This is a genomic window from Vulcanisaeta sp., from assembly GCF_049966235.1.
Taxonomy (GTDB): Archaea; Thermoproteota; Thermoprotei; order Thermoproteales; family Thermocladiaceae; genus Vulcanisaeta; species Vulcanisaeta moutnovskia.
In genome coordinates this window covers 38,484-153,577 of record NZ_JBMFVA010000002.1, presented here as the reverse complement: position 1 = coordinate 153,577, position 115,094 = coordinate 38,484, and the positions used below count along the sequence as shown (strand labels likewise).

Annotated in this window: 123 protein-coding genes, 2 tRNA genes and 3 pseudogenes (1 of these 128 only partly in view); 62 read left to right on the top strand and 66 right to left on the bottom strand. The window is 41.4% G+C overall.

All coding sequences use genetic code 11. The features are described 5' to 3' along the window. From ACP5L5_RS02535 to ACP5L5_RS02520, 4 genes are all read left to right on the top strand, one after another. Window positions 1–608: the 3' portion of a DUF72 domain-containing protein gene (locus ACP5L5_RS02535; RefSeq protein WP_428761386.1), read on the top strand. The gene continues 127 nt to the left of window position 1, outside the view; only the last 608 of its 735 coding nucleotides appear in the window; its start codon lies off the left edge, out of view; its stop codon occupies window positions 606–608. A gap of 5 nt (window positions 609–613) precedes the next feature. After that, complete coding sequence (locus ACP5L5_RS02530; protein ID WP_428761384.1) at window positions 614–1,399, top strand: Rossmann-like domain-containing protein; 786 nt, start codon at window positions 614–616, stop codon at window positions 1,397–1,399. After that, entirely contained in the window at window positions 1,374–1,958 is a 585-nt protein-coding gene (locus ACP5L5_RS02525; protein WP_428761382.1) for a DUF6884 domain-containing protein, read from the top strand. The genes ACP5L5_RS02530 and ACP5L5_RS02525 overlap by 26 nt, the downstream gene beginning before the upstream one ends. Window positions 1,959–2,122: 164 nt before the next feature. Further along, entirely contained in the window at window positions 2,123–3,529 is a 1,407-nt protein-coding gene (locus ACP5L5_RS02520) for an APC family permease (RefSeq protein WP_428761380.1), read from the top strand. A 1-nt stretch (window position 3,530) separates the two neighbouring features. Here ACP5L5_RS02520 and ACP5L5_RS02515 read toward each other — a convergent pair whose 3' ends face one another. Then, complete coding sequence (locus ACP5L5_RS02515) at window positions 3,531–4,616, bottom strand: MFS transporter (RefSeq protein WP_428761378.1); 1,086 nt, start codon at window positions 4,614–4,616, stop codon at window positions 3,531–3,533. Between the two features lie 167 nt (window positions 4,617–4,783). Between ACP5L5_RS02515 and ACP5L5_RS02510 the strand changes: the two genes are divergently transcribed. After that, window positions 4,784–5,314, top strand: coding sequence for a hypothetical protein (locus ACP5L5_RS02510; RefSeq protein ID WP_428761376.1), 531 nt, complete (start codon window positions 4,784–4,786; stop codon window positions 5,312–5,314). A 29-nt stretch (window positions 5,315–5,343) separates the two neighbouring features. On the opposite strand, the gene ACP5L5_RS02505 is transcribed toward ACP5L5_RS02510, so the two are convergent. Together ACP5L5_RS02505 and ACP5L5_RS02500 are read right to left on the bottom strand one after the other, a co-directional pair. Then, window positions 5,344–6,264: an amidohydrolase family protein gene (locus tag ACP5L5_RS02505; RefSeq protein WP_428761374.1), complete on the bottom strand. Its 921-nt coding sequence runs from the start codon at window positions 6,262–6,264 to the stop codon at window positions 5,344–5,346. A 59-nt stretch (window positions 6,265–6,323) separates the two neighbouring features. Continuing rightward, window positions 6,324–8,012: a long-chain fatty acid--CoA ligase gene (locus tag ACP5L5_RS02500; protein ID WP_048057162.1), complete on the bottom strand. Its 1,689-nt coding sequence runs from the start codon at window positions 8,010–8,012 to the stop codon at window positions 6,324–6,326. A gap of 279 nt (window positions 8,013–8,291) precedes the next feature. Between ACP5L5_RS02500 and ACP5L5_RS02495 the strand changes: the two genes are divergently transcribed. Further along, complete coding sequence (locus ACP5L5_RS02495; protein WP_013604054.1) at window positions 8,292–9,500, top strand: acyl-CoA dehydrogenase family protein; 1,209 nt, start codon at window positions 8,292–8,294, stop codon at window positions 9,498–9,500. A gap of 94 nt (window positions 9,501–9,594) precedes the next feature. Continuing rightward, window positions 9,595–11,004: a 4-hydroxyphenylacetate 3-hydroxylase N-terminal domain-containing protein gene (locus ACP5L5_RS02490; RefSeq protein ID WP_428761372.1), complete on the top strand. Its 1,410-nt coding sequence runs from the start codon at window positions 9,595–9,597 to the stop codon at window positions 11,002–11,004. Window positions 11,005–11,610: 606 nt separating this feature from the next. Here ACP5L5_RS02490 and ACP5L5_RS02485 read toward each other — a convergent pair. The 5 genes from ACP5L5_RS02485 to ACP5L5_RS02465 form a co-directional block, all read right to left on the bottom strand. After that, entirely contained in the window at window positions 11,611–12,906 is a 1,296-nt protein-coding gene (locus tag ACP5L5_RS02485; RefSeq protein WP_428761370.1) for a TrpB-like pyridoxal phosphate-dependent enzyme, read from the bottom strand. Window positions 12,907–13,056: 150 nt separating this feature from the next. Continuing rightward, complete coding sequence (gene infB, locus ACP5L5_RS02480) at window positions 13,057–14,853, bottom strand: translation initiation factor IF-2 (RefSeq protein WP_428761368.1); 1,797 nt, start codon at window positions 14,851–14,853, stop codon at window positions 13,057–13,059. Window positions 14,854–14,890: 37 nt separating this feature from the next. Then, a complete protein-coding gene (locus ACP5L5_RS02475; protein WP_428761367.1) occupies window positions 14,891–15,418 on the bottom strand; it encodes a hypothetical protein in 528 nt (175 codons plus the stop codon). 3 nt (window positions 15,419–15,421) lie between these two features. Continuing rightward, the gene (locus ACP5L5_RS02470) at window positions 15,422–16,573 is read right to left on the bottom strand and encodes a DUF58 domain-containing protein (RefSeq protein WP_428761365.1); all 1,152 of its coding nucleotides are present in this window, start codon (window positions 16,571–16,573) and stop codon (window positions 15,422–15,424) included. 84 nt (window positions 16,574–16,657) lie between these two features. Beyond that, complete coding sequence (locus tag ACP5L5_RS02465) at window positions 16,658–17,974, bottom strand: transglutaminase-like domain-containing protein (RefSeq protein ID WP_428761363.1); 1,317 nt, start codon at window positions 17,972–17,974, stop codon at window positions 16,658–16,660. Between the two features lie 15 nt (window positions 17,975–17,989). On the opposite strand from ACP5L5_RS02465, the gene ACP5L5_RS02460 reads away from it, so the two are divergent. The 4 genes from ACP5L5_RS02460 to ACP5L5_RS02445 are packed head-to-tail and all read left to right on the top strand — an operon-like array spanning window position 17,990 to window position 20,305. Next, entirely contained in the window at window positions 17,990–18,814 is an 825-nt protein-coding gene (locus tag ACP5L5_RS02460; RefSeq protein WP_428761361.1) for a hypothetical protein, read from the top strand. Window positions 18,815–18,856: 42 nt separating this feature from the next. Then, a complete protein-coding gene (locus ACP5L5_RS02455) occupies window positions 18,857–19,051 on the top strand; it encodes a 50S ribosomal protein L24e (protein ID WP_013604061.1) in 195 nt (64 codons plus the stop codon). 36 nt (window positions 19,052–19,087) lie between these two features. Next, window positions 19,088–19,603: an NUDIX hydrolase gene (locus ACP5L5_RS02450; protein ID WP_428761359.1), complete on the top strand. Its 516-nt coding sequence runs from the start codon at window positions 19,088–19,090 to the stop codon at window positions 19,601–19,603. A gap of 6 nt (window positions 19,604–19,609) precedes the next feature. Then, the gene (locus ACP5L5_RS02445; protein WP_013604063.1) at window positions 19,610–20,305 is read left to right on the top strand and encodes an endonuclease III domain-containing protein; all 696 of its coding nucleotides are present in this window, start codon (window positions 19,610–19,612) and stop codon (window positions 20,303–20,305) included. A gap of 5 nt (window positions 20,306–20,310) precedes the next feature. On the opposite strand, the gene ACP5L5_RS02440 is transcribed toward ACP5L5_RS02445, so the two are convergent. Together ACP5L5_RS02440 and ACP5L5_RS02435 are read right to left on the bottom strand one after the other, a co-directional pair. Further along, entirely contained in the window at window positions 20,311–20,961 is a 651-nt protein-coding gene (locus tag ACP5L5_RS02440; protein ID WP_083805464.1) for a proteasome subunit beta, read from the bottom strand. Between the two features lie 50 nt (window positions 20,962–21,011). Beyond that, window positions 21,012–21,785 carry a peptidylprolyl isomerase gene (locus ACP5L5_RS02435; protein ID WP_013604065.1) on the bottom strand — a complete coding sequence of 258 codons (774 nt, stop codon included), beginning with the start codon at window positions 21,783–21,785 and terminating at the stop codon, window positions 21,012–21,014. Window positions 21,786–21,871: 86 nt separating this feature from the next. Between ACP5L5_RS02435 and ACP5L5_RS02430 the strand changes: the two genes are divergently transcribed. From ACP5L5_RS02430 to ACP5L5_RS02420, 3 genes are read left to right on the top strand one after another with little or no spacing between them, the layout of a single operon-like run. Continuing rightward, on the top strand, window positions 21,872–22,153 hold the full coding sequence (locus ACP5L5_RS02430; RefSeq protein ID WP_428761357.1) for a TIGR00304 family membrane protein: 282 nt from the start codon (window positions 21,872–21,874) through the stop codon (window positions 22,151–22,153). A gap of 10 nt (window positions 22,154–22,163) precedes the next feature. Beyond that, a complete protein-coding gene (locus ACP5L5_RS02425) occupies window positions 22,164–22,481 on the top strand; it encodes a hypothetical protein (RefSeq protein WP_428761356.1) in 318 nt (105 codons plus the stop codon). Between the two features lie 23 nt (window positions 22,482–22,504). Next, entirely contained in the window at window positions 22,505–23,629 is a 1,125-nt protein-coding gene (locus ACP5L5_RS02420) for a PLP-dependent aminotransferase family protein (protein ID WP_428761354.1), read from the top strand. Here the strand turns inward: ACP5L5_RS02420 and ACP5L5_RS02415 are convergent. From ACP5L5_RS02415 to ACP5L5_RS02360, 12 genes are all read right to left on the bottom strand, one after another. Next, entirely contained in the window at window positions 23,626–25,497 is a 1,872-nt protein-coding gene (locus ACP5L5_RS02415; RefSeq protein WP_428761352.1) for a hypothetical protein, read from the bottom strand. The two genes, ACP5L5_RS02420 and ACP5L5_RS02415, sit on opposite strands and share 4 nt — an antisense overlap. A gap of 129 nt (window positions 25,498–25,626) precedes the next feature. Continuing rightward, window positions 25,627–27,273 (bottom strand): CTP synthase, encoded by a 1,647-nt coding sequence (locus ACP5L5_RS02410; RefSeq protein ID WP_428761350.1) that lies wholly within the window; start codon window positions 27,271–27,273, stop codon window positions 25,627–25,629. Between the two features lie 54 nt (window positions 27,274–27,327). Then, a complete protein-coding gene (locus tag ACP5L5_RS02405; RefSeq protein ID WP_048056847.1) occupies window positions 27,328–27,615 on the bottom strand; it encodes a hypothetical protein in 288 nt (95 codons plus the stop codon). Then, the gene (locus tag ACP5L5_RS02400; protein WP_048056848.1) at window positions 27,593–27,820 is read right to left on the bottom strand and encodes a hypothetical protein; all 228 of its coding nucleotides are present in this window, start codon (window positions 27,818–27,820) and stop codon (window positions 27,593–27,595) included. The genes ACP5L5_RS02405 and ACP5L5_RS02400 overlap by 23 nt, the downstream gene beginning before the upstream one ends. Before the next feature lie 39 nt (window positions 27,821–27,859). Continuing rightward, window positions 27,860–28,852 carry a deoxyhypusine synthase gene (locus ACP5L5_RS02395; protein WP_013604073.1) on the bottom strand — a complete coding sequence of 331 codons (993 nt, stop codon included), beginning with the start codon at window positions 28,850–28,852 and terminating at the stop codon, window positions 27,860–27,862. Between the two features lie 42 nt (window positions 28,853–28,894). After that, window positions 28,895–29,653, bottom strand: a complete 759-nt coding sequence (locus tag ACP5L5_RS02390; RefSeq protein WP_013604074.1) for a class I SAM-dependent methyltransferase — start codon at window positions 29,651–29,653, stop codon at window positions 28,895–28,897. After that, complete coding sequence (locus tag ACP5L5_RS02385) at window positions 29,650–30,072, bottom strand: hypothetical protein (RefSeq protein ID WP_048056849.1); 423 nt, start codon at window positions 30,070–30,072, stop codon at window positions 29,650–29,652. The genes ACP5L5_RS02390 and ACP5L5_RS02385 overlap by 4 nt, the downstream gene beginning before the upstream one ends. Before the next feature lie 62 nt (window positions 30,073–30,134). Continuing rightward, window positions 30,135–31,379: a M48 family metalloprotease gene (locus ACP5L5_RS02380; protein ID WP_428761347.1), complete on the bottom strand. Its 1,245-nt coding sequence runs from the start codon at window positions 31,377–31,379 to the stop codon at window positions 30,135–30,137. Then, window positions 31,345–31,803 carry a hypothetical protein gene (locus ACP5L5_RS02375; RefSeq protein WP_273302475.1) on the bottom strand — a complete coding sequence of 153 codons (459 nt, stop codon included), beginning with the start codon at window positions 31,801–31,803 and terminating at the stop codon, window positions 31,345–31,347. Before ACP5L5_RS02375 ends, ACP5L5_RS02380 begins: the two co-directional genes overlap by 35 nt. A 105-nt stretch (window positions 31,804–31,908) precedes the next feature. Further along, a complete protein-coding gene (locus tag ACP5L5_RS02370) occupies window positions 31,909–33,318 on the bottom strand; it encodes an ATP-binding protein (RefSeq protein WP_428761345.1) in 1,410 nt (469 codons plus the stop codon). A gap of 61 nt (window positions 33,319–33,379) precedes the next feature. Further along, entirely contained in the window at window positions 33,380–34,972 is a 1,593-nt protein-coding gene (locus tag ACP5L5_RS02365; RefSeq protein ID WP_428761343.1) for a helicase C-terminal domain-containing protein, read from the bottom strand. Window positions 34,973–35,023: 51 nt separating this feature from the next. Then, window positions 35,024–35,434, bottom strand: a complete 411-nt coding sequence (locus ACP5L5_RS02360) for a hypothetical protein (protein WP_013604080.1) — start codon at window positions 35,432–35,434, stop codon at window positions 35,024–35,026. Between the two features lie 110 nt (window positions 35,435–35,544). Between ACP5L5_RS02360 and ACP5L5_RS02355 the strand changes: the two genes are divergently transcribed. From ACP5L5_RS02355 to ACP5L5_RS02345, 3 genes are all read left to right on the top strand, one after another. Beyond that, complete coding sequence (locus tag ACP5L5_RS02355) at window positions 35,545–36,297, top strand: TatD family hydrolase (protein ID WP_048056851.1); 753 nt, start codon at window positions 35,545–35,547, stop codon at window positions 36,295–36,297. Between the two features lie 128 nt (window positions 36,298–36,425). Further along, a complete protein-coding gene (locus tag ACP5L5_RS02350) occupies window positions 36,426–36,968 on the top strand; it encodes a hypothetical protein (protein WP_428761342.1) in 543 nt (180 codons plus the stop codon). A 96-nt stretch (window positions 36,969–37,064) separates the two neighbouring features. Further along, entirely contained in the window at window positions 37,065–37,532 is a 468-nt protein-coding gene (locus ACP5L5_RS02345) for an AAA-associated domain-containing protein (protein ID WP_428761340.1), read from the top strand. A gap of 8 nt (window positions 37,533–37,540) precedes the next feature. Here the strand turns inward: ACP5L5_RS02345 and ACP5L5_RS02340 are convergent, their stop codons facing one another. Further along, the gene (locus ACP5L5_RS02340; protein WP_428761338.1) at window positions 37,541–37,987 is read right to left on the bottom strand and encodes a hypothetical protein; all 447 of its coding nucleotides are present in this window, start codon (window positions 37,985–37,987) and stop codon (window positions 37,541–37,543) included. A gap of 275 nt (window positions 37,988–38,262) precedes the next feature. On the opposite strand from ACP5L5_RS02340, the gene ACP5L5_RS02335 reads away from it, so the two are divergent. Both ACP5L5_RS02335 and ACP5L5_RS02330 read left to right on the top strand, forming a co-directional pair. Continuing rightward, the gene (locus tag ACP5L5_RS02335; protein ID WP_428761337.1) at window positions 38,263–38,988 is read left to right on the top strand and encodes a hypothetical protein; all 726 of its coding nucleotides are present in this window, start codon (window positions 38,263–38,265) and stop codon (window positions 38,986–38,988) included. 54 nt (window positions 38,989–39,042) lie between these two features. After that, window positions 39,043–39,969 carry a thiamine-phosphate synthase family protein gene (locus ACP5L5_RS02330; RefSeq protein WP_428761335.1) on the top strand — a complete coding sequence of 309 codons (927 nt, stop codon included), beginning with the start codon at window positions 39,043–39,045 and terminating at the stop codon, window positions 39,967–39,969. Here the strand turns inward: ACP5L5_RS02330 and ACP5L5_RS02325 are convergent. The 3 genes from ACP5L5_RS02325 to ACP5L5_RS02315 form a co-directional block, all read right to left on the bottom strand. Beyond that, a complete protein-coding gene (locus tag ACP5L5_RS02325; RefSeq protein ID WP_428761333.1) occupies window positions 39,966–40,868 on the bottom strand; it encodes an ATP-grasp domain-containing protein in 903 nt (300 codons plus the stop codon). The genes ACP5L5_RS02330 and ACP5L5_RS02325 overlap by 4 nt on opposite strands. 94 nt (window positions 40,869–40,962) lie before the next feature. Then, window positions 40,963–42,306 carry a UbiD family decarboxylase gene (locus ACP5L5_RS02320; RefSeq protein ID WP_428761331.1) on the bottom strand — a complete coding sequence of 448 codons (1,344 nt, stop codon included), beginning with the start codon at window positions 42,304–42,306 and terminating at the stop codon, window positions 40,963–40,965. 45 nt (window positions 42,307–42,351) lie between these two features. After that, the gene (locus ACP5L5_RS02315) at window positions 42,352–42,672 is read right to left on the bottom strand and encodes an enolase C-terminal domain-like protein (RefSeq protein ID WP_428761329.1); all 321 of its coding nucleotides are present in this window, start codon (window positions 42,670–42,672) and stop codon (window positions 42,352–42,354) included. Between ACP5L5_RS02315 and ACP5L5_RS02310 the strand changes: the two are divergent. Next, a pseudogene (locus ACP5L5_RS02310) lies at window positions 42,644–42,832 on the top strand (3-methyl-2-oxobutanoate hydroxymethyltransferase); the annotation flags it as partial. The gene ACP5L5_RS02315 and the pseudogene ACP5L5_RS02310 overlap by 29 nt on opposite strands. A gap of 90 nt (window positions 42,833–42,922) precedes the next feature. Here ACP5L5_RS02310 and ACP5L5_RS02305 read toward each other — a convergent pair. The 5 genes from ACP5L5_RS02305 to ACP5L5_RS02285 all read right to left on the bottom strand — a co-directional run bounded on the left by ACP5L5_RS02305 (window position 42,923) and on the right by ACP5L5_RS02285 (window position 46,029). Beyond that, on the bottom strand, window positions 42,923–44,398 hold the full coding sequence (locus tag ACP5L5_RS02305; RefSeq protein WP_428761327.1) for a hypothetical protein: 1,476 nt from the start codon (window positions 44,396–44,398) through the stop codon (window positions 42,923–42,925). A 358-nt stretch (window positions 44,399–44,756) separates the two neighbouring features. After that, window positions 44,757–45,131, bottom strand: coding sequence for a hypothetical protein (locus ACP5L5_RS02300; protein WP_428761325.1), 375 nt, complete (start codon window positions 45,129–45,131; stop codon window positions 44,757–44,759). Window positions 45,132–45,181: 50 nt separating this feature from the next. Next, window positions 45,182–45,367 carry a 30S ribosomal protein S27ae gene (locus ACP5L5_RS02295; RefSeq protein WP_428761324.1) on the bottom strand — a complete coding sequence of 62 codons (186 nt, stop codon included), beginning with the start codon at window positions 45,365–45,367 and terminating at the stop codon, window positions 45,182–45,184. A 72-nt stretch (window positions 45,368–45,439) separates the two neighbouring features. Beyond that, window positions 45,440–45,718, bottom strand: a complete 279-nt coding sequence (locus tag ACP5L5_RS02290; protein WP_428761323.1) for a hypothetical protein — start codon at window positions 45,716–45,718, stop codon at window positions 45,440–45,442. Then, window positions 45,718–46,029 (bottom strand): ArsR/SmtB family transcription factor, encoded by a 312-nt coding sequence (locus ACP5L5_RS02285; RefSeq protein WP_428761321.1) that lies wholly within the window; start codon window positions 46,027–46,029, stop codon window positions 45,718–45,720. Before ACP5L5_RS02285 ends, ACP5L5_RS02290 begins: the two co-directional genes overlap by 1 nt. Before the next feature lie 217 nt (window positions 46,030–46,246). Between ACP5L5_RS02285 and ACP5L5_RS02280 the strand changes: the two genes are divergently transcribed. The 4 genes from ACP5L5_RS02280 (at window position 46,247) to ACP5L5_RS02265 (ending at window position 50,091) form a co-directional block, all read left to right on the top strand. Further along, window positions 46,247–47,617, top strand: coding sequence for a hypothetical protein (locus ACP5L5_RS02280; RefSeq protein WP_428761320.1), 1,371 nt, complete (start codon window positions 46,247–46,249; stop codon window positions 47,615–47,617). Window positions 47,618–47,679: 62 nt separating this feature from the next. Continuing rightward, window positions 47,680–47,832, top strand: coding sequence for a hypothetical protein (locus tag ACP5L5_RS02275; protein WP_428761319.1), 153 nt, complete (start codon window positions 47,680–47,682; stop codon window positions 47,830–47,832). Between the two features lie 93 nt (window positions 47,833–47,925). Beyond that, window positions 47,926–49,395, top strand: coding sequence for a hypothetical protein (locus ACP5L5_RS02270; RefSeq protein WP_428761510.1), 1,470 nt, complete (start codon window positions 47,926–47,928; stop codon window positions 49,393–49,395). A 204-nt stretch (window positions 49,396–49,599) separates the two neighbouring features. Continuing rightward, entirely contained in the window at window positions 49,600–50,091 is a 492-nt protein-coding gene (locus tag ACP5L5_RS02265; protein WP_428761317.1) for a hypothetical protein, read from the top strand. 87 nt (window positions 50,092–50,178) lie between these two features. Here ACP5L5_RS02265 and ACP5L5_RS02260 read toward each other — a convergent pair whose 3' ends face one another. Continuing rightward, a complete protein-coding gene (locus tag ACP5L5_RS02260) occupies window positions 50,179–51,387 on the bottom strand; it encodes a glycosyltransferase family 4 protein (protein WP_428761315.1) in 1,209 nt (402 codons plus the stop codon). A 355-nt stretch (window positions 51,388–51,742) separates the two neighbouring features. Between ACP5L5_RS02260 and ACP5L5_RS02255 the strand changes: the two genes are divergently transcribed. The 3 genes from ACP5L5_RS02255 (at window position 51,743) to ACP5L5_RS02245 (ending at window position 54,086) form a co-directional block, all read left to right on the top strand. Then, window positions 51,743–52,342: an adenylate kinase gene (locus ACP5L5_RS02255; protein WP_428761313.1), complete on the top strand. Its 600-nt coding sequence runs from the start codon at window positions 51,743–51,745 to the stop codon at window positions 52,340–52,342. A 56-nt stretch (window positions 52,343–52,398) separates the two neighbouring features. Beyond that, entirely contained in the window at window positions 52,399–52,923 is a 525-nt protein-coding gene (locus ACP5L5_RS02250) for a DJ-1/PfpI family protein (RefSeq protein ID WP_428761311.1), read from the top strand. 92 nt (window positions 52,924–53,015) lie between these two features. After that, window positions 53,016–54,086, top strand: coding sequence for a sn-glycerol-1-phosphate dehydrogenase (locus tag ACP5L5_RS02245; protein WP_048056852.1), 1,071 nt, complete (start codon window positions 53,016–53,018; stop codon window positions 54,084–54,086). Here the strand turns inward: ACP5L5_RS02245 and ACP5L5_RS02240 are convergent. The 3 genes from ACP5L5_RS02240 to ACP5L5_RS02230 all read right to left on the bottom strand — a co-directional run bounded on the left by ACP5L5_RS02240 (window position 54,083) and on the right by ACP5L5_RS02230 (window position 56,268). Next, window positions 54,083–54,973 carry an inorganic phosphate transporter gene (locus tag ACP5L5_RS02240; RefSeq protein ID WP_428761310.1) on the bottom strand — a complete coding sequence of 297 codons (891 nt, stop codon included), beginning with the start codon at window positions 54,971–54,973 and terminating at the stop codon, window positions 54,083–54,085. The two genes, ACP5L5_RS02245 and ACP5L5_RS02240, sit on opposite strands and share 4 nt — an antisense overlap. Window positions 54,974–55,034: 61 nt before the next feature. Further along, window positions 55,035–55,817, bottom strand: coding sequence for a sulfide-dependent adenosine diphosphate thiazole synthase (locus ACP5L5_RS02235; protein WP_428761308.1), 783 nt, complete (start codon window positions 55,815–55,817; stop codon window positions 55,035–55,037). 373 nt (window positions 55,818–56,190) lie between these two features. Next, window positions 56,191–56,268 (bottom strand) — tRNA-Asp (locus ACP5L5_RS02230). 238 nt (window positions 56,269–56,506) lie between these two features. Between ACP5L5_RS02230 and trxA the strand changes: the two genes are divergently transcribed. Continuing rightward, window positions 56,507–56,929, top strand: a complete 423-nt coding sequence (gene trxA, locus ACP5L5_RS02225) for a thioredoxin (protein ID WP_428761306.1) — start codon at window positions 56,507–56,509, stop codon at window positions 56,927–56,929. A gap of 34 nt (window positions 56,930–56,963) precedes the next feature. Here trxA and ACP5L5_RS02220 read toward each other — a convergent pair whose 3' ends face one another. After that, window positions 56,964–58,283 carry an aspartate aminotransferase family protein gene (locus ACP5L5_RS02220; protein WP_428761304.1) on the bottom strand — a complete coding sequence of 440 codons (1,320 nt, stop codon included), beginning with the start codon at window positions 58,281–58,283 and terminating at the stop codon, window positions 56,964–56,966. Window positions 58,284–58,479: 196 nt separating this feature from the next. On the opposite strand from ACP5L5_RS02220, the gene ACP5L5_RS02215 reads away from it, so the two are divergent. The 3 genes from ACP5L5_RS02215 to htpX are packed head-to-tail and all read left to right on the top strand — an operon-like array spanning window position 58,480 to window position 61,656. Next, a complete protein-coding gene (locus ACP5L5_RS02215; protein ID WP_428761302.1) occupies window positions 58,480–59,934 on the top strand; it encodes an acetate--CoA ligase family protein in 1,455 nt (484 codons plus the stop codon). Beyond that, window positions 59,925–60,638, top strand: a complete 714-nt coding sequence (locus ACP5L5_RS02210) for an acetate--CoA ligase family protein (protein ID WP_013604101.1) — start codon at window positions 59,925–59,927, stop codon at window positions 60,636–60,638. The genes ACP5L5_RS02215 and ACP5L5_RS02210 overlap by 10 nt, the downstream gene beginning before the upstream one ends. A gap of 46 nt (window positions 60,639–60,684) precedes the next feature. Then, window positions 60,685–61,656, top strand: coding sequence for a zinc metalloprotease HtpX (htpX, locus tag ACP5L5_RS02205; RefSeq protein WP_428761300.1), 972 nt, complete (start codon window positions 60,685–60,687; stop codon window positions 61,654–61,656). Window positions 61,657–61,700: 44 nt separating this feature from the next. Here htpX and ACP5L5_RS02200 read toward each other — a convergent pair whose 3' ends face one another. Beyond that, on the bottom strand, window positions 61,701–61,979 hold the full coding sequence (locus ACP5L5_RS02200) for a hypothetical protein (RefSeq protein WP_428761298.1): 279 nt from the start codon (window positions 61,977–61,979) through the stop codon (window positions 61,701–61,703). A gap of 184 nt (window positions 61,980–62,163) precedes the next feature. Here ACP5L5_RS02200 and ACP5L5_RS02195 point away from each other — a divergent pair, with 184 nt between their 5' ends. Then, a complete protein-coding gene (locus ACP5L5_RS02195; RefSeq protein WP_428761296.1) occupies window positions 62,164–62,643 on the top strand; it encodes a hypothetical protein in 480 nt (159 codons plus the stop codon). Window positions 62,644–62,708: 65 nt separating this feature from the next. Here ACP5L5_RS02195 and ACP5L5_RS02190 read toward each other — a convergent pair whose 3' ends face one another. The 7 genes and pseudogenes from ACP5L5_RS02190 to ACP5L5_RS02160 form a co-directional block, all read right to left on the bottom strand. After that, complete coding sequence (locus ACP5L5_RS02190; RefSeq protein ID WP_428761295.1) at window positions 62,709–63,773, bottom strand: DUF1152 domain-containing protein; 1,065 nt, start codon at window positions 63,771–63,773, stop codon at window positions 62,709–62,711. Window positions 63,774–63,838: 65 nt separating this feature from the next. Then, complete coding sequence (locus ACP5L5_RS02185; protein WP_428761293.1) at window positions 63,839–64,639, bottom strand: hypothetical protein; 801 nt, start codon at window positions 64,637–64,639, stop codon at window positions 63,839–63,841. Window positions 64,640–64,644: 5 nt separating this feature from the next. Further along, window positions 64,645–64,953: a hypothetical protein gene (locus tag ACP5L5_RS02180; RefSeq protein WP_428761292.1), complete on the bottom strand. Its 309-nt coding sequence runs from the start codon at window positions 64,951–64,953 to the stop codon at window positions 64,645–64,647. A gap of 126 nt (window positions 64,954–65,079) precedes the next feature. Beyond that, a complete protein-coding gene (locus tag ACP5L5_RS02175) occupies window positions 65,080–65,265 on the bottom strand; it encodes a hypothetical protein (protein WP_048056853.1) in 186 nt (61 codons plus the stop codon). A gap of 34 nt (window positions 65,266–65,299) precedes the next feature. Continuing rightward, window positions 65,300–66,178: pseudogene (locus tag ACP5L5_RS02170) on the bottom strand (helicase-related protein); the annotation flags it as partial. Next, complete coding sequence (locus ACP5L5_RS02165) at window positions 66,163–66,975, bottom strand: C2H2-type zinc finger protein (protein ID WP_428761508.1); 813 nt, start codon at window positions 66,973–66,975, stop codon at window positions 66,163–66,165. The pseudogene ACP5L5_RS02170 and the gene ACP5L5_RS02165, both read right to left, overlap by 16 nt. 280 nt (window positions 66,976–67,255) lie before the next feature. Further along, window positions 67,256–67,651 (bottom strand): annotated as a pseudogene (locus ACP5L5_RS02160) (DEAD/DEAH box helicase family protein); the annotation flags it as partial. A 1,234-nt stretch (window positions 67,652–68,885) separates the two neighbouring features. Here ACP5L5_RS02160 and ACP5L5_RS02155 point away from each other — a divergent pair. Next, window positions 68,886–70,505, top strand: a complete 1,620-nt coding sequence (locus ACP5L5_RS02155) for a hypothetical protein (RefSeq protein ID WP_428761290.1) — start codon at window positions 68,886–68,888, stop codon at window positions 70,503–70,505. Between the two features lie 67 nt (window positions 70,506–70,572). Next, the gene (locus tag ACP5L5_RS02150; RefSeq protein WP_428761289.1) at window positions 70,573–71,589 is read left to right on the top strand and encodes an SIS domain-containing protein; all 1,017 of its coding nucleotides are present in this window, start codon (window positions 70,573–70,575) and stop codon (window positions 71,587–71,589) included. Here ACP5L5_RS02150 and ACP5L5_RS02145 read toward each other — a convergent pair. From ACP5L5_RS02145 to ACP5L5_RS02125, 5 genes are all read right to left on the bottom strand, one after another. Further along, window positions 71,561–72,751 carry an MFS transporter gene (locus ACP5L5_RS02145; protein WP_428761287.1) on the bottom strand — a complete coding sequence of 397 codons (1,191 nt, stop codon included), beginning with the start codon at window positions 72,749–72,751 and terminating at the stop codon, window positions 71,561–71,563. The genes ACP5L5_RS02150 and ACP5L5_RS02145 overlap by 29 nt on opposite strands. Window positions 72,752–72,809: 58 nt before the next feature. Further along, a complete protein-coding gene (locus tag ACP5L5_RS02140) occupies window positions 72,810–73,715 on the bottom strand; it encodes a branched-chain amino acid transaminase (protein WP_428761285.1) in 906 nt (301 codons plus the stop codon). Between the two features lie 60 nt (window positions 73,716–73,775). Next, on the bottom strand, window positions 73,776–74,132 hold the full coding sequence (locus ACP5L5_RS02135) for a metal-dependent transcriptional regulator (protein WP_048057167.1): 357 nt from the start codon (window positions 74,130–74,132) through the stop codon (window positions 73,776–73,778). Window positions 74,133–74,241: 109 nt separating this feature from the next. Next, complete coding sequence (locus ACP5L5_RS02130) at window positions 74,242–75,492, bottom strand: NRAMP family divalent metal transporter (RefSeq protein WP_428761283.1); 1,251 nt, start codon at window positions 75,490–75,492, stop codon at window positions 74,242–74,244. Window positions 75,493–75,560: 68 nt separating this feature from the next. After that, entirely contained in the window at window positions 75,561–76,760 is a 1,200-nt protein-coding gene (locus ACP5L5_RS02125; RefSeq protein ID WP_428761281.1) for an MFS transporter, read from the bottom strand. A 151-nt stretch (window positions 76,761–76,911) separates the two neighbouring features. Here ACP5L5_RS02125 and ACP5L5_RS02120 point away from each other — a divergent pair, with 151 nt between their 5' ends. Next, window positions 76,912–78,843 carry a S53 family peptidase gene (locus ACP5L5_RS02120; protein ID WP_428761279.1) on the top strand — a complete coding sequence of 644 codons (1,932 nt, stop codon included), beginning with the start codon at window positions 76,912–76,914 and terminating at the stop codon, window positions 78,841–78,843. A gap of 63 nt (window positions 78,844–78,906) precedes the next feature. Here ACP5L5_RS02120 and ACP5L5_RS02115 read toward each other — a convergent pair whose 3' ends face one another. Then, entirely contained in the window at window positions 78,907–79,497 is a 591-nt protein-coding gene (locus ACP5L5_RS02115) for a MarC family protein (protein WP_428761277.1), read from the bottom strand. 113 nt (window positions 79,498–79,610) lie between these two features. Between ACP5L5_RS02115 and ACP5L5_RS02110 the strand changes: the two genes are divergently transcribed. The 3 genes from ACP5L5_RS02110 to ACP5L5_RS02100 all read left to right on the top strand — a co-directional run bounded on the left by ACP5L5_RS02110 (window position 79,611) and on the right by ACP5L5_RS02100 (window position 80,573). After that, window positions 79,611–79,946 carry an AbrB/MazE/SpoVT family DNA-binding domain-containing protein gene (locus ACP5L5_RS02110; protein ID WP_428761275.1) on the top strand — a complete coding sequence of 112 codons (336 nt, stop codon included), beginning with the start codon at window positions 79,611–79,613 and terminating at the stop codon, window positions 79,944–79,946. Between the two features lie 49 nt (window positions 79,947–79,995). Further along, complete coding sequence (locus tag ACP5L5_RS02105; protein ID WP_013337492.1) at window positions 79,996–80,151, top strand: 50S ribosomal protein L40e; 156 nt, start codon at window positions 79,996–79,998, stop codon at window positions 80,149–80,151. A 110-nt stretch (window positions 80,152–80,261) separates the two neighbouring features. After that, the gene (locus ACP5L5_RS02100) at window positions 80,262–80,573 is read left to right on the top strand and encodes a hypothetical protein (protein WP_013604119.1); all 312 of its coding nucleotides are present in this window, start codon (window positions 80,262–80,264) and stop codon (window positions 80,571–80,573) included. A gap of 27 nt (window positions 80,574–80,600) precedes the next feature. Here ACP5L5_RS02100 and ACP5L5_RS02095 read toward each other — a convergent pair whose 3' ends face one another. Beyond that, window positions 80,601–81,983, bottom strand: coding sequence for a bifunctional hydroxymethylpyrimidine kinase/phosphomethylpyrimidine kinase (locus ACP5L5_RS02095; protein ID WP_428761273.1), 1,383 nt, complete (start codon window positions 81,981–81,983; stop codon window positions 80,601–80,603). Window positions 81,984–82,096: 113 nt separating this feature from the next. On the opposite strand from ACP5L5_RS02095, the gene ACP5L5_RS02090 reads away from it, so the two are divergent. Continuing rightward, window positions 82,097–82,465, top strand: coding sequence for a hypothetical protein (locus tag ACP5L5_RS02090; protein WP_013604121.1), 369 nt, complete (start codon window positions 82,097–82,099; stop codon window positions 82,463–82,465). A 43-nt stretch (window positions 82,466–82,508) separates the two neighbouring features. After that, window positions 82,509–82,805: a hypothetical protein gene (locus tag ACP5L5_RS02085; RefSeq protein ID WP_428761271.1), complete on the top strand. Its 297-nt coding sequence runs from the start codon at window positions 82,509–82,511 to the stop codon at window positions 82,803–82,805. Here ACP5L5_RS02085 and ACP5L5_RS02080 read toward each other — a convergent pair. After that, window positions 82,802–83,137, bottom strand: a complete 336-nt coding sequence (locus ACP5L5_RS02080; protein ID WP_428761270.1) for a signal recognition particle subunit SRP19/SEC65 family protein — start codon at window positions 83,135–83,137, stop codon at window positions 82,802–82,804. The genes ACP5L5_RS02085 and ACP5L5_RS02080 overlap by 4 nt on opposite strands. 41 nt (window positions 83,138–83,178) lie before the next feature. Next, the gene (locus tag ACP5L5_RS02075; protein WP_428761268.1) at window positions 83,179–83,580 is read right to left on the bottom strand and encodes a 30S ribosomal protein S8e; all 402 of its coding nucleotides are present in this window, start codon (window positions 83,578–83,580) and stop codon (window positions 83,179–83,181) included. 139 nt (window positions 83,581–83,719) lie between these two features. On the opposite strand from ACP5L5_RS02075, the gene ACP5L5_RS02070 reads away from it, so the two are divergent. From ACP5L5_RS02070 to ACP5L5_RS02060, 3 genes are all read left to right on the top strand, one after another. Continuing rightward, entirely contained in the window at window positions 83,720–85,081 is a 1,362-nt protein-coding gene (locus tag ACP5L5_RS02070; protein ID WP_428761266.1) for a 4Fe-4S dicluster domain-containing protein, read from the top strand. A 54-nt stretch (window positions 85,082–85,135) separates the two neighbouring features. After that, window positions 85,136–85,399: a hypothetical protein gene (locus tag ACP5L5_RS02065; protein ID WP_013604126.1), complete on the top strand. Its 264-nt coding sequence runs from the start codon at window positions 85,136–85,138 to the stop codon at window positions 85,397–85,399. A 99-nt stretch (window positions 85,400–85,498) separates the two neighbouring features. Beyond that, a tRNA-Pro gene (locus ACP5L5_RS02060) sits at window positions 85,499–85,634 on the top strand. A gap of 82 nt (window positions 85,635–85,716) precedes the next feature. Here the strand turns inward: ACP5L5_RS02060 and ACP5L5_RS02055 are convergent. Continuing rightward, the gene (locus ACP5L5_RS02055; RefSeq protein ID WP_428761264.1) at window positions 85,717–86,079 is read right to left on the bottom strand and encodes a TA0938 family protein; all 363 of its coding nucleotides are present in this window, start codon (window positions 86,077–86,079) and stop codon (window positions 85,717–85,719) included. Between the two features lie 262 nt (window positions 86,080–86,341). Between ACP5L5_RS02055 and ACP5L5_RS02050 the strand changes: the two genes are divergently transcribed. Continuing rightward, complete coding sequence (locus ACP5L5_RS02050; protein WP_013604128.1) at window positions 86,342–86,734, top strand: 30S ribosomal protein S8; 393 nt, start codon at window positions 86,342–86,344, stop codon at window positions 86,732–86,734. 40 nt (window positions 86,735–86,774) lie between these two features. Next, the gene (locus tag ACP5L5_RS02045; RefSeq protein ID WP_428761262.1) at window positions 86,775–87,410 is read left to right on the top strand and encodes a 50S ribosomal protein L32e; all 636 of its coding nucleotides are present in this window, start codon (window positions 86,775–86,777) and stop codon (window positions 87,408–87,410) included. Here ACP5L5_RS02045 and ACP5L5_RS02040 read toward each other — a convergent pair whose 3' ends face one another. The 5 genes from ACP5L5_RS02040 to ACP5L5_RS02020 form a co-directional block, all read right to left on the bottom strand. After that, a complete protein-coding gene (locus ACP5L5_RS02040; protein ID WP_428761260.1) occupies window positions 87,411–89,330 on the bottom strand; it encodes a prolyl oligopeptidase family serine peptidase in 1,920 nt (639 codons plus the stop codon). It abuts the gene before it with no gap. A 50-nt stretch (window positions 89,331–89,380) separates the two neighbouring features. Further along, window positions 89,381–89,740, bottom strand: coding sequence for a hypothetical protein (locus ACP5L5_RS02035; protein WP_013604130.1), 360 nt, complete (start codon window positions 89,738–89,740; stop codon window positions 89,381–89,383). Window positions 89,741–89,889: 149 nt separating this feature from the next. Next, window positions 89,890–90,135, bottom strand: a complete 246-nt coding sequence (locus ACP5L5_RS02030; protein ID WP_428761258.1) for a 30S ribosomal protein S28e — start codon at window positions 90,133–90,135, stop codon at window positions 89,890–89,892. Next, on the bottom strand, window positions 90,132–90,653 hold the full coding sequence (gene rpl7ae, locus ACP5L5_RS02025) for a 50S ribosomal protein L7Ae (RefSeq protein ID WP_013604132.1): 522 nt from the start codon (window positions 90,651–90,653) through the stop codon (window positions 90,132–90,134). Before rpl7ae ends, ACP5L5_RS02030 begins: the two co-directional genes overlap by 4 nt. Window positions 90,654–90,714: 61 nt before the next feature. Beyond that, entirely contained in the window at window positions 90,715–91,314 is a 600-nt protein-coding gene (locus ACP5L5_RS02020; RefSeq protein WP_013604133.1) for a 30S ribosomal protein S19, read from the bottom strand. A 134-nt stretch (window positions 91,315–91,448) separates the two neighbouring features. On the opposite strand from ACP5L5_RS02020, the gene ACP5L5_RS02015 reads away from it, so the two are divergent. From ACP5L5_RS02015 to ACP5L5_RS01995, 5 genes are all read left to right on the top strand, one after another. Then, window positions 91,449–93,452 (top strand): acetoacetate--CoA ligase, encoded by a 2,004-nt coding sequence (locus tag ACP5L5_RS02015; RefSeq protein ID WP_428761256.1) that lies wholly within the window; start codon window positions 91,449–91,451, stop codon window positions 93,450–93,452. Between the two features lie 55 nt (window positions 93,453–93,507). Continuing rightward, window positions 93,508–94,005: a hypothetical protein gene (locus ACP5L5_RS02010; RefSeq protein ID WP_013604135.1), complete on the top strand. Its 498-nt coding sequence runs from the start codon at window positions 93,508–93,510 to the stop codon at window positions 94,003–94,005. A 275-nt stretch (window positions 94,006–94,280) separates the two neighbouring features. After that, on the top strand, window positions 94,281–94,409 hold the full coding sequence (locus ACP5L5_RS02005; protein WP_273302973.1) for a hypothetical protein: 129 nt from the start codon (window positions 94,281–94,283) through the stop codon (window positions 94,407–94,409). An 87-nt stretch (window positions 94,410–94,496) separates the two neighbouring features. Continuing rightward, window positions 94,497–94,979 carry a PaaI family thioesterase gene (locus tag ACP5L5_RS02000; RefSeq protein ID WP_428761253.1) on the top strand — a complete coding sequence of 161 codons (483 nt, stop codon included), beginning with the start codon at window positions 94,497–94,499 and terminating at the stop codon, window positions 94,977–94,979. Window positions 94,980–95,155: 176 nt separating this feature from the next. Then, window positions 95,156–98,077, top strand: coding sequence for an alpha-mannosidase (locus ACP5L5_RS01995; protein ID WP_428761251.1), 2,922 nt, complete (start codon window positions 95,156–95,158; stop codon window positions 98,075–98,077). On the opposite strand, the gene ACP5L5_RS01990 is transcribed toward ACP5L5_RS01995, so the two are convergent. After that, window positions 98,072–98,305 (bottom strand): LSm family protein, encoded by a 234-nt coding sequence (locus tag ACP5L5_RS01990; protein WP_428761250.1) that lies wholly within the window; start codon window positions 98,303–98,305, stop codon window positions 98,072–98,074. The genes ACP5L5_RS01995 and ACP5L5_RS01990 overlap by 6 nt on opposite strands. Window positions 98,306–98,576: 271 nt before the next feature. Between ACP5L5_RS01990 and ACP5L5_RS01985 the strand changes: the two genes are divergently transcribed. Next, on the top strand, window positions 98,577–98,765 hold the full coding sequence (locus ACP5L5_RS01985; protein WP_013604140.1) for a 50S ribosomal protein L37e: 189 nt from the start codon (window positions 98,577–98,579) through the stop codon (window positions 98,763–98,765). Here the strand turns inward: ACP5L5_RS01985 and ACP5L5_RS01980 are convergent. Beyond that, window positions 98,762–99,715, bottom strand: coding sequence for a hypothetical protein (locus ACP5L5_RS01980; RefSeq protein WP_428761248.1), 954 nt, complete (start codon window positions 99,713–99,715; stop codon window positions 98,762–98,764). The genes ACP5L5_RS01985 and ACP5L5_RS01980 overlap by 4 nt on opposite strands. A 53-nt stretch (window positions 99,716–99,768) precedes the next feature. Between ACP5L5_RS01980 and ACP5L5_RS01975 the strand changes: the two genes are divergently transcribed. From ACP5L5_RS01975 to ACP5L5_RS01955, 5 genes are all read left to right on the top strand, one after another. Further along, window positions 99,769–100,368: a hypothetical protein gene (locus ACP5L5_RS01975; RefSeq protein ID WP_013604142.1), complete on the top strand. Its 600-nt coding sequence runs from the start codon at window positions 99,769–99,771 to the stop codon at window positions 100,366–100,368. 131 nt (window positions 100,369–100,499) lie between these two features. After that, a complete protein-coding gene (locus ACP5L5_RS01970; protein WP_013604143.1) occupies window positions 100,500–100,658 on the top strand; it encodes a hypothetical protein in 159 nt (52 codons plus the stop codon). Window positions 100,659–100,715: 57 nt separating this feature from the next. Next, window positions 100,716–101,786: a DUF354 domain-containing protein gene (locus ACP5L5_RS01965; RefSeq protein WP_428761246.1), complete on the top strand. Its 1,071-nt coding sequence runs from the start codon at window positions 100,716–100,718 to the stop codon at window positions 101,784–101,786. Between the two features lie 60 nt (window positions 101,787–101,846). Next, on the top strand, window positions 101,847–102,728 hold the full coding sequence (locus tag ACP5L5_RS01960; RefSeq protein ID WP_428761244.1) for an NAD-dependent epimerase/dehydratase family protein: 882 nt from the start codon (window positions 101,847–101,849) through the stop codon (window positions 102,726–102,728). Then, window positions 102,725–103,684, top strand: a complete 960-nt coding sequence (locus tag ACP5L5_RS01955) for a glycosyl hydrolase family 4 (RefSeq protein WP_013604146.1) — start codon at window positions 102,725–102,727, stop codon at window positions 103,682–103,684. The genes ACP5L5_RS01960 and ACP5L5_RS01955 overlap by 4 nt, the downstream gene beginning before the upstream one ends. Before the next feature lie 9 nt (window positions 103,685–103,693). On the opposite strand, the gene ACP5L5_RS01950 is transcribed toward ACP5L5_RS01955, so the two are convergent. Continuing rightward, window positions 103,694–104,128 carry a hypothetical protein gene (locus ACP5L5_RS01950; protein WP_013604147.1) on the bottom strand — a complete coding sequence of 145 codons (435 nt, stop codon included), beginning with the start codon at window positions 104,126–104,128 and terminating at the stop codon, window positions 103,694–103,696. Between the two features lie 43 nt (window positions 104,129–104,171). Further along, window positions 104,172–105,422 (bottom strand): imidazolonepropionase, encoded by a 1,251-nt coding sequence (gene hutI, locus ACP5L5_RS01945; RefSeq protein ID WP_428761242.1) that lies wholly within the window; start codon window positions 105,420–105,422, stop codon window positions 104,172–104,174. Between the two features lie 51 nt (window positions 105,423–105,473). On the opposite strand from hutI, the gene ACP5L5_RS01940 reads away from it, so the two are divergent. From ACP5L5_RS01940 to ACP5L5_RS01925, 4 genes are all read left to right on the top strand, one after another. Beyond that, entirely contained in the window at window positions 105,474–107,240 is a 1,767-nt protein-coding gene (locus ACP5L5_RS01940) for a glutamate--tRNA ligase (RefSeq protein WP_428761240.1), read from the top strand. A 94-nt stretch (window positions 107,241–107,334) separates the two neighbouring features. Then, on the top strand, window positions 107,335–108,423 hold the full coding sequence (locus ACP5L5_RS01935) for a threonine synthase (protein ID WP_428761239.1): 1,089 nt from the start codon (window positions 107,335–107,337) through the stop codon (window positions 108,421–108,423). A gap of 55 nt (window positions 108,424–108,478) precedes the next feature. Beyond that, on the top strand, window positions 108,479–109,681 hold the full coding sequence (locus ACP5L5_RS01930; RefSeq protein WP_428761237.1) for a pyridoxal phosphate-dependent aminotransferase: 1,203 nt from the start codon (window positions 108,479–108,481) through the stop codon (window positions 109,679–109,681). A 49-nt stretch (window positions 109,682–109,730) separates the two neighbouring features. Then, window positions 109,731–111,224: an aromatic amino acid ammonia-lyase gene (locus ACP5L5_RS01925; RefSeq protein WP_428761236.1), complete on the top strand. Its 1,494-nt coding sequence runs from the start codon at window positions 109,731–109,733 to the stop codon at window positions 111,222–111,224. Here ACP5L5_RS01925 and rpiA read toward each other — a convergent pair. Further along, the gene (gene rpiA / locus ACP5L5_RS01920) at window positions 111,214–111,915 is read right to left on the bottom strand and encodes a ribose-5-phosphate isomerase RpiA (protein ID WP_428761234.1); all 702 of its coding nucleotides are present in this window, start codon (window positions 111,913–111,915) and stop codon (window positions 111,214–111,216) included. The genes ACP5L5_RS01925 and rpiA overlap by 11 nt on opposite strands. 32 nt (window positions 111,916–111,947) lie before the next feature. After that, a complete protein-coding gene (locus tag ACP5L5_RS01915; protein WP_428761232.1) occupies window positions 111,948–112,937 on the bottom strand; it encodes a dihydropteroate synthase in 990 nt (329 codons plus the stop codon). A 123-nt stretch (window positions 112,938–113,060) separates the two neighbouring features. Between ACP5L5_RS01915 and ACP5L5_RS01910 the strand changes: the two genes are divergently transcribed. After that, entirely contained in the window at window positions 113,061–113,249 is a 189-nt protein-coding gene (locus tag ACP5L5_RS01910) for a hypothetical protein (protein WP_428761230.1), read from the top strand. 137 nt (window positions 113,250–113,386) lie between these two features. Here ACP5L5_RS01910 and ACP5L5_RS01905 read toward each other — a convergent pair whose 3' ends face one another. Beyond that, window positions 113,387–114,364 (bottom strand): sodium:calcium antiporter, encoded by a 978-nt coding sequence (locus ACP5L5_RS01905; RefSeq protein WP_428761228.1) that lies wholly within the window; start codon window positions 114,362–114,364, stop codon window positions 113,387–113,389. Window positions 114,365–114,452: 88 nt separating this feature from the next. Here ACP5L5_RS01905 and ACP5L5_RS01900 point away from each other — a divergent pair, with 88 nt between their 5' ends. Beyond that, entirely contained in the window at window positions 114,453–115,082 is a 630-nt protein-coding gene (locus tag ACP5L5_RS01900) for a superoxide dismutase (RefSeq protein ID WP_428761227.1), read from the top strand. The last annotated feature ends 12 nt before the right edge of the window (window positions 115,083–115,094 follow it).

Here is a 115,094-nt window from a genome sequence, read left to right as displayed (position 1 = left end):
GAAGGGAAGCCCCTGCTGATTTTCGGTTTGCAGTGAAGGTATTTCAGGGGTTAACGCACACGAGTGATTCGCCCACATGGCGTAAGATAAAGAGAGCTAGGCTCATGGGTAACCTAAGTAATTACGGGTTATTGAGACCCACTAGGGAGAACCTGGAGCTTTGGGATGAGTTTCTAAATGTTGTGAAGGTTCTTAATCCGTCGTTTTACGTGTTCCAGACACCACCGTCAATGAGGATTGCTGAGGATAATGTAAGAGACGTTATTGAGTTCTTTAGATCAATAGGCAATAGTGACAAGGTTGGGTGGGAACCTAGAGGTTCTAGTTACGATAATCCTGGGCTATTAAGGAGGGTCTTTGAGGAAACGGGTATTGTACACGTGGTCGACCCATTCAAGAGGAGTGCATTGGTTACGCGGGATACGGCCTACCTCAGGTTGCATGGTATTGGTAAGGGTGAGGTTAATTACTCATACAAATATACAGACTCTGATCTTCAACAATTAAAGGATGTGGTAATGAACATTAATTCATCGGTTGTGTTTGTTATGTTTAATAATGTGCATATGCTTAACGATGCCCTTAGGTTTAAGGAGTTATTGAGGTAATGAGTATGTTCAGTAAGTTGGTCGCTGAAAAGGTCTTGGAAATTCTCGGTAACGACCCCATTAAGGTTCTTGACCAATGCAACTGCTTGAATTATACGTACGTGTTGATAAGGACGGGATTAGGCGAGTTCCTAGGGCTTGCATATACTCCTATTGAGGATCTCAGGGCTGGTGAAGTAGGTACTATCCCTAGGGTTGAGGAATTGCCTGATCTAGTCACAAACCTTGACTCACTGGTTAGAGCTATGGGCATAGCCCTACTTAATGCAGTATCTCATTACTTAGTAACCCGTAACAGACTAAGCCTATTACCCAGCGACCTAAAGAGTGAAATTACCAGGTTACTAAGGCCTAGATGCACTGCATGCTTCATTGGCAGCATAACACCTGTCGCAGAGAAGGCTAGTGAGGTATGCTCCGTGTATCAGCTGGAGAGAAGGAGTGATCTCAGGCATGGTAGTTATCCAGACATTGATACACCGTTGATAATACCGAACTGTGATTTATTGGTAATAACAGGCTCAGCCCTAATTAATAACACTATTGATTACATACTATCACTTAAAAAGAGTAACGCCACAGTAGTGTTAAGCGGGCCCTCCGCCGCGGCTTACCCACCTGTACTTCATGAGTTGGGTATTGATGTTATCGGTAGTTCTCTCGTTAAGGACCCCTACACAGCCATTGACTTACTAAAGCTTGGGGCTGGCTATAGGCTAATGGATAAAAGAGGATTGTTATTTAAGTACGTCTCTGTGAGGCACCATGGGGAAGGTACTCGTGGTAATTAACTGCGGTAAGACTAAGTCTGTTGATATGGATATTGTTAAGGCGAGACTTGGTAAGGTACCTGGTTTCGATCTTGAGAATGAGAATGAGTATAGACGGTTGCTTAGTGATTTTGTTAAGCCTGCTATCGATATGTATGACGGTCCGGAATTCAAGGCGCTAAGGCAGTTTAGGCGGTGTGTTAATGTTTTCATACTCTCCGCGAGGTATGGTTTAATACATGGTGATAGATCAATAATACCATATGATGCCTATCTCAGTAAGGCTCGGGTTGATGAGCTAATCTTAGATAGGTGGAGAAGTTATGGTAATTGGGATTTAGACAGACTTATGAGAGGTAATTGGGATGTTGCCATAATTAGGTTAAGTAAGGCATACCTTACTTACTTCGTGAAAGTAGTGGAAGACCCATGTAAATTAGGTCGTGAAGTTCATGTAATTGCTGGTAAGTATAACTCAATAAGGTGCAACAACGTAATTAATCATCATGTTAAAGGTATAGGGGATTCTCGGAGAGTATTAAAGGAATTATTGTCGGATGTCTGTGGTTCTTCGAGTTAATGTACCATAGAATATTTTTAAAAGTAATTAATTAAAATATCGTTTATTTATGGCATCTCAAACGAATATTTTAGTAAAAGACAGTTAGTTTTTTAAAGACTCCATTTCGTGTTACCATTAAAGTCATAAATATGAACAATAACACAAATAATGCACGTAATAGCATGAGCGAGGTAGGTTTACATAGGGTGCTTGGATTTTGGGACGTATTCTTTGCAAGCCTAGGTGGGCAATCCCCATTTCTCAGTGACTTAACATATGCCTCGGTAGCTTTAGCCATAGCTGGCTTGGCAGGGCCCGTGGCGATAATAATTGGTACGATTGTTGCCTTTATTAATGGCTTTGTAGTTGCACGATTAAGCAAGAGAATTACTGAAACTGGTGGCTATTATAGATATGCCACTAAATACCTTGGCGGTATCTCAGTAGGCTTCTTCATCGGCTGGAATTATCTATTCTATGCTATTCTTTATGGTGATGCTTATGTAATTGGTGCATCATATATTGCCCAATGGATCTTAGGCATTCCCTGGCAGGTAAGTCTCTCTATATCATTAATAATAATAACAATATTAGCCTATTTAGGTGTTAGGATCTCAGCAAGGTACGCAATCTTCGCTGGTTCATTAGAAATGATAGCGCTTATATTAATATCCGTAGTTCTATTATTAATTCCACACGGGATGTTCTTTAATCCATTTAGTTATGTATCTTCAGTATCATTGCCCACATTAATGGTTGCCGTAGTTTACGCAATAGCAATACCTACAGGGTATGGTACAATTGCACCACTGAGTGGTGAAGTTAAGAAGGCAAGAGAAACTATTAGTCGTGCTGTTGAGACAGTAATAATCACAGGAGGTGCCTTGGCCACATTAGCCATTTACTCAACGGCCGTCGCTGGGTTATCTTACATGAATATTCACGAGTTCATGAAATTCCTAAATGAAGCAGCAAGTAAGGGCTTATCACCTGTGGTGATAGTACTACATCACTTCCTAGGTATACTGTTAGACCCCATAATTATTTTCGTAATGATAAATGATGGTGTGCTTGGTGGTCTTGCATATGTATTAGCGGCATCAAGGACTCTTTACGCAATGGCTTATGACAAACAATTACCAATTGTATTATCACTTGTTAATAGTAAAGGCAATCCCACAATCTCCGTATTGATTAGTGCTTTATCGCTTGATAGTATTGCGTTAATAACAACTTACCTAATTGGTCCATTTAACGCATTTTTACTCCTTGGCTTCTTATCAATGCTTGCTAACCTAATAGTTCACCTATCATCTAATCTTGCCCTATTTAGGGCGGCGACTATGAAAATGAAGGCTGTACTGTATGGAGTTGATACCATGAGGGGATTAGATAAGGCCGTGTCCATTGCGGCAGTATTAATAACGATATTCACAGCAATAGAATCCACACTAGGCATAAACCCTGTTAAGTTGATGCCCTACTTCATTAGTCTAGCTATAATTATACTATACCTAGTGATAAAGGCATTAATAACACGAAGAGGATTTTTCAAAGCTGGAATCCATAACTATAGAATGATTAAATAAACTATTTCAATAATAGAAGTAATGGAAGGAGAACCAGGGATATAATTATCATTAATACCCATGGTAATAAGTACGAAATAACCATAACCTCAGTAAATAATATACTAAGCCACATACCTATAGCCATATTCAATGCATTCAAAGTGGCCAGTGATAATGCTGGATTCTCATGTTTAGCAACCAATACGTATGCTGCAGTCAATGTTAACTCATTAGTATAACCCATTAATCCACCAGCGATTATTATAGCCGCTATATTAAGCGTAGGTATAGAAATAAGGGGTATTGTACCCAACACCGTCAATGCAACTATCAGCAAAACCTTATTCCTAATGACATCGATTATTCGTCCTGAAAGCCCTCCAAATATGCTTGAAAATAGCATAATCGATGTCAACAATGAGGACAAGTAAAGAGGTAAACCCCTGGCAACTGCGTACGTTGGTAGTAAATTACCGGCTGCGTAATAAGCGCCCCAGAAGCCGCTGGTTGCTATACCAATTATTACTGCATTATAGCTGAACCTAATACGTAATCTACGCATGTAACCACCCTGAATGAAAAATATGGTAAATGCCAGTGGAATACCAATAATACTAAGCAATAGTATGGATGATTTCCATCCAAGGAAGGTGTACATAACGCCCCATGCTAATCCTATTCCTGAACCAAGACCAAAGGCGGCATTATAAATGCCAAGCAATGTACCTACTCTATCAGGATATGTTGTTGAGAGGATTGTAGCACCCGTTGAAAAGAAGAGGGCAGCACCAATTCCTGCAATTAATCTAAAGATCAGTATCTCATAGAAATTGCTACTGAATGGTATTAATGAACCTGTTATAGACATGATAAGTAAACCAAGACCTGCCGTCCTTGCATTGCCCATGTAGCTCGCGATAATACCCGCCGGTACTTGAAATGATGCAGCGCCAACAATGAACATTAGAGGAATTAAGCCAAGTAGCGCCTTACTTACCCTAAGCTCAATGCCAATTATCGGTAATGCCGGGGCCAGGTAAAACCAATAAACGCTATAGATTATTCTTGCTAATATTATGATTATGGCAATAGTACTTCTTCTCATTGGGATGAACTATGCAGTATCGCATTAATTTTTTATTATTTAAGAGCTATCCATGGTTTAATATATATTAATCTCTAGTTTATAGATAGTATAAATATAAGAAGTAAAACATATACTCTAATCTAAGTATTAACTATTCATTGTCTTGTATGAGTGCTATCTCTAGCATGGCTCTGGCGGCAACAGACCTTGTGTATATAGTTGGTGGTGCCATGTTAATAACAGTTGGCAGTGTTAATATGAATATTGGGAAGAAGAATGAACCTAGAGATCTCGGCATAGTTTTTATTAGTGGCGCCATTATGCTGTTAATAGGGACGCTATTTGATGTTCTTGCTGGCAGCGCATTGTCTGCTGCGGCCACGGCAGTTTTCGATGCGATCCTTTGGATGATTGGTATAGCAGCGACGGTGGGTAAAAGCAATTTATTTGCCATGAACCATGCATTACTTTATTCAGGGATATACTTTTTATTTGTTACAGTCTTGGCTGGATTAACGGGACAAGTACTATTAGCATTAGCGCTCCTTGTCTTAGCGTTCCAGGTATTGACAGCAGCAATAGCGGGTTATAGAGCAAGCGCTAGGCTGCATTGGACTTCAGGTCTCCTAGCAATTATTGATGGCGTATTATTCTTAATACTTGGTGCCATAGTATCACTAGGAATACCACCACCACTTGGTATAATACCGCCATGAGACTCAACGTCTTCTTAGGGTCAAAATTATCATATCTTATTCTCTACTTCCTCATCTTTAAGATTCACATCAATGTCCCTAAGCAGGTAAATAGCATTGTCAAATAATATTGACTCTAAATCATGTCTCGGTAATCCAGACGACTCTACACATCTTAGATTCATAATTACCTGCTTAAGCCTTAAATAAGGATAACCACCACCGTAAATGATCCTATCCGTACCCACTGATCTTACGAAATTCTTACCCATTAATGTATTAAATAATATGCATGAAATGCCAGTCGACTCTATGTAGACCCTATCATACCTCTTCATTAACTTAACTATTCTCTCAAGCCATGGATACGACATACCCTCAGATATGCCTAGGGCAGACAATACTAATTTGATGCTATATCTCTCGAGTAAATCATTGAGAATATCAGGCATAAGGCTTTCAAAGCATATATCCACGCTATATGGACATGGATCCAAATGCATTATGAGTAGTATATCATTTCTTTCGACATATTCAAGGATCGCCCTAAAGGCTTTCGTCTTTGTCGGGTCAAATAATTGAAGTGTCGGTGATACTACAATACCTTTAACATTCAATCCCTCTAATTCATTAAGTTTCTCATAAACGTACTTAGTACCTAGAGATGGATTAATGCTGGCTAATGGCACAAAGAAGTCATCGTAATTATTCATTGTCTCGTACCATAACTTTACATTGTCGTACATCCTCGATGACCACATACTTGTTAATTTAGTAATGAATTTACTCCAAAGCAATGCTGAGTATTGATCTTCTACCGATAATTTTCTGAGAAAATCATTAGGTAATATATGAAACAATGGCAAGGCATCTATTGGTTGTAAAACAGCCCTTGTAACTTTAATTGATGAAAGTCTATCCTTAACTAAGGATAAGTCTACAGACGGACATGCATGGAAATCAATTATCATATAGAATACATATAGTACCTGTGCTTTTAAATACTATGTTAATATATACCCTATATACTTCATGTCATAAGCACGTTCTTATAAAGCTCCCTAAGAACCTTCTTATCCGCCTTGGCAGTACTCGTCTTAGGCAATTCCTTCTCACTAATTATTACCTTATCTGGTACCCACCATTTTGGTATTTCGCCTTTTTCCACGAACTTCATTAGGTAGTTCTTGATATCGTCCTCCGTAACCCTCTGACCAGGTCTTGGAACCACGACCGCTATCGGCCTCTCACCCCACTTTGGATGAGGAATACCAATAACGGCAACTTCACCAACCGCTGGATGAGTACTGATTATGTCCTCCAGTTTCGTACTCACGATCCACTCACCACCACTCTTAATCACATCCTTAAGCCTATCCATAATCCATATATGGCCATCAGAATCCCAAACGGCCACATCGCCAGTATGTAGCCAACCACCGCGCCATAACTCCCTAGTCTTCTCAGGATCCTTGAAGTAGGCTGGCGTTAGCCAGGGTGATCTAACCACGATCTCACCAATGGTCTTACCATCCTTAGGCACATCCCTACCGTACTCATCGACAACTCTTATGAACGTTAATGGTATTTGCCTAAGTCCCTTCATTAGGTATGTTTCTTTCTTATCCTCAGGCCAGTTGAAGGATTGTGGCTTAAACAATGCCTGGGCAATCACTGGCGCCGTCTCCGATAAACCATAACCATTAATGACAATTATACCCCTAGACCTAGCCAACTTATAAAGACCCTCAGGCATTGCTGAACCTCCATTACCGTATTTAAGACCCCTCAGGTCGTACTTTGTTGAATCAGGATGCGTAAGGAGTAGATATAGTATTACGGGAACCCCATAAATATACGTAACCTTTTCCTCACTAAGCGTCTTCAGTATATAGCCCCAATCCATGCGCCCTGTAAAGACGTACTTTTGACCAGCAAGGAACATTGCATATGGACCTCCCCATGCATGCACATGATACATTGGTACAAGGGGCATTACAACATCTCTAATACTGAGTTCATAGGGTGGCGCAGCCGTTGAGATCGCGATGGCCGTTGCATGAAGCACTAATTGCCTATGAGTGAAGAATACGCCCTTCGGCGGTCCAGTAGTACCTGAGGTATAGAATAACGTGGCCACTGTTTTCTCATCAAGGTCCTTAAAGTCATAAGGACTTGAACTCTTTATTAAATCCTCATAATTATAGACTTCAATACCTGGAAGCTTTACCTGAGGAGGCACTGGCATATCAGTCATTAATACCACCTTCTTAACGGTCTTAAGCTTCGGCATTATTGCCTGTATTAACGGTATGAACTCATCCTTAACAAATAGTATTTCATCACCAGCATGATTAATCGTGTAGACCAAGTCCTCTGGTGAATATCTAATGTTTACCGTGTGTAATACTGCACCAAGACCTGGAACAGCGTAATAAAGCTCTAAATATCTATGTGAATTCCACTCTAATGCGCCAACCCTGGTACCCAGTTTCTTAGGATCACCTGGCTTAACACCAAGCTGCTCAAGCGCTGCGGCGAGTCTCCTAACCCTATCCCAAACCTGAGCAAATGTGAGCCTTAACTTAGGTGCGTCAGGTGGCGCATAAATAATTTCCTGCTCAGGGAATGTATCGGCACCCCATTTTATTAGGTTAGTAAGTGTTAATGGGTAGTCATAAAATTCAGTAGCTCTTTCTACCAGTTCTTCAAGAGACATCCTAATTAATGACATAGTATGGCCCTTAGGTTTAATCCTTATCATTAATATATAATTCTATATAGGATTTTAATAAAGGCAAAAGATAATAATGATAAATGACGATAATAATTTATAGTGAAAATCAAGATAAATATTATATAAAGTTAGAGCTAAGAGCAAGTACTATAGTTTTAGCGTTATTAGGTTATGTATAATTGATGTTGATTAATGGTGTTGATACATATATAGGATATTTATTAACTAGGTTTAAGTTGTCTAGGGTTTAGGTTGTCCTTAATGACTGATGTTTTGGATTTGTTTCCGCAGTATGCTGAGGAGTTGAAATTGTTAAGAAAAACTGCTAGGGAATATGCCCAGAGGAACTTCTCACCTGAACTTGCTAGGGAGTATGAGAAGAAGGAGGAGTTTCCATGGGATCTTTATAAGAAGGCTGGTGAACTCGGCTTACTGGCTCCATCAATACCCACTGATTATGGCGGTGGTGGTTTCACAACATACATAGCCGATATAGTCGTTACTGAGGAGTTAGTTAGGGCAGAACCAACACTAGGACTTGCAATAATGGCTGGTCCCTTCACATCTCACATGCTTTACTTCTTCGGCACCGAGGAGCAGAGGAAGAAGTACCTACCACCCGTTTATAGGGGTGAGAACACATTTTTTGGCGCATATACCGAGCCTGAGCATGGTACCGACATTACCCAGTTAAATACGGTTGCAGAGAAGAAAGGTGACAAGTACATAATTAGGGGTATGAAGACCTTCATAACAAACGCGCCAACAGCAAAGTACGGCCTACTCCTTGCACAGACAGAACCCGAGAAGAGACATAGGGGTCAGACACTATTCATAATACACACTGATTGGCCTGGTATTACCATTAGGAGATTAACGGGAAAGATGGGACAGAGGACAATCCCGGTTGGCGAGATCTACCTCGACAATGTTGAAGTACCTGCCGAAAACGTATTAGGTGGTGAGGAGAAGGGCTTGAACCAGGGATTCTACTGGACACTGGCGTACTTTAACGTATCGAGAATCGGCGTGGCAACCTTAGGCCTTGGCATTGCATTAGCTGCCTTTGATAAGGCCCTTGAGTATGCCCAAAAGAGAAATCAATTTGGTCAACCACTAATAAACTTTGAAATGATTCAGGAAAAGTTAGCCAGAATGGCTATGCTAATTGAGGCAGCTAGGTCATTAATATATAGAGCTGCGTATTATGTTGATGATTACTTAAAGTTTAAGATCGACCCAAGAGCCATGGGAGCAATCGCAGGCGCCGCTAAGGTTTATGGAACTGAGGTTGCTAATTACGTGGTTGACGAGGCCATACAAATACATGGTGGTTATGGATACTTTGAGGAATTCGATGTGGAGAGGTATTGGAGGGATCACAGGGTTACGAGAATTTATGAGGGAACTAACGAAATAAATCTACTAACAATAAGTGATGCCTTAAGAAGAGGCGTGTGGAAGCCATAGGTTTGGCTATTTAAAATAATTTTCTTATATGTTTAATATTCACTGATGCTATATATAAGTTATATTTAATTAATCTCCCTTGGGAACTTTACCTATGCCTAGATCACCAATTGAGTACATGGACTCTGTTAAAGACGGCAGGGTTGTTTACTACAGGGGTAAGAGAGTTGATGATATAACAACACACCCAGTGATTAGTATAGCGGTTAGGCATGCATCGGATTTGTTTAGCGTTAAGGAGAGATTGTATGAAGATCCTAATTACGGTCTCGTAAGTAAATACTTTAGGATACCCAGGAACACGAATGATTTACTTGATAGGTATAAGTTGATTTACGAAGATACGCTTAGATTCGATGGTTTATTTAACATAGTACAGGCCATTGGTAGTGACGCACTCTTCTCATTAATGATAATTGCCAAGAAAATTGATAGGAAGTACGGCACTAATTATTATGACAGAGTAATGAGGTATTACGAATATGCTGTTAAAAATGACCTCGCAATGGCTGTTGCACAGACTGATGTTAAGGGTAACAGGGCTAAGAGACCCCATGAACAGGAGGATAAGGACATGTACCTGAGGGTTATTGAGGTGCATGATGATGGCATAGTGGTTAATGGAGCCAAGATACACACAACACAGGGACCAGTAGCTAATGAGATAATTGTACTGCCATATAGAGCCCTCGTCGAGGAAGATAAGGACTATGCAGTTGCCTTTGCAATACCAGCGAATACCAAGGGTCTTAAATTTATCGTTAGACCCGTGCTTGAGTACGATGGTAACTCCAATGCCGTTAATGCAGCGAGTAGATTTGAAGTAGAGGCACTGATTGTTTTTGACCATGTGTTTGTACCGTGGGACAGAGTATTCCTATTCAGAGAGTGGGATCTGGCTGGGCAGTTGGCTTGGACTTTCGCGACATACCACAGGTTCACGGCAATATCCTACAGGGCAGCCACGGCTAATTTATACCTGGGTGCAGCACTTTATGCGGCTAGGGCTAATGGAATAGAGAATGCGCCGCATGTCAGGGATTGGCTAGTCCAAATGATTATGTATAAGGAGATACTGAGTATGGGTGCCATGGCTGCCGCCCTAGAACCCTGGATTGATGAGGGAATAGCCATACCAAACCCAGTTTACACGAACGTGAGTAAGCTATATGCCAATGCTCACTTCATAGATGTTGTTCATGGACTCATAGACATTGCAGGTGGTCTAATAGCCACAATGCCTTCACATGATGATTATGTAAACCTAGAGGAAAGGCAGTATATTTCGAAATACCTTAGGGGTGCTGTTGATGGCGATACAAGGTACAAAATAATGAGCCTAGTTAGGGAGTTAGGTGCAAGCCACTTAATGGGTTATTTATTGACGGCTATGATACATGCTGAGGGTTCTGAGGCAGCGAGTAAAATAGGCATGTTAAGAGAGTATAATTATAAGGAGGCTGAAGAATTAATAAATAAAATATTGAGTAAAATAAAAATTTAACCAAGAATTATTTCATAAAGATAAAAAATAAATACTTATTATTAAATTTCAGCGGAGACCGTGATAAATCTAAGGGTGGTTATAAAAGAAAATCAAAGAAAATAAAAGATAACTCTCAAATGAACGGTTAATACAGCGTCGCTAAAACTATTTTCCTCAAACTTTATTTATGGACCTGGGCAGACGACTTACTAAGTAGGATTCTTTTAATTACCATACTTAATCACGTTGATACTAATATGGAGAATAGGGAGGTTAAGGACTTAGGAAATTGATTAAAGTGCACCGGATAAGTCCCACCCATATAGAGATCTCATTCTGGTCGGCGTTAAGGCACTTGATGAACTAATAATGGTCAGGATGATGAGGACGCAACCTAACCAGGATTAACTAGGTAAACCGTACAACAGTCAATAGTAAGGCAAATTGATGTTCTTTTGCTTAGTAATTTCATGGGTTATGAAGTCAAGTATGGAAGGAGAAACGAGCGCATATGCACTAGGGTAGGTAGGATGAAGAGGGTACTAACGATACCAAGGAGAACGGAGTATATTGATGTAATACCTGCCCATATATTTTTATCAGTAACTCAACGTCTAAGGAATTTCATGCCTTCTCGAAGCCAAGCACATCTGCGTAATTGCTCAGATCAAGCAATCCATGCCCAGAGAAACTGATCAGAATAACCTTCCTCTCGCCAGTCCTCCTAGCCTCATCGGCTATCTCCTTAACAACAGGTAATACATGGGCTGTTTCCGGTGCAGGTACATAGCCCTCAACTTGGGCAAATATCTGGGCCATCTTAAAGACCGCCTCTTGGTCATAGTCACGACCCTCAACGTATCCCTTACTCATTAGGTAAGATAGTGTTGGTGCCACGGCGTGGTATCTTAAACCACCTGCGTAGATTGGTGGCGGTATGAAATCTGCACCAATGGTATACATCTTCAATTGAGGCAACACCCTACCTGTGTCAGGATCATCATACTTATAAACACCCTTAGTTACTTTAGGCACTTCCAATGCTCCAACCGCTATATATCTACGCCTAACCTTACCACTCCTCAACTCATCTCCAATGAACGGATAAAATGCACCACCCCAATTAGATCCACCACCAACTACGCCAATCATTACGTCGGGATCCTCACCAATCAATTCCATCTGCTTCTTGGCCTCAAGACCTGCAATAGTCTTAAACATTATATCGGCATTTATTACGCTACCAACCACGTACTTACCACCATTCTTCAACGCATATTCAGCAGACTCAGTTATTGCAATACCCAGGCTGCCTGGGTGATTCGGGTTTTCACGTAGTAATTTCCTACCGAACTCCGTTAAGTCACTTGGGCTTGGATTGACGTCGGCACCGTACATTTGCATTAAGTACCTCCTCAGTGGCTTGGCGTAGTAGCTGGCTCTAACCATGAATACGTAGGCCTTGACCTTAAATAACGCGGCTGCTAACGCCACCGCTGAACCCCACTGTCCAGCGCCTGTCTCCGTGGTCACGAACTTAGCACCATCCTTAAGCGCATAATATACCCAGGCAAGTGCCGAGTTTATCTTATGACTACCCGTGTACGTATAGCCCTCCATCTTTAGGTATATCTTAACTGGCGCATTTAGATACTCCTCAAATCTCTTCGCCCTAACCAATGGTGTTGGCCTACCCACTTGTAAGTAACGTTCTAGGACCTCCTCAGGTATTTTCACGAACCTCTCTGTGGAGAATTCAAGCCTTAGTGGCTCTGATGGTATTACTTGCTTCAGGAGCTCAAGCCTTTTGCCATTGTCTGGGTCGTATGGTGGTGATAGTGGTTCTGGTAGGTCTGCGAGTATGTTGTACCAGTGCGTGGGTATTTCATCTACGGGAAGGTCTATTCTATATTTTTCCATTCCCAGATAGTTACCACCGTGTCTTCCTGCCTATTTTTTCTTTATAAGCATTATCTGGCCATACATAAATTACTATTATTTAGAGTAATAATAAAGACAATATTTATGTCGTAAACAATTTAACCTCAATAGAATAATGAATTTATCTAATTACTTTGATGATCGCCTAATTTTCAGGATCTCTCTAAGTAATGATAATTCATCCTCAGATAGTTGATCCTTGAATTGTGTCATTAGGGTTATTACATGCTCCTCAGGCACATCCACGTATAACTCATCACCCTCCTTAATCTGCCTACCAACCATTAAATTACCCTCTATTGATATTGCCACTTCCATGCCCTTCTTAGCCTCTTGAATATTCTTACCCTTATCCTGTATTTGCATTATTGTGCCTATTCTCTTACCATCCCCCCTCATTAATGGATACCCAGGCTTTATCAATCCCTCAATTACTGCAACACCGACTATCACTGGATTACTTCTTCTGAATACATAGCCGGGAAGAATCCTTATTTTTCCAGGCCTTATATATCTATCAAGTTCCATCTCGATAAGCTTGGTTTTCTGCTCCTTATACCACTGGGTAAACTCCTCAACAAGCCTATAAAGTATTTCATTTCTAAATATCTTAACTCCATACTGCATGGCCTCGACCTCAATATCATGAGGAACCTTAACATTGAAAGCCAGGATAACTCCATATAACGGGTTCTTCTTCCTAACTATGGAAGCATCAACAACATCTCTCCTACTTACATTACCAACATCAGCCTTCCTAACAGGTATTCCCTGGCTTCTAAGGTAAATAACCATTGCCTCAAGAGTACCTAGAGTATCTGCCTTAGCAACAACACCTTCCTTATCAGTCTCTATCTTAACCTCCGAAACCTCCTCTCTAACCAACTTAACATACTCATCCAGCGAAGCTCCCTGAGGAACAACAAACACCGGTGCGCCTGGAACAACCTGCTCAAGACCATCAGCAATTATCTTAACACCAGCCGCAGCCCTAACCTCATCCATGAACATGTACCTATCCTCAGGATCCCTCATCTCATTAAGTGGCTTAGGCATCACAAGCATCTTGACCTTGGTACTCACATAACCCTCAAGGCCGGCCGTAACTATTAAATCACCCTTTCTAATAACTCCATCATATAGAACAACATCAGCCGTGACCCCCCAACCCTTTTCCTCCCTAATCTCCATAACGACCCCCCTACCAGGTCCATACGTTATCCTTAACTTATCCCTATTAAATCTCTGGCTTAACCCCGCCAGGACAACGAGCAAGTCGGCTAAGCCCTCTCCAGTGACTGCGCTTGTGGGTACAATAGGCACTTGGGCATCGAAATCCCTCACCCTATCGTACCTATCAGCATCCATCCCTAATTTATTGAATTCCTCTATTATCCTTGCAATGGCCTCCTCAACCCTACCCTGGACATCCTCCCTCTGCTTTTCGTATGAGTCAAGGAACGGTGCGTTTTCATGAGGTTCCCAACCGTATATTCTATCGAGCTTATTCGCCGCAACCACGAAGGGTATATTCCTTGATTTAATTAGGGTGAGGCTTTCGTAGGTCTGTTCCTCAAATCCCCTGGTAATGTCTATGACGAGAACAGCCAAGTCAGCCACAGAGCCACCTCTACGCCTTAAGTTGGAGAAGGCGGCATGACCTGGCGTATCAACCATTAGGAAACCCTTAATCCAAACCTTGCCCTTAAGCCTAAATTTAATGAGTAGTGGATCAGCTATTCTCTCTATGGCATTCCATGGTATGAAGGATAGACCAATGTGTTGTGTAATCATCCCGGGCTCTCTATAGGCCACAAACGTACCTCTTATTTTATCGAGTAATAATGTCTTACCAACATCAACATGACCAACTACTACGGTAATCGGTGGTCTATAATCCATTAATGAATTATCAACCTTACTCATAATTATCTAGAGTGATGGAGAGAGCTTGATTTAAAAATCATTTTTCTTCATAGCGTAGAAATGCAGGTATTACTCTCTTTAATAATAGGATTACTAGAAATAAAATGAAAATCGATAATGATGATGCAAGCATTAATGTGAAATAATTAGTGTTAATACCCAGTATTATCATGTACATTGTCATTACATGACCTAGCAATGAGTATATATAGTATGTGAGTACTACGGATAATGAGAGAACAATTAATGATATTAGAAAGATACGAATATCAATTAATTTACTTAAGGATAGAAATATTATGAGAGCTGATATCACTAATAAAGAAAGAAGCAATGCATCGCCCACAGCCCTAGGCACCAGGAATAATTCAATTACCGAGTATGCTTCAATAATAATGAATAAATGCCATGAGTAATGAGAATTTAAGGCAACGATTACATATGATAACAGGATTAGAACAACGCCAATTATGCTGAGAATCCTTAATCCTAATCCGTAAATTAGCAAATTAACTATTAGTAAGATCGTGATCCCCATCGCTATCGGTAATCTTAAGGACCTCATAATTCATTCACCGAGAACTATCACATTCACGTCACTTAGGTCAATGTTAGCCTTAATTAATTCATTAAATGAAGCCTTGGTTATTAATAATAAGGAATTCTTATTCAAGTATTTGCTGATAATGTTTACATCCTCCCTTGATAAGCCGTAATTAGTCTTTACCGGGTAAAGGAACAATGCTAATTCATCAGTACTTACTTCCTTAACGTACTTTCCAAGAATACTCGTGGCCCTATTAATTAATTCCTGGGTATTTTCCATGCCTATTACTATCTCCCTAAGCTTAAGCTCTAAATCAGCCAATGAAGTACTTGATGTTATAGTTAATAACCTTACTAAGCCATTACCGATTAATACGAGAATAAAATTCAAACCCTTTAGATAACTCAGGTATACTAATGCTTCATCGATTGGCCTATTATCATTCAAGGGTTTAAGCATTCTAGGTGTGTATTCCATGATTACTAACCTAGGTACATTACCTGCCTCAGATCTCGCCACGCTTATTAAGTCATTAACCCTAGCACTGGTTATCCAATGAATATTACTGGCAGGTTCCAGGAAATTATACCCCCTCAGATACATGAAATCGCCCAGTCTTGACTCCATTAATGTTATACTCCTCATGTAATCACCGGGCATTTTTTGACCACCCATTGCTAATAATACCCATTTACTAGGTTCTATTGGTATTGTACGTTCAATTTTAATAAAACGGGAATTCCCAATAATACCGAGGGGGTCGGAAATCCTGATAATAATACTCAAGATCTCAGCAATACCAAACCACCTAGCCCTTACGTTAAATTGCTCCTGAGGCCCATTTATTACTACGTAATAATCATCATTGCATAATAAGTGGGGAGAGCATATTAGGGATACGTGGGCAGGTATTTTTAAACGTAATGGAGATGCCGCAGTAATACTTAGTATGACACTTTGCCTGGCGAGAATTACCTCATAACTAATCTTAAGTGCCCTTAGGACTATACTGGTTATTAGATCCCACGTTAGGAAGTACGATGTGAACACTAGAAATAAACCAATACCAATTAGTAATGGTGCCTCATTTTTCGCGTAAATCCCCAGGTACATTAGTAATGCCAATACTACGTAGATAATTAAGACAGCATTATTCCTAATAATGGAGCCCATCCCTCAAGCCCCACACTAACCCTTAACATTACTTAATTACTTTTATTGGAATGCGCAAACCAATTAATGAAGGATAACACAATGCTAAGACCTCCTGCTTAAGTAGTAATAAATGTAGTACCCTATTATCCACGGAATCATTAACAAGAAGGAGACTAATGCCGTATATAGTACTATTGACAACAATTGTGAATAATCATGAAACTGCGAAGTACTTATTGGTTCAAAGGCCACCCAACCAAAGCTTGTAAATGCCTCAACCCAAATCACGGCATTACCATTTAAGTGATATACATAAGCGTCATTACCCAGGGACTCACCTGCAAAACCCAACGCTATCCTCGTTGGTATCCCCAATGACCTAAGTATAGCCATGGTTAACACTGCATAGTCCGTAAAGCTTCCCGTACCATTAACCAAGGTATAATCAATGGGGTATGTTGTATTGGATATCATGAAATGATCACCATTTAGGTAACTCAATAATTCCTTAATCGCCAATACCCCACTTGCATTAAATGATATTGGTATTAACCCCCACGATATGTTAATACCCAGTGGTTCCACATAATCCCTGGCATAAAGCGCCTCAATACCTGTATAATTAAGGCCCTGGGATACGTGGCATATCATTAACTTAAAAACCGCAGCATCAATAGGCTCCTTACTTGCTAATAAGTCACCAGGCTCAAGTACATTAACCTCGGTAAATGGCATAACGGATACTAGGGTTATGTTTGAGACTATGAGCGTTAATGACTTACCTACATTGATGATGAATGGCATGGGTATTACCTCAATTGGTTGTGAGAAGTTCTCGTAAATAATGAATGTATTACAGTCAGTACCAACGGCAAGGCTTATCGTTATTGGAGGATAATCCGTAATCACTGGAACGGAACTCTGCGTACTAATCAATTCATTACCTGTTGAGTTATAATTATCGAACGTGAAATACCTCAATAATACGGGTATTCCTGACTTAACGTATACCGTGAGGTTTACATTTACCAAGCTAGATAAGGCAGAGTATGACAAGGTGCTTGGCTTACCAACCTCAATTATCGGTGTAAAGGTACCTATGAACGATGTACTGTTTATTGAACCCTCGTAAAAACCAGCATAATCCGAATCATTGGCAAAATCAAGAATTCCAGGAAATATTCCCTGCCCCTCAATGGCATTAGAACCCATTAATTTAACAGATGCCCTTGGTATTACCATTACCGCATACTTAACATTGCTTTGTTGAGCTATTAATTCAATTATGAAGTCATTATTAGTGCTGGCCACTATGAAGTAGGGAGCACTTATTGATATTGAGTACGTCACTGATGAACCTGATGCTGCAGGCCTAATCGCAAGCATTATCCCCAGCAAAAGCATTATTAATGCGCTCATTAATTGTTTGATTTAATGGACCTTAAAAAATTTCTTTTGCACTCCCTAATTCTCATTGCACTAATCATTGAATTACTGGTATTAATAAATACACAAAGCATTGAAGCATCGACTCAGTTGAATTACCTGTACAGTGGTAATTATGAGCCTATAGCATGGCCCATACTCAATGTAACCCTTACAGTAAATAAGTCATTAACTAATGGTATAGTAATAATAGTATCTCCTAGTACAGAATCAATAAACAAAGCCTTCACAGGACTACTTATCTTACCTAACAATACCTCCTACGTAATTACGGGCTTTTTGGGAAGCTCATTAATCTACATAATTAGTATTGAGAGGATGCCCAATCAAAGCGTAATTAATAATCAATATAGTCAATACTATGAAACAAACGGAAGGGGTAATATTAAGAAGAACCTAGGAAATGCTGCGGATAATTTAACCACTAGCTCATCAATGGGTAACCTAACTAAGGCAGGAGGTAAGGGAGAAAGCAGGAAATATGGGGCGCCCTGGAACCTTAATTATCCATTAATAGTAATAATAGTAACAATTATCATGATTTCAGTCTCATTAGCAACCATGTACATGAGAAGGAGCATGAAATACCCTGATTGCCTTGAATACGGCATTATGAAGATCATGCAGAAGATGAGGATTAGGGAACCAGGGATAACGCATAGGGAATTAGGTAATTACATAATTGACCGAGTTAATGAAAGGCAAACGGTCGAGGAAATGGTGAGACTGTTTGAGGAGGGTATGTACGGCAATAGGGAAGTTAATTGTAAAAGGTTTATGACACTGGTTAGGAGAATCCTCAAGAGAGTTTAATTTGCATAAACTTTAAAAATCATTACTGAGAACGAACGCTGTATGAGAATTTACACATGCGCCTTCTGTGGAAGACCAATACCACCAGGCACCGGGATAATGTATGTCAGGGCTGATGGCACAGTACTTAGATTCTGCAGTAGGAAGTGCTTTGTAAGCGCCATCAAGTATAACCGCGACCCAAGGAAACTGGCTTGGGTAAGGAAGGAGACGAAGAGCGCCAAGGCCCAAAAATGAGAAGTTTTTAAGTGAATTCTTGCTTGCCTTAGGTTAATGGTCATAGTCTATAAGGGCAGGCGCGTTACGCTGGACGTATCTAAGGTCGTACTACCAAATGGTCGTGAGATGAACCTGGAGAAAATTGTCTTTCCTCATGCCGTAGCTGCACTACCGATTTATGAGGGTAATAAGGTCGTATTGCTACGTCAATTCAGACCCGTTGTTAATGACTACGTAATTGAAATACCAGCAGGCGTTATTGAGGAGGGTGAAAACCCTGAAGAGGCCTTAACCAGGGAACTTAGTGAGGAGATTGGCGCTGAAATCGATTACTTTGGGAAGCTATTCGAGGGCTTCACCACACCTGGCTACTCCACTGAATATATGGTAATTTATTACGTCAGTATTAGAAGACTTGGCGAACCGAGGCCTGAACCCCATGAGGTTATTGATAGGATTATTATTGATCTTAGAGATGCTGTAAACATGGTTATTAATGGCAGTATAAGGGATGCTAAGTCGGCGTTGGCTATAACGCTATACATGCTTAAGAAGGGTGCTAAGGCGTGATTTCATATGGTTTTGACTGAGGAGTTGGTACTTAGGGTTCTCGCTGATATTAAGATCGAGCCTAGGAAGTTCGCAGCCCTCTACGTATTTAGAAATAGCAATGATATCTTTAAGGCACTCGTTGTAACAATACTGACGCAAAACACGAATGATAAGAATGCGCTTAGGGCTTACGAAAACCTCGTTAGGATTATTGGCGATATAACACCTGAGAAATTGGTGAATATTGGCGAGGATGCCTTGGCTAATGCCATCAAACCCGCTGGTATGCATAGGATTAGAGCTAGGAAAATTATTGAGTTATCTAGGGTAATCCTTGAGAACTATAGAGGTGATTTAACGTGGATTAAGGACCTACCTCTCGATGAAGCTAGGAAGGCATTACTTGAACTTCCTGGTGTTGGTGAGAAGACTGCCGATGTAATACTCGTTAATTTAGGTAAGCTAGCATTCCCTGTTGATACTCACATAACTAGGATATCCATTAGGCTTGGCATTGCCAAATCGAGGAATTATCATGAGATACAGAGGGCTTGGATGAGAATATTAACGCCAGACCCAAGCAGGTACTTAGAGATCCATCTTAAGCTTATTCAGTTTGGTAGAGACATATGCATTGCTAGAAACCCGAGGTGTGATATGTGTGGATTTAGAGAGGTCTGTACTTATTATATTAGTAATGTCAGGGGGAAAGATAATTAATGGTTTTAATGAATTAATTCCTTAAGGTATGGTGTTGAGTCAACCTCCTTATAACCTTCCTTGGTTATTGTCACGACATCAATACCCTCACCACTTCCTGGATCATGATATATGGCTGACCTGACCGCTCTAACGGCTAATCTAACAGCTTCCTCAATGCTCATGTCTCTCTTATAACCATCCTCAAGAACGCCAAATGCCGTTGGTGAACCACTGCCCGTCGCCATGAACTCAGTCTCCTTGGTTAGAGTCCCGAAGAAGTCCAGCATGTATATCACGGGTCCTTCGTCAGGATCCCAACCACCAAGTATCATATGCACTAAGTAGACAAATGGCCTACTTGAGAATACCACGAGAGATGCATAATTGGCTAGAGCTCTTATTGATATGGGTTTCCCAGTATCCACTTTATACTGTATGGCTGTTGCTGTTAGAGAATCAAGAACCTTTTGCAAATCTGCAACACCACCACTCATCGTTGCTGCTATATGATTATCTATTTTCCAAATCTTAACGCCCTTCTTTCTATGGGCTATATAATAACCTGCCGTGACTCTTCTATCCGTGGCTAGCACAACACCGTCATTAATCACTATACCTACCGTGGTTGTTCCAGTCATTAATCTGGTAAGGTTTTCATTATTATTGCTAATCATCAACCTCACTAAGAATTACTTTATTAATAAATCTTAACCTAATACCCTATTTATTGAGACGATTGTTGAGACTCAGGTTTTGATTCCGCCTGCTTCTCCTCTGCCTTCATCTCAGCCTTAGCCTCCGCCTCCCTCTTAATCTCTATTTCATCAATGAAAACAACCTTATTTATATTCGTGAATTTATTACCTATATCATCCGCAATTCTAGCCTTTATCGTGCCTATATTTTCCATGAACAACGTCTCAATAGGTAACTTTATGGTTATTATAGAACCACCTTCACCAAGCTCGACATTTACCTTATCTATCTCAATCCTCGGTATATACTGCTTAACTATGTACTTTACCTTATCCTCAGTTGTTTCGAGCTTTTTAACCACCTTCGCCGTGATGATTAACGTCCTACCTGCCAATGGATGATTAAAGTCTAGGGTAACCCTACCACCCGTTATACTGACGACTCTACCCTGCTGATTATTAACCTCAACAATATCACCAACCTTAGGCAACTTACCATACCTATAAAACTCCCTAATAGATATTACCCTAACCTTACTTGGGTCTCTCTGGCCGAATGCCTTGTCTGGAGGAACCTCAACTGTTATTTCCTGCCCCTCACTTACATTTGTTATCGCTTGCTCCAAAGGCTCAAAGAGCTTTGTTTCACCTATTATTATTAATCGTGGTTCATAAATTTCATCAGGTCTATAAATACCCGCCTCCTTAGCCTTATCCTCTACCGTGGTTTCCACGACTTTATTATCATCCTTATCAATAACCGTATACTCAAGCAGTACATAGTCACCCTTCTGAAACGGCATCGACTATGAACCAAGCGATCACCCTTTTAAATTTTAAGCTGGAAGGGAATTAGGTTTTAATTCCCCTTAAAAAGTAATATAGAGTGATGAATATAACCTATATAATAGGCTTGGCAATTATGCTATCAATAATATTGGCACTATTGGGAATTGTGCTTATAGTAATTGATGTGATGAGAAGTCATAAGGAAGATGAGGATAAGGATTATGAGAAGAAGGGGAAGTCGAGTGTTGGTGGCGTCGTATTGATAGGGCCTATACCAATAGTGTTTGGTAATGATCCATCAATCATTAAATGGGCAATAGTGTTAACCATAATAGTTGTCATACTATTCATAGTACTCGCATTATTACCTGGAATCCTATGAGGTGATTAGGATGAGGCTTTATCAGCTTGGCATTCTATTGATAATCCTTGCCATACTCATACCAATTATAGCGGTTATAATAGCCATTACAATGGGGGTAACCAGTACGTATACAGTGCCCACCAGTGTTGGTGGTGCTATCATAATATTCCCAATAGTTCCAATACCAATACTCATAACCTTTGGTAAACCACAAATAACACAACCGTTAATTTGGTTTACTTACGTAATATTCATAGTATTTCTAGCCCTAATAATATTCTCAGTGATACAGTATTACAGAACACGGAGAGAACTCACAAGGCATTGGCAGGAAGAACATAAATAAGGCTTGAGGAATTAATTATTTCGATGAGATTATATTGGTCACCAGTTGAATTAGCCAGCAGGTTGGCTAGAAGAGGCGTTAGGTATAATTTCGCTAGTGGTGCACCAGATCCTGGTTTACTACCGATAAATGAGATAAGGAGATCCTTCGAAAGAATTTATGAGAAGTATGGAGCAGCAGTAATAGCTTATCCAGGTGCTGGTGGTTTGAGGGAACTAAGAATTGAATTATCCAGGTACATTAACAAAGCACTTAATATAAGGGTTGATTGGAGAAATATAATAATAACTGCAGGAGCTCAACATGCCATTAAAATACTATCACAATTATTAATGAGAAGGAGGACAATAGTGTATGTTGAAAATCCAACATTTGTTGAAACCATTGCACCAATGAAGTTTCAGGGAGCCCGATTAATAGGTATTCCAATGGATGATGAGGGCATGAATACGCATAAACTAGAGAACCTAGTTAGGAACTACGGACCTGGTATTGTCTATACAGTGCCTAATTGTCATAACCCAACTGGAGTTTCACTCAGTAGTGATAGAAAGAGGCACCTACTCGAGATTGCGGAGAAACATGGATTAAAGATTATTGAGGATGACCCCTATACATCACTATACCCCAATACTGGACAAACCCTTAAATCCATGAACAATGATGTCATTTATGTTGGAACTTTATCGAAGATTTTAGGCCCCGGTTTAAGGATTGGGTTTGTGATAACTAGCGGTAAATTGAGGAATGATCTAGAGAAGATTGAACAACATGACTTTGCCGCATCAACATTAACACAGTACTTAGTTTATGACTTGTTAAGAAGAGGTGTTGCCTATGATGTTATTCAGAAGGCTCATGAATTATATCCTAGAAAGCTTAGGGAACTTATTGAATCGTTGGATGAGTATTTACCGAGTGCGTTAATGTATAGACCATCCTGTGGGTTCTACGCCTTCATAAATACTAAGGTGAATGCTTGGAATCTCCTGAGAAGAGGTATTAAGCAAGGTATATTGTTTGTTCCAGGAAATAAATTCTTCATAAATGAGAATAGACCAAACACCGCTAGACTTAGTATTGGATCAATAGGTGTTAACTTGATAAGGGATGGAATAAAGGTATTAAGCGTTATCATGAACAATTAATTAATGACCACATAATCATTATTACCATCACCTGACCTACCACCTAATCCCTTAACTATTGATGATATGACTATGAGAAGTGTCAACAAACCTAGTATTATCAGTAATGATTTAATGCCCAATGCACCAAGTGTCCAAACCCTAACATAGATATTACTGTTAGTGATATTTACTACATAAACGTCATTTCCATAAATAACCATACCTACTGACGAGTTAATAGGTACACAATACCTACCAGGACCTATGTAATATAGATTACCAATATTTAGTACTGCAGTTGACAGTTCATTATTAAGAAGGTCCATGGGTATAAAATTTATTACACGAGGACTAAGTACTAAGCTCTCCGGATTGCTTTCATTTACTATTAATTCACGTTGATAAAGTACTGATCCATTACCCAGTAATGCCATTTGAATATGATCACCAATTACGACGTTTGGTATATCTATTTGCTGTTGGATATTGCTTAGTGGAAAGACATATTGATTATTGCCATACTTAATCAATAATTCAAGGTTTAGGTCAGGGCATTTCTGAGGAATCGCAATATTTAGAGTGTAGTTTGAAAAGATTGGGATTTTCAATGTGTTGCCCTGGATAATACTGCTTGTACCTAAATCCATTAACTCACCATTCACTAAGGCATATATATCATATGTACCTGGATATACACAAGTGCCGTTCATAAATGGTAATAAGGTACCATTAACATTTAAATAAATTAATGCATTTATGGGATTACCAAGTTCGTCTGTTACTGATAGGCTTGATCGCGAAATCAAGGGGATGTGCACCGTAACTGTTGATGTAGGTATTGAATTAAGGTAAATGCCTATAGTCCTTATGCCACTAATGGTAACGTATAATACTCTACTTAGCGTTGGGTTGATTGTTAAATTACCGGTTAAGCTCAATATCGAACCACTTTGTGTGGTAACGAAGACATTATTGCATTTTAATTCCTGTAGCGATTCACCAATGAAGTTAATCGTAATGGGATTAATGGAGGAGTTAATGATACAGTAAGGTGCGTATGATAGGTATGTGGTCCATGGAGTAATCCCTGGAATACCTGGATTAATTACCGTGCAGTTATCATAGGAGTATTTAACCCATGGCGCACCCGTTAGCATTACCATGGGCTTTGAAGAACCAGATAATACTAGATTCTCTATATTATTACCTATTGGTACGTAGTAATACGGCGTTATTATAATATACGTGGTTCCATTAGCCGTAATTTCAATATTACTTGAATACGTAATGTATGTCGTTATTTCAGCATACGTATTTAAGTAACCAATGTTAATGCTTGAGTATTCCGTACTTAATTCCGCTGTTAAATAATTACTAATACTGGCTTCGGCAGGTGATATTGATATTATCTTAACTATTGCGAATATGTAATTAAGACCTGGAATTAATGGTATTGATGCATTAATAGAACCTTGAGTTAATGTGTATGTAATGTTAGAACTAGGTATTACCAAGGCCTCAAGTGGGTATGGATCATATGAACCTATACTGAGGTAAACACCATATATTGGTAATGAACAGTTAACTTCCATGCTAATGTACTTAGGGCTATAGTCAATGACTGGAATACTTATGAAAGACCCATTATATAGTACTAAAGATACAGACACTATGCCTAAATTCGAAAGCGGATCTAGGTATGCATTAAATAGTACATTACTTTCCTGTGAACAATACTGATAGATCGGTATTACTAATTGGTCACTTGTTATGTTAATTACATTGGTAATTGATTGATTACCGTAATAAATACTCATATTTATATAATTAATAGTTACCTGCGCGTAAGTCAACATAGGAAGTACCATGAATACTCCAATAATCATTATCCAAAATATGCGCCCTATCACGGTGACAGATAAGAAGGGATTATAAATAATACAATCTCGTAAAATAACCAAGTTAATGATGATGCAGTTCGCAGCGGATTGAATGACAGAGCCTTCGAAAACTGATTATGCGTATACCGTAGTATTTATACTATATGGGGATGGCATTCCACGTTTCCTACTATAGGCAGCATTTAGTAGTGCGGCGAATAATGGATGAGGTCTAAGAGGTCTACTTCTGAATTCTGGGTGGAATTGTGTAGCCACGAAGAAGTAATGACTAGGTATTTCTATAATTTCCACCCTGGGCACATCAGCTCTCCATGCAGAAAATACTAGACCCTTCTCCTTAAGTAAATCAAAGAATTTGGGATTAACCTCATACCTATGCCTATGTCTTTCCGTAATTTCCGTAGTACCATAAATAGCGTAGGCTATTGTATCCTTAACAATGTTTATCCTCCTATTACCAAGTATCATGGTACCACCCAACTCCTCAACATTTTTCTCCTCTGGCGTTATGTCAATGACTGGGTATGGAGTATTTGGATCAACCTCTGTCGTGTGAGCACCCTTAAGACCAGCAACATTCCTTGCAAATTCTACAATGGCAAGCTGCATACCATAGCATATGCCTAGAAATGGAATGTTATTCTCACGTACATACCTTATAGCCTCAATCTTACCCTCAACACCCCTGGCACCAAATCCTGGCAATACAATTACTGCATCCGCATTGTTAAGCTCGGCAATCTTAACATGATCCTTCTCTATATCCTCAGTATCGCACCAAATAATGTTTGGCTTAAGCCTTAACTTAGCGGCCGCATGTTTAATAGCCTCAACAATGCTTATATAAGAATCATGAAGCTTAACGTATTTACCGCACATATAGATATTAATAACCTCCTCACTATTTTCAAGGGCATTAACAAAGGTTATCCAATCACCAAGCTTAGGTTCTACCTGCGTTAATCCAAGTTTACTCAATAAGTATTTTCCTAAACCTTGTTCTTCAAGAATTAATGGTACTTTATATATAGTATCTACATCATATGATGTGAAAACCGCGTTAATAGGTACGTTCGTAAACAACGAAATCTTCCTTCTTGTCTGCTCATCCAATGACCTAGGTGACCTAGCAATTATTATATCAGGTTGAATACCAACCCTCCTGAGTTCAGCAACACTATGCTGTAACGGCTTTGTCTTAAGTTCACCGGTAGTTGATAATATGGGAACTAAGGCAACATGAACGAATAGCACATCACTAGGCATTTCAAGTCTCATTTGCCTGGCGGCTTCAAGGAATGGTAATCCCTCGTAATCGCCCACCGTACCTCCAATCTCTATTAAAACAATATCTGGCTTTTCCCTTTTTGTTACAAGAAGTATTCTTCTCTTAATCTCCTCGATAACGTGCGGTATTAATTGAACAGTTTGACCAAGATACTTACCCTTACGCTCCCTCCTTATAACAGTATAATACACCTGGCCGCTGGTTATGTTGTGATATTTCGGAACCTCTATGTCTAGGAATCGTTCATAATGACCTAGGTCAAGGTCTGTCTCACCGCCATCGAACGTCACAAAGACCTCGCCGTGTTGAAATGGATTCATTGTTCCAGCATCAACATTTAAGTATGGATCTATTTTGATTGCAGTTACATGATAGCCCCTTGCCTGTAGGATTTTTCCAATTGATGCCGTTGTGATACCCTTACCTAAACCTGATAATACGCCACCAGTTACAAAGATGTACTTTGTCGTCATAATAAGCACGGTACAGCTTAATATTTAATACTTTCTTTTATACTGAATAGATTACTACTTCTTATTTTTCGTTAATTCCTCATAAACCCCCGTTATTATTTCATGCCTCCTCCTTACTTTCCTCTCTAAATCATATAACTCAGTTCTCATTTTATAGAGATCAGTCCTTAGCTTATTCATTCTATTAATTAAGTCTAATTCGGTGGGTGATAATAAATACTCAAGCTTTGTATCCGGCTTTAGGGTCCTTAATATTAAATATATGTCTAGTTTACTGAAGCCCTTGCTCCGTAATTCATTCACAATGCTCTTTATGTCCTTAGCTTGTGAAATTGAAAGCATTCGAAACCACCCTCTGAAGATCATTTACAAACCCACTTAGTGCATTATTAACGGAGCCCTGTAGATGAGTTATACCTGTCACGGCATTGCCGAACAATCCACTAATTAATGATACCAGGGCTACAAGCACTGCCATTGATATTGCTATAAGTAAAACTTCCTCAATGAATATATCCCCCCTCCTTCTCCTTATTTTTATGCTCATCACTATTAATAACTCAATTTTATATATAAGGCACTACACCTAGTTAATGACCCTAACACCTTTCCTAAAACCAATCTTCTTAATTATATAGGGTATTAATATCGGTAGTACTACCGTTGCATCTTCAAGAACAAAGGCCTGCCTTGCCGTTGGTTTCACCTTACCCCAAGTGATAGCCTCCTTTGGTCGAGCACCACTAAGCGAACCATCCCACTCAATCGCCATTGTAATATAAACCACGTAATCAAGTCCACCAGCAAATTGACTCCACCATATCACATGGTGCTTAGAAATACCACCACCAATTATTAATGCGCCCAGGGACTTACTCGAATAGACAATATCCATCAACTCATGCTCATCCCTAAGTAAATCAATTCTCACCTGCTTACCTCCAGTCCTCGTCCTCTGCATTTCATTATACGTGAGTATTGCCGTACCAAAGGCGCCATCCACAAACCCAGGAACATAAATTGGCACCTTAGCCTTAGACACTGCCCTTAGTATTGAATAATCATCATCAATCCTCTTACCTAACTCCCAAAGCAACTCCCTAACGCCCCACTCCTCCCTTGTTTTTGATAGATCCTCCAGCGACGAATGTACAAACTTCTCGATTAACGGCCCATAATGCTCCTTCCTAACCGCAACATTACCAATCCTATGAATACCCGCCTTGCTCATCTCAATATCATCAACATCAAAATAGCTCTGGTAATACTTACCACCCATTGATTTGGCAATGTCATGGTCTAAAGTACCTGCTGTAGTTATTATAACATCGACAAAACCACTCTCAATGAACCTAGCTATTAAGCCCCGAAGACCTGTTGAAATTAAATTACCAGTAAACGATAGAAAAACAGTCGTGTTTAAATCGTTATACATGCTTAAGAGAACCTCCGCTGCATCCGCCATGTACCTACCTTGAAAACCACCAATTCGTTTATAAGCCTCTATTAAGTCGTCAATGGTATTTATACCAACGTCTAGATCAGAAACCTCACCCGACAGGAATGGTGAATCATTCATCAAAACTGGTATTAAGTTATTATTTTTAATGTTTATTTAACTTCACTTAACAATCCTGACCTCCTTAATTAGGCCTTGCTTCATTAGTTCATTTATTACTCCTCTAACACTCCTTATTGTTAATTGTGTCTTATTCGATATATCCTCAACGGATCTATTACCATCTATTAATTCCAGAACTTCTAGGTACTTCTCGTTAAGTTGTATATTCCTTAATTTTTCCTCTATTCCATCAACGGGTATCGGTATTTCAAGACCAGGTATTTTATACAAGTAAATCTTATGACTTCTCCACTCCTCATAGAGATCTTCCACAATTAAGGGTTTCCAACCAGGAACTTCAAAATCATGAGACACAACCCTAGTGCTAGGTCTTAATTCACGCTCAAGTTTAGGCTTTATTCTTTCGTTAACGCTGGTGAGTAGGTACATTGTAACCACATCAGCCTCTGATATGTTCTCCTCAAAGAAGTTACCGTAAATCACACGGATCTTATCCTCAAGTCCTAAATCCTTAACCCTTCTAAGCGTTTGTTCGTATAGGTCCTTCCTAATTTCAATACAAGCGGCTTGGGCGCCAAATTCCCTAGCGGCCATTATCACTATCCTTCCATCACCACAACCTAAATCATAAAGAACCTCATCCCTTTTAACATTAGCCAATTGAAGCATCCTCCTAACCACAATCTCTGGTGTGGGTACAAACGGGACGTCGTAAGGCATATTGAAATACGGAAAGAAATTGGGGCTATAAATATCCTTCTCTAGCGCATTTTCATAATAATCATCAAAATCACTCACGAATTCTCATTACTGATCTTATTTATTATTTTTACCTTGAGTCCCTCATTATCATAATTAATATCAAGATCAATTGCACCCCTCTTCTTAAGAACCTTAATTGCATCAATTAATAATTGTCTCTCCTGAGGCGTTACTCTAGCTAATGCGTCATTTAAATCATCAGAACTGTTAATTATATCTAAGTATTTCCTTATTAATATTGAATTTAAATTTATTGATATTGGATCTTTTTCAAATATTAGTTCATGAATTGCAGAATCTGCGATTGAGTATATATTTAGTAACACATCAGAAAGGGATACGCATTTAGTTATTATGTCATTTATTAACGATGATAATTCCGATAACTCGGGATACTTAGTCTCCAATCTACTTATCAATATCCTTAATTCGCTCATTTTTTCAATCAAGTCCATGTATACACCAGGGCTTAAAGCAAAAATTAAACTAACCACTAAATAATTAACGAAATACAAAATTACCGTATTATCTTAACCAACCTACTCGATACTGATGGATGCGATGCAAAAATCCTTAACCTCCTACTCATTAATTCACTATGTAGCTCCTTCCAGGTAACCTTAATCAACGCCATTGCCAAGTCCCTCCTAGATACGAACCTCATTGCATACTTATCCGCTGAGTACTCACTCAGTTTCATAACCGAGATAATACCAAACAATTCAAGAAATAATGCCGTAATAAGTATAGGTATTGCAGGTAAGCTCATTAATGGAATTATGTACGTTATCAACGCAATATTATCTAATTGAGCCAGCGATATTAAGAATAATGTTTTCGCTGAATCGCCATGAACTATATGACCAATTTCATGCATAACCACTGCAGTTAATTCATTACTATTTAAGCAGGAAACAAGTCTCGATGTTAAAATTACATAATTAATACCGGGTAAGCCAATGGATGCTGCATTGCATTGATTCACATTTACCAGGTAAATACCGTAATTCTTAATTCCCGAGTTACTAATTACTGACTCAATATCTATATACTCCTCATAAAAGTTCTGGGGCTTTGTCCTTATATCATTAACTAATGATAATACGAATCTCCTTATTTCATTCAATGATTTACTATTCTCAATTCTGGATAAAAGCCGTAGAGCATCATTAAATTTCTGTTCCTCAAGATCCCCATATTCTAGTACGAACTTTATGATACGCGAATTCCTCAAATCCCCATGCCTTATCCTTAACTGAAGGATGTATGAGTATATTATTGGTATGATAAGTGGTGATAATAGTAATATTATTATTAGGTGTATTGATGGTATTATATTTATAATCCTTAAGACCGCAATGATTATTGATAGTGCTATTATTGATATTAACATAAGTCCTATTAAACCGATGGGTAATGATTGAACCCTCGGTAAATCATTAACCCTATAAATCCTATTATTCTTTTGCAGGAGTAGTATTGTTATTTTGCGCGTGCCATCCGTACCTAAGTACCTCAGAACTAAGGCATTTAGTAGGTTCCTCATCTTACCGTTACCTTTTATCCTTACTTCATGATTAACACTTAATTCAGCGTTTCCATAGTCATCATATACTATTAATTTCGTAGTATTATCATCAATCTCCTTAGCCACATATGACGAATCAGCAACTTTTAACAGATAGTTCTCTACGTAATTAATTAGGGACTGAGGATCTTTTATTAGATCACGGATTACTTGATATATTTTTATTCCCACCATTCGTGGCTGTCTGTGCCAGGTTTATTTTTTGGGCATTAGCTAATTCCCTTAACATATTTATACTTGTATTACCTCTCTTCGTAGATTTATAACCATCAATGAAAGACAATATTTCGTGAACATTATTATGCTCAAGTATTAACCAGAACTCCGTATTCCTTATTATACCGTAAACCTTACCCCTCGCACTCCTCTTAATGACCTTAATGAGCCCAAGCTCCACAAGCTCCTCAAGGAAATTCCTAACTATGACTGACTCTGAGCGTGGGCTTTTCCTAGTCCATATGGATATGTCCTGGGCAACCTTTGCAGGTCTAAAGGTTATTAATTGACCCTTGGCATTAATAACAAGGTCCTTCAACATCTGGAGTATTAGAATTTTCACCTTCTTCGTATCTATCATTAAATTTTCCGAGGTTGTCATTAGGGCACCAGGGTTCTCGTATATATCTGCTTAAATAAATAAATTAAGAATTAGAGACACTCTCGAAGTAAATAAACGTCAGAGTTTCATGAAATCTCTTTATAATCAACTGTGTATATTATTTTTCAATTTACCATCAAGCTCTAGTATTCTTTCAATGATTTTTTCATCAGCGTCTAGTATTCGTTCTATCTCACTAACCTTATCACGTAAATTAACGACCTCCCTCTCCAATTCCATTATTTGCTTTCTAAATATGGAATCATCACTGGATCTAGTGTCACTTGATGATACGGCCTTACTATCATTAATGGAATTTACCAATCTCATCGACGCTCTATCGCTATTATTACCTGGGTCCTCACTTGTTTTAGCATTTGCGATTAATTTATCATTAATGCTTAACTTATTTTCATTGTTAATCCTCTCAGTGAACCCATTATTTACTGGTACATTAATATCCTGCTGAGATTCGTTCTTTACATCATTAAACCTCCTAATAACCACATGCGATGGCTCAATAATTGCCCTTAATGGTCTTATTTTAGTAACACCCCTATTAGTTATCACTATGGCTTCCTCCATTGATATCTCATTCATTTTATTAATTAAATCCCTGGAAAGCGTGACTTCGCCATCTAGGATTTCAGGACTTATCTTAAACAGTACTATATTACAATGCTTAAGTATTGATGACTTTGGGACAGCATTACTAACTAGGACTGCCCTTAATCCATACTTCGCTAATTCCATTATTATATGGTCGACTATGGAATAACTAGGGCCATTTATATCCAGTAGATTCTGAGCCTCCTCAACTATTAATACGTGCTTAACACCCTTTTCTATTAAACCCATCTTCATATAATGCATGTAAAGGGCTGCTAATATTAATGATGAAACAAGTCTCTTTTCTTCAATAATCGTTAAGTCACTAAGATCTATAACTGCATCACCCTCCATAAGTGCATCAATGCCTACAATACCCTTACCAATATTCATAGCCGAATACTCAAGCCTCCTTAGAATAGCCGCCTTCATCTCAGCCTCCGTCCTAGTATTGACCAGGTAATTATCTATCTTATTTATTAAGTCATTAAAATTGGTATAATTCCCGTCACGAATCATTCTATATAGCATGTACATGCTTGGTTCATTAAGTCCTAAGCCAAACCCCAATATTTCAGTCAATAACTTTGGTGGTATTTTCTCAAGATCTATGGTTATTGCAGACGTCGGTAGTGTTGGTAATACACCTGTGTATTCACCGTGCCAATCAAGTACTGTAACGACATATTTTCGACGAAGACCCTTAATCATAGCCTTAACAAGAGATGATTTACCACCTCTAGTGGGACCGAGTACACATAAATGCCTATCGAGTGGTACTTTGTAAGGTAATATAAAGCGCATGCCTACTGTAACACTATCAGTTGAGAAATCTCTCATTAGTGATGCCACGGCTATTGATGCAGGTATGGCAATGGCACCAATGCTTAGTACGTCCATATGCATCATAAAGAAATTCCCATTGGAATTTATAAGGCACTTAATTTCTACTTCGTTTAAACATGCATTACCATAATGATGCATTCAAGAATTGAGAAATGCCCATGGGCCTCATCCTCAATGAGAGCCATTTAGGCATATACTTTCTATAACGATAAAACCTGCTGTCCAATAACACGGCAACCTTCCTATGCCTATCTAAATCCCTTAATAACCTACCGATTATTTGGGTGGTGGTTGATACCGCTGGAAATAGATAGGTGGTTGCAAACCCACTAATTCCCAATCTCTTATAATAATGGGATTTTAAGAAACTCCATTGACTATATTGAGGAAGTGGAAATCCAATAATCATAACGCCGATTAACTCCTGCTCGAGAAAGTTTATGCCTTCACCAATTGGGTTCTGGGCATACGTTATTATTAATGACTTAGTAACCCTGGCACTCTCCTTAAATGGCTCAATGACCCTTACGGCCTCAGAACCATCCCTAAGTATGAATGTTGGTATTCCCCAAACCGGCGGTGTATAATAATTAATGTATGAATTCATGTACTCAATGCTCGGGAAGAAAACTGCTAAGCCACCTGCCGGTGGTGATGACCGAATAAACACTTTAATACTTTTATTAACAATATCTAGGTACTCCTTCAGTAACCTATTACGATGCGTAAACTCGACATCAATCACCGAAAAAACCACGAGATTCTCTTGATATTCCTTAGGTAAGGAGTCTATCGCTATGTAATACGACGGCTTGGAAAAAACGTCTATAATGTACGAAAACCTCCTACTAATGGATGCCGTTAAAAGAAGGACCTTTTGTGACTTTGTTATTAAATCATAAATAGGCTTAATTGAAAGACACCTTAATCTAATTGATTTACCATCATACGTGAATGCACAAAGATCATTACCAAAGTGAGTAAGCATCTCAATAACCCTATCGTCAAATGTCTCGGACCCCTTTAATAAATCATCAACATCAAACTTCCTTAACACCACAGTTTCTCTTTGCGGTACGTAATTCTTTATCTTATTAAATAATTTATTGGCCAGGTCATTACCGTTTAATGCCCATTGTCGTAACTCATCAATACTAATACTAATTGACTCCTCAAGACCTGCGGCGACATTATGAAATTCATCAATTATTGCAAGGGGTTTATTCCAATTATCAATTATATTAATTAATCTACTGTAAAGTTCAGGACTAGATAAATACGCATGTGTTGATATAACTATAGGTAACTGGTATGCCAGGGCTTCATTCACTTCATATGGGCACAAGCCATCACTGAGTAACTCAGGGGGATTGCACGTTAGAATTGGCAATGGTACCTCAGTCTTACTGACCCTACACCTACCACTTAATCTGTATAGGAAGCATTGCTTAGAATTATGCGCGTTAAATGGACATAGTGATTCTCTACCGAGGAAGATTGATGTTTTATCCCTAATACCAACCTGCTTCGTGAATTCGCAAAGCTGTAATGCCTCGGCCCTAGACCTTGTTATTATGAGCACCTGGCCGTCCTCATTAATCCATTTACTGGCTATGGTCACTGCAATTCTTGATTTACCAAAACCTGGATATGCATTTAGCAATACTATGTCCCTCTCCCTCAATAGTGAATATACGTAATCAGTAATATCCATTCAATAGAGAATGCTCAATTCAATTAATTAGGTACTATAAGGAGGTTTTGATCATGCTGATGGTTCGTAAATCCTCGTCTTAGAACCTTCAAGGAACTTCTTCTTTATACCCTTCATACTCTCAAGGGCATTATTAATTGCATTGAGTACCTTAGAATCTGACTTAACTTCATCAAGCTCCTTACAATTATTTAATACCCTCTCGAATAAGTCATCAACCATCTTATCGGGAAGTCTCTCAAGGGCTTCCCCATAAATCTTTGGTAATTCCTCACTTATGAATTTCACAACATCATTGATGTTCTCCCAATTATCCTCAGCCTGCCTAATAATTGATAATATCGTTTCTAGGCTATACCTCTCATCAGCCGATAATTTAGAGTCATCTATCTCCAGATAAGCCCTATTTAGGCAATACCTAACGAACCTGTATATTAATGGGTTTATATTAAGTGTTGACATCGAGTTGCATAATAACCGCGCTTTAAAAATCTATACCTAAACATAAATTCTGATATTAACAACTCAGTAAATTAATTTAAGGGTGCTCACTATGAATTCATGAAAGAACCTTGATAGATACGCATGCGCACTTAAGTAGGTCAGATGTGTATGGCTATGCAGATGAATTGATAAGTGAGGCTCATAAGGAGGGATTACTTGGTATTATCAATGTAACAATGAGACTTAATGAAGTACGGAATGCATTAAGTCTCGTAAATAAGTATAGAGGTTTTGTCTATACTGCATTGGGATATGATTATAGTGGTTTCGATATTAAGGAGGTCCAGGAAATCATGAGAGCTATTAATGAAAAGAGGGATTTACTCGTTGGTATTGGTGAGGTTGGTTTAGACTATAGTAAGGTTAGGGATAAGGTGCTTAGGGAAATTTCACGACACATATTCACTAAGTGGGTATTATTTGCTAAGGACCTTAATCTACCACTCATTATTCATTCTAGGGATGCTGAAAATGATATTATAGAAATACTAAGTAAGTACGGACCCGTTAAATGCGTAATGCACGCATTCAGCGGTAATAGAAACCAGGTAACTAAATTACTGGATTTAGGATGTTACTTTTCTATACCGCCAACCATAGTTAGATCGCAACAAAAAAGAGACCTGGCGACAATGGTTCCGCTTAATCGGTTACTCCTCGAAAGCGACACACCCGAGTTAGGGCCTAGGCCTGGTGAGGAATCGAGACCTATTCATATTAAGATCGTATTGGCAGAATTATCGAAAATACTTAATACTAACCTAGGGGAATTAAGTCATATAATCGTTGAGAACACATTATCATTATTTCAATTAGATTAGAGAGAATAATCAGTCCTGCGTGGTCTCTTCATTGTTCATATCTCCGGTCCTCATCATTAATCTTATTTCCTTTAGTAATAAATAATTTATTAACCCATTGATAGGTTATCTAAATCGAGGAATTTATCATGAAGATTATTAATAAGATTATTGAGGAATTTAGGAACAGGGGGTTTAGGATCAAGGTTATTCATGATGATTCGATTAAGGCAGACCTTAATAAGCTCAGGGTTAGAGTTTGGATTATCCCAAGTGATTATTTCCCATGGTGGTCAAATCTACTTGATATGGTGGATGAATTAGAACTTAATGATATTAATGCATTATTTGTTGTTTCTGAGAGACCCTACGTTATAAGTGATTACGTTGTTAATAATTTATCCAGGATTCGTTATTGGTTTAATAAGGAATTGAATATAAAGGTATACGCAATAAATATTGATAGATTAGAGGAAGATTTAGAGGATGGTATTAACCTTGTAATAACAAACTTCTATAGGGAGGCCAGTAATGTGGCATTAATGGGTAGTACATGCCCTAACTGCGGCTTACCCATGACAATAATGTACTCCTCTAGGTATTATTCACGTAGATGGAGAACATGGGTTAATGAGTATGTCGAGGTTTGTGAAAGGTGTAAAGTGGTTTCCCATAAATTAATCCTCTCATAGGAAGTAATTATACGTCGAGATTTCACCCGAAAATAATGTTTATTAATCACTAAAGAATCTACTTATGGAATAGGTTTTATGCCTGGTTTACCATTTATGCCATTAGATGCAAGATTTGCCGATGTATTGGGACTTATAGACACGCTTGCCAATGAGTTTAAGGGACAGGCCGACATATTCATGATTGCCAAGGAAATGGAATCTGACATTGATGATTTAATGCCAGCCCTAAACGCAGCTGTTTACCTTGGTTTTGTTGAGGTTAAGGGTGGTGATGTTAAGATTACGGATGAGGGTAAGGAGTTTCTGAATGCTAAGATTAGCGATAGAAAGAAAATACTCCGACAGAAATTACTTAGCCTTGAACCATTTCATACGGCCTATAGTTTGGGATTACGTAAACCATTCACCATCGATGACCTCATCGAGGAACTAAATGACGCGGGATACGTAGAGGCTAGGGAACCAGGTATTAGGCATCTACTCGAAATATTGCTGGCTGAGTGGGGTGTATTTGCTGGAATGCTTAAGAAGAGAGGTGATGTGTATATTGCGATACCGTAGTATTTTTATCATTTATTAACCTTAACAAAAACCATCCCTGAGACAATAACCTCCTCAATGACACCATCATTCAGTAATTGATTATAGACTAACCGCCAATTCTCATAAACATTATTACTAAGCCACTCCTCAAATTGAGGTTTTGGTATCATCCCCTGAACCTCACTCCTTATCTTATCCACAAGCCTCTGAAGATTTGGCCTGCTTCTGTCATTATTTGTATCATTATTAGAATTATTAATTACAAGATCTTTAATGATCCTCCTCCTTATGTAGAATGTGCCATCCAACGTGCTATACATTACCTCGAAAAGTCCTGATCTGCTCAATTTATTAATCATATCAATGCCAATCTTTATACTTAGTAAATTCTCTATCTCATCAATACTAACCCACTTATCATCAACTACTCCCATTAATCTTTTTATCATATCGTCATTTACTGCTAATGTCATGCGAAAAGTATTGCGTGCTTATATAAATCTTAAATAATTAATTTAAAAAGAGCAATTAGTGATTACCACCTTTAAGGTATGATCAATGGAGTTCTACCAATACCATTCTTATCTGGTAGACACATATGGTATTAACATCCTTAATAAACTAGGGTAACCCTAATAATTTAATTCTTTAAGCATTGAAACGCTAAAGCCGATTTATAACGCTGATATTATTTTTATCACAGAGTCCGGGCTAAAAACAAAAAATTCGCTTTAAAATAGGCATACATATGTACACCTTTAAAATCTCCAGGACACCTGTGGTATTAGTAATTGGTCGAGTAGGTAAGGAATTAGCTGTATGGAGCATTGATGGTACTGTTACGACTCTGGGCAGTATTAATGGTATTGAGTTAGTTGATGAGCTTAAGGTAGAGAGACAGATAGTGGGTCATGTTGCCATTGCATCCTTTGGACAGTACATAATTAAGGCTATGGATATGGGTAGTAAGTATGGCTCATACACATTAAGCGAGGATTCACTGGTTAGGATACCCAGCAGGGGTGGTATTGACCTTAGGAAGTATAATGATTGGATCACAATTAGGAACGCCTTCATATTAATAGGAGATCCCAATTCCAATTATTCTGATTACTACCCATTGATATGCCCATACAGGGTTGGTGATACATTATTCATTAATACTGGGTATACAAGTACAGGGAGTATTAGGGTGATGCTGACTATACTCGGTATTCTACGTAATTATGCAGATAGAGGTCGAGTAAATGCATCATGTATGTGCAGAATACCTTCAATGCCCCTGGAAATAGCTCTAATGAACGGTGATAAGTACTTATTGATTAGGACGCATCTTAATGAGGGACAAGCATCTACGGGTAATAAGTACCTAGTTTTGTTGACTAAGGGTGGTAACGTGATTAGTAAGTACTCATTGAATGATAACCCAACTGATATTGTGGTGAAAATGCTTAATGAAATGAGGAGCATTTAATTTAATAAAATGAAAAATAAAGAATTATTAATTACTATTACTAATCATTAATTCGTGAGTATAAGTACAGGGCTTGAATTTGTATCTGAGAATGTATTACCAATAATAAGAAGCCTAGTGGCTAAGAAACTTCTTGAAAACGGGTATAGCCAACTTAAGGTGGCTAAGATACTGGGCATAACGCAACCAGCTGTTAATAGGTACGTTAGTAAGGATTACGGTGAATTAATAAGCAGGGCAGAGTCCCTCGGCATTAATAAGGATTGGGTAACTAGGATTGTTAATAATATTGTTGAACTAATACTGAACAATAAGGAATATGAAGCACTTGAATATCTGACAAACATGATAGTGATGGAATTAGGCTCCTTAAGACTATGCGATGCACACAGAAAACTTGTTCCCTCATTACCAACAATCTGCAATGTATGTTCTATATTAACGACCGGCATTACGGATTCAATAATTAAGAACATGGAAAGGGCGCTATCAATTCTTGAAATGCATCCTGAAATACATGCCATAATACCAAGGGTTCTCATGAACATTGTTGAGGCTAAACCAGGTGCCGTTACTGAGGATGATGTTGTTGGTGTACCTGGTAGGATTGATGCCCATGACGGAAGAGTTATCATAGGCTCAAAACCTATCTATGGCGGTAGCAAGCACTTGGGTAAATTAATCATTAAATGCATGAATGTGAATCCGAGGTATAGGTCCGTAGCCAGTATTAAGTATGATAATAAGGTAGAATATGCACTTAAGGAATTGAGTATGCACTATGTTAAAGTTGGGCCTCATGAAAGCTCTAATGAGGATGATGTAATAAACGCAGCGGTTGACTCAATGATCAAAGATCCCACATTAGAGGCTATTATAGACCTTGGAGGCTATGCACTGGAACCCGTCACTTACGTGTTTGGTATAGATTCAATAGATGTTGCATTAAAGGTGATAAAAATAGCTTCAAGAGCAACCTAGGCCTTTATCTTACGTATTAAGTAATTCACTATATATTTAGCTGGATTTATACCTGTGGCTTTCTTAAATCCCTGCCAGGACATGGTTGGATTAACCTCAAAAATGAAGTAGCCATTCCTTGTTTCCGCAATATCAACGCCACCATAATCAAGCCCAAGAACTTCAATCGTCCTCAACGCCAACTCACTTAATTCATCAGTAACCTTAGCTGGCTCGGGATTAGCACCTTGGGCAATATTGCTCTTCCATGAAATCCCCCTCCTGAATTCAGCACCTATTACCTCATTGCCAACAACCACGACTCTATAATCACCATTACCAATCTTATCAAGAAACCTCTGTACATACATTGGCTTATTCAGGTTAGTTAAGTAACTAAAGATGTGCATGGCTACATCAGCATCATCGACCTGAAAAACACCGAAACCCATGGCACCCCTAATCTGCTTGATAACGGATCTGCCGAACTCCTTAACTGTATTATAGGCGACGAACATGTTCTCACTAACCACGGTATCAGGGACTGGTAAGCCATGCTTAGCCAATAGCATTAGTGATATGAACTTATCACTGGCCATCATCCAATTCATCACTGGATTCATTACATAAACACCATTAAGTTCAAAGGCCCTAACAACCCATAGCCTATGCACGAATTGCTCAAAATCCCTAATTATGCCTATATGCCTAAGTATTGCGCCTGATACGTTCAACTCCTCATAATTAGACCTACCAATTAATTGGTAATAATTAATACGACCTTTACCAAAACTAACCCCAACCATATCAATGTATATCCTCTTAATCCTATGACCCAACGACCTAATGGCATCCTCTAGATCAACCACATCTTCAGGGTTATACTCAACCTCGTAAGGCCTAATAATTCCTATGTCCACAGGAGTGATGCGAATAAATACTGTTTTATTAATTTAGCCTAACTAATAATTGATGCATTAAATGATAAGATGTATACGTAAAGTAAACGTATACCTACTCCAATTTTATTTTATTTAAATCAATAGAAGCAGGAATAATGCCTCTCTTAAATCTATTAATATCGGAATTGAGAGGTCTTGTGGCATCAATACCCATCTTAGTGGTTATGCCCTGTACGGGATCAAGAGCCACAGGATCGAGGGTAGATCCCCTAGCGTACTTAATGAGTACTAAGTCCTCATCAGCCCTGAATCTCGTTGCAATCGCCCACTCAATCTCATTTAGGTCATCTACATTTATGTCTTCATCAACAATTACGACATGCTTAAGGCTTGGATGCGCAGTAAAGGCTGCCATAATTGCGTTCTTAGGATCACCATCGCTCTGCTTCCTAATGGCCACAACTGCGTGTAACCATCCGCATCCACCATCGGTCAGCCTAACAGCCTTAACCTCAGGCACAACATTACTAACGAACTGCCAAATCTTTGCCTCCTTCTCAATTCCCATTAAGAGTTTATGCTCAGAATAACCAGCCACCAATGCCTGTGCGATTAATGGGCTGTCTCTCCTTATATAGATTCTTGTTATTCTAACAACAGGTTGTTCCCTAACTTCATCATAAGTACCGAGTACGTCCATACAGGGGCCCTCCTTAGTTGTTTCCCTAGCTGATATGTAGCCCTCCATAACGACCTCAGCATACGCAGGCGCAGGTACTCCATTATCTAAGACCTTGATCCTGAGTGAACCGTCTAGCAATGCATTCGCAATATTTAATTCGAAGATTCCAAAGGATGGTGATGATGCAGCAGCAAGTAGTAGGGCTGGGTGTAAACCCCATGAAATTGATATGGGCGTGTCCTTACCAAGCTCCCTATTCCTCACGTATATTCTGTATAAATGCCTAGGTACAAGCCTAATAACAAACTTATCAGGCCCTATTGGGGTAAGTCTATGAATGCTTGCGTTTAAAATGCCGTCTTTGGTATCCATTCCAACAACAACGGCACTCGTTAAGCAAGGCCCTGGCTCTAACTCAAAGTACCTAGGTATGGGTATCCTCGTTAAATCAACATTGGGTAATGGTTCATAAACCACGTTGTTTGTTTCCATGGTCTTATACGAAGAAGCAACCTCCTCAGCCCAAAGAAGTTTCTTATAAAATTCAACGTCACTTTTCACATTGAGAGCCCTGTATATCTTATCCCTAGTATTAACGACATTACCTACAACATGGGCAGTCCTGAACTCACGCACATTAGTAAATTCTAGGGCAGGTCCTTTGTCGAACTTCGTGATTACGTAAGGTATTTCATAGTTAATACTTAATTCCTCGTTAATGAGTTTTAACATACCTGCGCTCCTTAAGTCAGCTATGTATTTCCTTAAGTCCATTAATTTAACGCTAAGGCTTTTAGTAAAATAATTTTACCGCGCTATTCAGAATTGATGTTGTGGTTTTAGTTTTATGCCTATGCCCGGTGTCTCCGGTACGTAGACCTTACCATTCTTTGCATACATTATTGACTTAGGCTCCTCGAACACGTCAAAAATAGCGCTCCTTAATGGGTTATCAGGAGCTGTATACTCTATCCACATGGTGCCAGGCTTAGCTGCAACAAGGTGCGCACTAACGATTGGCATTAAATGAGGCGATACAGGTATCCCGTAAGTCCTAGCCAAAGCCCAAACCCTAAGCCATTCCGTGATACCACCAACATGACCCACCGAAAATACGCTTAAGGTCACGCTCAGGGACATGCTCATTCACGTAGCCGCGGTGGCTAGGGCGAGGCCCAAGGCCCTACTCATAGCGGACATGCCATTCATGACATACGAAACCGGCGTTAGGGACGCCCTGAAAAACGCCTCTAGATTGGTTAGGGCTGGTGCTGAGATGGTGTCCTTGCTGGGCTCCATTCATTGTGCCTTTTCTCTTTCTTGGTTTGGATGAGGAAGGGAAGAAGGGAAAGAAAAGAAAGAGTTTGATTGGCCCGTGGGTTTGGGCGGGTTAGGTGTTGTCTGGGTATTCTGGGCATTCGAGGTTTTGCATTGCCATTGCTATCCTTTTCTTCCTCCTCTCGTTCTTTTCGCCCTCAAGCCACACGCCCAGCTTTTGGCATACTGGATCCCTCAATGGGCTGTCCCTTATCTTCGCGTGCATTATCGAGACCACGTAATAACCTCTCTCGACGTACATCGTTGGTTTGTAACCGGCTTTCTCGAGCTCCCCAACTAATTTCAAAGTCTCATCCTCACTCTTTCTCTTTGCTCTAAGCTCTACCTTGCAATGACCATCGATGTGGATGCTCATCCTTATATCCGTCCCAGGGATATTGATTGAGCTGCCACCCAACTCTCTAACATCCTTCGAAGCTAGCTCGATTATTCGCTTGAGCTTCTCGCCGCCAAGGCTTGCGCCTAACTCGATGAGCTCCCTGATGTCTGGCACTGCCAACCAATCCCTGGCCAGCCTAACAGCCTTGCTCGAATTAACCGCAACCTCGACACTGTTCTCCCTTGGGTACATCGTGAAGCCCAACTCATTAACCAACCTCTCAATGATGCCAAGCCACAAATCGTACTTGGCTAGGCCCATTATCAACCTCACGTACCTCTTACTAACGTTGACATCGCCATCGCTCCAAACAGCCGGTGCCAGGAATGCCTTGAGCCTCTCAATGTTGAGTTTTTCAACCTCCTCTGCGACCTCTCTCTTCGGCTTCGCCCTGTGGTCATTGGCGATTAAATGCCACTTGATTGAGACATCATCCTCATTTATACTTATGCCATCTATGAACATGTGGACTTCGCCAGGGTAGGTAAGTGCCCACAAAACCACTTGCCATGGTTGTGCGGTGCCCATTGCTGGGTGACCACTCATAATACTCCCATCCGTCATCTCCCAACCGCGTTGGACAGCCTTTAGTAACTCCTTATCGCTGAAGGTGTTGGTCACCTTGACATCATCTCCTTCGAGCTTAGACAGCGTTAGGTTTATCGCGATGTTTCTGTTCTTCGCAATCTTATTTATATTAATTGCCACGTCCTTGTTATATAGGTGCACCATGAGTGACCTCTCGCCGTTGTTTTTACCAGTCACTATTATATCTGTGGCATTCCTCTCGAGTAAATCCATCAACTCCATAAACTGCCTCCAGTACCTCTCGACCCATTTCCTCCTCAACTTCCTCAATAGCTTGATCATCTTCCTAGCGATCTTCTTGGCCTCCTTCACCCTCTTGCCTTTGTCCTCCTTATGCTCCTCGAGCCACCTCTCCAATAAATCAATGAGCTCTTCTATGAATACGGCAGTCCCAAGCTTGTCCCTATGCCTCTCAATCCTCCTCCTCAACTCCTCAACAAGCTCAAGAACCTCCCTAATCACAGCCTCATCAGCCACAGGCTCACCACAGACAAACCTCCTACCCCTCCTAACACCCCAACAAATCCTCAACTTCTCGGTATTCACTTGAGCCAAAGACATCAAACAAATCAATGCATGAACACTTTAAAAAACATTCTAAGTATGATTGAGAGAATAAGTAGAGAGTTCAGCAAAAGTTTCGGCTTGCTCCCTGGTTTTGGTTAAGCCACCGAAATAATGGAGGCTCAAGCCAACAAACCACCATGAGAAGCGAGCACCATCAGGCATCACCCAAAACCCCAACAAAACCATAGGCATTATCTAAACAACCCACACATTAACTTGAAAATTCGCCAGCAAGCGCATATAGAAACTGCGCGAACAAAATTCTACAAAACCTAGGCAATGCGTAAGTTTCCTTTACTTAGATTCTATTAGGGAAGGTGGAACGTCCTAGTAAGCGATGGGTCGAGAGCAGTCAAAGTAAGCAGGTATACAGCTTAAGCCCTGGGTGCAGCTCCCTAAATGCATCTACATAACCAAGACTTAGGAAGTGATTGAGCCAATTCCTCTCCTGCGGTGTCAGGCCTGGGTGATTCTCATCCCAAATGGCTTCGTATTCAGTAGTGTCTCTTCCAACAACGAACCTAGCTATAACCCTTTGAATGAATTCCGCAAGTAGGTCTGAGAAGTAAACGCCTTCCTTAATATGGTGGTAATCAGTCACGTAGCCTATACCCTCACTACTATCCTCACCAATAACCTTAACAACAACCATATCATTGGCCGAACCAAAGTCGGGGATTTCAAGACCGGACCTAAAGACTCGGATCTTGATCTCCTTGATCTTCACATTAAATAATGCCGTAAAATGGGGATATAAATAATGCCTTTAACCAGTTTTTATCTCCTTACCTGCTCAAATATTGTATAACCGCACTTTCCACATGCCCACCTAGGCACAGGTACCTTGTGATAAGCCATTACAGAGCCACACCTTGGGCATATTCTCCTTAGGAACTTTATGGTTCCTTTATCGTAATCCACTTCATACCATGTATGTGCTCTAGCCTTTACTTCCTTGGGCATTCATGCATGGTCCTAACACATCCCTTATAAGATTTTCTTTCCTCGGCGCACAGTATGAAATCAATAATTCTATCACATCCTAGATATTAAGTAGAGTATGAATACCGCTACAACGTTGAATAAAGTTATCATTAATGCAGGTAGTGATATCAGCATGCCCATATCATTGATAGCCCATACATAGTAGACGGTTGTCATGAATAAACTCTCGATGAGGAGCATGATCGACAATGAGATAAGCAACTTCCCTAACCCCTTAAAGCCAATGCTCGCGTAATTCCTTATAATTAATACTGTAATTAATGCCTGAACCACAGCCAACGCTATGTCTATGTACCACATGACATGCATCACTCCTCACCCTCAATGCCAAGGATCCTCATAACATCCTCAATAACATTCCAATTCTTATCAAGCTTATCACTTATGAAGTAAGGCGCACCATAATTACTATTCATCTTCACAACAAGCCCATTTCTCTCGGGAACTTCTAGATGGTGCATTATCGTCCTGTAATTAACATTTAGCGCCCTAGCCAATTGGTTAGGGTTCATGGGTCTCCTCCTTAGGAGCATTAATATTTTCAATCTCATTGTCCCACCCCTCGTCCCTCCCAACAACCATATTAAAATCTTCTTTAAATCTCTCTCATACTCTACCATTAGCTCGATCATATACCCATTTAGTAACTTATAAGCTTTGGTTTCCCTCATACCCACGTTATGCTCAACCGCACTTTCCATATGGTGCTGTTATCATTACTGCATGCGTTAATAAGGTGTATCGCACATGTGCATTATTGAAAATGCAAGAGATTTGTAACAAAATTATAATGAATCTCGAAAAATCTCTTTTAATGTCATCGTATCCCAATGGGCAATGACGTCCAAAACCACAATAGGCATGGTGGTTGGGATAATAGCGATAGTGGTAGTGGCTGCCGTACTAATAACACTAACCTTAAAACCCACAAAGGCTCAGCCAACATTAACTACACAAGCCACTCTATCCGCAAGCACCACTACTAATAGTAGTGGGTCAGGACACGTACCAGAACTGTATAAGGAGGACAGCGCTTTAGGCGTGTTCTTCAACTTCCTCGATGGAATAGCGATAGAATCACCATCAGATGTACTGCCATACCTATCACCAAGCTTCACAGCCTATATAAGCGGTGTTCCATTCCCAGGTACGTACAATTACGAAACCTTCAACTCAACATGGCTCTCCAACTTCTTCAGCACCTATGAAACAGTGTACTTCTACACAACAGCACTACCGACGGTCATGAAGATGGGTAATGATACGTTCCAGGTATCTGCTGTTGTTCAGTACTTCGTAGCACCAACCAACGACCCAGTCTACCTACAGGTCTTCAATGCATCAGTAATTGCAACGATAAGGATAGTAAACGAGACACCATTAATCACGCAACTAATGTGGGTTGGTAATGAACTACCACCATCAGCAGTAATAGCGGGCTATCCATCACAACACACCCTAGAGGCCAATGTAGTTCTTGAGGAGTTCCTATCCCAAATAAACGGCATGGGCGCCGAATTCCCATCAAGCGTGATAGCCCAGTACTTTGCGCCAACAGCCACGTTGACGGTGGAGGGCCAGCTACCACCAGGGCTTATGGGTGGCATGTACCAAGGCATCAATAGTATTGAGGGCTTCTTCAACACCTGGGACAGTTACTTCATATTTGTGGCTGACTACGTGCAGAACCTACTGGCTAACGGCACGGCAATACCACCCGTGGTATCAATAACGCTAAACCCAAGTGAGGGTGTTGCCACGGTGACTGCCAACGATACGGTGTTCTTAGGGTGGGTAGCACCGGGTCAGAAGGGTTACCCAGCGCTTTATGATATGCATGTGAGCATAACAGCCTACTTCATGTATAATCCATCAACCTCTATGTGGCAGATAATCAATGAAACCATGGACTTCACACTGGTGCCCCTAGAAAGCGATACAATGTCGGAGGTAGGGTTTGGCGCGCCATACTATGGCAATACGCCAGCATTTGTCTTGGTTGGTGGAGAGACTGTAACCGTAAATGCGGCATCAGGACAAAGCTACACATTGCAGGTGGGCAATATAAAGGTGGTAGTTCCACCAGGTACATATGCGGAGTTTACCAATGGAACAATGCTGAGCACATACAACTTTATTCCTAATGAAAATAAGATAGATAAGGTTATAAAGGTCATAAGATCTGCAAGCGCCGCTTTACCGGGCTGAGCTATCCACGCCATATGCCAGTTAATTACCGTCTCAGAGGTTTGGATGCTTGGTGAATTGGGGTGTGTATTATCATATTCAACTTATTCCACCTTGGGGTTGATCATGCACTGCCTAGGCTTTGTAGAATTTTATTCGCGCAGTTTCCGTATGTGCTTGCTGGTGAATATTCAATACGCTCCACAGCAAATGCGGGTCTTAACCAAAGCCAGTGAGTGAACCAAAACTTTCGCTGAACTCTATCTAATTCTTTCTAATAAAATGGGAAGGTTTTTAAAGAATCCATGCATTGAGTTGTTTAATTGGCTATGGCTCAGGTTAATGACTTGAGGATTTGCTGGGGTGTTAGGCGAGGAAAAAGGCTCGTTTGCAAGGAGCCGGTCACGGATGAGGCCGTTATCAAGGAGGTTCTGGAGTTGGTCGATGAGTTGAGGAGGAGAGTTGAGGTGCATAGGGGCAAGCTCGGGACTGCTGCATTCATAGGCGAGTTGATCAATTTGCTCGAGCGTTGGCTCGAGGAGCATAAGAATGACAAGGGCAAAAAGATCAAGGAGGCCAAGAAAATCGCTAAGAAAATGATTAAGCTGTTGAGGAAGCTCAAGAAGAAATGGGTCGAGAAGTACTGGAAACGACTCCTCGAACTGATGGAGATGCTCGAGAAGAACGCAACAGACATAATCGTGACCGGTGGGAACGACAGCAATAGGTCGCTCACGGTGCACCTATATAATGAAGATATAGCGGTCATAGTGAGTAAGGTCGCTAAGAGCGGAAGCATCACGATAAGCCTATCGCTATCTAAGCTCGAGGGAGATGACGTCAGGGTGACCAACACCTTTAGCGATGAGGAAGCCCTAAAGGCCATCCAACGCGGTTGGGAAATAACGGATGGAGGTATTATGAATGGTCATTCAGCAATGGGTACGAGCCAGCCTTGGCAGGTGGTCCTGTGGTCGCTTGCTTACCCTGGTAAAATCCACATGTACATAAACAGCATAAACATAAATGGGGATGGCGCATCAATCATGTGGCATTTAATTGCCAAGGACCACAAGGCGAAGCCGAAGAAGGTGGTTGCAAAGGAGGTCAGGAACTTTGATGAGGAGAAGCTCAGAGTGTTCTTGGCACCGGCGGTTTGGGGTGATGGTGATGTTAATGTTGGTGAGAGGTATGTGAAGTTGATAATAGGCTTAGCTAAGTACGAGCTGTGGCTAGGCATAATCGAGAGACTAGTCAACGAGCTGGGCTTCACGATGAAAATAAGAGATTACAAGGCCGAGGTTGGGATTAATTCGAGCAATGCCGTTAGGCTGGCCAGGGATTGGCTCTCGGTGCAGGACATCAAGGAGTTGATCGAGCTTGGCGCAAGCTTGCCCGGCGGTGAAAAGCTCAAGAGGATAATCGAGCTTGCCAACATGGAGATTAAGGAGTTGGGCAGTAGTTCAATTACGATACCTGGGACGGACATACGCATGACCATATGCATCGATGGTCAATGTAGGGTTGAGCTTAGGGCGAGGAGGAAGAGCAAGGATGAGGCGTTGTGGATAATTGAGGAGCTTAGGAGGGCTGGTTGTGAGTCGTCATTGCGTGTGGCTGGAAGGTACTACGAGGTTGCGATACTTCATTCGGAAATTCAAAGTAAACCGGAGCTAAGGGAGCCAGTCTGCAATCGCCTACTTGAGTGGTATGAGGAGTTACCTAGCGACAGCATCGAGGAGAAATGGAGGTTTGCTAACGCCATGAGGAAGCTCGGCTGCACAGATGTCGGCAAATAACCCGCCCAAACCCACGGGCCAGTAAAAATATATTTTTTCTCTTTCTCTCCCCTTCATCAAACACAACAACAAATAAAAAAGCAAAAGCACAAAAGAAATAGAAACTGGTAAACCGGCCAGGATTCGACCCGGGTTCTGCGGCTCGGCAGGCCGCCATCCTAGACCAGGCTAGACTACGGCCGCGGGGTAAACAATGGTTTATGGATGGTTTTAAGCATTAGCCTAGTGCTAATGGCCGACTACGACATACCACCACCGCCAAGCCCGAGCGGTTACGTGCCAATATACACCTTCGCCTTTGAGGTTAACGGCCAAATAACACCAACAATAACCTTCGTAAACTCGAACGGAAAGCCGCAAGGCATACTGACCTATGTGTACACGGCACCTGGTGTTAATTGGACGAGCTGGACATGGTTAGGCGGCATGTTCAATGGGACAGTCTACATAGGCGGTCATTACGCCTTCCCAGATCCCTGGACGCACTTTGGCAATGGTACTATGTTCATAAAGTTCATAAAGCCAGTACCGTGGGTCTTCGAAGCACCACAGCAGATGCCGGTCTACACAATGACCTCATCCATGATGCAGAGCACATCAATGTCGAGCAGCTCATCAAGTAGCTCAAGTAGTTCCAGCAGTTCGAGTTCTAGTGGTTCATCCAGTGGTTCAAGCACACCAATGCGGGGTGGTTAATCAAATTGCTAATAAATTAATTACGTCAAAATTCTATCCCTTTTCCCTTACATTTTCCTATCTCTTCTACCCGTATGCTCTAATCTATTATTTTAACCATAGTGTGGTCCATTTACTATTACTGTATTCCTCAAGCACGTCTTGATAAACCTTCTTCGTCCAACGGGCAATCGACCGCCAGCTGTACCAACGACTTACGGATTCCCTCGCATTCCTTGCTATGTTCTTCCTTAATTCATCATTACTAAGCAATATCTTGGCCGCATTAATTATCTCATCAACGTTGTTAGGTGTTACTTTAACGCCGTTATACCAGTCACGCACGATCTCATCAGGCCCGCCAACCCTGGTCGTGATTACCGCTAAACCTGCGGCCATGGCCTCGAGTATTGTTATTCCAAAGGGTTCGTACCTACTGGGTAGTATTGCCAGGTCTGAGACCTTTAATATTGAGTATAATGTCTCATCATCAACCCTACCAGTGAAGTAAACCTTATTCCAAATATTCCAGTCATGGACGAGCCCCATCAAGTACTCCCTCATTGGTCCATCACCAACAATAAGAAGCTTCAAATTCCAATCCCACTTAAGCAACTCCTTAAATGCTGTCAGTACCAGGTCAGGTCCTTTCTCATGAACTAACCTACCGACAAAAACTATAATCCTTTCACTAGGCATTGCATAGAGGTCCCTGAAGCCAGGCTTCACGCTCACCGAGTCTATGTAGGATACATCAATGCCATTGGGGATCATTATCAATTTATCCTTTGGAACCCCATGCACTGTGGAGACCTCATTAAGCATGTAATTACTGCAAACAATGACCTTCCAGGCTTCGTAAGTAGTTCTCCACTCCCATGAATGAATTATGAACTGCTCCTCATTATGAATACCACTGCGCCTACCAACCTCGGTAGCATGTATCGTAGCTATTAAGGGCTTACGTAATACATGCTTGAGCACTATTCCAGCAGGTCCCGTTAACCAATCATGGACATGAATTAAATCAAACTCCCACTCATCATATAGTCTAAGGGCATCCTCAATCATCTCCTCATTGAAATTCAATACCCACGTAATGAAGCCGGTTGATCGAAACCTAAATGGATCAACTCGCCTAACGTGAACTCCATCGACTTCCTCAGAAGGTGATACGCCAGGTAGTGATATACTCATCACAGTGGTATCAACACCATCCCTAATCAAATGCCTAGTAATGTGATAAACATGCCTTCCTAATCCACCAACCATATGGGGTGGATATTCCCAACTGAGCATTAATACGCGTATTACCACGGGGTATTTTTATGACATATTTATTTAAAGTTAATTTAAGGTAATTTATTTCGGGCTAAGTATGTCTTTTTATTCTGTTCAATCCCCCTTATGAATATCTCACTTCTCCGTATCACGATCCTTAGTGCCTTAGAGCTACTAATCCTAATATTGAGGTCCTTACCATAGATACCCTTAAGTACTCAATGACTCTTGATCTTAATGAATAATAAGCCACAAGGCTTGGAGAGGTTTGATAGAATTAGGGACTTAATTAGTATATAGTTACGGGCATTATTTCTTAGTGTTATTTAAAGTCTATAGTGATGAATGCCGTGTAATAAAATTTAAAATTAATGAAAAGTGGTCTTAGTACGTGAAGATCATACTTGTTGCTGTGCCAGGTAGTGGTAAATCAACAACGTTAAAGTTCGTTAAGGAGATGCTGCCTGACATAGTGATAGTGAACTATGGTGATTACATGCTTGAGATCGCAAAGAAGCATTATGGAATTACCAATAGGGACGATATGAGGAGGAAATTACCGGTTGAGGAGTATAGGAAGGTTCAGGAGCTTGCTGCTGAGGAGATCGCGAAACTACCTGGTGATGTAATTATAGATACTCACGCAAGTATTCGAGTACAAGGAGGCTTTTATCCAGGTCTTCCTGATAGGATAATAACGAAGTTAAAGCCGGATGCAATTGTACTTATGGAGTTTGATCCAAAGGATATAATGGAGAGGAGGGCTAAGGACGTGGGGCTTAGGGATAGAGAGTCTGAGTCGCCTGAGGATATTGAAATGCATCAATTAGCCAATAGGTATTACGCCTTTGCAGCAGCTAATGCAGGGGAGTGTACCGTTTATATACTTGACTTTAGGAGGAAACCCCAGTCGAAGCCCTTTGAGCATGCTGAGATAGCTGCTAAGTTTGTTGTTGATTTAATAATGAGGAATAGAGGCTCAAGTAAATAATTCTTTCCTATCAAGGCGCGAAATACTTAAAATAGTATGACATTTCGAAGGCTTGTATGAAGGCTTTAATAATCGTTGCTGATGTATCATATAAGGGGGAGTACTCAATGGCGGTACAGGCACTTAGACAATTAGGTATGGAAGTTAGTACGGGGTTAGTAAGTAAATCCGTGAATGTAAACTTCGACATTGATCTCACAGGTGGATTAAGTGAGGGTATTCTCAGTAATTATGACGCTGTGATCTATATAGGTGGTTATTGGGCCTACTACGCCAGTACCGGTAAGGAAATACCTGGTAGGATTAAGCCCATGGTTAATAAGGAGGTTTTTGAGGAAATACTTACTCAATCGGTAAATGGTGGTAAAACAACGATACTACCCCTGGCAACACCAGCCTATGCAGCCAAGCTGGGTTTACTAAAGGGTAAGAAGGCAACTGTTTACCCAACGACGGACTTAATAACCATACTCAGGAATAATGGTGTTGAGTATATTAATGACAACTTTGTGATCGATGGCAGTATAATAACCCTGAAGAAAGTAACAGTGGAATCGCTCACCAAGGCACTTAGCAAATAAATACGTTTCATAGTTTTCATGATATTAAGCATCATATTATTGATAAGAGCAAGGAATAGTTTAAATTACCATATACCTCGCCTTAACTAGTAATGGCTTCACCACAACGTAAATCACTGGAAATGTATGAGATTCCCCGAGTCGTGGTATTTGGACCCAACGCCATTAGTAAGGTTCCTGAAATATTAAGTAAAATTGGACTTAATGGATTAAGAGGGTTAATTCTCATTGGTCCTCACTTTGGCAAGCACTTAATTGATAAGATTGAGTGTAGGATTTGTGATGTTGAGGAGATTAGTGAAATAAGTCCTGAGGGAATTATTGAATTATCGAATAAGTATGCCCACATTGTTGATTATATAATAGCCCTAGGTGGTGGTAGGATAATTGATTTCGGTAAGGCCATGGCTCACATAATGAATGCACCATACGTGTCAATACCCACGATAGCGTCTCACGACGGTATAGCAAGCCCTTATGTATCACACATACTTCAGTTAGATCTTAATAAGTACGGTCTCGGCAAGGTTCAGAGAACTCCAATAGCCATTATTGCAGATACGTCAATAATACTTGAAGCCCCAAGGAGGTACCTACTGGCTGGTGTTGGTGAATTGATTGGTAAGTTAATAGCTGTTAAGGACTGGGAACTAGCCGTTAGAGTTAAGGGCGAGGAATTCAGCGAATACGCCGCAGCCCTTGCAAGGGATAGCGCGTTGATAGTCCTTAGGAATAGGGATAGGTTGAAGATACATGGCGAGGAGAGTGTGAGGATAGTTGTAAAGGCGCTACTTGGTTGTGGTGTCGCTATGGCAATTGCCGGTAGCTCAAGGCCGTGTAGTGGTTCCGAGCACCTATTCAGTCATGCTATAGATTTACTAGCGAGGGAAAGGGGGTTCAGACCTGCACTGCATGGAGAGCAGGTGGCACTTGGTGCAATAATGATGGCGTATCTACATGGTATGAGGTGGAGGAGGATAAGGTCGTTCCTACAGAGCTTAAATATACCCGTTACGGCTAAGGATCTTGGTCTTGATAGGGAAATAATAATTGAGGCATTAACAATGGCACATAACGTTAGGCCTGATAGATTTACTATATTAGGAGCGGGCTTGTCTCGTAAAGCCGCCGAAAACCTAATCGAGATTACAGGTATTGCTTAAATAACCTTAATTAGCAGGTAGCTAAATATTAGGCCTACGATTATTGATGCTATAAAGCCGAGTATTAACTCATTGAAGTATCTAAGGTTTATTATTCTGAATCTATGAGCAGCTCCAACACCAACTAGACCGAATGATGTCGTTACGGTGACGGGCATGGGCACGGAATAAAGAGTGCCGATCTCCATGGCAATAAATGAGAACAATTGCACAGTAAAGCTGGTTAACGGGCCTATTGTGAATAAGCCAGTACTAAGCCTATATAATGTTCTCCAACCAATTAATAAAACACCCATCATTGAACTAATGATTATTAGTAATAGGCCTCTATAACTAAAGCCTAATAATGCCCATAGTAATCCAAGGTTATTTGCACCAAAGGAGAATGAGAGTAGAAAGACTGTTAGTATGGATAATGCCCTATAAATACTTATGTGTTTAAATGATATTCTCGAAAATGCGCTAAGAAATTTGTAAAGAATATATGAGAGAAACATTACTATTATAGGCAGAGATAACCAATAACTAAGTACAAAAATTGCATTGCTCATTATGTGGCCTAGTGCAAATGAAGCACCGACTAGGCTTGCGTATAAGGAGCCTGTTAGTGACATTGGGACTTTCATTCCCTCACCAATTATGAATATAATTATGGCAACTGCCATGGCAACCAGGGCTGCATCACCACTCACTATATTGGCCTTCATATAAGTACCCTGCAACCATAATCCAAGTACATAACCAAGTAACGCAATTACTAAGGCATATTTATAATCAATTGACCTAGAACCCACGGCAGCTCCAGCATTAGCCGATAAATTATTCCCGGATACTAAAAATGAAAGCAAAAACGCTAATGCGTAGTTCACTATTAACGTATACGTCATACTAATAAACAAGAAACGCCCTCTACTTTTAAATTCAACTATTCTATGTATGCAAAATGCACTACTTTAAATCATTAATTATTAATTCAGCCACCCTCTTCCCGCTCATAATCATTGAACCAAATATTGGCCCCATCCTCGGCAATCCGTAAACGGCAGCAACGGCCATACCAGTCACGTAAAGGCCATTCACGACCTTACCTGTGTATTTAACGACTAAGTCCTCAGCAATTGCGGCATTCGCTGAGCGTTCACCAAGTACCTTCAATCCCATGTTAGGATTCTTCCTGGCAGTTACATTAGCGATTTCTGCATCATGCCCCGTAGCATCAACCACGGCTTTGGCTTCTATGAAGAACGGGTCCGTATGCATATTGGCCATCTGTATTGTTGACCAATAAACAGCTAGACCAGCAACTCTAGGTGGATTGTCCCTAGTTATAACATCCTCAACGTGGATTCCAAGAAGGAACTTTGTTCCAGCATCCATAGCCTTAACAGCCAACTTGACAATTAATTCAGCAGGGTCAATGGCGAATAATCCATCGCCCATGTCCTGAAGCCTAATGCCAAAGTCCTTACTTAGGATCTCAGAGGCTGGGTACTCAATGACTATGCTTGGTAAGTGGCTTGCAGCGCCACCGATACCACCACCAAATGACAACCTTCTCTCAAGAACTATTGTCTTCAAACCAGCCTTTGCCAGGTAATAAGCCGCAGTCATGCCTGAGGGACCGGCACCAACAATAGCAACATCAACGCTTGAATACTCATCAAGTATTTTCAAGGCGCTCCTCATTATCGCACGGGTAATGCTTGACTCTGAGATTGATACTCCCACCATGCAATCACCAAGTTATTATTCACAAATAAACAAGTTATAAATTAATTCCCCCGATAAAGTTCATGAAGAAAGGAGTAATTAAGCACGTAGCATCCTGATTAAAATCAAAACTTACCTGGTGCCCACATGAGGAGGTTAAGCTGAAGAAACAAAGTGGCTGTCTCAAAGTCTACGTGAACATAGAAAAATAAGGAAACACCCAGAACTTTAGAAATACGTTTAATGAGACAATGACCAAGGGCAACATCAAAAGAACATAGGGTAATAACCAGGGCAATGGCTAACTTATTAAACAGCTAACAACCCCACCCAAGGCCTTCAGGCTCAAAACAAAACCGCAAATAATAATAAAATTTCAATTTCTTTAACACTTTGGCGCCCCGGCCGGGATTTGAACCCGGGTCTGCGGCTCGACAGGCCGCCATACTAGACCGGGCTATACCACCGGGGCTTATGGTGGAAAGGCTTGAGGAAGTTTTAAATTTTTTGGCTCGTTATGGTATTAAGATTGGTATTCTATTTGAATTCTATTTTGCATTTTAAACAAAAGCAGGAACATAAAGAAAAGACCCTTGGATGTAAATCTTCCTTAAAGTACGTGCTCTATTATGCGTGGGTCTCTATTTAGTCGTTTCCTGTCTAATTACTGACTGAGTAAACACTTTAAATTGCCAATTTTTTGTCTTGGTATGACGGTGAATAATACAAGTAATGTAAATAATAAGGAGGATGATGAATTGAATAAGTTATTGGAAAGGAGAGCTAGGGAATTAGCTAGGGCGGTTGGTAATGAGCCTGTTGAGTTGGATGCGGATAATTTTGATAATTTTATCAGGAGTAAGAGGGTTGTGGTTGTGGACTTTTGGGCACCCTGGTGCGCTCCATGCTTTTTACTCGAGCCTATCCTAAAGGCCTTAGCTAAGGAGATGCCTTGTGTTGGTTTTGGTAGGTTAAATACGCAGGAGTGGCCTGATGTTGCGGCAAAGTATGATGTAATGAGTCTGCCTACGGTCATCATATTTAGGGATGGTGAACCTGTGGATTTCGTGATTGGTGCAGTGCCCAAGAAGATAATTGCTGATAAGATAAGGAGAATCCTTAGCGAGAATTAATGATTTAAATTACTTTTAACAAGATCATGGTTAATTACTTGATATTCTCCTCCCTCTCTACTTCACCTAGTGATTTATCGAGTACATCTATCGCCTTATCAATATGTTCCTGCTTAACAGTTAGTGGTGGTGCGAACCTAATGACGTTACCATTCCAACCACTGGTCACGAAGAGTACGCCTCTCTTCAATGCTCTATTAAGACATACGTCACTTGTTTCCTTCGTCGCTGGCTCCTTAGTCTTCCTGTTCTTAACAAGTTCAATACCGATCATGAGTCCTAATCCCCTGACATCACCAATGAGTGGATGCTTATCATAGAGCTCCATCAACCTCTTCATTGCATACTCGCCCATTTTCTTGGCATTACTTAATAATTCCTCCTTATGCATGTTATAATAATCAATTGTCGCCTTCACAGCAGCCATTATTAACGCTGATGCGCCAAAGGTCGAATGCTCATCATTTGGTTGCATTGCTGATGATAATTCCTTCCTAGTGACTACAGCTGATGCCGGCAATCCACCAGTCATTCCCTTAGCAGCTACGACAATGTCAGGCTTAACGTTAAATTGTTCAAAGGCCCAGGTGGTGCCTGTCCTACCCATACCCGTTTGAACTTCATCAAATACTAGTAATATGCCGTATGTATCCAATACCTTCTTGAGCTTCTCGAAGAAATTCATAGGCGGTACTACGATACCACCAACACCCTGTATCGGTTCAGTCACTAAACAACAAGCGTCTTTAATGGCGACATAATTTATGTAATACTCAATAGTCTCGACGGCTGCCTTGCTGCATTCCTCGGGTGCCATTTCGCCAAATGGACACCTGTATGGGTATGGGAATGGAGCTATTAATGTACCCGGTGGTAATGGGCCATACTCCTTTCTCCTCATTCCATGGTATGAACCGGTTAGGTATGTCCTACCGTGATAGCCACCCATTAGGTACATCACGTATGTACCCTTCGTATACCTCTTTGCAATCTTCAGCGCTAATTCAATGCCCTCAGAACCACTTAACTTGAAGTGAACCTTATTATACATTGCCTTATCAGGGAAGAGGCCTAGTACTGCCTTCGCGGCGTTTAGTAGCTCCTCAGTGTACCAATTATAACCATTGCCAGCTATTAATCGCTTGGCCGTTTCAGTAATGGCATCAGCGAGACCTGGTGGATTATGGCCAAGCAGTGCCGTGGTTACTACGGTCATGAAGTCTAAGTACGTATTCCCATCAACATCATAAACATAAATATCGCGGGCCTCCCTGACGACGATCTTATGGGTTGGGTATATATTCGTCATTAAATATTCGTCCAGTTCCTTAAGGATTTCCTCGGATCTTCCCATCGAGTTAATTAAATGTTTCTCCTTTTAAGCTTAATCTATTAACTACTTCCTCTATAAGATATATAATATGTTTTCCTAAAATTCTCTATTTTTCTTTAAGATTTTTCCATTAAGGTGTTCAGTCTATAAAAATACATAGATTATTTATATATCTAGAAAGGTTTTTAAGAATAAGCGTGAATTGCGTCCGGTTCTTATGGAGGAACAGAAGGCACAATCACAAGAGGGTAAGATTGCTGAAGTGTCATTAGTAACTGCCTCACCTCTTGACTTATTATTTAATCCAAAATCGGTGGCAATTATCGGAGCTACACCTAGGGAGAATAGTGTTGGTGGTGTAATAACTAAGAACCTGCTCACTAGGTTTAAGGGTAAGGTTTACCTAGTTAATCCTAAGTATGATGAAGTTAATGGCATTAAATACTATAAATCAATACTTGATATTCAAGACAATATTGACCTGGCAGTCATAGCAGTCCCAGCACCTGCAGTGCCTAAGGTCACTGATGAATGCATCAAGAAGGGTGTTAGGATTGCCATAATAATTAGTGGTGGTTTTAGTGAGGTTGGTGAGGACGGTGCAAAGCTCGAGGAAGAGCTCAGAAGAGTTGTTCAAAACCGCATTAGAGTACTTGGACCTAATTGTATTGGTGTTTACAATGCATTTAATGGCCTAGACACATTCTTCCTGCCTGAGGATAGGATGGGTAGGCCTAAGCCAGGTCCTGTGGCTCTTATAAGCCAGAGTGGTGCTGTGGCTGGTGCAATACTTGATTGGGCAGCCAGGAGGAATATTGGGGTAGGCCTCGCCGTTAACTATGGAAATAAGCTGGACATTAACGAGTCTGAACTCCTTGAGTACTTTGCTAAGGATAATAGGGTTAAGGTTATTGTTATGTACATGGAAGGACTGAAGTATGTTGGAGAGGGTAAGAAACTCCTTGAGGTGATGAAGGAGGTATCCAGCGTTAAGCCAATTGTTATTTATAAGGCGGGCAGGACTAAGGCAGCCACGGGAGCCGTTAAGTCCCACACAGCGGCATTGGCGGGTAATTACGAGATATACCATGCGATGCTTAGGCAGGCTAATGTCATAGAGGCTGATAACTTAACTGATGCATTTGATATGGCTAAGGCATTGGCAACGCAACCATTGCCAAGGGGTAACAGGGTATTGGTGATAACGGACAGTGGCGGTATGGGTATACAGTCTGTGGATGCCTTGGACATACGTGGACTACAAGTACCGGAATTATCTGAGAGTCTTCAGGAAATCTTGAGGAAGCAGTTACCTCCATTATCCGTTACTCGTAACCCAATTGACTTGACGGGTAGTGCCACGGATGCCATGTACAAATTCGTGCTAGACACAGTACTACCAACGAGTTATGTAGATATGGCGTTAATAATAGCCCTAATGCAAATACCTGGTTTATCAATAAACCTGGGCAATTACATAATTGAGGCCAAGAGATTCAATAAACCAATAGTTGTTGTTAGCTTTGGTGGTAATGAATACGTGGCCAAGTTCGAGAGTAATCTAGAGGAGAATGGCATTCCTGTTTACCACGCGCCTCATAGAGCCGCAAAGGCACTGTGGGCCTTATATGAATACTCAAAGATAAAAGGCGTAGCTAAGGAATGGTGGTGAGGGTTATGAACCCAATAGTTGCTAAGGCCCTTGAGGAGGGCAGGTATAAATTACTCGAACATGAATCCTTTGAGCTTCTTAGGCAGTATAACATACCAGTTCCTGACTTTGCACTTGTTCAGGATGTTAATGAGGCGCTTAAGGTTGTTAAGGACATAGGTTACCCAGTGGTACTTAAGGTTGTTTCTCCAGACATAATCCATAAATCCGATGTTGGTGGTGTCATTCTCAATATAAATAATGATGATGAACTTAGGAACGCCTGTGATAGAATTAAGAATAATATTAAGGAAAAGGCCCCATATGCCAGAATCAGTGGTTTCCTAATACAGAGGATGGTGCCTGAGGGTTTGGAGACGATAATTGGCGCCACAAAGGATCCAATTTTCGGTCATGTAATAGCCTTTGGTCTTGGTGGTATTATGGTCGAGGTTCTACAGGACGTGAGCTTTAGGATAGTGCCTATTACCGAGGAGGATGCCAGGGCAATGGTTAGGGAAATAAAGGGCTATCGATTATTTAATGGTTATAGGAACATGCCTGCCAGGGATGAGGAAGCCATAATATATGTAATAACGAAGTTCTCAGAACTCCTATCTGATAACCCAAACATTGTTGAGGCCGATCTAAACCCAGTCATTGTACTTGAGAGGGGTAAGGGGGCTTACGCAGCCGACGCCAGATTCATAATCAGATCAGTGTAATCTACGTGAGTTAGGTTTAAAATTAATGCCGTGCCTCTTGTCTTGTATGAACAAGGCACTACTAGTATTCAGGTTAAAGATGGCACTTGCAATAATAGCAATATTACTATTGGGTGCGGCTTTTACGTATGGTGTCATTTTGTTACTAGATCCATCACTAGGTGGTGTTGCGTTAGTTACGAGCTTAATAATAATGGCTTTCTTCTTAACATTACTACAATGGCTTATTGGACCGTTTTTGATAAATGCCATGTATAGAGCCCATGAGATTAAGCCTGATGACCCAACCTACGGCTGGGTCTACGACATTATTGCCGATGTCGCTAGGGCTAATGGCTTCAAGAGTGTGCCGAAGGTCTATGTGGCTGATGTACCGTTTCCCAACGCTTTCGCTTACGGAAGCCCAATAGCTGGTAAGAGGGTTGCAATAACACTGCCTCTACTGAAGATATTGAAGCCAGGTGAGTTGAAGGCTGTTCTTGGTCATGAGATTGGCCACCTTAGGCATAGGGATGTTGAGGTTCTGATGGCTGTCGGACTATTGCCCACAGTTATTTACTGGCTTGGTTGGTCGCTTTGGTGGGGTGGTTGGTGGGGTGGTTGGTCAGGAGGCAGGAATAATAATGGTGGTTTACTGCTTCTCATAGGCCTGGTATTACTTGCTGTTAGCTTCCTATTCCAGTTATTTGTTCTGTACATAAATAGGTTAAGGGAGGCTTATGCTGATATTAATGGCGCATTGACTGTGGAGAATGGTGCACGTAATCTTCAGAGAGCCCTTGCAAAGATAACGCTTTACATGGATCCAAACATGGTGAAGAGGACTACAAATGGTACATTAAGGATGTTGTTCTTTGCACCACCAGTTAGTGCTGAGTATATTGAGAATAATGTTGATGACTTGATAGAGTATTGGAGACATTACAAGCCGTCAATTTGGGAGGAGTTATTCATGACGCATCCGCATCCTGCAAAGAGGATACAGATGCTTGATAGGTTAGCTGAGTCCTCACTGTAATTCTCATAATTAATTGAAAAATAAATTTAATTCATAAAATTTATTTAATCTTCTTTTATGGCTGATTGGAGATAGAGGACCCTATATTTATCTCTAAATTTAAGTAAGGCGAAGGTAAATATTTGTTCGCCGTTGATGTAATTACTTGTGGCTGTAACTCTCACGTACTTAGCGCTATTAATGTCCTTAGCCACATTACCATCTATGTCAAAGAGTGTCACATCGTTAATGCTTAATCCAATGCCCGTCAATACATCCTTAATACAATCTATCACTAATGACTCATCAACATCATAGCACCTACCACCCATGAACTCACTCATCACCCTACTATGTAATTCATATATCCGCTTATCTAAATTACTCATCATACCTATCATCACTATACCACTAAATATACCTTATCTGCTCGTTACTTACCGTAAAGTCAAGCTTAAACCTCTATGGCAAAGAATTTATTATGAGCCTTAGGTAATGCTTATTTTTAACCAGGCATTATTTATTTTGATGGAGGTCATAAATACAGGTAAGAACGTTATGGACATGCTCAATGATCTTCTCAATGATCTCAGTAGAGATGATTTATCACTTATTGAGAGGTTGCCCTATGTACGAGAGTATGAGAGGTATAGGGACGTGATTACAAACATACTTAGGGAATTTCACATAGCGTTGGTTCTCGTTAGGGTGACGTTTAATGATGGTTCTCGTAAAGGTTACGTATTCCTAATAAGGGGTGAAGGTGGTGAATTGGGTAAAATACCTGTGTCAGGTATTGTTGAGGGTTATGTAGTGAGTGTGAAGGGCGGCGATAAGAGGAAGCTCCTATACAGCCCAGTATCCTTTAGTAAATCTGATGATGTTGCTGCGAGGATTATGGAATTCGCAAACATGTATAGAAAGGCTGAGGAAAGAATATCGCAACTCCAGCTACTTCGTGAAGCTGAGAAAGACTATGCTCTCTTTTATGAAGAGGCTGGTGATTAACGCATTTAAATTGCGGAATTAATACTGAGTTCTGTATGACGATCACGCCCTTAACTGAGGTCTACTTAATGATGAGTACTGCCATGCTGATTACTCATTAACTGCACCTGAGACTTTAATCTATTCTTTATTTCCTTAATCATTAAGTAAGCCTCTTCAGGACTCGGTATCTTTGACTTAGTCTTATAATATCTATAGACCTCTTCCTCAAAGTTAAGCTCGGTCATTACACCCTTACTATTTAATGTTCTCATTGCATCCCAAGGATCCCTTGCATTAATCACTAAATTGGCTAGCGGTAAATCACTAATGATCTTCCTGAGGTCTAGGTAGTAAGTTATTGATGATGATATATCGAGCTTCACATTCTTAGTGCTTCCTCTTATCCCAACGTTTCCGTGATGCCCCTTAGCAGCCCTATACACTAATCCACTGGCCTCTGTTACTGCCTTACTTAGAATGTCCTCAAGAAGCATTAAATCGCCTCGTGTTGGTCCATAGGCACCTAGAAATGCACACTTACTGGCTAATTGGCTTATTCTCATTAGCACGTAATCCCTATCTAACTCACCATCAACACCAGGACCTGCAATACCAAGTACTACCTGGGCGCCAGTATAATCTTGAACCTTACTTAAAACAGCAACTGAGTAACTATCAGTAAGTGGGCTATATAGTCCATCCTCATTACCTAAGGCTAACACATCACCACCAACATCAATGCCTATTATGGCATCAAATCCATACTTATTCACATACGTACTTAATTCTCTAGCTACATCATTTACGGAGCCCGAAATGCTAATACCTAACCCATCATCCTTAATTACACTTAATACATTGGCTATTTGAGGTACAACACGCCTACCCTCCCTAATTGCATAAGTATCTCCATCAACCATAGCTAAATAATTACCAAAGACCTCGGCGTTTCGAAGCTCCTGCACTCTAATTGGCCCAGGTACAATATCATTAATATATCTCTCCCAAAGAACTGCACCAAGCACGGCCTCCTTCCCCTCATTCACAGCAAGACTATATGTAATTGATGAACCGACAACATCGCCTCCACCGCCAATTCCAATTACCAAGACACTCCTAACATTAAGTCCAATAATTTCGTTAATCACGGATTAAAGGTTGTGCCTTATTATTTAAATGCATTAGCTTAATTAGTTCCTCTAGAATTTAGTCATTATTTGTTATTACTAATTATTCCATTAATTGTGAAGTAATATGTATTATTTACATACTTATTAATAATTATTGTGACGTAAAAACTACCAGTGATTTTCGCGAATTCACTACATAGTTTTTCGCTTGGTGAAACGTATAAAGTGTAATCTATGATTCCAACGTAAATGGTGTAGTTACGCGTTCGCTGGGTCATACTAAAAACACCTGTATAATGAAGTGTGATATTTATGTTATCATAATTATGATTAATCTTGCTCATTAATTCCTTGCTTAAACCCTCAGAGGTCTCTGTTATATTATCGGCATGTATTGTTATATTTTCTCTCAAGTCATTAACGATATTATTGACTAATTGTGAATAGTAACATAAATTGAATGGATACACGGTAGTAATCGTTCCCTCAATACTATTAGATTGGATAAGTGCTTGAATTGTTACCTGGTAAATTGTTACATTTCCTTCTCCATAAATCTCATAATTAATCACTCTATATCTTGCGATATTTCCTGTTTTATTACTAATAATATTGAGGGCTTCACTTAACATATTCGTCATATTCATAGCAATAATGCTACATGAATAATTCATTGGATTCGCAATAAGCATGCATGCATTATTCCGTAATATCTGGGGTAATGTATTATTCAGTTGCTTAAATACGTTCGTCGACAATAGGTAATTATTCTCAAGGGTTAATGCCCTCGATGTCTCATTATTTACGTAATTCATTAAGTACGTGGTTAATACAATCATTACCAGTAATACTATTAGTATGGGTAGTAACGATTTATAAATCATTTACATCACCTAGTATAAGTAACGTAAACATTAACCTCCAACTGCGAGTTGTTAACCGTGATCCTTGGGCATATAATTAAATAATTACTCGATATTACCTCATTAGTTATTATTATGTGATCGAGATCAGCATCGCCCGTAAAATTACCTAATTGGCATTTGGTGAATAGGTAAGTTCCCATGGATGCCTTATAATCAATTATAGAGAGTTTTACCAATAGGTTTGTCAGGAATATGGCGAAAATGAGTATTACGATTACTAGGGTTATGGAGATCAACATGTCAGGAAATATTAAGGAATCTGCGAGTGCCATTCATGATCACCACGGCGTAATTACTAACGGAGCCTGTTAAGTATAGTATATTTAATATGAAACCTGTTATCATAATGATCATGATCAGAATCATCAGTATTAGGACTGATGTTAATAGATATCTAATCATTTAATCACCCCATTGATCCACTGAATAATGGTATTAAGTTCCTTGATCAATAGAATATTATTTCTCAATAATTCCGCATATAATGTGGCAATGATTATCGACAATATCGTAGATACTACCATGAGTATTAATGCGCCATATTCCTGGAAAAGTATGTTCATTAGTTCCTCAAGAAGCTTCACAATTAATTACTCCACAACTCAATATATAAGTCACTCAGGGATTCGACGATTTAAATAACGACATACTGCTAATTACATGATTTACTAAACGCCTAATCTCATCAGCCAAGTATCTCCTACACTCGATTTCGAGAACCTCACCCTTAACATGCCTCTCCTCACTAAGGGCCTCCTCAATCGTGTTCCTGACCACCACCTCATAGACCCTAGCCTCAACCTTATCATCACTAGCCCTAACAACACGACCAACCCTCTGAATCATCTGTCTCTGGGAGCCTGTCCCCGACAGGATGATTGCCACATCCGCATCAGGCACATCAATACCCTCATCAAGAACCGTCGTCGCCACAATAACCTTGTACACACCCCTGGCAAATGCCTTAAATATGGAGTCCCTGTCACTCGTCTTAGAGGTTATCAATGCAACGATGGGCCCCAACTCCTCCTTAAGGACCTTATACAATTCCTCAGCCTGCCTAATGAATTGCGTAAAGACAATAATCTTACTACCAATGCCGATCTCAGCCTTCACAATATCCTTAGCAATATTAATTTTGGCACTGGCCATACTGGCTATGTTCCTCAGGACAATCGCATTATCACCAGCCCTCTCATAACTCCTCCTCTCCTCAGGCGTTAAGTCAACGTAAATCCTAAAGTGCCTAACGGGGACGACTAGCCTAGCCTCAACCATATCCCTATAATCAGCCTGGTAAACAAGATCGCCGGCGCTTAGGAAGATCAGGTGCTCATTATTATCGCTCCTCTTTGGCGTAGCAGACAAAGCCAACCTAAACGGCGCCCTAAGCCTAAACGCAACCTCCTTAAAGGTATCGGCAGGAACGTGGTGACAATTATGCACTACTACCCCATCAGCCACAAAACTATGATCCTCCTCTACCTCAATGTCATAAACGAATTCACCTTCCCTGGAAATGCCTCCAGTGCTATCGGTTTGATCAATTCCAGGAATTTCTTCGCCTCCCTCATATTCGGTGTATGTAGGAAGTAGTAATTGCGATATTGTGAAATGCTGAATGTTAGGTCCCAATTCGTCTTTAACCACTGTACCAGCTCCCTGTTCTCCTCCAAGGTATAACCCTCCGTATGAAGAGAAATTACGATATAACCATTTTTCCCCATACTTATTGACCCATCGTCCAGGAACCAAACTGCCAATGCTGTCGGAGTCTTTATCATATTCAGGAACTCCCTGGTTATTGTTTTCCGCCCATTTACGTAAGCCACCTTGTAAATCTCCGTTAGCTCTGGATGGCAGATAGTTTGAAATCTGTAGACGTCCCCGTAAGCCCCGTACTTCGTATTCCTTTCCAACCTTGGTGGCGACTTCACGATATTTTTTAGTTTCGAGTACTTCCACATTAAGTACTCGTACTGGGATAAAGCATGAACCACCGTTAGTCTTGCATTCTTCGCCCTTGGTGGTGGAATTGATAGATACCCATCCCCAAGTACCGTACCTAACACTATTTCCCTCTGTTCTTCCGTCAATCTCGGTAATGAAGCTAATCTCCTCTCCTCCCTCATTCTTACCATATTCCTTATTTGCTGAACTCCCTCTTCTCTGTGAAGTAACCACCGTTTCTGAGACCTCATCCCTTGAAGCTCTGGGTTGTGAGCCGTCACGTAATGTCCCCCAAGGGCTTGAGCTGTCTTGAATTCTTTCCCGCAAATTCTGCATTTGTACATCATAAAAGTATACCACATCGCCTCTCTTTAACGTTATCGCTTGTTTCCATCCATCCTTAGTTAGGATCAGGTGATCCTCAGTTAATACTATCTCTCCCCTTTCATGAGTAACTCTTACTAACCTCTTAATGAGTGGTATCTTGAAGTAGTTCGTTATACGCATAAAGCGTCCTTTATGCGTCAGAACCTTCACTGGTAAGCGCTTCTCCACGACCTCACCTATGGGCATTAATCCTCTATCTGTGACTATCAATGCATCGTAAGGTAAGCATTCATCAAACACCACCATGTCGAACTTATCGCTTATTTCTGCTATTTTATTAACGGCTGAGTTGTAAATTGCTACTGTGACCTCCCTAATATCGTCAAAACCACCACCCAGCCTACCAGCCCTAATGCCTAAGTGTCTCATTATTCTCTCGTACCACTGGTTCATTAGTTCCTCCGTAATTACCAGGATTATTGTCGGTACCTTAGTAACGGCTAGAGCTTTGAGTGCTATGAAGGTTTTTCCACCGCCGGTTGGCACAACAATAGTACCTCTCTTACCGGCCTTCAGCCAGTAATCGAGGGCCTTTTCCTGAAAGGGTAGGAGCCTTATTTCATCCTTAGGTATTTGTATGGTTCTCGGGCTCCATGGGACCTCAGAAACCCTATAGCCACTCTTTACCAGCATGTCCTTAATCGTCTCTCTGATGAATACGGGGAATCTAATGATGACTTTATCCTCAGTTCTTACTATATCGTCCTTACGTATAAGTCTCAAATCATGCTTATTGAGGTTTCCTTCCTTATCAACCACGTAGTATGGAACGGTGAGGCCCCTCAACTTTTCATAAAGCTCCTTAGATAGGAAGTGTAATTCGACATTGTCTAGGTCAAGTTTAGCGGTCCACCACTCAACCCTCCGCCTAAACAATTCCCTCAACCTATCATTGGCTAGGGCAAACTCCCTAGCCCTCTTGATGGCTAATTCCAGGTCACCAATTAGGGGCTTATTGGCGAATAAACTCCTTATGTTCTCTACGGCCTTATCCACGTACTCCTCAAATGAAGATGCACTGCCTATGAAGTTTCTATCACTTTTCACAAACTCCCTTATTAGGCATGATAAGGATATCACGTATACACCACCCTCCTCACTCAATATGCAGCTGCTTGGTAATGCCTCAAGACCAGCAAGGCTCTCGACACCTATGGCGCCTCCCGACGAGTTCACTACCACAGCTCTCATTACCCTCTCAAGCTCATCACCTGTCAGGTCTAGGAGATCCTTAAGCTCCCTGATTAATGATAAGGAATAAACCTTACCAGACCAATACTCACCATTCCACTTAAAACCAAGCTCCTTCAACCTATCCTTAACCCTCGATACCCTATCCCACGGCCACTCCCTCCTAATCTCAACATCGCCATTTATAACAACCCTAAATCGCATTTTATGAATAGCCAATATAACTGGAGTTTAAATCCATATTTTAAGCTTGAATTTAAAAATGAGTAATCATCATTTACGAAGCTATATGCGCGCATCACCACACTTATTAAGCAGTCCTGAGTTTCCCACGACCTAAGCCCCACTCTCTGCTATTTACGGCAGTACTAATCGATCAATAGATCATCGATCTTAATCTACCTTAATTATCGATATATTATTGATATTAATAATTTAAGCCAATAATCATGGCTTTAACAAAGGAAATAATTGGACATAGTTCAGGAAGACCCTGGAAACTATGACTAACACCTTAACGAGACAGGCGAGGGCACTACTACGGGTTGGTAAGCCCGGTGTAGGTGATTTTCAACCTAGCTCGAATCACTTTTTATGAATAGGTGGGTTATAAAGAAGTCCCATAAATCAGTAACTCCCGATGAACATGAAAACCACTCCACGCGGGTGGTTTGTCGTGGCTTTAATTGTTGCTATCGCCTCTCTGTCGGTTATCCTCTCACTCCTCATTGCTGTAGAGGCTCTGCCAAGCCCTATTCAGAGCATTAGGTTTGCCTACGGTGTCGCCTCCTACTACAGGTCCCTCCAGTCCTCAGCACCTCCCGGCCTCATTGTTAGGGTCTACGCAATCAATGGCTCTAGGGTGGTGCCAATCTCGGCCTTCGTGGCTGTTTATGGACTGACTCCTAGGCACATTGTCCCAATAGCCTACGGCTTCGGCTCCGTTGTCAACCTACCCTTCAACAACACCAACTGGAGGTTTGTGGCTAATAAATGGTTGTTGTTTAATCCAAGCATCGGTGAGTACAACACATCACTCCTCGTATTCGTCACGTACATAGACCCTGCAACAAATAGGAGTTGGATAACCGCAGTCTCAATACCATACAACATTGGTTGGGTCATGAACAAACAGGGAAGTGTAAGGTACATAGTCCTGACAGCATACATAAACCTAACAACAAAACCATTCAAGCTAATCCCAACAAAACCACCGACAATACCGAGCGACCAACCAATCCAAGTGGGCCCATACACGGTCTATAACTGTAGTGAGCAGGGCCCATCACCACCAACATTCTACGAAGCCGGCTACTACACAACGGTCTACTCGCCAACAACGATGTGCGACGGCTTCACGGGTCCAATACCGCTGGCCTGGGTGACGTGGAGTAACGGAATAGTTAATGAGTATGAGAATTACGGACTAAACCTCGCACTTCAAGCCTCGATTATAGGAGCCACTGATTGGTATGCCACGGGTTACGATAATGGCCAGTTCGGTACGATAGGCGTCTCGTATAGCGAGAATGTCTATTGGGCTGAGAATACAGGCGATATACTTACTAGCTCTGTTGTTGGTGGGGGTAGTATGTATATTTATTATGAGGGTACATTCGCCATAGTTAACTACAGCGAGTACGTATACAACATGCGCCTCGGAATTTACGAGTACGTGGGGCAGGTACCTGTTGTTGAGGTCATAAGTGTATCAACGCCCGCCGGCTCATCAACCTCAACCCAAGCACTCCCAGGTAATTACGACTTCGGTAATGGGCCGATATCGTACATATACAACGGCTTGATACCACTCGCGGAGCAGGAGCTTGGCTACCCAGTCCTAAATCAATCAACTGTGGTAACATACGCAAGCTGGCAAGAGGGGAGTAATGGGCCTGGATGCACAATATTAAACCCAGGTCAAGGACCTAACGAGCTTGCATGGAGCATATTATTGGAGAGCGTTGATGAGCAGTACCGGTTGAGTGGTCCCGAGCTTGGGTATGAGTTGGGTGGCTTGGGGCTTGAAACCGCGAGCTCGGCATTGGCAGAATTCCTAAGGCCCTTCGGCATTTTCGTTGACTTAATAAGCCCACTCGTGCCATTGAACACCCAAATCAACGTTCAACAAACTGCATTAGCAATATATGTACCAACGAGCAACGCGAATTATGTAAATTGGTACGTCACAATAATAACTGCATCTAATGCCTTTGGAATACCAACCTTTGGATTCATAGTGAATGCTACGAGCTACTACCAAAACCCATTCAACAACTTAAACTGCCAGGGCTAGTACATCGACTGCATCATATTTTTACGCGTACTTAAAGCTTACAAAGGCTTTAGTTTTAATAATCCTGATGAACCTGATTGACTACCCGAAATGGCCGTCACTCGCAAGGGAGTCGATACTTAATGTGCCCATGGATCTGAGGAGTGTTAGGTTGAGTATCGATGGTAAGGTCATTGATTATGGTGCTGAGATTGATTCAGTGGTTATTACTGGGATGGGTGGGTCGGGCGTTGTTGGCGATTTATTAAGTGACCTGTGTTGGTTCTGGGATTGTAGGGTGCCCATAATCGTTAGTAAGAACATGAGGTTACCGAGGAGGTTATCGAGGCCTTTGGTCATAGCCATTAGTTACTCGGGCAACACTGCCGAGACTATAATGAGCGCTAATGAGGCTCTGTCCCGGGGATACCCAGTGGTTGGTATTACGACTGGCGGTAAATTAAGTGCGGTACTTAGTGGTAAGGGCGTACCCGTTGTCCTGATTCCAAAGGTCTCGGCGCCCAGGTATGGATTACCGGCACTACTATACCCGGCGTTAATCATCCTTGAGAGATTCGGCATTGCCTCAGTGACTAATGAGTTAGAGAGCGGTATTACCGGGATTGAGAATGCCCTTAAGCACGTTGACGATGCGGTAAACCTGGCCAGGCAGTTAGTGGATTCAATACCCGTGGTTTGGGTTACGGAGAGTAGGCGTGGCGTTGGTATTAGGTTTAAGAACGACCTCAACGAAAACGCCAAGTACTACTCAGTGATTTCCGTAGTGCCTGAGGGTGCTCATAATGACATAGCTGCGGTAATCACAAAGCAAGGCTGTTTAAAGCATGTGGCGATAATGGGACCTAGTGACTATGAGGGCTTGTATGAGGAGGTGCTCATTGACGTGATATCCTCATTCGGGGCAAGGTCAATAATTGTTAAGCTTGAGGGTAAGACACCTCTCGAGACGGAGATTTATGGCGTAACCTACCTAGGAATTGTAACCCTTGCATTAGCTGAATTGTTGGGTGTTGAACCTGTGTCCACGGAACCAATTGATAGGCTCAAGAACCTACTTAATGAGAGGAGGGTATTCCAGGTTTAAATGGTTCAAGGCCTGAGTTTAGGTAAAATCTTGTGAATATAATGGCCACGGTAATTACTGGAACTAGGAGCAGAGCCATTGATAATCTAATTCCAATTAAATCCGCCGAAACTCCAAATAATGCTGGAACCACTATGCCTAGTATGCCTTGAAATGCCGAGAAGTAAGAATTGGCGGTGTTCCTTTCCTCAATACTTGTTCCCCTACTGATCATAAGCGTTGAGAGAGGGTATGTCGAGCCATGAGGTATGCCGAGTATTGCCATAGATGCTATGAATATTGCGTAATTAGGTGATGCGTAGAGCAGGGTAATACCTATTACGGTTAGTACTATGGAAATGGCCATAGGCCTGAATAGACTTCTTGGGATATAAATGGTTAGGTAAAGCCTGGTAAGGAAGGAGGTAAGGAAGAATGGTACGAATGAGAAATAAGCCAAGTATCTACTAACGTGGTATATGCTCTGTGCGTATATTGCTATGAATGCCGTAAAGACAATAAACGGTATACTGTATGTGGAGTTCGCGAGCATGGCCGATATTAAGCCCTTGTTCCTAAGTATCCTACCTGAATCAATGCGTATTCTTGGTTCCCTAGGGTCTGGCGGGAATCGTACCCTAAATGATAGGGCGAGGGAGAGTATTGCCAGTGGTATAAACAGTAGGAATACGTACCTATAGCCAAATCGGGTCAACAAGTATGTTTCAAATAATGGACCCACAACTAAACTCGTACTAAGGGCTAGGGTATAGAGCACAAGTAATCTCTCTGCGGTGGTTTGATCACCTATAATACTTGCTGATGTCATTATGTTGGGCATTATTAAGCCATACGCAAATCCAGTAAGTATAGATACTAACCAGATACTGAGGGAATTAGCTAGGGAGTACATTGGCAGTAGGATTATTATTAATGCATTTGAAATAATGAATAGTAACCTCCTTGTTGACCCAGGTAATCTAGCATTAATAAATAGAATAGATGTGAGATTTACGGCAGTAACCAATGATGCCAACAAACCAACTAAATAATTAGAGAATAATAGGTCATACCTAGCCAGTAAAGGTGCTGTGGTTCCGATCATGTTATTTGTTGCACGTATGGCGAAGGTCATTAGGAATATCGTAATTGCATAATAAATAATTTCTCGATTGATACGCACAATAATCAACGGAAGACCTATTACTTAAAAACCATTTGATTTAATAAATCATTGATCATTAGTAAATCGGTGTGAGCCAGTTCTTGTACTTGCTGACCCTACCGTGAACCACATCCATATAATAACTCCTTACCTTGAGGGCTATTGGGCCTGGTTCTCCATTACCAATGACCCTACCGTCAATGTTTACTACCGGAGTTACCTCAGCAGCAGTTCCCGTGAAGAAGACCTCATCCGCCGTATATAATTCCTCCCTGGTAATTCTTTTCTCAGTAACTGTTAAGCCTAGGTCCCTTGCTATTGTGATTATGGTATCTCTCGTAATACCCTCGAGTATTGAGTCATATACTGGTGGTGTGTATAGTATGCCGTCCTTAATAATGAATATGTTCTCCCCGCTTCCCTCAGCAACATAACCGTCGCGGTTAAGTAATATGGCCTCATCAAATCCCGACACCTTGGCATCTATTATTGCAATTACAGAATTAACGTAAATGCCACTTACCTTGGCCTTCATTGGGAACATGGAATTATGAACCCTTAACCAACTAACTACCTTGGCCTTAATGCCCTTAGGTTCTAGGTAATGTCCGAAGGGTACCGTTATTATTGCTGTGGTTACATCAAGGTTCCTAATGTCTAGGTTAACGGTACTTGCAGATACAAAGGTTATTGGTCTTATATAAACATCCTCATGCACATCATTGGCTCTCAATAGTTCCACGGTTGCATCAATTAGCTCATCAACGCTATAACCAACTTTAATGCTCATTATCTTAGCCGAGTCGTGAAACCTAACGTAATGATCCCTAGCCCTAAATACATATAGATTATTATTGTCAGAATTCCAGTAAGCCCTTATACCTTCGAATATTGATGTACCGTAATGTAGCGCATGCGTGAGTATTGGTATTGTAGCTTCCTTTTCAGGTATTAACTTACCATTAACCCATACGTACTTCATTAAGTGTTGCACTATAGGCTCCTTATTAAGCATTATCATTTATATAGTATATTTGTTCAATCACGAGTTAGGGCTAGGTATATCCCTGCCATGGGGGCATTTATTTGGCCTTCCCAGGTAATCATAAAGCTTCTCTACAACCTCCTCGGGTAATGCATCGTCGAACATCTTAGCCAGTTCGCAGGCCTTATCGGGGTCAATACCTGCCTTGACAAGTAGGGTTTCAATAACTCTATGGGCTCTGATTAATGAGTTCATTTCCTTAATGCCCTCATCAGTAATGAAGATGCCATTATCTCTCTTCTCCACGAAACCCTTCCTAATCAAGTGATTTACCTCCTCGTAAGCGCTTGCGGTTGATATGCCGAGAGCCTTAGCAACACTGAATATTGTGGCCCCAGAACCCTTCTCATTCATCCCCTTAATTACTAATAGGTATAGAAATTCTCTATTGGATATCCTCACGCTCAGACCCAACTACTACACTTAATAAAGATCTAATTAAACCTTATTCCTTAGGCATCGCCTAAATTGCCATTATTGCGGCGTAAATACCTGAAACGACGAGCATAGTTGTTACCACATAAAGCACAATAGTTCGAGCCCTACTTATTGCATACTCCCCAACGACATCTTTCCTCGAAACTAGGCTTATCAATAAGTAGGTGGGTATGGCGAGGGCTATGGCGTTGAAGACCATGATCCCCAATATTAAGTTAACGAGGTCTCTCATGAATATTATTATCAGGGCAGCGGGTACAACCTCAACCACGTAAAATGCGTAAAAGCCCCTGGCCTCACACATCCTCTTACTAAGTCCTGAGGGCCAATTGAAGTACTCGCTAAGTCCATAGGCGAAGCCCAGGCTTATCACGAATATGGCGAGTAACGCCGCTGCTATCATGCCTATGGCAGCTACTACGAACCAGTACGGACTAATGATCTTGTCAATGGAAAGAAGTGCTGATTGAAAGCCATCAACAACCCCACCCTTAATCCTAAGCCAATAACCAACCAATAGGCTACCAATCATTAACACCTCACTTATTATGGCGCCCATAATCGTCTCAAATCTCTCATGAGTATAATGCTCCCTTCTTAACCCCTTATCGACAATCGCCGATTGCTGGTAATAAAGCATCCAGGGCATTACCACAGCACCAATGTTGGCCGCGAGTAATGTAACGTATAATGAATTAATGTATGAACTAGGTGTGAAAATAGACAGAAATGCATCAAAAGTCTCCTGAGGTTTCACAGGTACTACTGCGAAAGCAGTTATGTAAACGAGAATAAATGCGGAAATAATCAATAATATATTCTCAACCCTCTTATATGAACCACCCATTAGTATTATGGCCGTATGGAATGTCAGTATCAGGATCACGGAAACGAAGACAGGAATTCCAAAGAGAAGTCCTATTGCTGATATTGCTGCGTACTCGCTGACATACGCAGCGCCATCTATGATGAGCATCGCGATTAATGATATCGCCACAATCTTCTCGCCATAAACCTCCTTAAGCAAGGTCCCCATACCCTTACCACTACCTAATGCTGCCCTTATGGTCAATTCCTGAATAAAGTACAGGGGTATAATTAGGAGTATAAGCCAGGGAACCATGGCCAAGCCCATGTAATAACCACTCTGCATTGCCGTAAGTATACTCGGCGCATCGACGTCAGCAAGCATGGTTAACCAACCAGGACCTAGCAGTACCCTAAGTGAATCACCAATATCTCTAATATTTCTCGATACTCTCTCCTGAAAATTCACGCCAGAGTCACAAAAAGACCCGATTAATTAATATTTTTCCTGTGGCAACTAAAGAAATAAGACATGCATTAAGTACCGTGAACAATCCTAATCCTTCCCTCAACGCCCCTTAGTAATGCATAGAATAGCACCACGGCAATGGCGTAGAGTACGGAAGTTATGTACAGGGGCAGGTCTAAATAACCAATATCCATTAGGTAACCACCGATGCCTGGGCCGACGGCTCGCGGTATTGAGGATATCATATTCCAAATACCGAATACACGACCTCTCTCTTCCCTAGGCACTAATTCATTAATGAGTGATGTCAGTAATGGGTTTGCCATGTTCATGAGCGTATTCCTAATTATGAAAAGAGCTAGTAACAATGGTAGGTCGTATATTAACGGCATTATTGCAAGTACGACCGTGGCCAAGCCCTCAAGTGTTACCACGGAAATCACCCTACTACGTAGTAGTCTTGATATTGTCGGTGCCATTAACGTGCCCAGGGCTAGTGTGGCGTTGGATATGGCGTAGACAATGCCCAGGCTGGCAATGTTTATGTGAAACTTAAGATAGAACCAAAGGCTAAATAGTGGTATTATCACGCCAGCCCCAAGGCCAATTAACGCCTCGGGCAACAGTCTCTTTATTAGCCATGATGAACGCAGCCTACCCAAATCCCTAAGGCTGATCTTCTCAATCTTTGCATTCACGATGACCGGGTCCAAATGCCTAATTGCATTGAGCACTAGAGGTATTGTTAGGTAAACGGCTATTGCCTCGGCTATGAAGATTAGCTCGTAACCAAGACGCCCGAGGTAGCTGGGTAGAACGGCCATTGCAGAACCAACAACGCTAAAGACTACGTTGAAGGATGATGATAGGCTAAAAACCTCATCCGAGACGTTTCTCTGCTTAGCGAATTCACCAATTATGGCTGTCAGTACCACGTACCGATTGAATAATGCGGTCATTAGGTAAGCGGTTGAAACGATTATGGGTACGCCAGTGGTCATTAGTAGTATTAGGGAGCCGCTGATTATGGACAGTACCGTGAAGAGCCTGACCTTGTCCATGTAGTCCGTTAGATAACCAGTAATTAATGAGCCAAGGGCATTTATCAATGAGAAGAGCCCAAGTACAATGCCGATGAGCGTGGTCGAAATCCCAATGCCTAGCATGTAGATTGAGAGGATGACGGAATTAGCACCCCAAATAATACCACTTAGGGAATTAGCCGTTACTAGGAGGAAACCAATACGACTAATTCGTCTGAACGACATTAGGCATTGATTAAGGACCTGGGTTAATAAGGCATATTCTTCATTTGGAATAGAAAATTTGAACAACAAAGTAATTAATAGAATAATTGATCAAAGGGAATATTGATATAAAGAGAAATGTTTAAAAACAATAAGAGCAACTAATTAATCTATGACGAGCCTGGCAAGGGCAATACCAATAGTAACAGCGCTAATACTAATCATGGCAATGGTGATAATAGCCCACGCCCAAGCACCCCCACCACCAGGCCCATCAACAACTCCGCAATACTTCACATGCACCGAGGTAATACCAACGGTATCAGGTTCTACCTTGAGCCACGTAATTATTTGGTTGAGGCTTAATAACGTGACCACATCCAATGGCTTACTATACCTCCTAAGCCAAACGTATTACAACCCATTTAGTCCGTATTACCACGAATTCATTACTCCTCAGGAGTTTGCTAAGTGGTATTCGCCACCTAGTTACGTCTTTAGTCACATAACGAATCTCGCTGAGAAGTACGGTCTAATCGTTAATTACACCTTCCCAATGCTCATTGAAGCCACGGGCAATGCATCGGCAGTAGACAACTTCCTAATGGCCCTACAATCAGCACCAAGCAACATACAACAATGGATACTATCGGGTGAGTGCATACCAATAGGTTACTTCTACGTAAATAGTGTTACGCCGTCTTATAAGCCGCAGTACGTAGCTATTCCTTTAAATACAACAAACATGAACTCCGTATTAACTACCAATGTTACAGTAATAAATGGAGTACCAATGCAAATAAGGTATCATCAGGTGGAAATATGGCTACCTAAGGGCCTTGAATTTATTTATGATGAATTACCACTGCTCTCCAGCGGTTACGCAGGTAAAGGCTTGACAATAGCTATTGTTGATGCCTTTGGTGATGTTAACTTCACATTGGCCGGTCAATATGTTTACCAGAACGTTGCTTGCAATGACCTGGCAACCTTTAATTCTCTCTTCGGCTTACCACCAGCCTCATGCACAATCATCTACCCAACTGGTACGCCGGTACTTACGTCAAGTGATCTAAGTACTGCAAAGGGTTGGTCCTACGAGACAGCCCTGGATATTGAGTATGCCCACACAATGGCCCCTGGCGCCAAGATACTCCTTGTTATATCGCCAACGTCAGGTGATGATCTATTCACAGATATTGAGTACGTTGTTGCTCATCACCTAGCCAACTTCATAAGCCTTAGCTGGGCCTCGCCTGAGGATGCGTATTACATGCCACCTCCATCGTATAACCTACTTTATGGTTACGACGAGATATTCATGCAGGCAGCTGCAGAGGGCATCGGGGTATTTGCAGCAGCGGGTGATTGGGGCGCGTTTGACTTATTCGTTAGTCCCATTGAACCCAGTGTTTGGTATCCGGCCAGTGATCCGTGGGTGACTGGCGTTGGTGGTACGACTCTTAAGGGTGTAATTAGTTATGTAATGACTAATCGTGTTGAATATGCGTGGGATTGGAATAGCCATTACATGTGGGGTACTGGCGGTGGCTACTCCTTCGCCTTCCCAGAGATGCCTGGCCAGGAAATGATACATATTGTTTATGAAAGGACTTACGTTTATGAGCAAGACTTGGGTATTTACTTCTACACGGTTGGGCATAGGGGTGTCCCGGATATTGCAGCTGACGCAGATCCATATACTGGTGTTCTTTTGATTATTAATGGTGAATTATCACCATACATATGGGGTGGTACTAGCCTTGCAACACCATTATCTGCGGGTATGACAACAACGATACAGAGCTACCTTGGCGATTCATTTAATATCGGTGACTTAGCACCCAACCTATACTTACTGTATTACTACTATCCAAGTCAATTCTATGCATGGAGTTCTGCATACCCAACTAGTGGATTCATCAGTGGAATACCTGGAGCTACGTTTGTGACGCTTGGTGGCGAGAATGGGCTTTACTGGGTTATTCAAGGCCAGTGGAACCCAGTTGATGGCCTTGGGCAGATAAATGTATATGGCCTAGCTCACCTATTTCCATACATAACACCGAGGTATCTCTTCGCATCTCAAATGCAGATTGGCTAGGGTAATCATGGAGATTGCCTAAAATTCAAAATTCTTCATTCAGTCTCACTATAATTATTTATACTAAATCAATAATGCCTCCTTAATTCCCTCTATTATTAGTGATACTGCCCATGCCATTATTATCAGGCTCATGAACCTACCAATGAATCTAAGCATGTTGCTCCCAATGAGCCTAATTATTGTGAAGCTGAATCTAATGATTAAGTACGTTATTAATGACGCAATGAGTATGCTAATTATTACCTCGGGCGTTCCATAATAGGTGGTGAAGAGCATTACCGAGGTTATTGCGCCAGGACCAACAAGCATCGGCGTTACTATTGGCGTGAATATGAAGTCCTCTGGGCTTAGGCCCATCGTCCTTGGGGCACCTTCACGGAGTGTGTCAATGCCTATTACCAGGAGTACTATGCCACCCGCTATTCTAAAATCGGTAATGCTTATGTTGAAGGCCCTTAATATGTACGGCCCGGCCACGGCAAAGATCATCAGTAGTGTTGGTACGGCAATAGCAATGATCTTAAGGGCTTTCCTAAAGACCTCGGGTTTTTCAATACCCGGCATACTAATCATTATTGGCAGCGCACCTACTGGATCCACTATTGCAATTAGTTGTGTGGTCATTATTAATACGTCAATTGCAATACTCATTATCCAATGGTGAGGCCTAAGCCCTTTAAAAGAGTTCACTATGTACGTTGTTATGGCATGTTTACATCCTAATTTTTCTAAACCTAATTAGAAACTTTAATAAATAAATCAGTATGTATAATCTTGATATGGCGTCTGGAATTTCTAGGGTAAGGAGAGTTAGGAGAAGTATGGTAATTACTAAACTACCATATGTAACGAAGATATACATAAATTACCAAGTCCTTATACCAGCCAGTTTAGTTAAGGCTCTCAATATTGAAAACGTTTGGTATGCGGACATAACCATTGAGTACTTCGGCCAGGAAATAATGCTTGAGAGGGTTAAGTTATTGAGGACTAGGAATACGGCGAGTAGGCAGTTCACAATATCAAAGGACATCAGGGAGAAGTATGGCATAAAACCGCTTGATGAGATTAAGATAAAGGCGATAGTACCGGTTGAGTAATTATCATGAAGGTAAAAATATAAAAAGGCCCTTATCTCCATAAACCACGATGCCTATCAGTGACCCCGAAAAGCTTAGAATAGCTGTTGAGCATAGATTCAATTACTGGATATGCAGGGAATGCGGGGCCAGGAACCCACCGGGTGCCGAGAAGTGCAGGAGATGTAAGAGCAAGAACCTAAGACCCAAAAGATTCAAGAGGTAAATTACTCAATCCCTGCCTTATTCTTAGTGTATTACCTAACTACGCATATTTATCGTTAACACTGTCGGTGCTTAGATAAAAATATAAAGAGGTGGTTTGAGCTTTATGTAATGGAGGACGAGGATAGGTACGAGGAAGAGCCTGAAAACGAAGGAGGAAATGAGGAAATGACGAGCGGTGAGGATTACTCATCACTTGTTGATAAGGCACCTGAGTGGAGTGTTGGTGTGATACTGTATAATGGCAATGCTTATCCATTGGCCAAGTCCAAGTTTAAGAGGAGTGAGTATTACTTCTCACCGAGTTGGAGGCCTGTGGCTAAGAATGTCAGTGGCGAGGTTGTTGTTCTTAGGGATGGAAAGGTTAGCAAGTACAAGATAAGTAGGCGCGGGGATAAGTACCTTCAGGTTGTTTTAATTTAGTGATGCTTTACCGCAGTATTATTATTATTAAAACCGATTCTCGTTAATACGCCTTAATATCGCCAATAACTTACTAACAACCTCCGTTGGATTTCTACCAAGTATTATGATCTCAGGTTCCTTACCCCAATCACCAAGGTGGTAAATAACGTCAGGAACCCTACCAGCGTTCTTTATGGCTTGCTCAGTGCCCCAGGGTATTGATGCACCCTCCCTAGCCTTAACCTCAGGTGGTTCCTGTCTCCTATCGTAACTGCTAACCACATAACCAAGTTTCCTCGCAGTCTCTATTACCTTATCGTCATACTTAATATTCATTGCAGACCTAACCTCAGGGTCATGCCTCATAGCAGTAAGTATATAATTAGCCACATGGGAACTAACGCCAAAGGCCGGTGGGCCGCTCGGCTTGGCCTTACCCATGTATTTAATAATCCTGCCAGGCACGGCAGCAACATCATTTAAGTCCCTAGCATAAAACGCGGGTAATGCATAGCCTAGGTTTGACTGAACCTCGGGTATGTAATTCCCAATTAGGTCGGCATTATCCTCGATAATCCTCAACGCCTTATTTAATTCATCAATAACATCAGCCCTATAGGCCCTAAGCTCGAGCCACGCCATTGGATTGACGGGGCCGTGGCCATGGCCAAGAGGTAATGAGTACTTAATGGCCGTGGTTATAAATTCCTTAGCCAGTTTAATAGCGTCCCAAGGACTTAAACCCTTAGCTAATCCAGCGGCTATGGCTGCTGAGAATGAGCAACCAGTGCCGTGTGTATTCTTTGTATCTATTCTGGGAGCCCTCAACTCCCTATACTCACCTGAATCTCTGAAGTAAACAATGTCAATACTCTCATTACCAGTTAAGTGACCACCCTTGATAATAACAATCTCTGGGTGAAGTTCTTCGGCAATAAACTTAGCAGCCCTCTTAGCATCATCTAGTGTTTCGACACGGAAACCAGCAAGGTGGGAAGCCTCAGGCGCGTTTGGAGTTACGATCTTAGAAATGGGTATTATTACACGCCTTAGTGTTTCCATGGCCTCAGGCCTAATGAGAGGATCACCACTCTTTGCGTACATCACAGGATCAACAACAAGCTGGAATCCCCATCTCCTTACTGCACGGGCTGCAGCCTCCATGATTTGCGAACTACTTAACATGCCTGTCTTAGCTGCATCAACACCTATGTCCTCGGCCACAGTATTTATCTGGTTCTCAACTACTAATGGGTCAATCTCCTGGACGGCCTTAACACCAAGGGTATTTTGTGCTGTTACTGCCGTTAATGCGACCATGCCATAAACCCCAAGTGCATGAAACGTCTTTAGATCAGCCGTAATACCAGCACCACCACCTGAATCAAGACCTGCTATTGTTAATGCCCTAGGTATTCTCATGCTCATACAAATAATTCACTTATTATAATCATATAAATCTTTTATTAATTGTTATTGACGAAGGAGTTCAGTGAAAGTAATTTATAAATCGTAATGATAATTAAAGTATTGGTGAGAAAATGAGGAAGGCCTTGGAAATATTCCTCGTAATATTAATCACATTAGTAACGCCAATTATTGCACATGCTTCACAGAACATTGATAACCTTAATAATGCAGCGACTAATGTGACGAGTACGATAAATGGCTTCATGGACTCAATAACTAATGGTACTGAGAATATTATTAATACAGCATTGGCGGACCTGATATCCTTCACTAATTTCTTAAAGAGTGTGATATACAGTGCTTCCGAAGCACTCGCAATACTTTTTGGCATTATTGGTGGGTTCCTATGGCTTAGTGGCATAAGTCCATATAGGGGTAGAAGACTCGTTATATCAGCGATACTACTTGCGTTATTGGCTATAATAATAATTCACATATGAGAGAGCAAATAATATAAACGAGCTAAGCGGTTCAGTGAGGCATATGTTCGTAAGGATCCTCGAAAGGATGGGGTTCAGGAAAAGTGATGATGATAATTACTGGTTTAAGGATTATGGAAATAACGTAGTATTAAAGGTAATGTCTGCGGGTTCTAGTGAAATAGAGATTGAACTTAACATGCCCATACCCACGGATGTTAACCCATCCTCACTCGATAAGCCTGAGGACATAATTAATTTAATAGTTAACTCACCAACAAATAAGAACCTATTATTGTCATTACTTCGTGCAATTAACGATATGATGAACCTAAGGCTAGTAATTAACATGAGCAATTAGACGCCCTTTAACTGCACCGTGGTTTGCCTAATTCTAATTATTTCCTTGGCTATTAGCATGAGCAGCCTCCTCTTATTCATTGAACCAAATCTCTTAATTACTGAGTCCTTCCTAACAGCAATGTAACCATATGGGCCATCAAACCAATTACTCGGGTGCTTCTTGTCGCCATAAACCTCGAATTCAAGGCCCAGGTTACTAACTGCCTTAACCAACTCCTCGATTGTTGGGGACCTCACAGCCATACTACTTGGAACTCTCCTACCAAAGCCCCTACTCCTACTTGAGTCGAAGTACACCGTCCATATAATCCAATAATCACTCTTATCCACGATTAATCAGGAAAACACTAATTAATAATGCTTTACTGGGGCTACTTCTCAAGGAGCACCGCATTTACTACGCCATCCTGTCCAGGCCTTGACGTGACCACGGCTCTGCCTCTCTCTGTCTCGATAATTGCGCCCTTAACGATAATATCCCTCTTAGCCAATTCCCTATTTGCTGGTGTTTCAAGGACTCTGAGAATCTTCACCTTAACCGCCTTACCCTCCTTAGGTATGTACAGATTTGCATATTGAGCACCCACAATTTTAACCTTAACATTACCACCAAAGACCCTAATTACATTCCTAGTGTCATTGCTTGACAATGTTGTGTTTGTTGGTGAGCCGCCGCCCAGTGCCTTCTTCTTAACCTTATATGGCCTAGCCCTATAACCACCAGTAGGCTTCTTGGTGTCCCTGTCTTGGTAAAAGCTCAGTAGCTTAACCACGAAGACCCAACGCGAGTATTGCCTTTAAAAGATTTTGTTCCGTAAGGTATGGAATTATGATACCTAGTATTAATGAAGGACATTATTCCTTACCAATATGCACATTTTGCACAGATAATAATGTATTAAGGTATTGATGATGAAAATCAAACAGGTAATGAATGAGTATAGACATGAAAAAGCACCTACAGACTTAGTGGAGAAGCTTCATAGTAGGATTGGGCTTAAGCTAGATCGCTATGACTTAATTAGGCTAAGGGAGTCGTTGATTGCGAAGGTACGGAATAATAGGAACCTAGTCATTTCCCTGGGTCTATGCGTGGGTTGTGGTGCGTGCCTAACGGTATGCCCCGCATATTTAGCAACACGTAATATTAAGAACTCACCAATAGGGAGAATAACACTGGCTAAGCTATTAATACGTAGTTATTTTGATAGTAAACTAATTAATGAGGCGTATACGTACTTCTGGCAGTGCCTCACGTGTAGGAGATGTGCATGGGTCTGTCCCTTCGGTGTTGATATTGCTGATATATCGAGAACCATTAGGTCACTACTCTATGAAATTGGCTTGGCTCCTAACTACGTGGCTGGAGTAATTAATAACCTGGAATTCACTGGAAACTTCCTAGGCCTACCCGAGGACGCCCTTAAGGAAATAATACTAAATTTGGTTGATGAAGTAAGGCTTGAGAAGGGCGTTTACGTTAATATTAAGATTAATGAGCCTGCCTACGCATTATTGCTCCCATCGGCTTGTGCCGATTATACCGTAGCAATAAATACATTTAAGGGTTACATACTACTACTTAATGAATTAGGTATAGACTTTACCCTAAGTACAAAGACACCGGACATAACAAATTACGGCTTATTCATGGATGAAAGACACATGAGGTTAATAGCCGAGAAAATTGTTGAAGAGGCACGTAGGTTGGGCGTGAAGCTTGTAATAGCCGGTGAATGTGGACATGGTTGGAGGGTGTTTAAGAATTACGTAATACCAAGGCTTAGGGAGTATGGCATTGAAGGAACGCACATACTCTATATAGCCGCGGATGCTATAAGGAGGAATTTAATTAGGCTCGATTCTTTAGTTAATAGTGATTTAGTGTATATATACATGGATCCATGTCACTACGCAAGAGGTGGGGATCTGGTTAAGGAGCCGAGGTTCATCATGAATAGTGTGGTGTCGCGTTACATAGAGTTGAATGAAAGACCTGAATTAGCTATATGCTGTGGAGGAACAAGTGGAATGCTAGCGAGGGAGATGGAGGAATTATCCATTAAGTACGCAGAACTCTGGTACCAAAGAGTAGTCAATAAGGGCGCTAATTGCATTGTAGTGCCATGCGCAGCCTGCAAATTACAAATGGACAGGGTATTACCAAAACTAAATAAAATGCATAGCCAAGAGGTAACATTCACAGGGTTAATGGACCTAATATACAGAGCCATGATACCGAAGAAGGGCAATGAGGGTAAGGCCGTGTCCTAACCGCAACCCTAATGGATAATGGTTTATTAGTATTTACTTTCTATTTCCAACTCAATGATTGACTACGCACTTTATAAACGTGTTATGGAGTTCTTAGCTAACTACCTAGGCCTTAGGAATAAGTCGTTGTGCATGAGCGTTCTTCACTATAACGAAGTATTAAACGGCGTAAAGATGCTCATTGCGATTTATCAAGTAGATACAGGGGAATTAATTACATATTGCGTGGTAAAATTCGATAACGTTATGAATAGGGCGGAACCATTATGTAATGAGGATAGAAAATACATAGAGAGAATATATGAAGAAGTATTATGATAAAATAAACCTACCGGGATTTGAGAGGAGGAAGCATTAATTACCTAAAACACAGTATCACAGAAACACATAAAAACTAACTATTGAGACTTAAGGTGCGGGGCCGTAGTCTAGCCTGGCTAGGATGCCGGCCTGGGGCACCAGCCCCGATGAATGGGTTGGCACGAAGCCGGTGAACCCGGTCGCATACCTTAATGGGTATGCGGGGTATGTTCAAATCCCGGCGGCCCCACCAAATTAATTATTTAATCCTTACATTATCGATCAGTGAATTTTTATTGAGTTATATGTGATTTATTAAAAATAAAAGCGAAGGATTATGTTTTAGTTAAGTTAAACATTGGTTCATTTATGGATATTTCTTTACTATTTTCACTTTCGATTCTTATGGTTCTTTCTCCTCCATTTATGGAGATTGATATTACTTTTATTCTTGATTTACCGCTTATTGTAATTATTCTCTCTATTATTTTCCTAAATTCCTTATAATGATCTCCACAGCAGAAGTATAATTTCATGCCGGCCACTTCTTGGTAAAAACCTATCCATGGCTTACCACACATCTTGCACCTAAGGGTGCCGTCAATACTTAAGTAAGTCCCTGTTCTTCTGTTGTCGCCGCATAAAGCGCATCCCGTGTATTCATCGCCAACTATTCTGCCATTAATTAGGACAATCATAATTTAACTAATTATTCGGCTTTATTTTATTGTATTTTGAGGTTTCTAATCTTTTATGAACAGTTATATTTATTAATATTTTATCTAATATAAGTACATAGAAATATATTCAATAACATGCTTACGATAAAATCAAGCATTTAAATCCTAAGGAGATATTTTTAATGCTATGATGTTAGGGAGTACGGCTGAGCCTTGATGACGTGGTCCTTCACTGATGGTTCAGTAAAGTTTTTAATTTGCGGATCTGTGCGTTGGTTGTATGGTAATGCTTGACGTCCTATCCAGCGCTTTAATGATGATAAAGAATGCGGAGGCTAGGGGACATAGGGAAGTGATTATTTGGCCGTCTTCTAAGCTTGTGGGTAATGTTCTTAGGGTTATGCAGAGATATGGTTATGTTGGTGAGATTGAGTTCATTGAGGATGGTAGGGGTGGTAAGTTCAAGGTTCAACTCCTTGGAAAAATCAATGATGTTGCTGCAATTAAGCCTCGATTTAATGTTAAGGTTTCCGAGTTAATGGGTTGGGAGGAGAAGTACTTACCGGCCAGGAATGTCGGCATACTAATCCTAAGCACATCAAAGGGTGTATTATCACATCTAGAGGCTAGGCAGTTAAATGTTGGTGGTGTATTAGTTGCGTATGTTTATTAATGTGGTAAATTTAAAAAGGCATTAACTAGGTGCTTCTGCGATGTCCACGGAAGAGAATAAACCCACGGAGCAGCAAGCAATGGAATCGCAAACAACTAATGAGCAAGTGACTACTCAACAGACTGAGGAGCAGACACCTTCTCAACAGGCAGAGGAACAGGCACAACAGACCCAGCAAGCTCCTGAGCAGGCAGCGGCTAAACCAGAGACTAAGCCTGAGGTTAAGGAGGTGAAGTTACCAAGACCAAGAGTTTCCTTGAGTGATAAGTTGAGACGGTTATTAAGGCTTAGGTTATTGATGGAGAGGAGAGAACCGCGTTGGATGAGGATGGATGAATGGAGGTATCTTAGGGTCGCCCATGGCGAGCACTGGCGTAAGCCCAGGGGTAATGATAATAAGATTAGGCTTGAGATTAAGGGTTACCCGAAGAGGGTTAAGGTTGGTTATAGAAAACCCAAGCTCGTCAGGAACCTACACCCAAGCGGCTTTAAGCTTGTGATTGTTCATAGGCCTGAGGAGGTTGATAAGGTTGACCCTAATACCGAGGCTATCGTCATTGGGAGAACCGTTGGACTTAGGAAGAGAGTCGAGATCGTTAGGAGGGCTATTGAGAGGGGCGTTAGGGTAATGAATGTGACTAAGGACGTAATTGAGGAACTAAAAAGGACTCAGTAATTACGCCTTTAATTTACCGTTGAACCAATCAACGATAGTCCTCAACCTAACAATCCTATGGTTAGGCTTACCAAACCTGGATAGGTCGTGGTTTTCTCCTGGGAATACGACCATCCTGACCTCCTTATTCAAGTACTTCAGTGCCGTGTATAGTTGTATTGCTTGTTCGAACCAGCAACGATAATCCTCTAACGAATGTATTATCAATAGTGGTGTCCTGACGTTCTTCACATACATAATTGGTGATTTAGCCATGTAATTCTCTAGATTTGACCAGAAGTCCCTATCCTCATTCCCGCCTATTTGGTCATTGGCGAAGTAAGGACCAATATCACTCGCACCAAAGAAACTAATCCAGTTAGATATTGATCTGTCAGTGATTGCCGTCCTGAACCTATCTGTGTGGGTTATTATCCAGTTAGTCATGAACCCACCATACGAACCACCAATAACACCCAACCTATTCGGGTCTATAAAGTCATAGTTCTTAATTACATAGTCAAGCCCCTCCATTAAATCCTCATAATCCCTCTCGCCATAATGCCCACGTATATCTGCGAATTCCTCATCATAACCATCACTGCCCCTTGGATTCATGAAGATAACGGCAAAGCCCTCGTTAGCTAACAACTGGAACTCAAACATGAACGAGTAACCATAAGCGGTCTTTGGACCGCCGTGAATCTCAAGGATCGCTGGGTATTTAACACCTTGTTTAATTTCGATAGGTCTCATTACCCAACCCTCAACCTCTCTACCATCACTAGCGTGGAACCTAAATGGTTCAGGTCTCGAAAGCTCTACAGAATCAACCCAGTCATTGAGGTTTGTTATCCTTTCCTCACTGCCATTATACCATTTATACAATTCAGTAGGTCTTAGTGGATCCATGGATATGAAGTATATTGTACCGTCCTTCATGACCACGAAATCCTCAACACTCCTCTCACTGCCAATCACTGTCTCAACACCACCATGGACATTAGCCCTAGCAAGCTTTGCTAACCCGCCATCCATCATTATGAAGTAAACCCAATCATTGACCCACTGAAGCTTGATTGGCGGTGGTGAACCCCTAACATCACTATTGAGGCTGTTACCAACATTCCTATCAACACCCTTCATCAAATCAACCACCTCACCACCCTCTGATCTTATGAGTAAAACGTGGTCATGAGTCACAAGGCCTCTATGAAGATCATTACCAATTAACGCAAGGTATTTTCCGTCCTGTGACCACTTGATCACCGATACGCTATAGTTACTTAATACGGTGTATCTCTCATTACTCTCTAGGTTTAGCACCCAGACCTCATTCCTATACGGTTTAAACCTGCTGGTACTTACAACCACCGCAACCCTCTTACCACTAGGCTCTACATCGTACGTAACAACATTAAAGTCACCGCTTGTAATCTGCCTTATGGTGCCATTCAGATCAAGCGAGAACAGGTGCGACTTAAACGTATGTATGAAACCCCTACCATTAAACCAAAGAGGCCATTCATCAACGAACTTCACATCCTCCTGTATCGGACCAACATTACTAATGAAGTACATGGTATCATTAATTATACGTAAATTACTAACACCACCCTCAATATGTGCGATCTTTACGGCCTCTCCATTAAAGGGCAAATACCAAACCTCAACGCCTGTTTTATCCTTACCGAGACCTCTCCTTGATAGGAATACTAAGCCCTTATTTCCACTTAGGATCCTTGGTGAAAAATCACTATTACCCCTAGTAACCTGCCTCAAAACCTTACCGTCAAAAATCCAGATATTCCTTTCATAATCCTCGAGAGAATCCGCTATTTTCGAAACCGTAAAAGCAATGATATTATTATCAGCATCCGCGTCCAAATCATGAATCATCCTCACTAATTTCAAGTCATCAACCGTTAACCTCCTACCCATCATTAATACGGATAATTAATAAGCTATTAAGATTTCACTCAGGACCGAATTCAATGAATGAGTAAGTACATGACAATTATTATGAACATTAATTCAGTAAGTTCGTAATAACCATAATACCTAAGGTTACTACGTTTACGCGATAAATACGCCAACGTTCCATTTATGTATAAATAGGCACCACCTACATGTATTACCAAAAATAGTGCTGCTATACTGAGGAGCAATGGGTCATATCGATTTAACAGTAAGTAGGTTAAGAGAAGCACGTAGTAAATTCCTTCATAAATAGCGATGGGTAAACCGATTGATCTTGCTATCGTCAGGTACCTCATACTAATTATCGCTATTATAATGTGAATCGCAATCATGGGTATTGTAAGAACCACTAATAGGTCTATAGGTGGCACGTAAAATCCCCTACCAGGACAATACTAAATCCCTTATTTACGTGATTAATTACGGCTTCATTACTATGGCCGGTATCGAAAAACCTAGTTAAAAATACAGAAACAGAATGTGTAGATTAAGTCATGATTTAATATGTAGATATATTGACTTATTTTACTGTTAGCTTCCTGGCTTCTCTCTCGGTCTCCCTGAGCATTACGATGTCTCCAACCCTTACGGGTCCCTTCACGTTCCTTGTTATTACCCTGCCCTTATCCCTACCCTCCAGTATTCTAACCCTAACAATACTGACCTCACCAGCTATTCCAGTCCTGCCTAGGATCTGGACTACTAAGGCGGCGACAGAATCCTCATATGGGCTAAACCTCTCAACTTTAACCTCTTCATTACTCACTTAGACTCACCTTTCCTGGCAGCTCTCCTAACATGAGCCTTCTCAGCGGGTGGTGCAGCCTGTGGTTGTGGCATTTGTATCGGGTTTAAGCCAGCCTTAACCCTAACGTCATTTACCTGCTTGATAAGGTTCTCTAACTCGGCACCTGCCTGTCCAGGATCAATAATGACTGCTGATGCTGCTGACGTACTCTGAAGACCAGCAGCCTTTCCGAGTCTCTCCTTACTCGGCACATAAATATAGGGTACACCCTTCTCCTCACAAAGTATTGGTAAGTGAGCCACAATCTCAGGTGGATCAACATCCTCTGCTATAAGAACAAGCTTTGCTAATCCTCTTTCAACAGCCTTAGTAACCTCATTGGTGCCCTTCTTAATCCTGCCCGTTTCCCTTGCAGCTGATAAAACTTCATAAGCCTTCTCAGCTATTTCCTGCGGTACTGTGAATCTTACGTAAAATGGCTTCCCCTGCGGTGGATTTGCGTAAAATGTCTTTGGGTCTATACTTACTGCTGCCATACTCGTGTATACCGTGAAATTGGCATTTATAAGTATTTTTCAATACGAGATAATGGAGGTATCACTTTGAGGCTATGTGCAATGTACTCCTTGTTGCCTTGAGACCTGGTTCGCCATGCTGCACAATCTTTGAAGTTATTGCGAACTCCCCAAGGTAATGACCAATATGCCACGGACTAATCGTAATTGGTAGATAGGTAATACCGTTATAAACAGCTATTGTTAAGCCAACCATCTCGGGCAGTATTATCATGTCCCTGGTATGGGTCTTTAGGGTAACCTTCTTGCCCTCGGCCATGAGTTTCCTAGCCTTCCTAATCTTCTCAAGGAACTTCCTGTGCTCAGGCTTTAAGCCTCTCATTAAAGATCTTCTCTGCCTAGCAGGCAATAACTTAATGAACTCCTCCATGGACATCTTAGAAATATCCTCAAAGGTAAAGCCCCTATACCTAAATCCCTTCCACTCCTCCTGTGGTATTACGGCAGCAGTTAACCAACCCTTCCTACCAGCCTCAGCACCTTCCTCTTCTTCCTTAGTTGCCGCAGCAGCCGGCGCAGCCGCTGGTTTCTCAGCAGCCTTCTCCGCCGCCTTACCAGCAGCCTTAGCTCCAGCCTTCTCCTCAGCCTTACTGGGTGCCTTTGATTCTGGCTTCTTGGACATTCAAGCCACAATAACAGGCCTTTTTATAATCTTTACTCATTACGTAGCACGAATACGGCATCATCATTTTACATATATAAAGCGATCTTTAAACGAATTAATTTTAATAAGGGCGTTTAATAGGCAATAATTATATGGTGGAAAATATCAAGGTTCTTTGGTCGCCTAATCAGGACGTGATTAAGTGGTCGAATATTTTAAGGTTTGTTAATTGGGTTGATGGCGTTTTTGGTTTTGATTTTGAGATTTCTGTTGATGATCCCCTGAGGAATGTGGGTAATTATGATAGGCTTTGGAGGTGGAGTGTTGAGGATCTCGAGAACTTCTGGGTCAGTATCTGGCGTTACTTCGGTGTTATCCCCCACTCGCCGTATACTAAGGTTCTCGAGCCAAGAGCAATGCCTGGTGCCCGCTGGTTCATTGGTTCTAGGCTTAATTATGCAGAGCACGTGTTTAAGGCGGCTCGTTGGGGTGAGGAGGCCATTATATACGCTAGGGAGGATGGACTTAGGAGAAGCCTTACATGGGATCAATTGTATAGGGAGGTTGCTGCCTTGGCTGATTGGCTTAGGAGTGTTGGTGTTGGTAGGGGTGATAGGGTTGCTGCCTATGTTAGTCAAGTCCCAGAGGCTGTGGTGGCTTTGCTGGCTACTGCGAGTATTGGGGCCATTTGGGTTGGTGTTGGTGCTGAGTTGGCTCCTAGGGCTGCTATTGACAGGTTTAACCTGCTTCAGCCTAAGGTATTGATTGCAGTTGATGGTTATCAGTATAATGGTAGGATCTTTGATAAGTATGGTGATATTAAGCAGATTGTTGATTCGGTGCAGAGTATTGGGAGGGTTGTCGTAGTACCGAACATGAGGAATTCAGTGGAGTTAAGCCTTAGCAAGCCAGTGCATGATTGGAGGGAGGTGACGGGTAGGAGGGGTGTTGGGCTTTCCTATGAGCCCATGGAGTTCAATGAACCACTATGGGTACTATTCACGTCAGGCACAACGGGAATACCAAAACCAGTAGTACACAGCCACGGTGGTGTCCTCCTAGAGGCCTACAAGGTTGGTCTTCACATGGATTATAAATCAAGCGATAAATTCACCTGGTACACGACACCGTCATGGATGATGTGGAACTTCACAGTCAATGCCCTGCTCTTCGGCACGACGATACTCTTCTACGATGGCGATCCAACGGCTAGGAACTTCGAACCATATTGGGAGATTACGGAGAAGGAGGGTCTCACAATACTAGGCCTAAGTGCGCCTTATATCCACGCTGCCATGAAGTCCACGATAGAACCTGGCAAGCAATTCAACTTGAAGACTCTTAGGGAGATTGGCTCAACGGCAGCGCCGCTATCGCCGCAGGGTTTTGAGTGGGTTTACACCAAGGTTAAGGAGGATGTTTGGCTAGCGCCAATTAGTGGCGGGACTGATGTTGTCTCAGCATTCGTTGGTGGTTGTCCAATACTGCCCGTGTGGGAGGGTGAGATGCAGTGTAGGTGGTTGGGGGCTGCGGTCAATGTGTATAATGAGGAGGGTAAGCCCGTGGTTAATGAGGTCGGTGAATTGGTCATTGAGAAACCCATGCCCTCAATGCCCATCTACTTCTGGAACGACCAAGACTATAACTGGTACAGGGAATCGTACTTCAGTATGTTCCCTGGTGTTTGGAGGCATGGTGATTGGGCCATGATAACGAATAGGGGATCGGTAATGATTACTGGTCGCTCAGACTCAACAATAAAAAGAAGGGGTATTAGAATTGGTACTCTCGATATTTATAAGGTTGTTGAGTCACTACCAGAGGTTGTGGGTAGCCTAGCCGTTGAAGTTAAGAACAAGTTAATTCTCTTCGTTGCCTTAAGGCCAGGTCTTCAGTTGACTGAGGAATTGAAAAAGAAAATAAACAACACATTAAGGAACCAACTGGGGCCTTACTATATCGCTGATTACATAATACAGGTCCCAGACATACCAATGACCAGGAATTACAAGAAGCTCGAAGTACCCATCAAGAAGGTCCTAATGGGCTGGTCCATCGATAAGGCGGTAAACATAAATGCAGTCCTAAACCCAGAGGCTCTCTATGCAGTCATCGAAGCCCTGAAACCATACATAGATGAAATAATGAAGGAATGACTTCCCTAAACCTTAGCTATTTATTTTTGTAAAATACCACTGAAGGCAGTAATTAATGAACCCAAGGCTAAGGAGGATATACTCAAAGTGCGTTGTTGAGGTCGAGCGTGGGACGCTCTCAGACCTAGTTAATGATAGGTATGACTACCTAATGATTGACCTGGCCAGTATAACCTACGGTTTAAGAGACCCAAGGACATTTCTAATGAATGTTAGGCTCGCCCTGGACTACGACTACCTAAGGCCAAGCGTCACCTTCGTGATTGACTACTCAAGGCCTGAGCATAAAGCCGTTGCTGAGTCTAGGGTTAAGTGGCTCAGGGAGCTCGGTCTCGATTATATACTAGCGGAGGACGAGCCAGCTGAAGTTAGGGCAGCCAGGGAATGCCTAAGGAGGGGTAGGTGCATAGTCCTGAGTAGGGATTATGACCCGCTTACCGTGATGGATGAGATGATACAGCCAATAAAAATAACCGAGAGGGCATGGATAAACAGGAAAATAACAATAAACAAGGAATGCCTTAATAATTATTTAAAAGAGAAAGAGAATTAATGGTATAGTACCAAGTAATTTATTTACTTATTTTAATAAATACCTATGCCTAGTTCTCATTAACTTTGTTTCCCTAGGAAACAGATTTATGATTAAGTTGTTTCCTATTCAATGCTGAATCCACAGCATGAGTGTTGAGAGTGTGGTTAAGTAAGTTATTGAGGAGTGGTTTGCCTTTAACCTGCTTAGGGTTATATCCAGATATTTCGTTCTCATTATCTGAGGGTAAATGGTTACGAGGTGAACTTCGTAATTAATCAGGGCCCAGGGAGTACATGCAGTTACCTACATCTCGGCAATTAATGAAATCAAATAGGAGGGAGTTTAAGGCCTTGGTTAAGGTTCATGAGGTGCTTGGGCGTGGAGCGGCCAGGATAATTAGTTGGGACCTTGGGATGAGGTAGAGGAGCTCAGGGCCAAAATAACGTTACCCTGGAGGTGGCTGTTCATGGGCTAATGCTTAAAGCCAATAGTCGTAATGCCAACCAGCAATGCAGGAATTAAGATGTGAGGCGAGTAATGATGAGTTATTGAGGACGATGAAGATTATTGAGGAGTCAAGTCCCTACTGGGTATTGATAGGCATTAGGGTTGAGGATGTAGGCAGGGACTGTGCAGTAGGGTTTGTGGAGATAGGCAGGAAACACTTGCAGGTATTGGGCACTGTGCATGGTGGAGTCCACGCGGCGTTGATCGACGCAATGGCCTGGGTAGCCATAATAAGCCATTACTACCCAAGGTACGTGATCGCAGTGACCACGGACCTAACAGTAAAGTACCTAAAGCCAATAACCGAGGGTGTACTAAAGGCCATTGCCAGGATAACCCACGTGAAGGAACCAATGGCGTTAATAACCGCGGAACTAAGGAATAAAAACAATGAATTAATAGGAACGTCAACAACTACGTACTGGATAACGCCAACAAACAAAACACTAAACGACATAATAAACGAATTAAGAAGCAAGGCGTGAGCTTCTCGGAAGAATTTCGAACATTAGTCCTTGTATTGTTCTGTGGCAAAATTTTGCCATGGAATGGCTCAGGGAATACGTTTCTAAATTCTTCCTACGGAGCGCGTATTTGTTGTTTTTCGTGGTTTGTGCGTTGTTTTTAAATTTGTACTTGTTTCTCTTTGTGTTTGGTGTTTGTGGGTTTTGATTTGAGGGATGTTGGTGGTGTTAGGACTAAGTTGTTTTATCTTGAGGCGGCTTCCATAATGGGTGTTGATGTTGTTAATCTCGAGGCCTGTGGTGGTGCTCTCTGCAGCTCTGTTGTGGTTAGGGATTTTGGTGAGCCTTGGTTTTTCGTTGATGTTGTTGGTGAGGGTACCCTGAGGGTTGATGATCTTCAGTTTGCGGTTTTTAATTACGGTGATGAGGGTGAGAGTAGGTGGGTTAGGGCTTCCCCGGGTAGGCATTCCCTATCGCTTGTTTTGTCCCCTGTTAGGATGTTTGGTGAGCGTAAGGTTAGTTTCAATGGTATGTACGTTGTCTATAGGGAGCCTTCACTATTTAACTTCGTCCTGAGGGCTAAGTTACTACTTGATGTTGCTGATGCCTTTGATGACCTTAGGCTTGACTACCTCAGGGTGCTTAATGAGGCCCTTGACGCCGTTCCTCTGGATTCCATGGCCAATTGGCAGTTGGAGTTCGCGGTTAGAGGGCATATTGTTGAACCACCGGGCTTTGTTAGGGCCTTATTTAATTACTACGATTCTAAGGAGCTCACGCACCTAAGGTCTCCGGACTTCAACGAGCTCAGTAAGGCTGCTAAGGAGGGTTTGAGGATTCTTGAGAAGGGTATTGAGGAGTTGAGGGTTAGGAGGGGTCATAGGGGCGTCGTGTACGTGGCCGGCCACGCGCACATAGACCTTGGTTGGCTGTGGAGTAGGGACGTGACTAGGGAGAAGATTAGGAGGACTGTTATTAATGTCCTATCATTGCTCCAGTCATACCCGGAGCTAACATTCCTAGTCTCAAACATGGCTTACCTGAAGTGGCTTAGTGAGGATAAGGATTTATGGTCTAGGATTAAGGACGCCATTAAGGCGGGCAGAGTAATACCAATCGGCGGTATGTGGGTTGAAAGCGACACTAACCTGCCTGGCGGTGAATCCCTAGCTAGGCAGTTCCTTTATGGACAGAGGTTCCTACTCAAGGAGTTTGGGTTCACGACGGAGATTGGTTGGTTACCGGACACCTTTGGGTTCCCAGCATCACTACCACAAATACTAAGGAAGGCTGGTATCAAGGTGTTCTTTGAGCATAAGATGTATTGGAACACGGTTAATAAGTTCCCATACTCCGTATTCCTGTGGGAGGGTATTGATGGCTCAGTGATACCAACAATAAACTACGCAACCTACGGCGCAGACCTAACACCGAGACAAATAGCGAGGGCCTGGTCAGACCACACAAGCCCTGAGCTCCCCGCCTTCCTACCCTTTGGTAAGGGTGATGGTGGTGGTGGACCAACCTGGCTAATGCTCGAGAGGTATGGGGCGTATAGGGATTTACCAGGTATGCCGAGACTCGTGATGGGTAATTTAAAGGACCTGGTTAATAAGGTTGTTAAGGACTGTTCACTACCCAGGTGGAGAGGCGAGTTGTATCTTGAAATCCATAGGGGTGTCTATACGAATGGCATTAGGCTTAAGCAGTTGGTTAGGATTCTCGAAACTAAGCTCAGGGAGTTAGAAGCACTGAGTGTGGTTGTTGGTGTTCATAAAAATTATGAGGAGCTTTGGTATCCACTCCTTGAGGCTGAGTATCATGATCCGATGGGTGCCACATCCACTAAGGCTGTTTATGATGAAATCATTAATGAGCTCGAGGAGGATTTGAGGAAGGTTAATAATGAATTAATGAATGTGCTCAGGAATGTTCTTGGTACAGGTTCCCTCACGACCATTATTAATTCATTACCTTGGTCTCGCAGAGAGCTGGTAATGACTAAGGAGGAATTAGGTGGTGTACCTATGCAGAAGGTTGATGAAGGTTACCTAGCCCTTGTTAGCATTCCCGCTCTAGGTTGGAAATCCTTTGAGGTTGGTGATGGTGTTTCCTCTGGTGATGTTAATGTTGGTGGTGACTATATTGAGAACTCAATGATTAAGGTTGTCTTTAACGACTCACTTAAAATCTACGATAAAGAAGTCAAAAGATGGGCAATTGAAGAAGGTAATCTAGTGGTTTGTGAGGATATGCCGAGTCGCTGGGATGGTTGGGATATAGAGGCTTACTATAAGAGGGTTTGTAGAAAGTTGAAGCCAATTGGCTTTAGTATTGTGGAGAGAGGACCGCTAAGAGGTTGTATCGAGGTTAATTATAAGTTTAGGGACTCAAGTATTAAGCAGAGGATTTGCGTAAATGCCTTCAATAGGCGTGTTGATGTTGAAAATGAGGTTGATTGGAAAGAGAGACTTACGTTACTCAAGGCTGTGTATAAACTCGGTTTATTCGGGCATAATGCATCCTTTGAGATACCCTACGGCGTGATAAGCAGACCAACAAGACCAAGTAATACCTGGGAGGTTGCCAAGTTCGAAGTGCCAGCTTTGCGTTGGGTTGATGTTTGGGACCCGGATTATGGCGTTGCGATTATTAATGATGGTAGACAGGGTTACTCCGTTGAGGAGAATACGGTATCAATAACATTACTCAGGTCACCGATTTATCCAAACCCATTCCTCGATTATGGGCATAGTAAATTCACATACGCCATATACCCACACCCAGGTGATTGGAGGATCGCCCAAATTCCTAGGAGAGCCTATGAATTCAATCAACCACTAATTATTGTTGAGAATACGAGTGGCGGTGAATCATCCTTCCTCGAAGTTACAAACCCAGCGGTAATGCTTGAGGCACTTAAGTGGGGTGAGGACTCTGGTATAGTCATGAGGCTTTATGAGACCTACGGCATCAATACCTGCACAGAGGTTAAGGGTTCTATACGTGGTGATGGTGTTGAGACTGACCTAATTGAGTTAGGTGATTACGGAACTACTGATATGAGTAACCTATGCTTTAGGCCGTATGAGATCAAGACGGTGCTCATTAGTTCATGACATTGATGGGCTTATGAACAATACTGTGTCGCCTCTAATAATCATTAAACCGCTCTTAACCCCACCCTTTGGGTTTATCTCCTCCGTATTCGTTAATAGTAGGTTTAGGTGCTGGTCATAACCAACCAGTACACCCCTGATTTCTGTTCCGTTTCTCAGCTTCACAAGTATTACCTTATTCAGGTTTTTCTGTAACTCCTCATTAACTATTTCCATGCAGCGAGGCATTGCGGTTAATCCCTCAAACCTTATTTTAAAGGTTAATCTTTACGAGACATCATGCAATAAACCGACAGGCTTTTTCCATGTAGGAGATTATTTGAGGAGGTCTAGTGAAGCGTACCGAAGACTCTTTTTTATGATTTACCGCTGAGTAAATAGGGTGAGGTAAAGCATTAACGTATATAAGCAATGAGATGGTGAATTGATGAAATACCCGTGATTGAATATCGGAAGTTAAATTTATTAAGCAAGGAGAAAATGCCTTGGTTCAGGAATTATGGGAAAGGGAACGCCCTCATTTGGAAGGATGAATAAGGGTTGGACACACATTAGATGCCCAAGGTGCGGTAGGCATGCATACAACCCAGTGAAGGGCTATTGCGCAGCCTGCGGTTGGGGAAGGTCAAAGAAGATAAGGCGTTATGCTTGGCAGAATAAGAAGGTGAATAAGGTTAGAGTTCGTTAATCCTCATTCTCATCTTTAACTCCCCTGAATTGTTTAAGGTAATCCTTTGGTGGTGGTTCAGCGGCATATAGTTCTTTTCTCATTGCCTCGAGTAATTCATCTTCACGATCAAGCATTCCAGCGTATGTTATTATCGAAATATTATACTTAGATGCATCCTCAAACAAGGCCTTCAATGCGTTCCTCCAATTCAACTCTCTTAATGTATGGTGGGCTATAACTAACCTATTAAGGAAGCCTGCCCTTAAAATGCTCATGAGGTTTCTCAGTGCATTGTTAAGGTAATCCTCGCCGAAACCCTTTCTCGATAGATAAAGGGGTGGTCCACCGACTATTAATGTCTGTGGTCTTATGGTCATTACGTAATTAACGGCTAATTGTGAGACTGGACCCTCCACATCAGGCATAAAGGTTAATGACTCATCGTTATTAATTATTGTAATGGCTATTACCTTGCCTGTTCTTGCATTATCTTCACCATGCGGTAGGGATTGTGATATCACAAGCTTTGTGGAGCCTATGGTGAGTTCCTTACCATCAACAAACATTATTTCACGTACTAAGCCTTCAATGGCCCTTCTCAAGCCGTAATAACGCCTTCTTTGGCTCCAATTTTCATCATCAGGTGACTTTAGTAATAATACCTTGTTACTATATATTTTCCTGTAGCTTTCGTTTGTAGTACCCATGTAAATACTTGGGTAAGGTACTGTGAAGTGATCACGATGATAATGACTAATGAATACATAATTAGTCTCCTCTGCATATCTCTCAAGTATACTCCTTAATGTCCTAACTCTCTCTAGCTCACGGGGGTGTGGCGGTAAGCCAAATCTATTTGGTGAGAGACTAATACCTGGATCTAAGAGTATGGACAGGTCTCTAGTCTTTATGAACATGGCCATTGACCTAACCCCAAGTGATTCCTCGGCTATTGGTATCACATCCATTAAGTGATTAATGTATGAAAGATTTATAATATATTCAGTTCACACTATATTTAGTGGATGGCATTAGACTTGGTTTTGTAGGTAAGTCATCCACTTGGAATGTACTTAGAGGACTTGTGTTTCCTGAACATGTGTTATTGAGGTATGTGGGTAATGAGGAGGATTGTTTGGGGCTTGATTTAGTCATTGTTGAGAGATATATGGCGGACCTGGTTCACTGTCCAAGGACTCTCATATTAAGTGATTTAAGCGTTGATGGTATTATTGAGGCAATAATTAAGGGATTGAGACTTAATGAGTTAAACATTGGTATTGACATGGGGAACTCTAGGTGCGGTGTTATTATTCTCATTAATGAATTACCCGTAATTCACGTAACGCTAGGCTTCATTAGGCTCATTAGGATAATAAGAAGATTATCTAGGCAATTAACCATTAACTTAATAATTGGTACCAGTCCAGGTGTTTCATCGCTCGTTAAGGACTTCCTGAACTCACTGAGTGATGTTAATATTAGGATTAGGGTGATTGATGAGGGTATTGTTAATGGAAAGAAGGATATGTTTAAGTATAGGTATCCGTACTTAACGCTTGATGAGCTTGACGGGTTAATTTACGCATATGCGGGTCTTGCCATGAATGTTTACGAGTAGTGTTTCCTTATCGCTGGACTTGTATCTATGTATTATATACATATTACCTGTGTAATCTTCAAAGAGCATCATTGATTTACTGTGTATAGTGATAGTAATTCTTATAAAATAATCATAATGAGGAATGCTGTATGCCAATAATCATTAAGTGCCACTCCTGTGGCTTTACCTTTTATGGTGATCAACAACTTAAGAGTATTGACGAGGTACTTAGGCAATGGGGTTATAGATGCCCTGTTTGCCTAAGTCCGTTAAATAAGTCGCCAATTTCAATGCGTGTTAGAGGATAAATTATCAAAGCAACCTGCACTAAAATTAAAATAGGCTTATTAACTGTGTCTTTAGACATGGTAATTAAGGCATGGTTTGATGCATTAACGGCTAAGCAAGCCAGGATAGTGGCTGTACTGGGCATGGAGGGCAGAAGACATGATATAGATTTTATAATAACATGTAGGAGATACGACTATGTGGAAGAGGTTTTGGACATGTTCAATCTTCACTATGAATGCGTTGGTTACCATGGCGAGAGTCCTAGGGAGAAATTGATAAGGGGTATTGAGAGACAACTAGCATTACTTGATGTAATTAGGGACTTTGATGTGCATGTTTCATTAACATCACCTGACGCAGTTAGGGTGGCCTTCGGTTTAGGTAAGCCAATAATAGCATTAACGGATACAGCTCACTCATACTTTGTCAATAAACTAACACTGCCGTTAGCCAATACTATAATAGCGCCCTCGGCAATTCCCATGAGTGAGTGGTCTCGTTATGTATCCAGTGCCGAGATTGATAAGATTAGGGCCTTTGATGGCATATTTGAGCTAATGTGGATTAACAGGTTTAAACCCACTGGAGACTCAATTGCCAGGCTTGGGATTAGGAGTAAGGAATTCGTTGTTATTAGGTTTGAGGAGTCAAGGGCGTCTTATTACGGTTATGGTGATAGATCACGATTGCTAATTAGGATGGCCAAAAGCATACTTGAGAGAGGTTATTACGTGGTCATGTTTCCGAGATACCCATACCAGGAGGAGTTGATAAAGTCAGAGCTAGGCTTATTCCTGAGACTTGGTAAGTTAATAATTCCTAAAAACATGAGACTTGATGGTATTGACTTGTCATGGCATGCAAGGTTAGTAATCACTGGTGGTTCAACAATGGCGCATGAAGCCGCATTACTAGGTACACCAGCCATTAGTTACTTCCCGCAGCATTACTATATAGATGATTACCTAATAAATAAGGGATTGCCGCTGTATAGGTGCGTCGATGAGGATTGCCTAAATGTGCTTGAATCTGTTCTTAGGGCTGATATTACGCATGTGGATACGAATTCCGTATTAAGCAGGATGGAAGACCCAACAAGGCTTATTATTAATGAGATAAAGAGGTTCGTAAATGAGGGTAAGTAAGTATTAATGGTATTTTCAGTGGGTAATTATTATTAAGGTAATCCTATAGTCGGTGATTCGATGAAAATTTTAGTAACTGGTTCCTCAGGGTTCTTAGGAAGAAACTTGGTTAATTGCATGAGGGCTAGGGGTTACGATGCGCATGGCCTTGATATGGTTAAGGCTGAGACCACGGATTACATGGTTGATATAACGAGGAGGGATGACGTTATTGGGCTTTCTAAGGAGGGTTTTGATGCTGTAATTCACCTAGCGGCTTTCCCAAATCCAAGATCGTTCATAAACGCAGGCGCACTTAAGGGTCTTGATGTTAATGTTGTTGGCACTATAAATGTATTGGAACTTACGAGGATTCTAAATGCAAGGTTCTTGCTATACTCAACATCTAATGTTTATGGTAAGCCCCTTAAACTACCCGTCATGGAGGATGACCCATTAAGGCCATTTGAGGGTTATGGTTGGAGTAAGGTTGCTGCGGAGGCTGTTTCAATGTCATACCACGTTGTTCATAAGGTGCCTGTGACAATATTTAGGTTATGGAAGCCCTATGGTCCCTATGATAATGGTGTTGTTGGTATATTCATAACAAAGGCGTTCAAGAATGAGGATTTAGTGGTAAATAATGGCGGTGCTGATACCACTGACTTTCTCTATGTTGAGGATCTATGTGATGCAACGGAGCTAGCGCTTAGGAAGGACGAAGCCATTGGTCAAGCTTTCAATATAGGATTTGGTGTTGAAACGTCTATATTGGATCTCGCCAAGGCAATAATTAAGTTGGTTGGTTCCAGTTCTAGGATTAATGTGCAGCCGAGAACTGCCGAACCATTTAGGAGCTACCCAGACATTAGTAAGGCCATGAGGGTTCTAGGGTTCAAGCCTAAATATGACTTATTCAGTGGGTTGAGGGCCACCATAGATTGGTTTAGGCGAAATCCATGATCATTAGTACTAACTATGTATTAATTGCAGTAATATCCTTCATCTTATCATTAACTACCGTATACGTAATATCTAGGGTGAGAAATCCAAGGCTTGTTGCACCTGACGTACATAAACCATACAGGGTTTTAGTACCTAAGATAGGTGGTGTTTCAATACTTATAGCCATGAGTGCAGCCACGGTATTTGCCTACCTAATCAATGACTTGAGGTTATTCGCGCTTGGGCTTGTTACTATAACGGTTGGTTTAATAGGGCTTGCTGATGATCTCAGGGGATTGCCCGTTAGTGTCAGAGTATTCTTACCGATAGTTCCATCATTAATAATACCGGCAGTAATGCATGGTTATATTTACATAATCTTAATTGGTCATGTTCATAACTTCTTCGTAGTTGCTTTCCTCTCCATGCTTGCAGTTACGGTCATGGCTAATGCCGTTAATATGCTTGATGTAATGAATGGTATAGTTCCCGTCTCAACATTAATGATAATAACTGTGAGCGGAATAATCTCTTACATGGTTGGGTTTAGTTATGCCTTACCAGCGACAGTAGTGCTGGTGCTAATGGTCTTACCCCTAGCCATATTTAACTGGTACCCAGCGAGGGTTTTCAATGGGAATGTTGGTAGTTACGCACTTGGTGCAATGATGGGTGCATTCATGGTACTATACAATGCTGGCACTCAGGGAGTAATATCGGCACTGCCATACATAATAAATGGCTTTTTAATAGTCATAACTGCAAGGGGCTTCAGGCCAAGAGAAACCTTGAAAAGACCCGTCATTGTGAATGACGGTGTTATTCATGCAAATAAAATACCTGGATCACCAATTACCTTAGTTAAGTTAATAGTAATGAGGAAACCAAAGACTGAGAAGGAGGTTGTTAATGATATATTACTAATATTCCTAATAACAAGCCTAATTTCCCTCTCCCTGTTATTCATTGTTTAATAAAGCTAATTACCTAATTGCAACAGCCTCCTTCACACTTATATTGTAACCCTTCGTAACGTATATGCTCTTCGTATTACTTAACTCCTTGAGAACACCAAGGTAGAAGGTCGCCTCCATGAAGTCCGTCTGTTCCTCAAGACTCCTTGGCTTTCTTCTTCTAACCGTATTTATGAACTCCTCAATACTCATACCATACTTACGCTCTAGATCCCTAATCATTGTTCTGAATGTTTCTTGTCTATACTCACCATAATCATTAATGCAAGGCGGCGGACTTAACCCGATTTGCTTTGTTAAATTAACTATATATGGGCACGTTGCTGGGTCTCTACCGGCTGGGCAATGTTCCTGGCAAACAACCGTGGCATACCTCAGAATCCTCTCTAAAACACTTAATGGCATTATTACATACTCCTCCTCTGGATCGAGCTTTATCTCCATCGATGATCATTAATACGCATATTATATCAACTAAATAAAACTTTCAAGTGCATTCTTTACTTATTATGGTACCACTTGGCGTTGATTCCAGGATCATGCCCCTCTTTATGACTATCAAGGTCTTATTCCTGCCTAATTCATAACTTAACCACCTATAATTAGGTACATCCCAAATAACGATATCTGCTAAGTAACCAGGTTGTAAGATACCCCTGTCTCTGAGGCTGAGACTGTATGCTGCATTGACTGTGGAGGCCATTATGACTTCCATGGGTGTCATGCCGAGTAAGTATGTGGCTAGTTCCATTACGTATTGCATGTTTAGAGACCAGGAGTTTGGGCTGAAGTCCGTACCAAGTGCAATGGGCGCACCTGCGTTCCTTAATGCCTTAACCGGTGGTCTCTTGCTGCTCATTAGTGAGAGTATGGTCACGGGTAATAGGGTCGCTACGGAACCCCTCTCGGCAATCAATCTTACATTTTGTTCAGGTAGATTCAGTAAGTGATCAAGCGATGCAATACTAAACTCATTAATCAAGTCGCTGCATCCGATATAGGCTATTTCATCGGCATGAAGCCTAAGCCCAAAGCCTCTTCTTAATGCTTCTTTAAATAAATCCCTGGTCTCCCGTACTGTAAATGCGCCCTCATCACAGAATACATCCACAAATTTTGCTAATCCTCTTGCATTGTCGAGGGAGTTTATCACGGCATTAATGTATTCCCTTCTATCCATGTTCCTTGGTGGTACGTGGACTAGGTATGTTGGTATGATATCAATGGGTGCATTGACTGATGAATCATTGATTATCCTGAGAAGCCTTATTTCTTGGTCTGGATAAATACCGTAACCATTCTTAACCTCTATTGTGGTCGTGCCGTACTTCGCAACTTCAAACAACCTAGTAAGGAGTATCCTCCTAAGTTCATCATCCGTTGCACCAACTGTGGCGCTAACAGTCCTATAAATACCACCACCCCTCCTAAGTATTTCCTCGTATGGAACACCCTCGAGCTTTAGCTCAAGTTCATCCTCCCTCGAACCAGCAAAGAGTAGGTGTGTATGTGGATCTACAAGCCCAGTCGTCACCAATGATTCCTCAGCAGGTATTCTACACTTACCCTCATACTTCCTACTTATGGAATCCCACGAACCAACATCGGTTATCTTATCACCGTTAACCGCAATACCCGCATTCTCAAGAACTAAGATGGGATCTCCATATCTCCAGGGCATTGACTTAGCCGTGACTAACTGCCCTATTGGACCAATGAGTAGGGAGACCCTGTCCATACGCCGATTGCCAGCGTATGTTTAAAAAGATTTCATTTTTAACTAATTAACGTGTCCGTGGATAAGGATAGGATTAGGGATATTGCCCTAAAGCATGCATTAATTAATGCCGTAAAGTTCAATGGTAAAGCCAGCATAAATGCCGTTATTTCTAAGGTATTTGCTGAGGACCCTTCATTAAGGTCAGCGGCTAAGGAGGTTGCTCAGATTGTTAAGGAGGTTATTGATTACGTAAACTCCCTAAGCATTGATGAACAAAGAAATTTACTAATGAGTAAGTGGCCTGAGACCCTTGGTGAGAGGAAGGTTGAGTCCTATAGGAAGGGTATTGAGGATCTACCGTCGTTGCCTAACGATAATAAGTATGAGGTGATAACACTCAGATTTGCACCAAACCCAGACTTTGTGCTGCACCTTGGTAGTGCTAGACCCGCCATTATTAATTATGCCTATAAGCTGAAGTACGAGAGTTTAGGCAGAAAGGCTAAGTTTGTTCTTAGGTTTGAGGATACCGATCCAAGAACCAAGAGACCGCTTCCCGAGGCTTATGACGCGATTAGAGAGGATCTAAAGTGGCTTGGTATTAGGTGGGATGAGGAGTACATTCAATCTGATAGGATGGGTATTTACTATGACATTGCCAGGAAAATCCTTGAGAAAGGCGGTGCGTACGTTGCTGCAAAGGACACAGACTGTACGCCGGATGACTGGAAGAAGTCTAAGATGATGGGAAAGCCGTGTAAGAATAGGGAGGCCGACCCAAGTATTAACCTTGAGCTTTTCGATAAGATGCTGGAGGGGCGTTATAAGGAGGGTGAGGCTGTCATGGTAATAAAGACTGATCTTCAACATCCAGACCCAAGTGTTAGGGATTGGGTTGCCATGAGGATCATAGACACGACCAAGTACCCACATCCAAGGGTTGGTACTAAGTACGTTGTTTGGCCCACATATAATTTTTCAGTATCAATTGATGATCACTTAATGGGAGTAACACACATACTTAGGGCTCAGGAGCATTCCGTGAATACCATTAAACAATCCTTTATTTATGCGCACATGAATTGGGAACAACCAGAGGCCATTCACTTCGGTAGACTCAGGATTGTGGGCATGACACTTAGTAAGACTAGGCTAAAGGCACTTGGTATTAGGTGGGATGACATTAGATTACCAACACTAGCTGGCCTTAGAAATAGGGGTATTCAGCCCGAGGCTATTTGGAACATCATGCTTCAAGTCGGTGTGAAGCCAACAGACGCAACGATATCCTCAGCAAACCTATTTGCTGAAAATAGGAAAATAATTGAACCAAGGGCTAATAGATACATGGCCGTTATAAACCCTATTAAGGTAATAATTAAGGACGTTACCGAAGAATTAACAGCAAAACTGCCAATGCATCCATCGTACCCAGAGCGAGGATTTAGAACAATAACTCTCAAGCCAAGTAATAATGAGGTAATTATTTTCATAAGTAGATCCGACTATGAGAAGGTTAGCGTAGGTTCGGTAATTCGTTTAATGGAGCTCGTAAATGTCGAAATAATCGAGAAAACAAGCAACGCCCTAACTGCATATATGCATAGTAAAGATCTTGAGAGCGCTAAGAAGGTTAATGCGGCAATAATTCAGTGGGTACCGCCTGATGGATTGACAATAAGGATTGTAAGGCCTGAGGATTTAAGGCTTGTTGAGGATGAGGGTCTTGCGGAACATGCTGTTGAACAGGTGGCCAACGGTGAGATAGTACAATTCATGAGGTATGGCTTTGTGAAGAAGGTAGGTAATGATAGGTTTATTTATGTCCATGATTAATGCGTTGTTATATCAACGCATGAAATATAACACAATATCGCACATTGTGAGTTAATGCTTTTTATATAGTAACACGGTAGAACCTAGGTCCCTTATGAAGATAGAATATAGGTGTTCAAGATGTGGTTACACGATTGAGGCGACTTCATGGCTTTGGCAATGCCCTAAATGTGGAGGCCCACTTGATCTAGTAATTGAGGGATTAAAGTTTACTTTGAGTGAGTATAGGGGTTTATGGAGATTCTCAAGTGTAATACCTGCGAAACCCCTAGTTAGTCTTGGTGAGGGATTCACGCCATTAGTCAAGGCTGATTTCCTTGGTAAAGGCAGTTACCTAAAGCTTGAGTACCTTAATCCAACTGGTTCGTTTAAGGATAGAGGATCCGCGGTGGCCATATCAAAGGCACTAGAGTTTGGTGCTAAGGCTGTAGTTGAGGATTCAAGTGGTAATGCAGGTATATCAGTAGCTGCCTATGCTGCTACGGCCAGTATTAAGGCTAGAATTTACGTACCTAAGGATGCACCTGAAGGTAAGAAGACCCTCATAAGATCATTGGGCGCTGAATTAATAGAGACCTCCTCTAGGACTGAAGCCAGTAGGGTGGCTATTAAGTCCGTGGGACCTAACGAGGTTTATATCGGGCATGCATGGAACCCCTGGTTCTTACAGGGTACGAAGACCTTGGCTTACGAATTACTTAATCAAATAGGGCATGTACCCAATGCCGTAATTCTCCCGGTATCAGCTGGTACGTTGCTTCTTGGACTATGGATCGGCTTCAATGAGTTACTGGGTTTTGGTCTTATTAATAAAGTGCCAAGGCTTTATGCCGTTCAAACCCAGGGATTTGCTGATCTATATGGGAGGATTCATGGGGAGTATTCGAAAGAGCCAACTAAGTTTGCGGATGCACTTAGGGTATCTAATCCGCCAAGGCTTGGTCAAATGGTTAATGCGGTCATGGGTAGTGGGGGTGATGCATTGGTGATTGAGGATGATGAACTTTTACAAGCGTGGAAAACATTGTTAAAGAGAGGATACATAGTTGAGCCTAGTAGCGCAATAGCCCTTTCAGGCTACATGAAATTATTGAGTAATAATTATATAGGTAGTGATGATGAGGTCGTGATTATACTAACCGGTAGTGGCTTGAAGTATATAGATATAATGAGTAAGGTATAGTTGAATATATTTAACAAGAGCAACCTTTATAAACGCTTACTATTCTTTGTGCATCGTGAGGATATCAACAAGAAGTAATGCATTTCCTGGATCAGCCATTAGGGGTGTTAATGAGGAGGTTGTTAGGCTTGAGAGTTCTGGTGTTAGGGTTTATGGCTTCCATATTGGTCAGCCTGGTCTTCCGCCGAGTAGGGAGTTGCTTCTTGAGTTTACGAAGGAGCTTCTTGAGAGACCCTTTGAGTATAGCATGTACACGCCGAGCAGTGGTATTGAGGAGTTGAGGGAGACAATAGCCGAAGACTACACAGAGTACTCAGGGGTTAAGATAAGTAGTGCCAATGTCTCGGTCACCGCAGGCTCCGCAGAGGCTATCTTAGCAGCCTTTATGGCGATTATTGATGAAGGTGATGAGGTTATACTCTTCGACCCAACATACCTAATGTATGAGCCAGTCATTAATTACCTGGGTGGTAAGGTTATCAGGGTTAGGGCTAGGGAGGAGCTTGGTTGGGAGCCCAGTGAGGAGGATGTTAAGGCCGTGATGAGTAGGAGGGTTAAGGCAATAATAGCCGTTAACCCAGACAACCCAACAGGTAGAGTCCTTAGCGATTCCATGATTAAGTTATTGATTGACCTAGCCCGTGACTATGACGCATTCCTAATCTATGATGAGGCGTATAGGCATCTTTATTATGAGGGCTCTCATACGTACGCCATTAAGTACGGTCTTGAAAACGTCATTGCCCTGAACACGTTCTCCAAGGACCCAGCAATGCCCGGCTGGAGACTAGGCTACGTAATAGCCCATGAGGACTTCATAAAGGTGTTTAATAGGGTTAAGCAGTACACGAACCTAAATCCACCAACGCCTGCTCAGTACGCTGGTCTACTATACCTAAGGAAGTACAAGGAGAGGTACTTAAGTGAGACCTTGCCGATTTATAAGTCGAGGATGGAGACAATGCACAAGGCCATTAGGGAATACCTACCCGAGGCAGTTGTCGTAAAGCCAAAGGCTGGCTTATTCATATTCCCGAATCTAGGATCGTATTTAAGAAGGCTTAATATTAATGACTATGAATTCGCAATGAAACTTGTTAGGGAGGCACATGTTGCTGTAGTGCCAGGATCGGCCTTTGGGGAGGTGGGTAAGTTCCATGTAAGGATGGCTTTTGCGAGGGAGAGTGAGAGGAATATCGAGGAGGGTATTAGTATATTGGCTAATTACCTATTAAGGGCCTTAGGGAGTTCTGAATAATCATTATTGAGGAAAATAAATTAATTTACATTGTAGTACCTAGGATTATATGGTCGTGGAGATTGGAGCAGGCATGCACCTAACCTTGGATGACATAATCAAGACCTCTAGGAATTATGAGGAGGTCAGGGTGGGTAATAATGCCTTGGATGCGATGAAGCGGTCCCGTATGGTTCTTGAGAATTTAATTCATGGTAATGTTAGGATTTACGGTGTTAATACGGGACTTGGTGATTTATATAATGTAACTGTTAATCCCGAGGACGTAGCCAAGTACTCACTGGATATGCTTATTGATCACTCAATGGGTGTTGGTGATTATGCACCTGATGACTGGGTTCGCGCTACAATGCTTGTTAGGGCCCATCAATTGTCCTTAGGGTACAGTGGTATTAGGAGCATTATTGTAGAGAGATTAGTTGATTTTCTTAACATGAGGATAACACCGTTGGTTCCTAAGTATGGTTCGGTAGGTGCTTCGGGTGATTTAGCGCCATTAGCGCATATTGCATTAGCCCTATTGGGTAAGGGCTTTGTTAGGTATCAGGGTAGGGTAATGCCCAGTATAGAGGCTCTGAAATCAATTGGACTTAGTGAGTTAAGCCTTAGTTATAAGGAGGCTTTATCATTAATTAATGGAACTAGCTACAGTGCTGCAGTGGCTTCGTTGGGTATTTGGGATTCCTATAGGTTATTGAAGGCTGCATTAGCGGTTATGGCACTGATGATTGAGACATCACGAGCTAATATGGCATCGTTAAGTATTGAGGCAAATTCCGCTAAGTTGCATAGTGGTGAAATCGAGGTTGCGAAGATAATGAGTGAATTATTGAGTGACAGTAAGAATGTGAACACTAGTGGTAGGGTTCAAGACCCATACTCAATAAGGTGTATACCACAGGTCCTTGGTTCAGTACTTGACGCACTTATTTGGGTCCTACGTAACGTATTGAATGAGGTTAATTCCGTGAGTGATAATCCAATAATTGTTAATAGCGCTGTATTTTCGACATGTCACTTTCATGGTCAGTATGTGGCCTTATCAACGGACCTGCTCAACGTATCACTGGCTGTACTTGGCAATTTAATTGAGAGGCAGATAGCTCAATTACTTAGGAGGGAGATCAATGGCATTAATAATTACTTGGCCAATGGTCCTTGGCGTGTTGGCTTAATGCTTGCTCAGTATACTGCTGCGGCATTGGCAGCCAGGCTTAGGGAGTTATCGACACCATCAACCGTACAGAATATACCAACCAGTGGTTTTCAGGAGGATATTAACTCCATGAGCGCAAACTCAGCGATAAAACTTCATGATGTTAACTCAATAATTACGCAATTAATAGCCGCGCTCGCCTACGTCACGTACTCAGTGATTAATGCCAACAATTCATGTTCAACTTGTGGTAAAGTAACAACACGCATTTATAAAACAATAAGTAAGTACGTGGTTAACGTTCAATCGCATCATGATGCAATAACCAAATTGATGAGTTCAATTGATGAGCTTTCAGGCATTATTACCCTGAAGATCAACCCATGATAGTAACTGATCCATCAATCCTACCAATTATCACCTTGGAGATCCTCTTACCACTGAATATCCCAACCTCAACAACCCCTGGTATTTCCTTAATAATTCTCTCCATATCATCAGGATTCATTACCGCCTTAGGCATATAATCTATTATGTAGTTGCCGTTGTCAGTAACGATAGGTCCCCTTTTGCCACTACCAAACCTTAACTCGGCTGTTCCACCAAGTTCTTCAAGTCTCGCCTTAATGATTGACCAGGCAAAGGGTATTACCTCAATTGGTATTGGGTGCTTGCTCGGTATTGAGGGAAAGACTTTTGTTTCATCAACAATGACTATGAACTCCCTAGCCCAATAATCAATAATTTTCTCCCTGGTTAGGGCAGCACCACCACCCTTAATGAGGTTCTTCCTCCTATCAACCTCATCAGCGCCGTCAATAGCCACATCAACATGGTTAACTTGCCAAGGGTAGCGCAATAAATGCGCTAGTCCCAGTTTAATTATCTCGATCTCAGTTTCAGTCGATGTTGGAACTAAGAGAATTTCCTCAATGCTATCACTAATTATTAATTTATGAAGTTCCCTGAGGAAGACCATGGCTGTGGATCCAGTCCCAACACCAACCACGTACTTATCCCTGAGATACTTAATAGCTTCCCTAGCCGCTGCCTCCCTAGCAATAACTATGTTATCCACGGTATCAATAAAATACCTAATAATTTAAATGATTACTTACCTTTAACAATCTTGATAAGCTCCTCATTACATGCATTAGGGTCCTTATTAAGGCATGATCTAAGGGCTTCAGCAACTTTAATGGCATCCCTACTCTCATGAACATTATGGGTCCTAATGGCATCTGCACCCATGATTACTGCAACAGCCTCCGCAGCAATTGATGCGAATAGTCTCTCCTCAGGCGGTGCATTCCTACGCATTAATCTCTCAAGAAATGACTTTCTGGAAATACCAACAAGTACCGGCTTACCTACTTCATTCCTTATCCTGTCTATGTTCATTATAATTATTGAGTCCCAGGAATACCACGGATAACTACTATCACCGCGAATATACTCACCCCTCAACGGTTCACCACCTGTAAATAATGGATCCATACTTAATGGAGGCCATGCACCAACGCCTGGATCAATAACAATATTACCCTCACTAACGCCACTACGTAATGCAATATCTAAGCTCTCCTTCAACGCATCTATAGTTCTAATGACTGGGTCATTACCTTGCGTAGGAACAACGCGTTCTCTGGCCATGATAATAACGGATACTCCATGGTCGGCTATAATATGTGCCATATCATTATCGCCCTTTAATCCCGTGACATCGTTCACTACATCGGCACCTGCATCCAACGCCGCTTCAGCAACCCTTGATCTAAATGTATCGATAGACACCGTTAAGTCAGGAAACTCCTTTTTCAAGGCCTTAATTATGGGTACGACCCTATTTATTTCCTCATCAATGCTGATGATGGTCTTATTATACGGCGCCGTGGACATACCGCCAATATCAATAATATCAGCACCTCCAGCTATCATGAATTCTGCTGCCTTAATAGCATCATTAATGGTTCTCCTAACGGAGCCCTTAAAGAAGGATTCAGGACTTGCATTAATAACCCCAACTAGCCTAACTGGTTCATCATCACCAATCCATAAACGGCCAAGCCTAGCCCTAGGCATAGCAAGGTCTGTGGGCAAGGCTTATTATGCCTTGATTTTAAGTATTAATGATGGATGTATCATTGGGTGAGCAGATTCTCGTTTTACTTAGGGGGAGGGGTCCATTAACCGTTGAGGAAATCGCTTATTACCTGGGTAGGGATGTTTAGGGAGATTGTCGAGGAAATTCAGTATCTGGAACATGATAAATTAGTTACGAGAGTTAAGAAGGGCTTGATAATTAAGAGGGAGGTATTTGACCTAACACCGACAGGTCTTAAAGAGGCTCAAAGAGCGTACGAGAAGCTGAGGAGGACCTCAGAAGGCATTATTAGTATTAATACGATATAATGAAGAACTTGAGGAATTGCTTAATCAGTACGTTCATTAATACCATTAATGATAATCCTGAATCTACTACCGCTCGAATTATTGATGCTCATGGAACTGGACCTATTATTAATGGAGCCATTGGTAATTCATGGGCATTAGATAACATGCACTAGAATTAGTACATAGGTTAAGTAACCAATGAGTCCTATTAAAGCCACATTCCAGGTTAATCTTCCCTTAATTACATGATAAAGCATTGCAGAGGATATCACCTCAACGACTGCAACACTTACCAAAGCCTCAACACTCAGTAACCACCTAGTGGCCACAAGGGCCAACGCTGGGTACACAGTTGAGTAAAGAACTTTCTCACCAATTAGTGCAGCAACAGCCATTGTATCACGTTCCCTCCAAGTCCATATTACCGCAGTTATTGATTCAGGGAGTACCGTGGCCGTCGGTACTATGATTATTGATAACCCCATCACATCAAGCATGAGGTATTTCGACAAATCAATAACACCCTCAACCAAGGCCTTAGAGCCCACGAATAATAACACCACAGAAATTACAAGCTGAAGAATAAAGGGCATAAACTCAATCCTATATACCCTAATGACTCTGAGCATATAAAGTCCCTCGTAATCCTCAATCACGAGACCCTGCCTACTCCTCATTACGTGTACATACAGTAAGTAAGCCGTAACTAAAAACACCGCTACCAAGTACCTAATCACCAGTGACCTAATGAGTGCGGGTAAAAGTACGGTGGGAAATAGGAGTAGGACTACGGTAAATGGTATTATCAATGCCTTATCAACCTCAAGAACAGCATCGCTTCTACGCCGTAAGTAAAAACCAATAATGGCCACTATGAGGATTACTGGATATATAATGGTGGATACCACAAAGGGTTCCCCGATAATGGTACCCACGGCTACATCCTCACCAGATACACCGCCATAGAACAACAAGGCTATTAGAAATACTATTAGCTCCGGAAGTGATGTAAGGATGGGTGATAACACGGCACCAACAAAGGAAGAACCAATCCTGTATCTATGACTAATGTACTCCATTGAGTTAGTGAAAAGCCAACCACCAATAAGCACAGAAAGAAATCCCGCAATCATGTTCAGGATAATTATTAGCACTTTATCATCCCAAGTTAAAATAATGAAAGGACAACATTTAATAAGTCCAACCACTACAAAAGACTTGATGAGCTTACCAGCAAATCTCTTCAAAAGATACGAATTACCACCACTACCCTATTCAATAAATGCCCTAGAACCGCACATAAGTGGTCAAGTAATCGATGTACACTACAACGGTCACCATAAGGGCTATGTAAACGGAGCCAACGCTACAATAGAAAGACTCGAGAAGATAATTAAGGGTGATGTAACTAGTTACGACATACAGGGATTACTGAGGAACCTATTCTTCAATGTCAACGGCCATAAACTCCACACGCTATACTGGAATTCAATGGCGCCATCAGGAAAGGGTGGAGGAACACCGGGCGGCTACCTAGGCGACCTAATAAAGAAGCAGTTTGGAAGCTTTGATAGGTTTAAGGCATTATTCACAGAGGTCATGAGATCATTACCAGGCTGTGGATGGACCGTACTCTACTACGACCCAGAGTCTGGGAACCTGGAATTCACAACCTTCGAAAACCACTATAACCAACACATCGCAGAGCTACCAGTTCTCCTAATAGTCGATGAATTCGAACATGCCTATTACCTTCAGTATAAAAATAACAGGAATGGCTACATAGATGCCATTTGGAATGTGCTGAATTGGGAGGAAGCCGAAAATAGACTTAGGAAGTATATGAAGTAATTCATAATAGGG

What these genes read in the sequence shown, in the direction of transcription:
- ACP5L5_RS02100 (WP_013604119.1), top strand. Translation starts at nt 80,262, where the DNA reads ATGGAGGACGAGGATAGGTACGAGGAAGAGCCTGAAAACGAAGGAGGA.
- ACP5L5_RS02500 (WP_048057162.1), bottom strand. Translation starts at nt 8,012, where the DNA reads ATGTCTCTTGAAGAACTGGTAGAAAGAGCTACTGAATTTTATGACTAC.
- ACP5L5_RS02475 (WP_428761367.1), bottom strand. Translation starts at nt 15,418, where the DNA reads ATGAGGTCCTTAAGATTACCGATAGCGATGGGGATCACGATCTTACTA.
- ACP5L5_RS02370 (WP_428761345.1), bottom strand. Translation starts at nt 33,318, where the DNA reads ATGCATATGGACGTACTAAGCATTGGTGCCATTGCCATACCTGCATCA.
- ACP5L5_RS02240 (WP_428761310.1), bottom strand. Translation starts at nt 54,973, where the DNA reads ATGACGTATACGTTAATAGTGAACTACGCATTAGCGTTTTTGCTTTCA.
- ACP5L5_RS02505 (WP_428761374.1), bottom strand. Translation starts at nt 6,264, where the DNA reads ATGATAATTGATTTCCATGCATGTCCGTCTGTAGACTTATCCTTAGTT.
- ACP5L5_RS02295 (WP_428761324.1), bottom strand. Translation starts at nt 45,367, where the DNA reads ATGCCCAAGGAAGTAAAGGCTAGAGCACATACATGGTATGAAGTGGAT.
- ACP5L5_RS02410 (WP_428761350.1), bottom strand. Translation starts at nt 27,273, where the DNA reads ATGACGACAAAGTACATCTTTGTAACTGGTGGCGTATTATCAGGTTTA.
- ACP5L5_RS02430 (WP_428761357.1), top strand. Translation starts at nt 21,872, where the DNA reads ATGAATATAACCTATATAATAGGCTTGGCAATTATGCTATCAATAATA.
- ACP5L5_RS02395 (WP_013604073.1), bottom strand. Translation starts at nt 28,852, where the DNA reads ATGAATGATTCACCATTCCTGTCGGGTGAGGTTTCTGATCTAGACGTT.
- ACP5L5_RS02235 (WP_428761308.1), bottom strand. Translation starts at nt 55,817, where the DNA reads ATGGTGGGAGTATCAATCTCAGAGTCAAGCATTACCCGTGCGATAATG.
- ACP5L5_RS02405 (WP_048056847.1), bottom strand. Translation starts at nt 27,615, where the DNA reads ATGCTTTCAATTTCACAAGCTAAGGACATAAAGAGCATTGTGAATGAA.
- ACP5L5_RS02290 (WP_428761323.1), bottom strand. Translation starts at nt 45,718, where the DNA reads ATGCATGTCATGTGGTACATAGACATAGCGTTGGCTGTGGTTCAGGCA.
- ACP5L5_RS02530 (WP_428761384.1), top strand. Translation starts at nt 614, where the DNA reads ATGTTCAGTAAGTTGGTCGCTGAAAAGGTCTTGGAAATTCTCGGTAAC.
- ACP5L5_RS02515 (WP_428761378.1), bottom strand. Translation starts at nt 4,616, where the DNA reads ATGAGAAGAAGTACTATTGCCATAATCATAATATTAGCAAGAATAATC.
- ACP5L5_RS02440 (WP_083805464.1), bottom strand. Translation starts at nt 20,961, where the DNA reads ATGATTAGCAATAATAATGAAAACCTTACCAGATTAATGACTGGAACA.
- ACP5L5_RS02415 (WP_428761352.1), bottom strand. Translation starts at nt 25,497, where the DNA reads ATGATTATTGGAGTATTCATGGTACTTCCTATGTTGACTTACGCGCAG.
- infB (WP_428761368.1), bottom strand. Translation starts at nt 14,853, where the DNA reads ATGAGTAAGGTTGATAATTCATTAATGGATTATAGACCACCGATTACC.
- ACP5L5_RS02495 (WP_013604054.1), top strand. Translation starts at nt 8,292, where the DNA reads ATGACTGATGTTTTGGATTTGTTTCCGCAGTATGCTGAGGAGTTGAAA.
- ACP5L5_RS02065 (WP_013604126.1), top strand. Translation starts at nt 85,136, where the DNA reads ATGATTGACTACGCACTTTATAAACGTGTTATGGAGTTCTTAGCTAAC.
- ACP5L5_RS02490 (WP_428761372.1), top strand. Translation starts at nt 9,595, where the DNA reads ATGCCTAGATCACCAATTGAGTACATGGACTCTGTTAAAGACGGCAGG.
- ACP5L5_RS01935 (WP_428761239.1), top strand. Translation starts at nt 107,335, where the DNA reads ATGAAGATAGAATATAGGTGTTCAAGATGTGGTTACACGATTGAGGCG.
- ACP5L5_RS02110 (WP_428761275.1), top strand. Translation starts at nt 79,611, where the DNA reads ATGTATAATCTTGATATGGCGTCTGGAATTTCTAGGGTAAGGAGAGTT.
- rpl7ae (WP_013604132.1), bottom strand. Translation starts at nt 90,653, where the DNA reads ATGGCAGCAGTAAGTATAGACCCAAAGACATTTTACGCAAATCCACCG.
- ACP5L5_RS02220 (WP_428761304.1), bottom strand. Translation starts at nt 58,283, where the DNA reads ATGGGAAGATCCGAGGAAATCCTTAAGGAACTGGACGAATATTTAATG.
- ACP5L5_RS02350 (WP_428761342.1), top strand. Translation starts at nt 36,426, where the DNA reads ATGAAGATTATTAATAAGATTATTGAGGAATTTAGGAACAGGGGGTTT.
- ACP5L5_RS02520 (WP_428761380.1), top strand. Translation starts at nt 2,123, where the DNA reads ATGAGCGAGGTAGGTTTACATAGGGTGCTTGGATTTTGGGACGTATTC.
- ACP5L5_RS02085 (WP_428761271.1), top strand. Translation starts at nt 82,509, where the DNA reads ATGTTCGTAAGGATCCTCGAAAGGATGGGGTTCAGGAAAAGTGATGAT.
- ACP5L5_RS01965 (WP_428761246.1), top strand. Translation starts at nt 100,716, where the DNA reads ATGGTAATTAAGGCATGGTTTGATGCATTAACGGCTAAGCAAGCCAGG.
- ACP5L5_RS02010 (WP_013604135.1), top strand. Translation starts at nt 93,508, where the DNA reads ATGAACCCAAGGCTAAGGAGGATATACTCAAAGTGCGTTGTTGAGGTC.
- ACP5L5_RS01990 (WP_428761250.1), bottom strand. Translation starts at nt 98,305, where the DNA reads ATGCCTCGCTGCATGGAAATAGTTAATGAGGAGTTACAGAAAAACCTG.
- ACP5L5_RS02510 (WP_428761376.1), top strand. Translation starts at nt 4,784, where the DNA reads ATGGCTCTGGCGGCAACAGACCTTGTGTATATAGTTGGTGGTGCCATG.
- trxA (WP_428761306.1), top strand. Translation starts at nt 56,507, where the DNA reads ATGACGGTGAATAATACAAGTAATGTAAATAATAAGGAGGATGATGAA.
- ACP5L5_RS02460 (WP_428761361.1), top strand. Translation starts at nt 17,990, where the DNA reads ATGGACCTTAAAAAATTTCTTTTGCACTCCCTAATTCTCATTGCACTA.
- ACP5L5_RS02435 (WP_013604065.1), bottom strand. Translation starts at nt 21,785, where the DNA reads ATGCCGTTTCAGAAGGGTGACTATGTACTGCTTGAGTATACGGTTATT.
- ACP5L5_RS02450 (WP_428761359.1), top strand. Translation starts at nt 19,088, where the DNA reads ATGGTCATAGTCTATAAGGGCAGGCGCGTTACGCTGGACGTATCTAAG.
- ACP5L5_RS02050 (WP_013604128.1), top strand. Translation starts at nt 86,342, where the DNA reads ATGGTAATGCTTGACGTCCTATCCAGCGCTTTAATGATGATAAAGAAT.
- ACP5L5_RS02090 (WP_013604121.1), top strand. Translation starts at nt 82,097, where the DNA reads ATGAGGAAGGCCTTGGAAATATTCCTCGTAATATTAATCACATTAGTA.
- ACP5L5_RS02015 (WP_428761256.1), top strand. Translation starts at nt 91,449, where the DNA reads ATGGTGGAAAATATCAAGGTTCTTTGGTCGCCTAATCAGGACGTGATT.
- ACP5L5_RS02525 (WP_428761382.1), top strand. Translation starts at nt 1,374, where the DNA reads ATGGGGAAGGTACTCGTGGTAATTAACTGCGGTAAGACTAAGTCTGTT.
- ACP5L5_RS01980 (WP_428761248.1), bottom strand. Translation starts at nt 99,715, where the DNA reads ATGGATGTGATACCAATAGCCGAGGAATCACTTGGGGTTAGGTCAATG.
- ACP5L5_RS02305 (WP_428761327.1), bottom strand. Translation starts at nt 44,398, where the DNA reads ATGTCTTTGGCTCAAGTGAATACCGAGAAGTTGAGGATTTGTTGGGGT.
- ACP5L5_RS02400 (WP_048056848.1), bottom strand. Translation starts at nt 27,820, where the DNA reads ATGAGCATAAAAATAAGGAGAAGGAGGGGGGATATATTCATTGAGGAA.
- ACP5L5_RS02125 (WP_428761281.1), bottom strand. Translation starts at nt 76,760, where the DNA reads ATGTCGTTCAGACGAATTAGTCGTATTGGTTTCCTCCTAGTAACGGCT.
- ACP5L5_RS01910 (WP_428761230.1), top strand. Translation starts at nt 113,061, where the DNA reads ATGTTTAGGGAGATTGTCGAGGAAATTCAGTATCTGGAACATGATAAA.
- ACP5L5_RS02360 (WP_013604080.1), bottom strand. Translation starts at nt 35,434, where the DNA reads ATGTCAACACTTAATATAAACCCATTAATATACAGGTTCGTTAGGTAT.
- ACP5L5_RS02215 (WP_428761302.1), top strand. Translation starts at nt 58,480, where the DNA reads ATGGAGGAACAGAAGGCACAATCACAAGAGGGTAAGATTGCTGAAGTG.
- ACP5L5_RS02195 (WP_428761296.1), top strand. Translation starts at nt 62,164, where the DNA reads ATGGAGGTCATAAATACAGGTAAGAACGTTATGGACATGCTCAATGAT.
- ACP5L5_RS02180 (WP_428761292.1), bottom strand. Translation starts at nt 64,953, where the DNA reads ATGGCACTCGCAGATTCCTTAATATTTCCTGACATGTTGATCTCCATA.
- ACP5L5_RS02070 (WP_428761266.1), top strand. Translation starts at nt 83,720, where the DNA reads ATGAAAATCAAACAGGTAATGAATGAGTATAGACATGAAAAAGCACCT.
- ACP5L5_RS01985 (WP_013604140.1), top strand. Translation starts at nt 98,577, where the DNA reads ATGGGAAAGGGAACGCCCTCATTTGGAAGGATGAATAAGGGTTGGACA.
- ACP5L5_RS02375 (WP_273302475.1), bottom strand. Translation starts at nt 31,803, where the DNA reads ATGACAACCTCGGAAAATTTAATGATAGATACGAAGAAGGTGAAAATT.
- ACP5L5_RS02150 (WP_428761289.1), top strand. Translation starts at nt 70,573, where the DNA reads ATGAACCTGATTGACTACCCGAAATGGCCGTCACTCGCAAGGGAGTCG.
- ACP5L5_RS02365 (WP_428761343.1), bottom strand. Translation starts at nt 34,972, where the DNA reads ATGGATATTACTGATTACGTATATTCACTATTGAGGGAGAGGGACATA.
- ACP5L5_RS02000 (WP_428761253.1), top strand. Translation starts at nt 94,497, where the DNA reads ATGCAGGAATTAAGATGTGAGGCGAGTAATGATGAGTTATTGAGGACG.
- ACP5L5_RS01950 (WP_013604147.1), bottom strand. Translation starts at nt 104,128, where the DNA reads ATGGAGATAAAGCTCGATCCAGAGGAGGAGTATGTAATAATGCCATTA.
- ACP5L5_RS01900 (WP_428761227.1), top strand. Translation starts at nt 114,453, where the DNA reads ATGAGCTTACCAGCAAATCTCTTCAAAAGATACGAATTACCACCACTA.
- ACP5L5_RS02465 (WP_428761363.1), bottom strand. Translation starts at nt 17,974, where the DNA reads ATGAGCGCATTAATAATGCTTTTGCTGGGGATAATGCTTGCGATTAGG.
- ACP5L5_RS02380 (WP_428761347.1), bottom strand. Translation starts at nt 31,379, where the DNA reads ATGGTGGGAATAAAAATATATCAAGTAATCCGTGATCTAATAAAAGAT.
- ACP5L5_RS02120 (WP_428761279.1), top strand. Translation starts at nt 76,912, where the DNA reads ATGACGAGCCTGGCAAGGGCAATACCAATAGTAACAGCGCTAATACTA.
- ACP5L5_RS02265 (WP_428761317.1), top strand. Translation starts at nt 49,600, where the DNA reads ATGGTTTTAAGCATTAGCCTAGTGCTAATGGCCGACTACGACATACCA.
- ACP5L5_RS01960 (WP_428761244.1), top strand. Translation starts at nt 101,847, where the DNA reads ATGAAAATTTTAGTAACTGGTTCCTCAGGGTTCTTAGGAAGAAACTTG.
- ACP5L5_RS02095 (WP_428761273.1), bottom strand. Translation starts at nt 81,983, where the DNA reads ATGAGCATGAGAATACCTAGGGCATTAACAATAGCAGGTCTTGATTCA.
- ACP5L5_RS01955 (WP_013604146.1), top strand. Translation starts at nt 102,725, where the DNA reads ATGATCATTAGTACTAACTATGTATTAATTGCAGTAATATCCTTCATC.
- ACP5L5_RS02340 (WP_428761338.1), bottom strand. Translation starts at nt 37,987, where the DNA reads ATGACATTAGCAGTAAATGACGATATGATAAAAAGATTAATGGGAGTA.
- hutI (WP_428761242.1), bottom strand. Translation starts at nt 105,422, where the DNA reads ATGGACAGGGTCTCCCTACTCATTGGTCCAATAGGGCAGTTAGTCACG.
- ACP5L5_RS02280 (WP_428761320.1), top strand. Translation starts at nt 46,247, where the DNA reads ATGACGTCCAAAACCACAATAGGCATGGTGGTTGGGATAATAGCGATA.
- ACP5L5_RS02485 (WP_428761370.1), bottom strand. Translation starts at nt 12,906, where the DNA reads ATGGAAAAATATAGAATAGACCTTCCCGTAGATGAAATACCCACGCAC.
- ACP5L5_RS02270 (WP_428761510.1), top strand. Translation starts at nt 47,926, where the DNA reads ATGGCTCAGGTTAATGACTTGAGGATTTGCTGGGGTGTTAGGCGAGGA.
- ACP5L5_RS02285 (WP_428761321.1), bottom strand. Translation starts at nt 46,029, where the DNA reads ATGGTAGAGTATGAGAGAGATTTAAAGAAGATTTTAATATGGTTGTTG.
- ACP5L5_RS02335 (WP_428761337.1), top strand. Translation starts at nt 38,263, where the DNA reads ATGTACACCTTTAAAATCTCCAGGACACCTGTGGTATTAGTAATTGGT.
- ACP5L5_RS02040 (WP_428761260.1), bottom strand. Translation starts at nt 89,330, where the DNA reads ATGGGTAGGAGGTTAACGGTTGATGACTTGAAATTAGTGAGGATGATT.
- ACP5L5_RS02445 (WP_013604063.1), top strand. Translation starts at nt 19,610, where the DNA reads ATGGTTTTGACTGAGGAGTTGGTACTTAGGGTTCTCGCTGATATTAAG.
- ACP5L5_RS02250 (WP_428761311.1), top strand. Translation starts at nt 52,399, where the DNA reads ATGAAGGCTTTAATAATCGTTGCTGATGTATCATATAAGGGGGAGTAC.
- ACP5L5_RS02345 (WP_428761340.1), top strand. Translation starts at nt 37,065, where the DNA reads ATGCCATTAGATGCAAGATTTGCCGATGTATTGGGACTTATAGACACG.
- ACP5L5_RS02020 (WP_013604133.1), bottom strand. Translation starts at nt 91,314, where the DNA reads ATGTCCAAGAAGCCAGAATCAAAGGCACCCAGTAAGGCTGAGGAGAAG.
- ACP5L5_RS02140 (WP_428761285.1), bottom strand. Translation starts at nt 73,715, where the DNA reads ATGAAGTACGTATGGGTTAATGGTAAGTTAATACCTGAAAAGGAAGCT.
- ACP5L5_RS02105 (WP_013337492.1), top strand. Translation starts at nt 79,996, where the DNA reads ATGCCTATCAGTGACCCCGAAAAGCTTAGAATAGCTGTTGAGCATAGA.
- ACP5L5_RS02005 (WP_273302973.1), top strand. Translation starts at nt 94,281, where the DNA reads ATGCAGTTACCTACATCTCGGCAATTAATGAAATCAAATAGGAGGGAG.
- ACP5L5_RS02245 (WP_048056852.1), top strand. Translation starts at nt 53,016, where the DNA reads ATGGCTTCACCACAACGTAAATCACTGGAAATGTATGAGATTCCCCGA.
- ACP5L5_RS02200 (WP_428761298.1), bottom strand. Translation starts at nt 61,979, where the DNA reads ATGAGTGAGTTCATGGGTGGTAGGTGCTATGATGTTGATGAGTCATTA.
- ACP5L5_RS02425 (WP_428761356.1), top strand. Translation starts at nt 22,164, where the DNA reads ATGAGGCTTTATCAGCTTGGCATTCTATTGATAATCCTTGCCATACTC.
- ACP5L5_RS02455 (WP_013604061.1), top strand. Translation starts at nt 18,857, where the DNA reads ATGAGAATTTACACATGCGCCTTCTGTGGAAGACCAATACCACCAGGC.
- ACP5L5_RS02135 (WP_048057167.1), bottom strand. Translation starts at nt 74,132, where the DNA reads ATGAATGAGAAGGGTTCTGGGGCCACAATATTCAGTGTTGCTAAGGCT.
- ACP5L5_RS01970 (WP_013604143.1), top strand. Translation starts at nt 100,500, where the DNA reads ATGCCAATAATCATTAAGTGCCACTCCTGTGGCTTTACCTTTTATGGT.
- ACP5L5_RS02315 (WP_428761329.1), bottom strand. Translation starts at nt 42,672, where the DNA reads ATGTCCCTGAGCGTGACCTTAAGCGTATTTTCGGTGGGTCATGTTGGT.
- ACP5L5_RS02185 (WP_428761293.1), bottom strand. Translation starts at nt 64,639, where the DNA reads ATGATTTATAAATCGTTACTACCCATACTAATAGTATTACTGGTAATG.
- ACP5L5_RS02045 (WP_428761262.1), top strand. Translation starts at nt 86,775, where the DNA reads ATGTCCACGGAAGAGAATAAACCCACGGAGCAGCAAGCAATGGAATCG.
- ACP5L5_RS02385 (WP_048056849.1), bottom strand. Translation starts at nt 30,072, where the DNA reads ATGGACTTGATTGAAAAAATGAGCGAATTAAGGATATTGATAAGTAGA.
- ACP5L5_RS02470 (WP_428761365.1), bottom strand. Translation starts at nt 16,573, where the DNA reads ATGGGCTCCATTATTAGGAATAATGCTGTCTTAATTATCTACGTAGTA.
- ACP5L5_RS01905 (WP_428761228.1), bottom strand. Translation starts at nt 114,364, where the DNA reads ATGATTGCGGGATTTCTTTCTGTGCTTATTGGTGGTTGGCTTTTCACT.
- ACP5L5_RS02165 (WP_428761508.1), bottom strand. Translation starts at nt 66,975, where the DNA reads ATGTACAAATGCAGAATTTGCGGGAAAGAATTCAAGACAGCTCAAGCC.
- htpX (WP_428761300.1), top strand. Translation starts at nt 60,685, where the DNA reads ATGAACAAGGCACTACTAGTATTCAGGTTAAAGATGGCACTTGCAATA.
- ACP5L5_RS02420 (WP_428761354.1), top strand. Translation starts at nt 22,505, where the DNA reads ATGAGATTATATTGGTCACCAGTTGAATTAGCCAGCAGGTTGGCTAGA.
- ACP5L5_RS02210 (WP_013604101.1), top strand. Translation starts at nt 59,925, where the DNA reads ATGGTGGTGAGGGTTATGAACCCAATAGTTGCTAAGGCCCTTGAGGAG.
- ACP5L5_RS02115 (WP_428761277.1), bottom strand. Translation starts at nt 79,497, where the DNA reads ATGAGTATTGCAATTGACGTATTAATAATGACCACACAACTAATTGCA.
- ACP5L5_RS02320 (WP_428761331.1), bottom strand. Translation starts at nt 42,306, where the DNA reads ATGGACTTAAGGAAATACATAGCTGACTTAAGGAGCGCAGGTATGTTA.
- ACP5L5_RS01925 (WP_428761236.1), top strand. Translation starts at nt 109,731, where the DNA reads ATGGTCGTGGAGATTGGAGCAGGCATGCACCTAACCTTGGATGACATA.
- ACP5L5_RS02055 (WP_428761264.1), bottom strand. Translation starts at nt 86,079, where the DNA reads ATGATTGTCCTAATTAATGGCAGAATAGTTGGCGATGAATACACGGGA.